Genomic DNA, 112776 nt, shown 5'->3' with positions numbered 1-112776 from the left:
TTGCAGCACTCCTCCTCAACCAGGATTTCCGGGGCCGCGCGGTGCTGCGCGCCCTGATGATCCTTCCCTGGGCACTGCCAACCGTCGTCAACGCCACGCTCTGGCGATTGATCTACAATCCGGAATACGGCGCGCTCAACGCCGCACTGATGCAGGTCGGGCTGATCGACGCCTATCGCTCCTGGCTTGGCGAACCGGGCACAGCACTTGCCGCCCTCATCGTCGCCGACTGCTGGAAGAACTTTCCGCTGGTCGCGCTCATTGCGCTTGCTGCCTTGCAAGCGGTGCCGCGTGACGTCACTGCCGCCTCACTGGTCGACGGCGCCGGTCCCTTCGCCCGCTTCCGCTTCGTGATCCTGCCCTATCTCGCGGGTCCGCTGATGGTGGCCCTGGTGCTGCGCACCATCGAGGCCTTCAAGGTGTTCGACATCATCTGGGTCATGACCCGCGGCGGCCCGGCCAACAGTACGAGGACGCTGTCGATCCTCGTCTATCAGGAAGCGTTTTCCTTCCAGCGGGCCGGCTCCGGCGCCTCATTGGCCTTGATCGTCACATTGCTGGTAACGGTGCTGGCTCTCGCCTATGCCACGCTGGTGCGCAAGACCGCAGGGAGTGCCGCCTGATGGAACGCAAGAGCCCATTCTTTACAGCCTTCATCTACGTCTGCGCGTTGCTGCTTGCGGCCGTCATCCTGGCACCGATTCTCTGGCTGTTCATCATGAGCATCTCGCCGGCCGCCGATCTGGCCGCCAAGCCGCTCCGCTGGTGGCCGCAAACGGCTGACTTCTCCCGTTACGCCGCCTTGCTGTCGACGATCGAGAACAGCGCTGGCGCCGCCTTCACCTCGTCGCTCCGAAACAGCATCGAGGTTGCCGGCATGGCGACGATCGCCGCTATCGCGCTGGCGATTCCGGCCGGTTGGGCCGTGTCGCGAACACCTTCCGTCGGTTGGTCGCTTTCAATGGTCATCGCCACCTACATGCTGCCGCCGGTTGCGCTTGCCGTGCCGCTCTACATGGGCCTGGCCTATCTCGGCATGCTGAACAACGTCTTCGGCCTCGCCCTCGTCTATCTGACGATCCTCGCCCCCTTCACGACATGGCTGATGAAATCCGGCTTCGATTCCATCCCGAAGGAGATCGAAGCCGCGGCAATGATTGACGGTGCCGGCCTGTTCCAGACCTTGAAGATCATTACCCTGCCGCTGGCCATGCCTGTTGTCGCCACCTCGGCGCTGTTCGCTTTCCTGCTCGGCTGGGACGAGTTCTTCTATGCGCTGCTCTTCACCTCCGATCAGCGCGCCAAGACACTCACGGTTGCCATCGCCGATCTGGCCGGTGGCCGTGTCTCCGATTACGGACTGATCGCGACTGCCGGTGTGCTCGCCGCTCTGCCACCGGTGCTGGTTGGTCTCGTCATGCAACGCGCCCTGATATCAGGGCTGACAAGCGGCGGCGTCAAGGGATGACAAGGACCATGGAAAACAAACGACCAGCCGGCCTGATTGCAATTGATCGCGAAATGGCGCGTCAACATGCGGATGCGCTCACATCCTATGACAACGCAAGGCAAACCGCTCAGGCCATTGCGGAATCGCTGAAGAAAAACGCCAGGCTGCTTCTTCTCGGCATGGGCGGATCTCATGCCGTCGGCCGGGCCGTCGAGCCGCTCTACCGTGCCTGCGGCATCGACGCGATCGCTCTACCCCTTTCCGAGCAACTCGGACAACCGCTCGCGCTCGACGGCCGAACAGTTATCATCACCTCGCAATCTGGCGAAAGTGCCGAGGTGGTGCGCTGGTTCTTTGAAACAGGAGCCAGTGCTGACACATTCGGGCTGACCCTGGAGCAAGGATCATTCCTGGCGCGTACGGCGCCTTCCCTCATCGGAGCGGGCGGCACGGAATTGGCATTTGCTGCAACGCGCAGCCTGACAGTCTCCTTTGCCCTGCACCTTGCAGTGCTGGCAGCCCTTGGCGAGGATCCCGCGGCAGCCCTTGCCGCACTCACCGCCCCGGAAACACCAAGCATCGACATCGCTCTTGCAGCTCTCGATAACGTGGCGACGGTCGTTACCTCGGGCAGGCGCCTGCAGGGTCTTGCCGAAGCGCTGGCCCTTGGCCTGACGGAACTCTCCCGCCTTCCCTGCTTTTCGCTCGAAGGCGGGCAGTTGCGGCACGGACCGATGGAGATGCTCGGCCCGGCCGTCGGTGTCGTTCTTTTCCGGGGACAGGACAGCACCGCCGGTCTGGTCACGGCCATGGCCGTATCAGCCATCGAAACCGGCGCTCCGGTCATCATCTTCGATGCATCGGGTGAAGCCCCGGTTGCGGGCGCGGTGACCATCGGCTTCAAGCCGGCTTCGGGCCTGGCTGCAGTCTTCGCAATGCTGCCCGTGGCACAGCGCTTCATGGTCGCCTTCGCCGATGCGCGTGTCGAGAACGCAGGCACGCCTGTGCGCTCGACAAAGATCACCCGGAGCGAATGATGCGCCCGCTTGCCGTCATCGGAAACGTGAATATCGACCTCATCCTCGGCCCTGCTGCTCCCTGGCCGAAGGCTGGCACCGAGATCATCGTCGACCACGACGAACTGCGCGTCGGCGGGGCAGCGGGCAACAGCGCCCTCGCCTGGGAAGGTCTTGGCGTCGAATTCGAGATCGCCGCCAATGTTGGCAACGACCAGTTCGGTCGCTGGTTGACCGAGGCTTTCGGCAAGCGGTCCGCGAAGTGGCCGGTGCGCCCTGAGCAGACGACACTGTCGGTTGGCATCACCCATCCCGATGGAGAGCGCACGTTCTTCACCACCCGCGGTCACCTGCCCCGCCTCAGCCTTTCCGATGTCTTTGCCGTCCTGGATGGCACGACGCTGTCGGGGGGCTTCGTGTTGCTCTGCGGCTCATTCCTGACGGAAGATCTGACCCGCGAGTACGATGGTTTCTTCGACTGGGCCGACAAGCACCAGATTGCGATTGCGCTTGACACCGGCTGGCCGCTCGACGGCTGGACGAACGAGAATTGCGAGGCCACGCGACGCTGGCTTTCCCGCTGCGCGATTGCGCTGCTCAACGAAGTGGAGTCCACCACCCTCACCGGCCTCGACGACCCTGTCGAAGCGGGGACCGAAATCCGATCCCATATGCCCGAGGGTGCCATCGTCGTCGTCAAGCGCGGCCCGGACGGAGCGCTCGCGATTGGTGCGGACGGGCAGTGCATCGCCGCTGCGGCCCCCTCCGTCACGGTCGTCGATACGATCGGCGCCGGCGATGTCTTCAACGCCGGTTTTCTCGCGGCCCTGGCGCAAGAAAAACCTCTCGCTGACTGCCTGCGGGCTGGAACCGCGGTCGCATCACGGGCAATTTCGACCCTTCCCCGCAACTACGGCGGACCATCCACATCTGAGGAGCCCGCTCGATGAGTGCTCTTGAAATTGCCAACATCCGCAAGACATACGGCGATGTCGAAACCCTGAAGGGCATCGACATCGCGCTCGAGAGCGGCGAGTTTCTCGTTCTGCTCGGCTCTTCCGGCTGCGGAAAATCGACCCTGCTCAACATCATCGCGGGGCTGGCGGAAGCAACAAGCGGCGACGTGCGTATCGGCGGACGCTCGGTCCTCGGCGTGCATCCGAAGGATCGTGACATCGCCATGGTCTTCCAGTCCTACGCGCTCTATCCAAACCTGACTGTCCACCGCAATATCGGCTTCGGCTTGGAAATGCGCAAAGTTCCGAGCGCCGAGCGCGACACGGCGGTGCGCGATGCAGCGAAATTGCTGCAGATCGAAAGCCTGCTCGACCGCAGGCCAAGTCAACTGTCGGGTGGCCAGCGCCAGCGCGTTGCGATCGGCCGCGCCCTTGTACGCAAGCCGGAAGTCTTTTTGTTCGACGAGCCGCTATCCAACCTGGACGCAAAATTGCGCATGGAGATGCGCACCGAACTCAAGCGTCTGCATCAGATGCTCAAGACCACGGTCGTCTACGTGACGCACGACCAGATCGAGGCCATGACGCTCGCCACCCGCATTGCGGTTATGCGCGATGGGCGGATCGAGCAGCTCGGCAGCCCGTCGGAGATTTACGATCGACCGGCAACTCTCTATGTCGCCACGTTTGTCGGGGCGCCGCCAATGAACCTTTTGAACGCTACGGTTCGCGGCAGCGAACTTCAGATCGAGGGCAGCGACATCGTGCTACCTCTTCCGGGCGGACTTCAAGCCGAGCCCAGAGATGGCCAGAAGCTGATTGTCGGAATACGGCCGGAATCACTTCGGCTTGGTTCGTCCGGCCTCACGCTACCGGCGAAATGCGAGGTTGCAGAATTGACTGGTCCCGAGCTTGTCGTCACCGCTTTTGCGGGCACGCAACGGATCATGGCCTGCCTGCCGCCGCGCACGAGCTTGGAGAATGGTCAGATGCTGACGCTCACCTTCGATCCGCAAGCAATCCACCTGTTCAATGCGGAAACCGGATTGCGCTGCAGCTAGCCTGGAGCGTCACGCCGATTTGCGGGCCGAGACGAAGCGGTTCATCGCATCGAACGAGAAGGCTGCAACCGGCAAGCTGGTTCCACCTTGAAGTGCCAGGTCGGCGAGAATCTCGCCGACGACGCTCGTGAACTTGAAGCCATGGCCGGAGCAGGGCGACGCGACGACGACGTTCGGGTTGCCAGGGGCAACGTCGAGCAGAAAATCCTCACTCGGCAGCATCGTGTAGCGGCATGTCACGGCGCTGACCCGCGGTCCGGCAGCGGCCGGCACGCGCCTGGCGATAAAGCTGTCGAGGAGTGCCGTATCTCTGGCGTTGACGGGCGGATTGGGCTGGTTGGGATCGATCGGCTCGCGGAAATGCGCGTGCCTCCCGACTTTGACGCTGTCCATGCCGATCGCCGGAAAACCGAAGTAGGAGCCCTCTGCCCCCTCGTCCCGAAGGAAGCACGGCATGCGCTGCGGTTCCGTCGCAAATCCGTCTTGCGACTGATACCAAGCGACGACCTGTCGGATCGGTACTGCGTGTTCCTTCAAATCGGGAATGAGTTCGGCGATCCACGAGCCGGTGGCAACCACCACCTTTTTGGCACGATAGTGGCCCTCAGCCGATCGGATCGTCACCCCGCCGTCGCCCGGCTCGATCGCTGTTACCCGTTCGCCGAAGTGAAGAACCGCACCATCCTGCGCTGCAAGTTTGAGATAGCCCATGACAGCCGCCTCGGGCCTGAGATAGCCCCCCTTTGGATCGAGGACAGCAACGTCCTCGTCATCCAGTTGGAAGGCGGGAAACCGACGCGCCACGTCCATCTTGTCGAGGACCTCATGCGGCAGGTCGTGCATCTTGCAGGACGCGCGTGTGCCCGTAACGATCTTGCTGTCTTCAGCCCCGATCTGGAGAACGCCGGTGATCGTCAGAATTTCCGTGCGAAGCCGCGCCTCCAAAGCGCGCCAGTTGCTATAGGCGCGCTGCAGCAGCGGCACATAGGACGGATCTTCGAAGTAGCCCATCCGGATCAGGCGGCTATCCCCATGCGAAGAGCTGAGCGCATGGGCAGGAAAATAGGCGTCGATGCCAATCGTCCTGGCGCCGCGCGCCGCAAGGAAGGAGATGGCCGCGCTTCCCATGGCGCCGAGGCCGATCACGGCAACGTCGAAATCAGCTGTCATTTCTGCTCCTCAGATCAATTCGGGCGGTGCTTCTTGCCGGATAAAGCTACGAAGCGCTTCGATGTCGGCAGCCAACGGGCGATCGTCGGCGTAATGCGGGACGACCTGACGTACCGCACGGTGGATTGCGTCCGTCGCCTTGGCGCGCTTTGCTGTCGACGCCAGGAAGTCATGCGCCTGGGCTGCCGCCATCAACTCGATGGCGACTATATATTCAGCGTTGTCGATGACCGAAAGGAGCTTATTTGCCGCAGCCGTTGGATGCGCGAGAAAATCCTCCTGCAGGCCGGAGGTAACGCCGCCATCGGTGGAAGCGGGTGCGGCCAGCCTGCGGTTCTCGTTGCTGAGCGCGGCCGCGGTATATTGCGCGATCATGAAGCCGGAATTACTGCCGGCATCGCTCGCCAGAAAAGGCGGCAGGTTGCTGATCAGCGGATTGACGAGCCGATCCATACGGCGCTCGCTGATGGCCGATATCTGCGCAAGGGCGATCGCCAGGCTGTCGGACGCCTGCGCGAGGGCTGGCGCCACGGCATGGGCCTCCGACGAGACGACAGGATTTTCAGGTGTTCCCGAGACCGCCGGATTGTCGGTGACCGAGGCAAGTTCGCGATCGACGACGTCGGATGCATTGTCAAAGACGTCGCGAGCTGCTCCATGGGCGTGCGGGACCGAGCGTAGGCTGAGCGCATCCTGCGTGCGTTTTGCGAGCGCTGCTGCGATCAGCCCGCTGCCCTCCAGGCGCCGCCTCAAGGAAGCGCCGACATGCGCGATGCCGCGCGACGGACGAAGCGCTAGCACCGTCTCGTCGAAGGCCGCCATCTGACACCCGCAAGCTTCCAGCGTCAGGGCTGCCACAGCATCGGCCCAGTCGAGCAGATGGTTCGCGCGTGCTAGCGCGACGCTGGCTAAACCCGTTGCGCAGGCCGTTCCGTTGACGAGGCTTAACCCCTCTTTTGCACCGAGCACGAGTGGAGCAAGACCAATGGCATCGAGAGCCTCCCGGCCGTTCATGCGCCTGCCCGCCACCGATGCGCTTCCTTCCCCGATGAGGACGAGCGCCGTATGGGCATTGTGCGTGAGGTAACCGGCTGAGCCCCTCGACGGGACATCAGGCACGCAATCGTGCTCCAAAAATGCCGTGAGGTGGCGGATGATATCCGCCCGTACGCCGGAATGGCCATGCGCAAAATTGGCGACTTGCGCCGCGATGATTGCCCGGACCTCGCGGCCCGCCAGGAGTTCGCCGACGGCACAGGCGTGACTGAGGAGGATGTTGCGCGACAGCCGGCTTTGGGAGTTGCGATCGACGACCGTATCTGAAAGCGCGCCGACGCCTGTATTGATGCCATAGGCACGTATCCCGGTCTCGACAATGCGTTCAATGATCCGGCTGGCATTGTCGATACGGCCCCAGGCTGCGGGTGATAGCGCAAGCGTCTCGCCGGCCGCAACGCGTGCAATGTCACGCCAGCCGATCAGCGTGTCGATGGTGACCGTCATTGCCCGCTTCCGAAATGACCGATGAACTGCCGGAAGGCCGGTGACGCGCCCCCCCCGAACATTTCGTCCGGTGCGCCGCTGCTCTCGACCAGGCCTTCCTTCATGAAGACAACGCGATTGGAAACATTGCGCGCAAAGCTCATCTCGTGCGTGACGACCAGCATCGTCATCCCCTCCTCGGCAAGCGCGCGCATGACACGCAACACCTCGCCGACGAGCTCCGGGTCAAGCGCCGACGTCGGCTCGTCGAAGAGCATGACTTTCGGTTTCATCGCGAGTGCCCGGGCGATCGCTGCGCGCTGCTGCTGGCCGCCCGACAGGTGCGCTGGATAGGCGTGGCGCTTGTCGGCAATGCCGACCTTTTCGAGAAGCGCCTCTGCCTCGGCGACGCATTCGGAACGCGGACGCTTGAGCACGTGGACCGGTCCCTCGATTACATTCTGCAGGATCGTCATGTGTGACCACAGATTGAAGGACTGGAAGACCATGCCCAGTTCCGAGCGGATATGGTCGACCTGCTTCTGGCTCGCCGGCCGGCTCGTGCCGCCCTTGTGGATCATGCGGATCTGCTCGCCATCCACCCAGATCTCGCCGTCGGTTGCCGTTTCCAACAGGTTGATGCAGCGCAGGAAGGTGGACTTGCCGGAACCCGAGGCACCGAGCAGGGAAATGACGTCGCCATCCTCGGCATCGAGCGAGATGCCACGCAAGACCTCGTGCGTGCCGAAGCTTTTGCGGATGTTGCGGACGGAAAGTCGGGTAACGCCTGGCATGGAAGCTCCAATCGTGTCCGGAGGGCTCTCAGGCTTTCAGCGCCGGCGGGATCGCACGGCGGTGTCGCGAGAGCGAATATTCTAGCAGGGACATCGCCTGCAGGATGATGAAGTTGAGAACGAGATAGATGATCGCCGCACAGAGGAACACTTCCATCGTGCGGTATGTTTGCGAGATCAGCCGCTGTGCCACGCCGGTCACTTCCCATACGGTGACCAGGCTTGCGAGTGCCGTCGATTTCATCATCAGGACGATCTCGGTGGAGTAGGCCGGAAGCGCGTGCCGGAATGCGATCGGCGCCAGGATGCGGCGCACGAGAAGAGCACCGGACATGCCGATCGAGCGAGCGGCCTCGATCTCGCGCGGCGAGACGGCGCGAATGCCACCACGAAAGATCTCGGCAGAATAGCCCGCGGTGCAGAGTGCCAGTGACAGTACCGCACAAACGAACGGTTCACGCAGGAACGGCCAAAGGAAGGAATAGCGGATGAAGCCGAACTGGCCGAGGCCATAAAAGACGAGGAACATCTGGATCAGCAGCGGCGAGCCGCGAAAGATGAAGATGTATCCCTTGGCAATCGACGACAGCACCGGATTGCCGGCGACACGCATCCAGACGATCAGCAGGGCCAGAAGACCACCGAAGAAGACCGAGACGGAGAACAGAGCCAAGGTCATCGGGACGGCTTTGAGCAGGGTCGTCATCGTTTGCGCGAGAAAAGCGAAATCCATCGTATTACCTCACGCCTTTCCCATGGCCGCTGTCGGCATGCTGCGATTGGCGCGCCGCTCTGCGCCATTGAAAACCCGGTCGGAGAGGCTTGTCAGGATCAGGTAGAGGATGCCGCCGACGATGAAGAACAGGAAATACTGTCGTGTCGAACCGGCAGCGACCTGGCTGGTGCGCATCAGTTCCGCCAAACCGGTCACCGAGATCAGTGCGGAATCCTTGAGGCTGAGCTGCCAGACGTTGCCGAGACCGGGGATTGCGAAGCGCAGCACCTGCGGAATGATGATCCGGCGAAAGCGCAGACCGCGATGCATGCCGATCGCTGATGCCGCCTCCAATTCACCCTTGGAAATGGCAAGGTACGCCCCGCGGAATACTTCCGCCTGATAGGCACCGGAGATGATCCCAACTGCCAGCGCACCGGCCAGAAACGACGGCAGCCCGAGGAAGCCCTCATAGCCCATCGCCTTGCCGATCGAGGTGACTGCGGAGGACCCTCCGAAATAGATCAGGTAGATGATCAGCAATTCCGGCACACCGCGAAAGACAGTCGTGTAGACGTTGCCGAGCGCAACAAGCCAAGCCTTGCCGGAGAGCTTGGCAGCAGAGATTATCGCGCCGAGCACCGCGCCGATCGCAAGCGCGCTTGCGGTCACGGCAAGCGTCATCAACGCGGCGAGCAGAAGAAGCGCCCCCCATCCGGTCGAGCCGAACCCAATCAGTTCCAGTGTTGCCATATCATGTTCCCCGCGCCCGCCGCTGTCCCGGCGGTGTCAGAATAGCATGCGGTCCCCGGCCTTGAAGCCGGAGACCGGGACCTCCGGCCTTTGCCGGAAATCAGTTCTGCGGGCTGACGTCGACCTTGAACCACTTCATCGAGAGGTTCTTCACGGTACCGTCGGCGAGTGCGGACTTGATCGCTTCGTTGAACTTGTCACGAAGGTCGGTATCGGCCTGGCGGATGCCGAGACCCTCGCCCTCACCCCAGATCGGGCCAACGATCTCGGGGCCGGTAAAGGCCAGCGTGTCGTTTGCGGACTGGAAGGCATTGGCGAAATACACGGCATCGTCGAAGCCAAGATCAATACGGCCGTTCTGCAGATCGAGATCGCGGTCGGCGCCGGTCTTGTACTCGCGGATCTCCGCGATATCGCCGAAATTGTCGTAAACGAACTTGGCGTAAACGGTCGCGGCCTGAATTCCGATCGTCTTGCCCTTGAAGGCCTCCTTCAGCGCATCGACTTCCTTAACGCCGGTCTGGCCGGGCGTCATCTTGATCGTCGCACCGGTACCGGCTGCATTGGCAAGCGGGCTGTCCTTGGCGGTCGCGAAAGCGGCCGGCGTCGCGGCATAAGGGATGGTGAAGCCGATGACCTTCTTGCGGTCATCGGTGATCGACAGCGCATCCATGATGACGTCGAATTTGCCGGCATTGAGTGCCGGGATCATGCCATCCCAGTCGGATGCGACGAGCTTGCAGTCGATCTTGGCACGTTCGCACAAAACCTTGGCAAGTTCGGGCTCGAAGCCACCGAGCGTGCCGTCGGCATTGGTCATGTTCCAGGGCGCATAGGCCCCCTCAAGCGTAATGGTGGCCGTCTTCCAGTCCTTGGCGACGACGGGCGCGACGAAGGCCGAGAGCGCAAAGGCGCTGGAAAGAAGAAGCGCGCTGAATTTCATTGGTTCTATCTCCTCTGAAGTGACGATTGACCTTGCGGTCCGACACCGGTCTTCGCCGGCTTGCTCGACGCCGACCTTGTTGATCGATCTTTCGAGAGGTTGTATATGGTACCATATGAGATATTTTGTGTTATGCAAGAGGAAAGTCGACTTATCGAGCGGATTCCGCGATTGCAAAGGAAACAGGCAATGAAGCGTCCAAGCGAGATGATGAGGGATAACGATACCGCACCGCTCTACGCCGGCGTCAAGCAGATGATACTCGACCGCATCCATAGCGGCGAGTGGCCTCCGAAGCATCGCGTGCCTTCCGAAAACGAATTGGTGAACGAACTCGGCGTCAGCAAGATGACCGCCAACAGGGCATTGCGTGAACTCGCAAACGAAGGCGAGCTTGTTCGCATCCAGGGCGTCGGCTCCTTTGTCGCGGAGCGCAAGGGGTATTCGGCCCTGTTCGAGGTGCGCAATATTGCCGAAGAGATTGCTGAGCGCGGCCACGCGCATGAGGCCTCGGTGGTGATTCTGGCGCAGGAGACAGCGTCTCCCGAGACGGCCGACGCGCTGGAGCTCGACATCGGCGCACCCGTCTTTCACTCCCTGATCGTGCACAGCGAAAACGGCGTGCCGGTGCAGATCGAAGACCGGTTCGTCAATCCGGCAGCAGCCCCCGATTATCTGGCGCAGGACTTTGCCTCTCTGACCCCAAACGCCTATCTGACGGCTGCCGCCCCGCTGAGTGGATCAGAGCACATCGTCGAGGCGGCCATGCCGCAGTCCTGGGAGTGCAAGCTCCTGACGATCCTGAAGAGCGAGCCTTGCCTGGCCATCCGCCGCCGCACCTGGTCCGGGCGGCACGTCGTCTCCACCGCCCGCCTCATCTATCCCGGCAACCGCTACCGGCTCGAGGCTCGCACCGGCAAGGTATTCGAGGAATAGTGGTCAGTTGTATATGGAACATGCGTCCTTCGGACGCGGAAATGTAGAAGACGCGGACTGGTTTCGCCGCTCCTATCGCTGCTGCGGGCAAGTGGAGAAAGCTTCAGTCGAAAAAGCCCGCATCCTCTTCCCTCAGATATCTCCTGGCCGCTTCAGCGTCGATATCGAGGCCGAGCCCCGGCGCTTCCAGCAGGTCCACCATGCTGTCCTTCACGATCTGCTGCGGCAAGCCGATTACCAGATCCTCCCACCAGGGATCGGAGGCGGTGGGATACTCGAAGGCGATGTAATTTGCCGGCAACGTAGCGCAGACATTGATCAACGCGCCGAGGCCGAGCAGACCGTTGGCAGTGCCGTGCGGCGCCATCAGGATCGAGTGCATGTAGGCGTGCTCGGCGACCCATTTTAGCTCGGCAATGCCTCCGACATCGGCTGGATCGGGGCCGATGACCCGTACCGCCTGCGTTTCGATCAGCTCCTTGAAATTGTGTCGCAGGTAGATCTGCTCACCAGTGTGGATTGGCGTCGAGGTGGAGGTTGTCAGCTCCCGATAGGCCTGCGGATTGACCCATGGCACGTAGTCGCCAGTCAGCATGTCCTCGAGCCACATCAAATTGTACTTCTCGACCGCGCGGGCGAACTTGATCGCATCGGGCAGCATCCAGCCGGGGCCGCAGTCGAGCGCCAGGCTGACCTTGTCGCCCAGCACTTCCTTCATTGCGATCACGCAGTCGATCATGTGATTGAAACCGCGCTCGCTGATCATGCCCTGATCCATGGCGCCGTGATAGCCGGCCTTCTTCTGCGTCACGCCGTAGTGGAAGCCCTCGATGGTGTCCTTCATGTTGGAGTGGAACGAGATCCCTTGCTTGATCATGAAGAAGTTCTGCGGCTGCTCCATCATCCACTTGACGTCAGCGGCGTAATCCTCCGGCCGGTCGCCCGTGCGTTTCTGGCGAACCGAGCCGTTGTAGACGCGCACCTTGTCCCGCACCTTGCCGCCGAGCAGTTTATAGGCGGGCACGCCCGCGGCCTTGCCAGCAATATCCCACAACGCATGCTCAATAGCGCTCACCGCGGCGCCGTATGGCTTGAAGGAGCCGCGTTGGCGGATCTTCAGCATGACTCTCTCGACGTCGGTCGGGTCCTCGCCGACCAACGCCTCGCGGAAATGCAGCACAAAGGGCTTGAGGTAGGACTTGGTGAATTCGACTTCGCCCAGGCCATAGAGGCCCTCGTCCGTAACGATGCGGACGATCGGGTGCTTGCCGATAACGGCGCAGCGCAGATCGGTGATCTTCATCTTCGTTCCTTTTTTCCTCAGCTCCAGGTGCGGTCCCAGGAATACTCATTGTCCCAGTGATCCGTAGGCTGCCAAATGCCGGCGACACCCGGCTGCAGATGCCGCGAGATCACCTCGTCGACGACGTCGTCAATCCCGAGCCCCGGCTTGTCCGGAACAGTGATGAAGCCGTTCTTCACCAGCGGTTTGGGAAGGCCCGTGACGATATCGTCCCACCAGTCGACATCGGCGGAGTGGTATTCGAGCGCCATGAAATTTTCGGTCGCGGTCGCGACATGTGCCGCGGCCATTGCGGCGATTGGACTTTCTGCCATATGGATGGCCATGGCGACACCATCGTCCTGCGCCAGATCGCCAATCTTCTTGGTCTCGAGGATGCCCCCGCTGGTGAGCAGGTCCGGGTGGATCACGGAGACGCCGCCGCTCTTGAGCAGAGGCTCGAAGCCCTCCTTGAGATAGATATCCTCGCCGGTGCAGATCGGCACCGTGGTGGCCTCCTGCAGTCGCTGGTACTGCTCGGTGTATTGCCAAGGGATCACATCCTCGAGCCAGGCTGGCACGTATTTTTCAATTCGCCTGGCAAGGCGAATGCCGTTCTGCAACGAGATATGGCCGATATGGTCGATCGCGAGCGGCACGTCCATGCCGATGACCTCCCGAACCTCGGCGATGTATTGCTCAAGCAGGTCGAGGCCCTTGTCGGAAAAGTGGAGGCCGGTAAACGGGTGCTGGACGTTATGCAAATCGTACGCAGCGTTGCGGACGCGCCGCTCGTCATTGGTCTTCAGCGGCCCGCGAGTGGGACTTTGGCGGTAGCCTTCCAGTGAGCCGGCCGGAAACACCACCGCACCGGGCACATCCGCGATCTGCATCAGCCCAAGATCCATCTTGAGGAAGGTGAAGCCGAGCTCCATGCGCTGCTTCAGGCGCTTTCCGGTCTCGGTGCCGCTCGGCACCGTTGCGTCGGTATCGCAGTAGACGCGCACTTTTTCCCGAAACCGGCCGCCGAGCATCTGGTAGATGGGGACGCCGTAGGCCTTGCCGGCCAGATCCCACAACGCGATTTCAACCGCCGATACGCCACCGCCTTGCCGGCCGTGCCCGCCGAACTGCTTGATCCGGCGAAACAGTCGATCGATGTTGCAAGGGTTCTCGCCAAGCAACCGGCTCTTCAGCATCAGGGCATAGGTGGCGCTGGCACCGTCGCGCACCTCGCCAAGCCCGACGATGCCCTGGTTGGTGTAAATCTTGAGCAGCACCGAGGTGAACGGCGCGCCGACAATTTCGGCTACCCGCATGTCGGTGATGCGAAGGTCGGACGGCTTGGAATGCATGTTCACCCGATTGAGCGCCTCGTCGGCTCCATCTGCCTCTGGCATGACTTGTCCTCGTTTTGGTGGGTGGGGCTCGTCGCCGCGCTCGCTGGGGCGGCGTAGAGCGTTGCTAGGCCAGCTCTATCTCGTGGTCTTGAAGGTAGTCGCGGTTCATTTCAACGCCGAGACCAGGTCTGGGCGCAAGCTTGAGGCTGCCGTTCGAAACATCGAGCGGCCTGTCGATGAGGTGATCGTATTTGCCGAGGTTCCACTCCGACGTTTCGAGTTTGTAGAAGTTGGGAACGGTCATCATCACCTGCGCTCCCGCAACCACGTTGATCGGCCCTGCGGCATCATGCGGCGAGACCGGGATGTAGTAGGCTTCGCACAGGGCAGAAATCTTCTTGAGTTCAGTAATGCCGCCGGTCCAGGTCACATCAGGCATGATGTAGTCAGCGAGCCTGTTTTCGAGCACCGGCACGAAATCCCACTTGGTGTGGCCGCGCTCGCCCCACGAGATGGCGGCGCTGACCTTCTCACGGACCTGTCGGAGAGCATTGAGGCTCTCCGGCGGACAGGGCTCCTCGAACCAGTCGATCTGACCAGCCTCCTCGAGGCTTCGACAAAGGCGAATGGCGGTCGGAACGTCGAACCGGCCATGCGCATCGATGAGAATGTCGACATCAGAGCCTGCCGTTTCCCGGATCAGAGCCGTGAGTTCGGCGGCTTCGCGCTCGTCCTTGCGGGACATGCTGCCATCGAGGTACCCGTCCCGCTGTTCGCGAGGCTGGCCACCGGCGGCGCGCCCCTGGTAGGGGAAGGGATCGAACTTGAGGGCAGTGTGGCCGGATTCGACGATGTCGCGAATTTCGCGGACGACAGCCTCCTTGCTGGTAAATTTGGCCTGGTTGGGGTGAGTGTAGAGCGCAATTTCATCGCGTACCGATCCGCCCAACAGCTCGTAAATCGGCTTGCCGAGTACCTTGCCTCGTATGTCCCAGAGAGCAATGTCAATGGCGCTCACGCATTCGACCGCGGCCCCGCGACTGCCCATATAGGTGAAGCTGCGGAATATCTTGTGCCAGAGATACTCGATACGCGCCGGGTCCTCGCCCGTCACTGCGGCACCGATCTGCCGCAGGATCGTGCAGAGGGCGCGATTGGCAAGCCTTGTCGTGGTGGTGATCTCTCCCCAGCCGCTCACCCCCTCATCCGTCGTCACTTCGACGAACAGAAACTCTCCCCAATAGGAAGCCTCGGACTTGATCAGCCACGGCCGCACGCTGGTGATTTTCATCTCAACTGCCTTTATCCGAAGTGGTTGGGATAACGATATTCCAGGCGATCTTTTCTATCCTGCCCGAGCGGCGTTGCGCGCACGCATGTGTTCGAGGATGTGTCGGCCGGAGCCCTCGACATGGCGCGCAATAAGCTCGGCTGCCTCGTTCGCGTTGCCCGCCTTTACGTGCTCGATGAGCTCTCGATGCTCGCTAAGGATCGCCGCACGCCGGGCGAGTGTGAAGTTGAAACGCCGGCTCACGGCTCGAAGCACTTCGCGATGCTTCCACCAAAGCTCGGCGGCATGGCGGTTATAGTGCCTTTGGTACATTATGGTGTGAAAGGCGGTGTCGAGCTCACTGTGCCTGAGCGTGTCGGCGAAGTCGTTCTCTTCAATCAGGGCCTGGATGCGTTCGAGTTCAGCAATGTCTTCGACAGTCGCCATGCTGACGAACCATCGCGTCAGTGCCGGCTCGATCAAGACTCCTATCTCGTAGATGTCCCGAACAAAATCCTGATCAATCGGCCGGACGCGCGCTCCGCGATTGGGAACAAGGGTAACAAAGCCCTCCCCGCGCAGCAGTTGCAGAGCCTCGCGCACGGGATTGGTCGAGGTGCCGTGACGTCGGGCGAGGTCGGTGACCACCAGCCGTTCGTTGGCGGCGAGCCGCCCTTCGATGATGTCTTCCCTGATCAGCTGATACAGCGAGGCACCCTCGCTGGAGGCCCCGATCGCGTCGATCCCTTCGGGTGGCTGTGCTTTGAAATCGCTCGTATCGGCCAAGACTGTCCCCAATTAATACACGCCTTGCTTAAATATCACGCGAGCCTCCTCCAAACAATGTACGATTTCGCCGGTTGACAGGCAATCGACGATCTGAAAACGTATAATTAGCTTTAAGGCATACACTGGATAAGAACGTCCTGCGGCCGAGGAGCAAAAGACCGCTCGCCTTGAGGCAGAGCGGCATGGGAGCGAACCCGGAGGATACCTATGACGAGGCTTTCACTCGGAGGTGCCGTCCTGCGCGGCACTGTCTCAACCGCTTTGATGATATCGTTGATGTCTGCGTCGGCGCTCGGTGCGTCGATCGATTTGAGCAAGTGGTCGCCACAATATGTGCGCTCCATTGCCGGCACCCAGGATTTTGACACGGCGGGCGATTGCGGCAAGGTCACCCCGCTCGACTATAAGGGGCGACTGACTTTCTGGTATCAGGGCGTGTTCGAGGGCGACCCCGACCTCCTGCGCGAGTATTACAAGGACTTTTTCCAGACCTTCCGCAAGACCTATCCAAACATCCAGCTTGAGGAACAGGCTCTCACCTATAACGACCTGCTGGACAAGTTCCGGACCGCACTCCTTGGCAATGCAGCACCGATGGCGGTCCGCCTGCAGATCCTCGGCGGCACGGAGTTCGCCGCAAAGGGATATTTGCAGCCGCTCAAACCCGAGGATGTAGGGTATTCGACCGAGGATTTCTGGCCGGGCGCAATGAAGGCCGTAACCTGGGATGGGGTGACCTACGGCATTCCCACCAACAACGAAACGATGGCGTTCATCTGGAACGCCGACATCTTCAAGCGTGCAGGCCTTGATCCGGACAAGGCTCCGGCAACCTGGGACGACGTCGTCAAGTATTCCAAGCAGATCCACGACAAGCTCGGAATTGCCGGTTATGGCCTCGTGGCACGCAAGAATGCCGGCAATACACCGTACCGCTTCATGCCTCAGCTGTGGGCCTTTGGCGGCGGCGTCTTCGACGAAGCTACGGCCAACCCGACGTATAAGGTGGTCGAGCTGAACTCCGCACAGAGCAAGGCGGCACTGCAAGCCTCCTACGATATGTATGTGCGCGACAAGTCGGTTCCGGTTTCGGCGCTTACCAACCAGCAGGCCGACAACCAGCCCCTCTTCCTCGCTGGCCAGCTCGGCATGATGATATCGCACCCGTCCGACTACAACGTCATGCTCGACCTGCAGAAAAAGGCGACGGATACCGACAAGGTCAAGGCGCAGACGGTAATCGACAACATGCGCTATGGCCTCATTCCCACCGGCCCGGACGGCAAGCGCGCCGTCGTGTTTGGCGGCTCCAACATTCATATCCTGAAGCCCGAATATGTGGAGGGCGGCAAGGTAGACGAGCCGGCTGCAAAGGCTATCATCTGCATGTGGACGAGCCCCGAATGGTCGCTGAAGATGGCCTATGCCGGCTCGAACCCGGGAAATCTTAACGGCTTCAAGACCAAATGGATGAAGGAACGTCTGGACAGCATCAAGTTCCTCGATGTCACGACCTCGATGCTGCCATACGGCATCCCGTTCCCGGCGCTGCCGCAGTCCCCCGAGATCATGAACATCATCGTCCCGGACATGCTGCAGAATGCCCTGACCGGGGCCATGACCGTCGACCAAGCAGCGGACGACGCAGCCAAGAAGGTAAAAGACCTGACGGATGGCGGACTCTAGTCCAGACCTGACGATCTGACCGGCTGCGCCTCGATCGCAGCCGGTTTGCTCCGAAGAACAAGGGTGCGGCACAGTGACGATCTTGACTGGCAAGGCCGAGGTTAGCCGAAGACTGCACCCCGACAGGTCCGGCGTGCTGCGAAAGATGTGGGAGCATCGCGCTGACTACGCATACGTGCTTCCCGCGATTGCTGTGATGCTTGTCGTCATAGCCTACCCCATCTACTACACGGTCGAGCTGTCTTTCTTCAATACTCCGCCTGGCCTGCAGCTTCGAGACAAGATCTTCGTCGGCATCGACAACTACATCGCCATCCTCACAAGTCCGGTGTTCTGGAAGGTCACCTCGAACACTCTCATCTGGACACTGGGATCGACCTTCATCTCATTTGTCCTGGGATTTGCCTGTGCCCTGGCGCTCCATCGCGACTTTGTCGGCCGGGGCATCCTGCGTGCCATCCTGATCATTCCCTGGGTCATCAGCGCGGTTGCCGCGTCCTATATCTGGAAGTGGATCTACCATTCGGACTTCGGGATCATTGGCGCGGTGCTTGTCGGCCTCGGACTGGCCGACCGGCCGCCGAATTTCATCGACAGCGTCAGCACGGTGCTGCCCTCGCTGATCGTCGTCAATATCTGGCGAGAGTTTCCATTTGCCATGATCATGATGATGGCCGGCCTGCAGACGGTTCCCGACCAGTTGCTGCGCGCCGCAAAAGTCGACGGGGCCAATGCATGGCAGAGGTTCTGGCACGTCACCTTTCCGCACCTGAGAAACGTTTCGACGGTGACGATCCTTCTGCTGGCGGTGGCCAACTTCAATTCCTTCATCATCCCCTGGATCATGACCGGCGGCGGGCCGTCGAACGCATCGCATATCTGGATCACCCACATCTATGAACTCGCCTTCGGCCGCCAGCGCTGGGGGGTGGCATCGGCCTATTCTGTGCTGCTGTTCGTGATCCTGATGTCGCTCGGCTACTTCTACGTCCGCGCACTGAGCGGCAACGAACAGAAGGATGGAAATGAATGAGCACGATTGCCGAGACTGCTCATCGAAGCCAGGCGCGCCGCCGCAGGCGCATTGACGGATGGCGGTGGGGCGGACGCATCTTCCTTGTGTTCATGCTGCTTTACACCGCATTGCCGATGATCTGGATGCTGATCACCTCGATCAAGTCAGGTTTCGCGGCCATGCAATTCCCGCCGCAATGGTGGCCGGACCAACCCACGCTTGCCAGCTACCAGAAGCTGCTCGATCCGCAAAACAGCGTCGGCCAGGACTTCCTGCGCTTCTTCTGGAACAGCCTTTTCGTCTCCACCGCCACAACCATCCTTTCGGTGATCGTGGCAGTTCCTGCGGCCTACGCCTTTTCACGCTTCACCTTCCCGGGCCGGAACTTTCTGTTCTTCACCGTCTTGCTTCGGAACATGTTCCCGGCAGTGATCTTTCTCGTGCCGCTCTTCATCCTGATGCGCGCGATCGGGCTCGTGAACACGCATGGGTCGCTCATCCTTACCTACCTCACATTCGGCCTGCCGCTGGCAATCTGGCTCCTCAAGGGCTTCTACGACAACATCCCGGTGCAACTCGAGCAGGCGGCGCGCATCGACGGGGCCACGCGGTTCCAGGCATTTGTCCTCATCGTGATGCCGCTCTCGGCGCCAGGAATCATCGCCACGGCGATCTACTCCTTCATTGGCGCGTGGAACGAGTACATCTACGCCTATACCTTCCTCTCCAAGAACGAGCAGTTGACACTGCCCGTCGGCATCCAGCGCTTCTTCTCGGAAAATACAACGGACTTTCCGGGCCTGATGGCGGCCAGCTTCATGATGAGCGTGCCCGTCGTGGTCCTGTTCCTCGTCCTGCAACGATACTTCGTACGCGCACTCACGGAAGGCGCAGTCAAGCACTAGGGGAGTTGCCGTTGGCCCACGTGGTCCTCAAAAATCTGGTCAAGACCTATGGCAGCTTCAAAGCTGTCAACAATGTTTCGCTGACGGTCAACGACGGCGAATTCGTTGCGCTCGTCGGCCCTTCAGGCTGCGGCAAGACAACCACACTCAATCTCGTGGCGGGGCTCATCCCCATCACCTCTGGCGACATCGTCATCGGCGACCGGGTGGTCAACCATCTCGACCCCAAGGACAGGGACATCGCAATGGTGTTCCAGAACTACGCGCTCTATCCGCAGAAATCGGTCTACAAGAATCTGGCGTTCCCGCTGCAGATGCGCAAGTTGCCAAGGAGCGAGATCGACAAGAAGGTCAGGGAAGCAGCGCGAGTGCTGGACATGACGCAGCTGCTCGAGCGCAAGCCACGCGAACTTTCGGGCGGGCAACAGCAGCGCGTGGCGCTGGGCCGCGCCCTTGTTCGCGATCCGGCGGTATTCCTGATGGATGAGCCACTCTCCAACCTCGACGCAAAGCTGCGCGTGCAGATGCGCTCGGAGATCAAGCGCTTCCACCAGGACCTCAAGGCGACGGTCATCTACGTGACGCACGACCAACTCGAAGCGGTAACGATGGCCGACAGGATGGCGGTGATGAATGGCGGCTTCCTGCAGCAATACGATTCTCCGGCAGAGGTCTTTGCCCATCCGGTGAACATGTTTGTCGCGAGTTTCGTCGGCAGCCCGGCAATGAGCCTTGTTCCGCTGGAGGCATCAACGGCAAGCGGCAATACTGTGCTGACAAGCCCGGAGGGCTGGCGCCTCGAGCTCTCGCCAATCAACGCCCAGAAGGTCGCAAGGGCAACAACCAAGAAGGTTGTGCTCGGCGCACGTCACTCGACGATCAGGCTGCACAAGAGTGCGATGCCTGGAAGCGTCCCCGCCAAGGCCTACACGGTGGAGCCGACCGGGGACGTCACCTTTGTACAGGCGTTTCTGTCTGGAGCCATCGTCAATGTCAGCGTGCCGCCGACCATTGCCGTGGCGCCCGACGAACAGATCTGGCTCGAGTTCGATCAGGAGCGGATGCATCTGTTCGACGGCGAAACGGAAATGGCCCTCAAGGCCGACTGAGACCAAGCGGATGCGTGTAAACCGAGGGCGTGGATGACCACGAAGCTTAAAATCACGGCGATCAAGCCCTATCCGGTATGGGTCGGAACGCGCAACCAGATGCTGGTCAAGGTCGAGACCGACAACGGCATCTTCGGCTGGGGCGAGAGCGGCTTGAGCGGTCGCGAGAAGGCCGTCGCCGGCGCGATCGAGCACTATCGCGAGTTTCTTATCGGCCGCGACCCGATGCAGATTGGTCGGATATGGCAGGAAGTCTATCGCAGCCAATACTTCGAAGGCGGGCGCGTTCTGCAGGCGGCGATTTCCGCCATCGACATTGCCCTTCACGACATCAAGGGCAAGGCGCTGGGGGTGCCGGCCTACGAACTGCTGGGCGGCAAGCAGCGCGACCGGATTCCCACCTTCGCCTCGACCGGCGACGAGGCCGAGGGCGATGTTGCCATCGAACGGGCCCGCGAACTGCGCGCACAAGGGTGGCAGGCGATCCGCTTCTTCCCCGTCGGGCAAAACAGCAAGGACATCTTTGAGCCGCGGGAGTCGATCGCCGCGACCGCAACCATGCTGAACAAGGCGCGCGAAGCGCTGGGCGACGAGGTCGTCCTCGGCATCGACTATCATCATCGGCTGTCGGTGGCAGAGGCTGCGAGCTTCTGTAACAAGCTCGGCCGTGGCGTGCTTGATTTCCTCGAGGAGCCGATACGCGACGAGACACCAGAAGCCTACGAGTCCCTGCGCAGGATGACCGACATCCCGTTCGCCATCGGCGAGGAATTTGCCAGCAAGTGGCAATTCCTGCCCTACATCGAGCGTGGCATCCATCAGTTCAACCGGCTCGATGTTTGCAATGTTGGCGGGCTCACCGAGGCGATGAAGGTCGCCGGCTGGAGCGAGGCACACTATGTGGACCTGATGCCGCACAATCCCCTCGGCCCAGTCTGCACGGCCGCGACCATCCATCTCGCCGCCGCAGTACCGAATTTCGCCTGGCTCGAGACCAGGGCGCCCGAAGCAAAGCTGGGCTTCGACAATTCCGACTTCTTCCCCGTGCAACCAAGGCTCGACGGCCCCGACTATCCGGTCAGCGATCTGCCAGGGCTCGGCGTCGAAGTCAACGAAGAGGCGGTCAAGGCAGAGAGCTTTCGTTTCTGGGAAGCGCCTCACCTGAAGCGCCGCGACGGTTCTGTCACAAACTGGTAGTTTCATCCAACGGGAGCCTGGAATGACACATATGCCCGAGATTACGCGACCGCCCAGAGAGATGATCGACGCATTGAAGGAAATCGGCGCCGCGACGATCTCCGGCACGCTAGGCCACATGGGCTTCCGCAATCCGCACATGGTCGGTCCCGTGCCGCAAAATCACGGCAAGTCGATCGTCGGGCCGGCCTTGACGCTTCAATTCATGCCGCAGCGGCCCGACCTCTTCACCGAGGGAGAATATGCAGATCCGGAGACGCAGTTGCACCGCCATGTGCTTTACCACGTGCAGGAGGGCGATGTGGTCGTGGTCGACGCGCGCGGCGACATGAGCTCGGGCGTCTTCGGCGATATGATGTCGACGTATTTCAAAGGCAGAGGCGGTGCTGGCATCGTGATCGATGGGTGCATGCGCGACCGGCCCAATGTCGAGAAGCTGGATCTGCCTCTATGGCTGCGCGGCTGGACGCCCAACTATCATGTGCAGACCGGCATCTACCCCAACGCCGTCAACGTTCCGATTGCCTGCGGCGGTGTCACGGTAATCCCCGGAGACATCATCGTCGCCGACGATGACGGGGTGGTTGTGCTTCCAGTCGCAATGGCTGCGAGCGTCATCGAGGAATCGCAAAAGCATCACGATTGGGAGGAGTTTTCGCGAATGAAACTCATGGAGGGCGGGTCGTTGCAGCGTTACTATCCGCTGCATGACGATGCCCGCGGAGAGTACGAAGAGTGGCGCAAAACAAATCGCTTGGGAACAACCTAGCCAATGGATCACCCCAGGCGGGCGGCGAACTTTCTCCGGATATCGCCGGCGTCTACACAAAAAGCATGGAACCAAATTTCGCCTGACCGAGCCGCCCAGACGGCGAAAGGACAACCGTTATGTCTGGCGCGCCGCACCCCTGAAGAACGGCCATGCGCGAAGCCAGCCGTTCGGGAGGGTTCGTGCGATTGAAAAAGCCGTCACTCCATGCGCCTACCGCATGAGTATGCGGTTAAGCGGCCCATTCCTATGACCACGTCAAGTGCGTCTGCTTGACCAACTCGGCCCTGCGCTTGGCGGTTTCCAGCCCAAGTTCGATAAACTGACGGGCATGCCTGGCAAGCGCAACGTTGTCGTCCCAGAGATTGCGCCAGATAGCCGTCTTCAATGAAAGGTCCTTGTCGACGATCGTAGTGGAGAAGGATTCAAAGGTTACATAGTCATCCCAACCGATCGCCACGAGAGCGTCGAAGATGGTGGCGAAATCGATATTTCCGGTGCCGAGGTAACCGCGGTGGCTTTCCCCGATATGGACATAGCCGATCTTGTCCGCGGCATGACGGATTGCAAGGCCGACGTCGGCCTCTTCGATGTTCATGTGGAAGGTATCGAGATGCAGAAAGACGTTCGCAGCGCCTGTGTCTGAAATATAGGCCATCCCCTGCGCCGCCGTATTGAGCATATTGCTCTCGAAGCGATTGACGATTTCGAGGTTTAGCGTAACGCCGGCAGCCTTGGCTCGATCTGCCACTCTCGACAGGGTGGCGACGCTCGTATCCCATCCCTTCTTCGTCAGCGCATGTTCCTGCTTGCCGTGGGCCGAGCTCAGTATGCCGGCAAGCTTGGTACCGCCCAGATCGCGCACGAGTGCCACAGCGCGATCGAGAATATCCTCGCCCTTGGCAACAACTGCCGGATCATTACTGGAGATGTCACCCTCCAAGGGCAGCCCCATGCTGATTGCGACATCAAGGCCAAGTAACTCGATGCGAGACGCCAGCCACTTCACGTCCACCTGTTTCGGATCGAGGTACGAAAACTCGATAAGCTTGAACTGAAGTTCGTGGGACCTCGATAGAGCTTTATCGAGCTCATCCTTCGACGAGCCGGCACTCCAGACAAATGAGTGGACACCGATCTTGGACATGGGCAAACCGCTTCCTGAGATTTTCATTGAGGGAAGGCGACCCGCCGTGCACGCGGCAACGGCGGGCCACTCGGGAGGAGACCTTAGCGGGCTGCCGTCCAGCCCTTGTAGTCCTTGAGGTTTTCAGCCGTGATCAACTTCGGGTCGAGAAGCACCGTCGTTTCGGCCGGCTTCTTGCCATTCAGGACATCGACGGCCATCTTCAGCGAGTCGCCGGCCATGACGTAGGGATCCTGTGAAGCGGAGGCCTTGATCATCGAGTTGCCGCTGGCGAGCGACTTTTCGATATCAGGAGCGCCATCGACTGCGGTGATGAAAAACTCGTTCCGGTTCAACTGCTTTGCGGCAAGCTCTGCGCCAATGCCGGTCGGATCGTTGATTGCAAAAACGGCGTCTATCTTGTCGAAGCGCGTCAGCAGTCCCTGCATGATCGCAAGACCACCATCGCGCGATCCCTGGCCGTTCTGGTCGTCAGAGAGGATCTTGATATCAGGGCTCTTCGACAGGACGTTCTTGCAGCCCTGGACGCGATCGAGGATCGAGGACGAGGCCGGGCCGTTAATGATGACAACATTGCCCTTGCCGCTGAGCTTGTCGACGATGTATTGGCAGGCTTCTTCGCCTGCCTTGACGTTGTTCGTCATGACGGTGACGTCTGCACCGGGTGCGGACACGTCAAAGGCGGCGACGATAACGCCGGCGGCCTGAGCCTTCTTGACGGCCGGTGCAATTGCCTTGGCGTCGACAGCGTTGAGCATGATGATGTCAACGCCTGCGGCAATGAAGCTGTCGATCTGCGAAACCTGCTTGTTGAGGTCGTAATCGGCAGAAACGGAGGTCACCTGAACATTCGGATTGATTTCCTTGGCTCGGTCTTCAATGCCCTTGATGGTCGCGACAAAGAATGGATTGCCCAGAAGGCCGACCGAAATGCCGATCTTTTGAAGATCCTTTGCCGCGGCCGGCATTGCAATTGCCGCGGCGAGTGCGGTGGCGGTGAGCAGTTTAGAGATCATGCGCATGCTTTCCTCCTTATGGCGCCTCCTGCGCCTTTGTTATCCGGTAACCCGGTTCCTTCAGCCGCAGCTCAGGTGCGGCTAATCCCTCTCAGCCTGTAGCGGTCGAGTCCGACGGCAACGATGATGACAAGTCCCTTGATGATGTACTGCCAGATGTCGGAAACCCCGACGAGGATGAGACCGTTTGACAGGACAGCGATGATCAAAGCCCCTATCAGCGTGCCCCAGATCGAACCGACGCCGCCGACGAAACTGGTACCGCCGAGAATGACGGCTGCAATCGCGTCGAGCTCATAAGCCTGGCCAAGCTGCAATCCGTTTGCCGCGTACAGGCGGGCTGCCGACATGACACCGCCGAGGCCCGATAGCAGGCCCGACATCGAATAGACGAACAAAAGCACCAGCGGCACTTTGATGCCCGTGAGGCGTGCAGCCTCGACATTGCCGCCAACAGCGTAGATCCAGGTTCCGAGCACCGTCCGCTTGAGGATCACCCAGGACGCCAGGATCGTCACCAATGCGATGATCGCCAGCCATGGCACGCCGAACAGATTGCCATTGCCGATGAAGTCGAAGGGCAGATCGGGATTGAAGACGGTCGTGTCGTTGCCGAGAAGACGGGCAATACCGCGCATTGCCGTTAGCGAACCCAGCGTGACGATGAAGGGCGGGAGTTTCAAAAACGCGATGATAACTCCGTTGATGAGGCCGCATCCCAGCCCGACCGCGATTGCTGCGGGGATTCCAAGCATGCCGACATCCGGCCACAGCGAAACGATGACACCGACCATGGCGGAGGCGGAAAGGATCGATCCGACGGAAAGATCGATGCCGCCCGTCAGAATCACGAACGTCATCCCGGCCGCAAGCACGGTATTGATCGACGCCTGCTGCATGACGATCGACAGATTGTTGACGCTCAGGAAGCGACCGCTGAGAAGATGAAAGCCGACGGCCAAAAGAATGAGGACGGGTAGCATACCAAGGGCGGTCAAGGTCGACCTCAGCCTCATCCTGTCTGTTGCTGTCTGTCCGCTCTGCATTGCGCTCATTTCAGGTTCTCTCTTATGTCGCGCTCATTGTGTCTCGACCGACCGGACCGGTCGAAAGGGCCATGATGGTCTCCTGCTCGATCGGTCGGTCCGGCGATGCGACGACCTCGCCGGCGATGTGTCCCTCGCGCATCACCAACACGCGGTCGGCGATACCAATCACCTCCGGCAGGTCGCTTGAGATCACGATGATGGCGATGCTGCTTTCGGCAAGCTCGTCGATGATCCGATAGATTTCCGACTTCGCACCGACGTCGACGCCGCGCGTCGGCTCATCAAGGATGACGACCCGCGGCCTGGTCTCCAGAAGGCGCGCCAGCAACACCTTCTGCTGGTTGCCGCCCGACAGGGCCCCGACATTGATGGACGTGCTCTTCGTTCGGATCGACAGGGACGAAACGGCGTCATCGGCGCGCTTCTTCGCCTTGCCGAAATCGAGGAACCCGCCTGGTCGCGCATCCCTGGCGATCACACCGACATTGATGTTCTCGTTGATCGTCATGTCGAGGAACAGGCCAAGTGCCTTGCGATCCTCGGTGAGGTAGGCAATCCCGGCATTGAGCGCATCGTGGGGGCCGCGCAGCGAAAGCTCCTGACCGTTCAAGGTCACGACACCGGTTGCCTTGTGGTCCGCACCGAAGACCAGCCGCGCAAGCTCCGTGCGGCCTGAACCGACAAGGCCTGCGATGGCCAGCACCTCGCCGGCACAGGCATTAAAAGAGCAATCGTGCACGCGCCGCCCGTCTCCCACATTCTTGACGGCAAGCACGACCTGGCGATCGTGCGCGGCAGCGCGGTGCTCCTTTTTATAGAACGACGACAGGTCGCGGCCGACCATCATGGAGACGAGCCGCTCGGCCGACAGTTCGCTGCGCTTCAGCGTGCCAACATAGGCACTGTCGCGAAGCACGCTGACGCGGTCTGCAAGCGCGTAGATTTCTTCCATGCGATGGCTGATGTAGATGATCGCAATTCCATGCGCCTTGAGGCTGGCGATCACCTCGAAAAGCTTTTCGGTTTCCCGGCTCGTCAGTGATGTCGTCGGCTCGTCCATGACTATGATGCGCGCGTCCGTGGTCAGAGCGCGGGCAATTTCGACCATTTGACGCTCGCCCAAGGAAAGGGACGACACAAGCTGATTGGGAGAAAAGCCGATGCCGAGGCGCTTCAGAATGGGCTCGGCGCGCTTCCTGATATCCGCGCGGTCGACAAACCCCAGACGTGACGGCTCTTCCCCGAGAAACATGTTCTGGGCGACAGTCAGATTGGGAGCGAGCGACAGTTCTTGATAGATCACCGCAATGCCGTTGGCTCTTGCCTTGATCGGGTCGCCGGTGACCGCCGGCCGGCCGCTGACCAGAATCGTACCGCCGGGATCCGCGAGGTACGCACCGGAGAGTACCTTCATCAGCGTCGACTTGCCGGCGCCGTTCTCACCCATCAGCGCATGAATTTCACCGGGATACACGGTCAAGGAGACTTTCGTCAGTGCGCGCGTATTGCCGAAGGTCTTGCTGATGTTCTGCATTTCGAGAACGGGAGCAATGGCCGGGGACGATGCTACAACTGGGTTCATCGGATCCCCTCGCTCAGCATGGCCGGCTGCGACACGTCACGCCTCAGCTCTATCGCACGTCGCCTCCATTCCCGCCTGTAGTCGCCAAGGCCGGCGATCTCGACGGCACGGATACGCTCACACTCATTTTTGAAGGGCCGGACATTGGACTGGCGAAATACGAGCGCAGCCGCCCCGAAGGCGCTGCCTTCGGGATTTGCACTGGTAAAGACTGTCTGATCCCGCAAGGCCGCAAGCAATGGTGCATAGAGGTCGGCCTTGACCAAGCCGCCATCGATCACAATGTCGTTTTGCGAACGGATAAGATCGAGTGACAGATCCGTCATCAGGATCACGTAGAGCAACGCCACGGCCGCCCGCTCCTCGCCCTCAACGGTTGGTCCGAGGAAATGACCTTCTGAACCCGGAAACGGCCCACCGGCGGCGAAAGACGGCAGGGCGAAGCTTCCCTTGGCGATGACCGCTTCCACCGATTCGATACTGATCGGCTTTGTCCAGCCTTGGCTTGCCACGTCGTATTCGCGACCACCCATGAACCGGATCGTTGCGGCAGGTGCATGGTCTACCGTGACATTGGCGAGCATGTCGCGCTCACGATCGAGGGCATTCAAAGGGCACGCCTGATTGAAGATAATCACCCAGGTGCCAGTCGAGATCAGCGTGAAATCGTCAAAGCCGACGGACCTGTAGTAGAACAGTGCGGAATTGCTGTCATGGACACCATTGTGGACCATAACCTCCACAGTTTCGCCCGCTGCCGTGACGGGGTATGTCCCAAGTGACGAACCTGCCGACACAAGATCAGGCATTTTCGCGCGCCAACCCTCTTGGTCGACGAGGCTGCTGAAGTCATCGGCCAACGGTGCCCAAAGATGGGAATGGCAAGCGAGATAGGACACTTCGGAGGTGGCGCGGCCGGAGAATTTCCATGACCAGAACTGAGGGTAGGCAAGGATCGCATCGGTAGCGTCGAGCGTGCTCGGATCCCTGTCCTGAAGCCACAGAATGTGGCGGCCGTAGTTCAACCCCAGCGGCAGACGGGGTGAGTAGGTTTCCGAAAACGGTGGAATGAGCGGATCGATCCTGGCTGCGACCGATGCCGGAGGCTCCTGTTCGTAATCAAGGATCGGATGGCAAAGTTCGCCTTTTCCGATCAGCGCGAACGTGCAGCCATGCGCGGAAAACGTCACATGGCGAACGCCATGCGCTTCGACGGCCTGGCTGAGCTCGTCCTGCATCCAGGAAAAAAGAGCTTCGTCATCGAGGACACGAATGTCGCCGTGCTCGCGCCATACCGGCTTGGCGCGTCGGTCCGCCACGACATCGCCCTTGCCGTCGATGACGAACAGCTTCGAATTGGTCTTTCCGAGGTCAAAGACCGCAACTGGACAATGCTCTGTCAAATGACGCCTCCGACATCTGCGATGAGGATCGTCACACCGGCATTCTCAAGCATCTTGGCGTTTGCGTCGGACAAACCGTCGTCGGTCACGATCGTTCCGACGCGCGACAGCGTCAAAGCCAGATTACGTGGCTGAATGGAAAACTTTCGGCTGTCCGCCAACAGCACCACTTCATCAGCGCAGGTGCTGAGCTCGCCGATCGCCTTGACGAGCAGCGGGTGTGACTCCAGAAGCCCCTGTGAATCGATGCCTTGCGTGCCAACGAAGAATCGCGAAGCGAAGTAATCGGGCGCACCCGAAGCCGGATCATGAATGATCCCCGGCTCGCGATAGAGTTCGCCGCCTGAAAGGCTGAGATGGCAGCTGCCGTGCTCGCCGAGATAGGCAGCAAGCGGCATCGAATTGGTATAGATGCGCAAGTTGCGGCGAGCCAGAAGCACGCCCAGCTGAAAGCAGGTAGAACCGGCATGAACGATAATGGAGTCACCGTCCCGCACCAGCGAGGCGGCCTTTTGGGCTATCGCGCGCTTGGCCTCGACCGCAATATCGCGATTCTCGTCGTATGGTCGGGCCGCAAGCCGGCCGCCGACTTCGAAAGCCGAGATCCCTCCGTAGACCTTCTTTGCTCGCCCTGTTTCGTGCAACTTGTCGATATCGCGTCTGATGGTCGCCGGGGAAACGCCGAGGCGGACTTGCAGGTCGCGAACCGAAGCGAACGGTGTTTCGCGAAGAAGGTCGGTGATGAGTTTATGCCGGCTGGCATCGTTCACTGTGTTTCCTCCCGGCCGCTCCCTGCCGATGATTAAAGATAATCACAACGAAACCTCATCCGCAAGCCAATTTGACGCAAAAACTTCATCATTGACGATATTCAATCGCTTACATACGATCGGTGAAAAATTCGCTCATTGTTGTGAGTGGAAATCTCAAACGCGGAGGTCTTGATGGCGGTAGGTAACTCGGAGGGCGAGTTCAACCGGTTTCTGGCGCTGTCGAAGCAGATCGGAACCGACATCCTCAAAACTCAGGGGGCAGGCGGGAATACCTCGCTTAAGGATGGCGATACCATGTGGGTCAAAGCATCCGGCACCTGGCTCGCTCAGGCCGGGGATCGCGATATCATGGTGCCTGTCCGTGTCGCGCCGCTCGTCCAAGCCCTTCGCAAAGGCGACCAACGCGCCGAAAAGGCCACCGATTTCGTTATTGCGTCACAGAATACCAGCGGCCTGCGGCCATCCATCGAAACGAGCTTTCACGCGGCCTTGCCCCAGGCAGTCGTCGCGCATTACCACTGCGTCAACTCGATCGCACTCTCGGTTCTGAAAGATCGCGATCGGCTCCTGAAAGCAAGGCTGGACGTGACCGGGTTGAATTGGGTGACGGTTCCCTACAGGCGCCCCGGCACGCCACTTGCCCGCGAGGTCGACTTGGCGGCCACAACGCGTCCCGACGTTTTAGTCCTGTACAATCACGGCATCATCATTACCGGGGCCACCATTGACGAGGTTGCGCGCCGCATCGAGCAGGTCTCCGCTGCACTGGAAATGCCTGAACGGCAAGTTCCCTCCCCGTCCATCGAGACACTCGAGCGGCTGAGCCGGGATAGCAGTTATTCTCCAGCAAACGACATCGAGAGCCATCAGCTAGCACTCTCACAGGAAAGCGTCCGGCTGGCGACAGCCGGTTCGATGTATCCGGATCACGTGATTTTCCTCGGCGTGAAGATAGGCCTCCTGGACGCCGACCAATCCTTGAGCGCTTACCTCGAAAGCTTGGCACTGACAGGAGAAAGCCCGCCGAAAATGATCATCGTGCCTGGCTCCGGCGTACTCTTGTCGAACGAGTTGACGGCTGGCGGCCAGGCGATGGCTCGATGTCTTGCAGAAGTCGTAGCACGCATCCCCGATGGTTCCGATGTCAACTATCTTTCCGAAGCGGACGAATACGAGCTGACAAACTGGGAGGCTGAGCAGTACAGGCAGGCGCTTGACCGCGGAGCCGTGACCTCGTGACAAGCTCGCCCAATCCATTGCCCGCAACCGTCATAGGAATCGACATCGGCACGTCCGGCGTACGCACGGCCGCAATTTCCGACAACGGTGAGGTTGTTGCTCTCGCCAGCACTCCGTTTTTCACCGCTGAGGAAGGCCGCACCCCTTCCATATGGTGGGAAAGAACGTCAACCGCGCTCACGCAACTTGCGGCAAAAACAAGCCTTGCATCCGTCGGAGCAATCGGCATCGACGGAACGTCCGGAACCGTCCTTGCGCTCGATCGCATGGGCGAACCGGTGGGCGCGCCGTTGATGTACAATGACAATTGCCCCGATGGCGATATTGTCGAACAGATATCCCGGCATGCGCCGGCCGACAGCCCAGCGAAAGGAGCGAGCTCGGCTCTTGCGCGAGCAATCTTTCTTGCCCGACAGCCAGGTGTATCCAAGGTCGTTCATCAGGCCGACTGGCTGTTGCTGAAGCTCGGTCTGCACGAAGCAGCAACAGACGAAAACAATGCCTTGAAGACCGGTTACGACCTGCAACGGGAAAAATGGCCGGACTGGATTGAGATGGCCGGCCTCAATCGCGAGCTGCTTCCCAAGGTCTACCGTGCCGGTGCTGCGCTCTCTCGCGTCAAAGGTTTCGCTGCCAAGCTTGGCTTTGCAGAGACTTGCCGCTTTCACGCCGGCACGACCGACGGCTGCGCCTCGTTTCTGGCGACCGGCGCTTCGCAGATCGGCGATGGCGTTACCGCGCTCGGCTCTACGCTCGTCCTCAAGCTCGCTTCCGAACGGCCGATCAACGCACCTCAATATGGTATCTACTCGCACAGGGTACTCGATTTCTGGCTCCCCGGCGGCGCCTCCAACACGGGTGGTGCCGTCATCAAATCACTGTTCGGAGATGACGGCCTCGCCGAGTTGACTGCTCGCCTTGATATCTCGCGACCAACGGGTCTGCACTTCTATCCGTTGCTTAAACGCGGTGAACGCTTCCCCTTCAGCGATCCGGACTATGCCCCTCGCCTGGAGCCTCGCCCGGCGGATGACGCAATTTTCTTCCAGGCGGTGCTTGAAGGAATCTCGGAAATTGAACGGTTGGGATATGACAGGCTGGTTGAGTTTGGTGCCGCGCAGCTGAAATCGGTTCGAACCGTTGGCGGCGGCTCGAAGAACCCGACGTGGACACGCATGCGGCAGGCCGCGCTTGGTATCGCTTTTAAGCCTTCGAAGTCGACGGAGGCTGCAATCGGCACCGCAGCGCTCATTCTTCAATGGCAAAGGAAGAACCAGTGAGCTCTGTTCCCGAGACATCGCTCGCAAACCTGATCAATCAATACGACTACTTTCTGATCGATCAGTTTGGCGTGTTGCGTGATGACGAGGGCGCCTATGAAGGCGCCGCTGCAGCGTTGCAGAGGCTGAAAGAGAATGGCAAGCGGGTGATCGTGCTTTCCAACTCCGGGCGAAGCGGCGACTATAATGCCGAACGTTTCGTTCGCCTCGGCTTCGAGCGTGGCCTGTTTGAGCGGTTCGTGACGTCGGGCGACGTCGCCTTTGATATTCTGTCCCGTTCTGAGGACATTCGGCGCGGGATGCGCGCTTTCACAATCTCCAGCGGCGATGACCAAAACCTCGCGGACCGTCTTGATCTGACGACTGTGTCTCGATCGAATGATGCCGATCTCGTTATCATCTCGGGCAGCGAGGCGGAACGCATAGCGCTCGATGTATACCGGCGCATGCTGGAACCCGCAGCGGCCAACCACGCGCCTTGCATTTGCACAAATCCTGACATTCACAAGCTGGCAGGCGGCAAGAACGCACCCGGCGCGGGAGCAATCGCGAGGATCTATGAGGAACTCGGCGGCAAGGTCCAGTGGATCGGCAAGCCGTATCATCAAATTTACAGCCACGCCATGTCAGTATGGGGCAGTCTCGATCGAGCAAAGGTCGTCTGCATCGGCGACAGTATCGAGCACGATATCAAAGGCGCAGCCAATGTCGGGCTCGCATCGGTACTTGTGCGCACCGGAATACTAGCGAGCAAGTCCGACAAGGAATTATTCGCGCTCATGAAAAGCTGCGAGGCGGTTCCAACCTATCTCATGCACGAATTTGCCCCGGCAAGGGGTGCCATCAGCCAGGCGGCCGCTGACAGCCGCCGCGAATGACGTCAGGTGTTTGACGAAATCGGCCTTACACAGACTGCCGACACAATGCTCCAAATCACCGTGATCTGTGTCGATTTCAAAGATTTCTGGTATTCGAAAGTGTACGGGCAAGGCACTTTCGAGAGCTCTTATTGATGCATGCCGAGGCGAGGCGTGATCGTCAGGCGGCGAGATAGTCGGATCAAAGAAAATATCATCCAGCTATTGCATCCTCAGCGCCATCTCTGCTGCTTTTTCTGCGATCATGATCACCGGGGAGTTCGTATTGCCGGACACGATCGTCGGCATGATCGAGGCATCAACAACGCGCAGCTTCTCAAGCCCATGCACGCGCAACTTCGCATCCACCACCGCCATTGGATCGCTTCCCATCCTGCAGGTACCGACAGGATGAAAGATCGTGGTGGCGATATCACCTGCACGCCGGATCAACTCGTCATCGCTCTGATATTCCCGGCCCGGCAGCATCTCCTGCGGTCGAAAACGGGAGATAGCCGTCGTTTCCATCAAGCTGCGCGCATGGCGAATTGAATTTGCCGCGAGCAGCCTGTCGCCCGTGGTCGAAAGATAATTGGGGCGAATTTCAGGGGCGACCGAGGCATCGCGTGTCGTAATATGCACGGTGCCGCGACTTTCCGGCCGGAGGTTGCAGACGGAGACAGTCACGGCAGGATAACGGTGCAGCGGCTCGCCGAGCCGGTCGGTGCTGAGAGGCTGGACGTGATATTCGAGATCGGCGGTAGCGACGGACGGATCGCTCTTGGCGAAGATCCCGAGCTGGCTTGGCGCCATCGAGAGCGGACCGGAACGGCTGATTGCATATTGCAAGGCCATGCCGGCTCGGGTGAACAGGTTGTGGTAAAGTTGGTTCAGCGTGCGCGCGCCCTCAATCCTGAAGACGGTTCGGATCTGCAGATGGTCCTGGAGGTTTTCGCCGACACCCTGGAGCTCATGATGCACGGGGATGCCGAGGCTCGACAACACATCCGGCCGCCCGACACCCGAAAGCTCCAGAATTTTCGGAGAGTTGATCGAACCCGCAGAGAGAATGACCTCGCGCGACGCGCGGGCGATAGAGGAGCGGCCATTGAGGCGAAAGCGCACGCCGGATACAGCTTTGCCGTCAAATTCCAGCCGCTCGGTTTCCGCGCCTGTGAGCACGCGCAAGTTTACCCGCTTCATCGCCGGGCGCAGGAAGGCTTTCGTCGTGTTCCAGCGCAGGCCACCCTTCTGATTGACCTCGAAATAGCCGGACCCTTCATTGTCCCCGCCGTTGAAATCTTCGGTCTTGCGAACACCGAGTTCCTCGGCCGCATCGCGAAAGGCATCGAGGATCGGCCAGGACAGCCGCTGGCGTTCGACGCGCCACTCGCCCCCTGCTCCGTGCAAGGCCGATTTGCCGCGATAATTGTTCTCCGATTTCAGGAACCAGGGCAGCACGTCATCCCAGCCCCAACCGGCATTGCCTGCCTGCCGCCAGCCGTCGTAATCCGCCGCCTGCCCGCGCATATAGATCATGCCGTTGATCGAGGAGCAGCCGCCGAGCACCTTTCCACGCGGATAGTTGAGCGCCCGGCCATTGAGGCCGGCCTCGGCTGCCGTCTTCATCATCCAGTCGGTGCGCGGATTGCCCATGCAATAGAGGTAACCGATTGGCACATGCACCCAGTGATACCGATCCGAGCCGCCGGCCTCGATCAGCAGCACCCGGTTTCTCGGATCAGCCGAGAGCCGGTTTGCCAGCACGCAGCCGGCCGACCCCGCACCGACGACGATGAAATCGTAAACGCCTTCATCCATCGGCGCTTCATTCAGGGGCGCTTCATTAAGGGGCGCTTGTTTCATGGGCGCTTGTTTCACGGGCGCTTCATTCATGGGCATGGTCACGCTGCAACTCCTGTTGCGAGGCTTTGGGCCTCCGAAAGCCGCCGCCACAGCGGCGTCATCGCCTCGTTAATATCCGTGTAAAGCCTGTAACGGGTGGCGTAGTGGGCCGATAGCACAGCATTGGGCTGATAGTGCCGATCGGTCCGCACCATGGCGGTGGCGCCCTCGGTGAAATCGGCAAACAGCCCGACACCCGTGCCGGCCGCAATCGCAGCCCCGAGCGCCCCTGTCTCCCGCGACACGGCAACAGTGACGGGAACACCCAATACATCCGCAAATATCTGCGGCCAGAGCCTGCTGCGCGAGCCACCGCCAGAGAGCACCGCCTCCTCGAAGTGCGCACCCGCCTTGCGGATGGTCTCGATATGCTGGCGATGACCGAAGGCGACACCTTCGAGAAGTGCCCGGATCAGGTGCCCCTTGGTGTGCCAGCCAGCCATGCCATAAAAACCGGCCCGCGCATGGCCGTTCTGCTGGGCGCCATAGAGAAAGGGGTGATAGAGCGGATCATCCGCAGCCGGCGCGACCGCAGCCGCGAGCGCGCAAGCCGCATCGAAGGGCGAGACGCCTTCTGGATGCTCGTCCTCGAAGAATTCCCGAACCAGCCATTCAAGATTGGCGGCCGACGTGGCGCTGTTTTCCATCGCCATGTAGCGGCTGCGGTCGAAGGTGGAGGACATGAAAACCGGGCCATCAAGGTCGGGACCATCGATGATCACCTGATTGATGCTCCAGGTGCCGGCGATGATCGAGGCGCTGCCGGTGCGCGACACGCCCGAGCCGAGCGCCGAGGCGACGACATCGAACAGCCCGCCGACGACCGGTGTGCCGGCCGCAAGTCCGGTCTCAGTCGCTACCTCTTGCGTCACATGACCGGCGATATCGGCGCTTTCGATCAGCGGCGGCAGCATATGCATGCTCTCGGCAAGGCCGTAAGCGGCCATCAGCGCCTTGTCGTAGCGACGGGCGGCGAGATCGAGCAAGCCGGCGCCGGACATATCGGAAACCTCGCTGACGCGGCTGCCGGTCAGCCGGTTGACGACGAAATCCTTGGAAAAGAAAACCGTACCAATGCGCTGGAAGAGGTCGGGACGATGGCGTTTCAGCCAGGCAAGCAGCGTCGGCGTCTGGGATGGCCAGGGGCGCTGGCGGGCGATCGGTGCGGTGCGGTCGCCGACCCCTTCAGCCGCCCATTCCTCGACAAGTCCCGTTGCACGCGTGTCGAGGGACTGGATTGCGATCAGCGGCTGGCCATCGCGATCAAGGGCATAGAGGCCGTTGCCATGGCCGGCGCAGCCGATGGCGGCAATATCGGAGGCAGCAATGTTTGCCTTGTCGAGGCACGTGCGGATCACCCGTTTGGCATTGGCCCAGAGTTCGCCGAGATCCCGCTCGACATGGCCGGGGCACGGCATGCGGCTATGGCCCTCCTCCCCGGCATGCGCCAGCTCCCTGCCTTCGAGATCGAAGATCACCGCCTTGATGACGGTGTTTCCGGCATCGAGCCCCAACAGATATTTTGCCATTGCGAACCCCTCCCAAGGTTCTGTCAGTCTTGCGTGGTTTTAGCCGAAAGCCCAGCGGCGATCCCAATTCTCCCCATCCGGGAGAAGGCGGCCCGAAGGGCCGGATGAAGGGCTCGCTGCATGCTCAGGATTGGCCGCAGCACGCCCTCATCGCCTTGCTTGCCCTCGGCACTTCTCGCGCTGAGATCAAGGGAACCACAAGACCTCACCCCCGCTGATAAACTGCAAACGCCTCTTCGCCGCTTGCATCCTCGTGGATGATCGCCATCAGACCGCGCACGACGGCGCTTGGATTGGCGTGCTGATAGATGTTGCGCCCGTAGACCATGCCCATCGCACCCTGCCGCATCAAGGCCGCGGACTTCGCGAAGACCGCGGACAGATCCTCCTTGCCGCCGCCGCGGACCAGAACCGGGCAACGCGCCGCCTCGATGACGCGATGAAAATCCTCCGGGTTGGTCGTGGGATCGGCCTTGACGATATCGGCGCCCATTTCGCGGGCAAGCCGCGTCAGCGTCACGATCTTGTCGGCATCGCCATCGACCATGTAACCGCCGCGCTCCGTCACAGGCTGCATCACCAGCGGCTCGATCATCAGCGGCATGCCGTATTTCTCGCAATCGGCACGCACGCGCGAAATATTCTGGACGCACTGGCGGAAGAGATCGGGCTCGTCCGGCAGCATGAACAGATTGACGACGACGCAGGCCGCATCCATCTGCAGCGCGCCGATCAGCGGCTCGGCCTCATTTTGCAACACGGCCCACATATCGCGGTGGCGGATGCGGTTGTAGGGGTTGCCCATGTCGAGACGCATGACGAGCGCTGGCTTGTCCTTGCCGGGCAGGTCCTGCAGCAGGTCGGCCTGGCCGTAATTCATCTGGATCGCGTCGGGCCTGGCGTCCACCAGCGCCTTTACGACGGCCGGCACGTTCGCCAGCCCGTCAAGGAAGGACGGCTCGTTGCAGACGCCATGATCGATCGCCACATCCAGGCAACGACCGTTGCCGAACAGCCGGTTCATCCGGACCTTGCTGACGTCTCGCATTGTTCACTCCTTTGTTCGTTCCTTGCGGAAAGGGTTTGCTCCGAAACACCGTGACGGTCGTTCAGGAGGGTCAGAAAACGGGTTCGCTCCTCGGCAGCGCGCTGCGGCGGCCAGCCTTTTTCGGCGGCGAGAATGGCGAGGGCGGCATCGGTCATCTCGAGCGAAAGTTCGCCGGTGATGGCGAGCGTCGTGCGGCGCAAAAGAAGATCGTCCAGATGCTCCACCGCTTCCGAGCGGATGAGATGGATGAGCTCGCGGGCGCTGTAGCCGGTATGCGGCAGGGCGTGATCGGGAGGCAGGGCATGATCCGCCGCGACGAGGAAGCGGGCGATTTCGGCAGCGTCGGTACCATAGCGCGTGAAGAGGGTGGCGATGCGATCCTCCTTAAGGCCGGTCGCGCCGGAAAGCTGCCGAAGCCAGTCGCTGCGATCCTTGGGAAAGCTGCGCCCGCCGCCGAAGGTGCGATCGGCGGTATCGATGCGGCGCTGGCGGCCGAGCCGGTCGAGCGCCATGTCGGCGGCGAGTTCGCCGAAGGACCGGAAGGTGGTCCACTTGCCGCCGATCATGCAGAGCACCGGCGGGTTAAGTTCGCCGCCCTCGACGACCGTGCAGAAATGATCGCGCGGGATGCGGCCAGTGAAGCTGTCGTTGCTGGCCGGTAGCGGCCGAACGCCCGCGAACTGGAAGACGATCTCTTCCGGGCGGATGACGATGCCCGGCAGCACAAAGGCCAGCGATTGCAGGATGTAATCGCGCTCGTCATCCTCGCAGCGCACCGTGCCGGGATCATCGACGCGGATATCGGTGGAGCCGACCAGCACCTTGCCGAGATAGGGAAAGAGGATGCAGATGCGACCATCCTCGTTCTCGTAATAGATCATGTGGCCATCGAGCAGGTCGCGCAGGCCCGGATGATCGATGATCAAGTGCGAGCCCTTTGTGCCGCCCATCAACGGCGCGGGACGGGCATCCTCGGGGAAGAGCGAGCCATTGGCGATGTCGATCCAGCCGCCGGTGGCGTTGACGATCAGCGCTGGCCTGATCGGCAGCGATTGTCCTGAGATCGCATCGTGCAGTAGAAAGTGGCCGGCGGGGGCCTGTTCGAGCGTCGCATAGTTGAGGGCCTGCGCGTTCGGACCAGCCGAAAATCCGTCGCGCAGAAGCTCGATGCCGATGCGTTCCGGGTGGCTTACCCAGGCATCGTAATAGGTCGCGGCGCTGCGGATTGCCGGGTTGAGCGCCGGCCATTTGGCAAGCGTGCCGCGGCGGCCGCGAAACTGGTGTTTCGGCATCAAGGCCCGTTTGCGGGTCAGGAAATCATAGATGGCAAGGCCCGTCTTGATGGCGATGGCACCGCGGCGGCTCGGGCGGCGGGTGAGGCCGAGAAACCGCACGATGCCGTTGCCGAGGCCGGAGAAAATGTCGAAGATAGGTACTGTGGTCGGCAGCGGTGCGACGTAATGCGGCGCGTTGCGCAGCAGCCGGTCGCGCTCGACCAGCGATTCCCGCACGAGGTCGAACTCGCCGTTTTCGAGATAACGCAGGCCGCCATGCACCATGCGCGACAGCGCGGCACTCGCGCCGGAGCAATAGTCGCCCTTCTCGACCAGCAGCACGTTCACGCCCTGCAGCGCCAGCTCGCGGAAGACGCTGAGCCCATTGATGCCGCCGCCGAGGACGCACACATCCACCTTCGGGCTTTTGCGAAACCCGTTCCATGTCTCTTCACGGTTCATGTTGAGAGCCTGTTATCCGTCCATGTGGGCCAGTTTCGCCGCCAGCGCCGCGTCGATGGCCTTGAGATCGTCAGCCGAAAGCCGGAGCGTGCCGGCCCTTGCATTGTCGAGTGCCTGTGCCGGGTTGCGCGCACCACAGAGGGCAAAGGTCACGCCCGGCTGCGCCAGCGTCCAGGCAATCACCACCTGGGCGACGCTCGCGCCATGCAGCTCGGCGACGGGTCGGATCGCCTCCGAGAAATCCTTCGCCTTCTGCCGGTTGGCGACGGAAAAGCGCGGATTGTCCTTGCGCTGGTCGTCACCCGAGAAAACGCGATCCGGTCCGATGGTACCGGAGAGCAGGCCGAGTGCCAGCGAGGAATAGCTGAGCGTCGACACGCCGTTTTGAACAGTGAGCGGCAGCAGGTCCGCCTCGATCCCGCGATCGATCATGCTGAACCGCTCTTGGATCGCATCGAGTGATCCGGTTTGAATGTATTGCCGAAGCTCAGAGCGATCGACATTGCTGGCGCCGATGGCACGGATCTTGCCGGCCGCCTTCAACTCTTCAAGCGCCCGCACCGTCTCCTCGATCGGTGTCGTTACGTCCTGCCAGTGAGTGATGTAGAGGTCGATATAATCCGTGCCGAGCCGGCGCAGGCTTTGCTCGACCTCATGGATGATCGAGTCGCGCCCGAGATAGCGGTGAACCGGCTTGCCATCCTGATCGAAGAAATGCTTGCCGTTCTGCGTATGCCAGACAAGGCCACATTTGGTGGCGATGACGGCCTTGTCGCGGCGGCCGGCGATGGCCTTGCCGACGATCTCCTCCGAGCGGCCGAGGCCGTAAGCCGGCGCCGTGTCGATGAGGGTCACGCCGGCATCAAGCGAGGCCTGGATGGCGGCGATGGATTGCGCCTCGTCGGTGCCGCCCCACATCCAGCCGCCGATCGCCCAGGTGCCCAGCCCTACGGCCGAGGCCCTGACGCCGGAGCGCCCAATCTCGCGGATCAACTGCTCGCCGCTCATGCCGAAAACCCTTCCCCGGATGCTATTTCAAGGATACGCGCCCCGGTCGCCTCGTCGGTGACGAGCGTATCGAGATGGTTGCCGCGTAGCACGCTCAGGATGGAGCTGGCCTTGTTGAGGCCGCTTGCCACGCCAATCTTGGTCGGGATCGCCGCGAATTCCTCAAGCGTCAGCGAAACCAGTGCGCGGTTGAGACTGTAGTCGCAGACCCGGCCTTCGCCATCGAGCAGATGGGCGAGCAGTTCGGCCCTTGCCCCGGAATGTTCGATGGCCTTGCGGTCCTCGCTGGAAGAAGGGTGCAGGTCGTAATAGGTCGAATCCGAGCTCAGGATCGAGCCGATGCCGACGACGGCGACCTTGGCTTCCCGCGCCCGCTGGAAGACATCGGCGACGGCGCGCATGTTGATCAGCATGCCCCGCTGCTCGGCATCATCGGCAAAGAGCGGCGCGTGGATCTGGTAGGAGCGTCCGCCGAGCCGATCCGCCATCAGGGTAGCGACGTGGTTGACGTCGGTATAGTGCTTGCCCTGCACGCAGCCGGTCGCGGGGATCACCTCGACATCGAAGCGACGAGCGGGCTGCAGGCCGGCGACGACGGCGCCGACACCCTTGCCCCCGGTGATGCAGATGGTATCGCCATCGGCGATCTCCTCGATCAGCAGGCGGGCCGCCGCCTCGCCCACAGCCTGCAGCGCCGTCTGCGGATTGTCGGATACGGTCGGCACCACTACGGCACGGCTGATGCCGCCGAGCGCCAGTAAGCGTTCTTCCATATCCACCAGCGGCTCGACCGGCGATTTGATCTTGATCTCGACGAGGCCGAGCTGGCGGCCGCGCTTGATCAGCCGGTTGACGGTGGCATGCGAGATGCCGAGCTGGTCGGCGATCTGTGCCTGCGTCAGGCCTTCGAGAAAATGCAGCACGAGCGCCTGGTGCATCTGGCGCGCAATGACGATTTCCTCGCGCGGCGCTGTCGTCTTTTGTTTCAGTTTGGCGATTGGCATATCAGGCGGCCTTCCGCTTGTGCAGAAAATGGTCGATGGAAACGGCGGCAAGCAGAATGCAGCCTTTGATCATGTCTTGCCAATAGACGGAGACGTCGAGCAGGATCAACGACGACGTGACGACAGAGAGCAGCGCGATGCCGAGGATGGCGCCGAAGATCGTGCCGGAGCCACCGTTGAGCGAGGCACCGCCGATGACCGCCGCCGCGATGATGTTGAGTTCCATGCCCACGCCGAAGGTCGGGGTCGCCGCCCCGAAGCGGGACATGTAGATCACCCCTGCGACACCCGCGAGGGTCGAGCAGAGAACCGTCACCCAGAACTTCACCTGGTTGGTCCTGATGCCGGAATAGAGCGCCGCCTTCTCGTTGCTGCCGGTATAGAACACCTTGCGGAAGGCGGTGGCCCGGCGCAGCAGGAAATCGAACAGGACGACGACGGCAACGAAGATCAGGATGACGTAGGGAATGCCGTGGAAGGTGCCCTGTCCAACCGCCTTGAAGCCTGCCGGCAGGGTAAAGAGCGAGAGTGGCGTGCCCTTGGTGATGATGAGGCACAGCCCGCGCACGATCACCATGCCGGCGAGCGAGGTGATGAAATGGTTGAGCCCCACCACGGTCACGAAGAAACCCATGATCGCGCCGATGACGCCGCTGGCAAGAATGCCGATCAGTGAGGCCGTCCATGGATCGAGCCCGGCAAGAAACAGCGAGCCGGAGAGCACCATGGCGAAGCAGACGACCGAGCCGACGGCGAGATCGATGCCGCCGACGATGAGCAGGATCGTCATGCCGACGACGACGATGCCTTCCACCGAAAAGCTCATCAGCATGGCGCGGAAATTGCCGAGCGTTAGGAAGTGTGGCGAGGCGAAGCTCATGGCGAGGCAAAGCGCCAGGATGATCGCGATCAGTCCCGCTTCGCGCATGCTGCCGATGCGTTTGAAGTGCCCCGTTTTCGGGATATACGCCGTTATCGTGTCGATTGCCATTCCCGTCTCTTTCTCCTTACGCGGCATGATCAGCCGTCCTTGCCGCACTGACCCCCGATGCGAGGCGGATCACCGTTTCTTCCGTCATATCGTCCCCGCCCACTTCGCCGGCAATGCGCCCTTCGCGCACGACCAGAACGCGGTCGCAGAGCCCGAGCAGTTCCGGCATTTCCGATGAAATAACGACGATGCCGATGCCCGAGCCCGCGAGATCGCGCAGCAGCCGATGGATTTCGGTCTTCGCGCCGACATCGATGCCGCGTGTCGGCTCGTCCATCAGGATCACCTTTGGTTTGACGGCAAGCTGCTTGGCAATCGCCACTTTCTGCTGGTTGCCGCCTGACAGCGATTTGACCGGCGCCTCGACGCCGCCCATGCGCACCGCAAGCCGCCGCGCCAAATCCTCCGCCAGCGCCGCCTCGGCGCGACCGTTGAGCAGGCCGGCATGGTTGGTGAGTGCCTTCAAGTTCAGCACCGAGATATTCTGGGCGATCGACATCTCCAGGAACACCCCGGAGCCCTTGCGGTCTTCCGACAGATAGACGATGCCCGCCTTGACCGCATCCGCATAGGCGCGGATTGCCTGCGGCCTGCTATGCAGGCGGACTTCGCCGTCGGCATGGCGTAGCCCGCAAATGCCTTCGGCGATCTCCGTGCGGCCGGAGCCGATCAGGCCCCCGATGCCGAGGATTTCACCCTGGCGCAGATCGAAGCTGATATCATGGAATCGAGCACCATCACCGAGGCCATCCACTTCGAGGATGGTTTCGCTGGAGGCGACTTCGGCCCCGAGCTTTTCCGGATAGAGCTGGGTGATCTCGCGGCCAACCATGCGGCGCACCACATCATCAGCCGTGACATCGTCGATCTTGTCGGTGCAGACATACCGACCGTCACGAAAAACGGTCACGCGGTCGCAGAGGCTGAAGATCTCGGCCATGCGGTGGCTGATATAGATGATCGAGATGCCGTTCGCCTTGAGGTCGCGGATGATGGCGAAGAGCTGCTGCGTCTCGGTTTCGGTCAGCGCTGCGGTCGGCTCGTCCAGAATGAGCACGCGGCAGTCGAGCGTCAGGGCCTTGGCGATCTCGACAAGCTGCTGACTGGAAATAGGCAGATCCGCGACCTTCTGGCTGACGTCGATGGCGGCGAGCCGGTTCATCACCTTTTGGGCATCGCGCTCCAAGGCACGGTAATTCATGAAAGGGGCACGCCGGCGGTTGGTCGCGGCCATGAACATGTTCTCGGCCACCGTGGCATCAGGGCAGAGGGCGATTTCCTGATGCACCAGACCAATTCCGAGCGCCTGCGCGGCAGCCGGTGAAGCGATGCGGACGGGCTTTCCATCGACGCGGATTTCGCCTTCAGTCGGCTGCAGCACGCCAGCGATGATGTTCATCAGCGTTGATTTGCCGGCGCCATTTTCGCCGCAGAGCGCATGGACCTCGCCGCGCTCGAGCGTGAAGTTGACATCCGTCAGCGCCCGGATCGCCCCGAAATGCTTGCTTATGCCATGAATGGTGAGCACCGGCTCCGCCATCGTCATTTCCTTATTCATGACCGGTCCCCGATCGAGGCGGCTGCGATAATCTGTTTTCTGCCCAGCACGGAAAAAGCCGATATTACAAGGCGTTGAGGGGATAGTGCGGCTAGTTCTGGCCCAACCATCCCCCTCATTTGGCCCTCCAGGCGCACCTTCTTTCCGAAGGTGACAAGGGCCGATGCACTTACTCCTCGATACCCTTCGTGCCGCGGCGCTTCAGGTACTTGTCCCAATAAAAGTCGTCGGCATTTTCGGCAGTGACGATCGAAAGACCATTGTCGACCACCGGGATGCTCATCGGGTTGAAGCCCGATCGCTTGGCGTCGTTCATCGGGTCGATCAACTCCGGATGCTTGGCAAGCCACAACAGCATGAAGCCCATGTAGCCCTGCATGCCCTGGTTCGGGTTGATCGAGCCGAAGACTTCACCGGCCTTGATCATGTCGAGAATGTTGGCGTTGACGTCGGCGCACATGACAAGAACCTTGCCGCCATTTTCCTTGGACGCCTGTGAGGCGCCGATAGCGGAGTTCGCTTCCGGCATGAAGACCGCGCCGAGATTCGGATTGGCCTGGATGATGCTCGAAAGCCCCTGATAGGCCTTGGTCGGGTCCTGGTTAGAAGCGGCGCGACCGACCAGCTTCATGTCGGGCCACTTTTCCTCCATACGGCCGATGAAGGCGGCGATGCGCTTGTCATGATTGTCCTGGCCCGGATTTTCCAGAACCGCATATTCGCCCTTGCCACCCAGCTTCTCGGCGATTGCGTCGGCAGCATAGATGCCTTCGCGGGTGTTGTCCGAAGTGATGAACGAGACGCGCTTGGAAAGCGGCGAGTCGGCGGCAAAGGTGACGACGGCGGTACCCTGCTCGGTGGCGCGGTTGATCGGCTCGATGAACGGATCGGAATTCATCGGATGGACAAGGATGCCGGCCGGGTTCTGGGCCAGCGCCTGATCGAAGGAGGCGATCTGCTTGTTGACGTCATATTCCGGTGTGCCGGTATATGCAGTTTCGCAGCCGAGCTGCTGACCGGCCTGCTTGAACATCTCGTAGACCGGGAACCAGTATTCCACGCCCGAGACCATGACGTTCATGACGTATTTTTCACCCGGCTTGCAGCGGAACGGACTGTCCGTTTCCGCGGATGCCGTGCCCGAAAAAAGCGTTGCTGCAAGGACCGCCATGGCGGTCGAGCTGATAAATTTGCGCAAGATTCCTCCTCGAGGCCGAAGCCCCTCCCAAAAGCCTGAGGGCGTCACGCTGACGCCGCTGATCGCGTTGAAATCGAACTTCCTCCTCGAAGTCCGATGAGAGCAATAAAGGCGAAGATCAAATGCGTGTCAATATAATTCACGTAATGAAATATATTTCACATCCGCAGGGAAGACAGCGGGGCAACCGACCAAAATCGCGGACTGAGGTAGCAAATGCCACAAGCACAAGGTGTTGGTCGTCGAGGAACTGAGGCCAAGCTGGCTGAACTGGAAGCCAGACTTGAGGAGATCAAGGCGCAAGCGCTCGCCTTGGAGGCGCACAAGGTCGCTTTCGTGACCGTGATCAAGGTCTTCGATCCAAGAGTAGCGTCCGAGCCCTGGCCGCCGCTTCACCGACCTCCTCGAAGGCCGTGATGTCCGCCGCGGCGTCCTCGAGCTACTCCGAGATGCCGAAGAACCGGTCCTTGCGGGTGATCTGTCGAAACAGGCTGCCGAACGCGAAGACTTTGGGGCCAGATTGACGGGATCGGTTCTAATCTGGCTGGAAGGTTTTCTGGCCTGCTGGTACGCATGGAGCAGACGGGCCTGGTTCGCTTGTCAGGTGCTCCCGATGGTCGTCGTAGATTGTGGTAGATCGCCAGGAAAGCATTTGAGGATTAATCCGGGCTGCCCAGCTAGCTGTCTTCGAATGACCAAAATATCGAAAGAGGGAGCGCGAATATGTTTTCGCCGAAACTGAGTACGCGCTCTCCCATGTAGACGACGATGCCGACGAAGGGACGGTTCACCCCTGGGCCTTCATCTCGAAACCATCGCAGATGTTGGAAGTCCTTTGCTTCAACCGTAGTCGATGTCTTCATCTCGAAGCCGATTATCGTTCTGTCTGACTCGGCAAGGATATCTATCTCGCGTCCTCGTTGATGCCTCCAATGATAAAGTCGCCACTGACGCATTTGATGGGGGACGGATTTCCACATTTCATTGAAAACGAAATTTTCGAACAGGCCGCCAAGCGCTGTGGGATTCGCGCCAATATTGAAGCTCTGGGTGTTCATGCTCCTCAAAGCTGCGACGATCCCAGTATCCACAAGATGGATTTTTGACTGGCGTATGTCGCGCCCGGTCTCTCCAGAGGTCCACGCAGGCAATCGTCGCAATAGGGAGAGCTTGGTCAGAATATCGAGGTAGGTATCGGTCGTATTCCGTTGTAAACTGATCTTTGAACACAGTTCGTCTATATTCAGCTCGTTTCCGACACGCGTAGCTAGCTGATCGATCATTCGCCTCATGGCGTCTGATTTTCTTATTTTTAAGATGTACGCGACGTCGCGTTCCACGACAGTGTCAACGTAGTCTCTGTATCGATTTTGCCTCCAGCGCTCTTCCAGAGTTCGTATCTCGGGGAAACCGCCTGCGACTATCAAGTCGATGTATTGTGCCCGGGACAACGTTTCTGCTTTAGGCAGGTCTAGCGGATCGGGACGGTCATTCGCCGATGCCCAGTCGAGAATTTTCGCAGGCCCCATGCGTTTTGTTTCGGCGACACTCATCGGAAGCATCGTCATTGTATGGACCCGACCTGCCAACGAGTCCGCCACGTGCGCGGAAATGAAAACGTTGGATGAGCCTGTCAGGACGAACTGACCCATTGCTCGGTTCTCGTCCACGATTCTCTTCAACGCCAAAGCTAATTTCGTTGATCGTTGGGCTTCGTCGATAATGAGGGGACCCGCTTTCGTCTCAGCCAACAGGGAATCCAGCTGTCCTTTTGGATCGGCCTCAATAGCTGCAAGCACACCCTCGTCATCCAAGGTGATGAATTTTCTAGCGCTCAATAGATCGCGTACCAGTGTCGTCTTCCCGACCTGGCGCGGTCCAATAATGTTAACCACTCGCGCTGATGCAAGTGCAGCCTTTAGTTGGGACTGCAGATGACGCGGGAGGAGACTCTCGTCCATGATGGTGGTCACCTCACAGTCGACGCAATTCGATGTGGGGAAAGTTGTAATAGAGTTTCGGTGAAAGTGTCAATAGAAATTGGGGGAAAGTGTCAATAGGATGCGGGGGAAATCTTCAATAGGAATCCGGCGAAACCGTTAATAGCGTCCCGGTGAACCTGACAGTACACGTCGGAGAAATGACGAAGCCCAGATCGGTCACCGCAGGTAGCGCTGCCTCTCGACCGTCGTGTCCTCAGTCCACACCTGATCTTCGATACGCTCTGCCGCACCTTGCCAGTATCCCGCAGAGGTGATCAGACGGCGTGCGGTGGGTGACCGCACGCAGCACGTCGGCGAGCTGCCAGCGCAGACCCATATGGCGGGTGTCTTCCTTCCAGGCGACCATCGCCATGTACCAATCCAGGTACTTCAGCGAGAAGCGGTGGTGGATGCCGTCGTACGAGCGCTCGGCGCGGGCGAAGAAACTCTCGATCCTGTTGGTGTCGGTACCGTCCTCGGTCTGGTAGGCGTGGGCTGCTTTTCACGCCGGACACCAACCTTGTGGAATTTGCTACCCAAACCCGCAAAATCGCGCACACATCCGTTGGCGCTAACAAGTCAAAGTCATCAGGCGAACACGGACCCGCACATTTGACGATCAGGCCGACCGAAATCTCATAACGGAGAGAGCGATATCAGTGATGTGCGTGTCGGGCGTCGGTACCGGCGGAAACCGCTCGGTTGCAGGCCTCTCTCAACTTCGTTTTTGCCTCTTCGAGGGCCTCCTCACCATATAAGGTCACGAAGCTCTCCTGATAGTAGCCATTCGCCGCCAGTCCCCCATGGATTTCCATGGGCAGCGCATGCGGGGAAAGCCGACTGATCTCCTGAAGATTATCCTTGCCGACCGTCTCCATCAGATGAAGGCTATGTTTTCCATCGACAATCACGCTTACCATCGAGATTTCCCGCCCGGGACTTGAACGGTCGGCCGGCATGATGCGGCATTCGACGGACATCTCTTCCGGCAACCCGTGCTGCTTGCCTTTCTCGGCCTCGGGAAAGATCGAATAGCCAACGATCTTCGCATTGCTGGTGGCCGGCCTGAAGGAATGGGCGTTCGGCTGGCGGACAGGGTGTTCGCACAGAAGGGCGTTAAGGCGGGCCAGTATGGCATCCGCGGACCCGACAAGGGGCTGACTTCCGAGCATCGTCAGGCGGAGCTGCCCGTCCTTTACGCGAGGTACGCTGAAGATGAAGTTGGGACTGTTGAAATTCCTCTGCACGATCTTGAACGCAATTTGGGAATCAACGAGGTCGTAAAAGAGACCGGATGGGATCACGGCACTTCTCCTTTGAGAGTCTTGAAACACCAAACGAGAAACAAGGGCTGGGGCAACGCTGATCGCCGCATACAAGTTGGCAGCGAACCGAATCGCTTGCACTAGGGTCCCTTTTATCCCGTGCTGTGTCAATTTGACGGAGCGGAAGCCGAGAAGCTGGCTTTGAAGCGCCGCGATCCTGGTCAGCGCCTGGCGGCTAGGAAAGACACCACCCGAGCCCGATGAGCGCCTCCTGCAGCAGGGTGACGACTTCGATTGGCGTATGTCTCGAGGTATTGTACGGCAAGCCTTTGCGACGTGCCGTCCACCCTACGACCGTGACGTCTCTCGCTGCCGGCTCGAAACGCTGTGCCAGGGCAAAGGTCTTACAATCCCTAACCGCAAGGTATACGGGTTCGATCCCTGTCGCTCGCACCATCTTGAAATCATTCATAAAAAGAAGATCTCCCTTCCTCAAGCAGAAATCCCGATTTTTCAGCAGGGGGCACAGCAGGGGGCACGAAACCCATACCTCGTGGTATCCTCACGTCGCCGGATGGTGTTGGCTTGGCATTCGAATGCTGACACCGCTACCGCATCACTGGGGATTGTCATGAAAAAGTATCTATCGGCTGCCGTGGGCTTGGCCATGGCGTGCGCCATTCCGACTGCGCCTGCCTTCGCTAATACGAACATCTACGGCGGGTTTATCAACGGAAACGAATTATACGGTTGGTGCACGGCAAGTGATGAGCGCACTGCGTTATGCGTCGCCTATGTTGATGGTGTGGCCGATGTAATGGGCGACAGTTGCTTGCGAGCGGGAGTGAGTGAGAAGCAGGTGGTCGATGTTGTGACCAATAGCTTGCGCGACCACCCGGAAGAACGGGACAAACTGGCGGCGACCCTCAGTATAGCGGCAATCACGAAAGCCTTTTGTCCGGCGTGAAGTAAATGACGTTCTGGGATGGCTTTTTGCCCGCGCTTGGGGTGTTTGCTGCCGCTGGTGTGGCCTATGTGACGTGGCATTTCTGGAAATGGGTGTTGGGGGCCGTCACGATGCTGGCCGTCGCCGCGCTCACATCGATGTGGGCTACTGACAGGGCAGACGCGTACTATGCCGCTCTGTTTCGCAACGAGTTGGTGGCGAGTGGCTCAGTGGCTACCACATGCGATGGGCTTTTGGATTGGCCGAATGGGCAAGCCTGTCGTAACGCTAAAAATCTCGCGTGGCTTAGTCTCCCCGATGATGAAAAACAGATCGCGCTGGATCCTTGGTTGCTGCAATCCATGTTGCGAAGAGCCAACTAGCTCTCGATAACGCGACCGACCGTGTCAAGCTGAAGGTCAACCGTTGCGAGAAACTTGGTCATTTCGTATCCGGGGTTCCGTCGGCCCCAACCTGGGGATAAGGTCGTCGAAGTCAGTGCCCCAGGCTTTGGCTTCCGCTTTCATCGAGGGTCCACGTCCCCTTCGCCTTGCGCCTGGCGATCTCTATGTCCACTACCCACTCCCGCGGTGCTGAAAAGCTCAAGATGATCTGTTCGGATGCGACGAGAAATCGAAGCAGAACCCGACGGGATCGTATTCAGCACTGGAATTGCGGAACCTCCGGTGAGTGGAGTTGACCCATTTCTCAGCGAACTGATGTTGAAGGCGATGCCAGGCAAGTTCGAACGCCGATGGCACACTTTCGGATTAGCCAATGAAAAAAGAGGCCCCTAAAGGCCTCTTTTCCACTCGCAACTCAAATCTAGTCACTACTTTTTGTTGCCGTTGCCGGAACTTCCGTTCCCGTGCCCGTTGCCGGAATTTCCGTTTCCGTTTCCTTCGTTCCCGGTACCATTCCCCCCACCGTTCCCGTTGCCGTTGCCGGAATTTCCGTCTCCGCCGTTGCCAGAATTCCCGTTTCCGTTTCCTTCGTTCCCGGTACCATTCCCTCCACCGTTCCCGTTGCCGTTGCCGGAATTTCCGTCTCCGCCGTTACCGGAATTCCCGTTTCCGTTTCCTTCGTTCCCGGTACCATTCCCCCCACCGTTCCCGTTGCCGTTGCCGGAATTTCCATCTCCGCCGTTGCCACTTCTTGAATTGTCAGTGTCCGAGTTGCTGCCGCCCTGTTGACCATTGTGACCCTGGCCGCCGCCCTGGTGACCTTGGTTGCCCGAGTTGCCGCCGCCCTGKTGACCATTGTGACCCTGGCCGCCGCCCTGGTGACCTTGGTTGCCCGAGTTGCCGCCGCCCTGGTGACCATTGTGACCCTGGCCGCCGCCCTGGTGACCTTGGTTGCCCGAGTTGCCGCCGCCCTGGTGACCATTGTGACCCTGGCCGCCGCCCTGGCCGCCGGTGGTGCCTTGGTCGCCGGTGCCGCCCTGGCCGCCGGTGCCACCCTGGTCGCCGGTGCTACCCTGRTCGCCGGTGCCGCCCTGGCCGCCGGTGCCACCCTGGTCGCCGGTGCTACCCTGGTCGCCGGTGCCACCCTGGCCGCCGGTGCTGCCTTGGTCGCCGGTGCCGCCCTGGCCGCCGGTGCCACCCTGGTCGCCGGTGCTACCCTGGTCGCCGGTGCCGCCCTGGCCGCCGGTGCTGCCYTGGTCGCCGGTGCCGCCCTGGCCGCCGGTGGTGCCTTGGTCGCCGGTGGTGCCTTGGCCGCCGGTGGTGCCTTGGTCGCCGGTGCCGCCCTGGCCGCCGGTGGTGCCTTGGTCGCCGGTGGTGCCTTGGCCGCCGGTACCACCCTGGCCGCCGGTGGTGCCTTTGTCATCTACCGGACTGCCGCTGCTGCTATCTCTCCCATTGCCATTGGGCTGGCCGCCTCTGCCGGGATTATGATCGGCTGAAGTAGGGGAACCGCCACGTGAGCTCGCGCCTGGGACGGTTTGATTTCCGCCGCCTACGTCTTTTGTTCCGCGTCTGCCGGAGGTTATGTTCGTTCGTTCCGCGCTTATAGTCGCCGTCGGCTGGCAGAGGATTGCCTCAGCCGTCCCCGGCACGGCATTGCCGCAATCGACTACTAATTGCGCGCTTAGGGCACCGGTATCAACGGTGCTCGCCAATAGTGCTTTCTTCGATGCGGCGTAGGATGGGCTGCCGCCTAGGAGTGCTATTCCAAGAATGATCGTCAGCGCGGTCGCATTTGCGCCACTCCGGCCGCCTTTCAGATTTCGATACATTTTTTATCGCTCCGCTACACAATCGCCCGGCGCCTTTTCGGCCGGTTTACTGGCAGCGATGTAGTATTTCTGAGCTTCGGCGGATTATTCCTTACTGCCAATTTCTTGCTCTAGCCTGCCACGACATTGATTGTTGCGACGTGACGGCAAGGACACCTCTCGACCACGGAACAACTGCTACGAAACTGGCGAAAAATAGAAGCCGACAGGTAGGGCTTGCATGTCCATAAGAGGCGCGAACTGCACTGCCGCCCTTTGACACGAGACAAGAGGCGTTTGGTCATTCCAGCCGTGGGCGAACCACCGGCGAATTGATCGTGCTGTCGGTATGCGTCATGAAGAGTGCCAAGGGAGATAGGACGGCGAAGTTGCGCAGAGCAGAATGATGATCTGCGCGCATTCGTCGAAGAAAATCAAATCGCCGCTACTCCGGGTTGCCAGCGCGGCGGTCGGCCGCAACGATGCCGCTCGCTCGGGGACCGGCAAGGATCACTTGCCAGACACGTTGGTGCTCGAAGCTTTGGCGGGCGATGAAGGTATAGCCGGTCTTTTCCCAGGATTTGATGCCCCCGCTCAGGTTATCGAGCACATAGTCGCCCTCGCTGAGCCGTGCCATCAGCACGACGTGATTGTTGCCACCTCGGTCCAGCACGACGGCAAGTGCCAACCGGTCCGACCGGAACCCGGCGGCCATCAACTCCTTTTTCTTCATCAACGCGAAATCTTCGCAATCTCCCTTGCCGTCGACTGGCAGCGACCAGTCGTCGCTCTTTCCGGTCGTCGATTGATCGTCGGCCTGCCTGACGTTTGCATTCACCTGGGTATTCACGCGACCCAGGAGAGCGAAGGCCTCGGCATCGCCCATAGCGTGGCCCGAGGCCTTACCGCAAAGCCACGCGTAGTGATGACAGGCCGAGACAAACGGTCGAGGCGCGCCAATGGTCCTGATCGGCTGGAGCATTGAAGCCGCTGCGGCGGTTCCGTGGGATGCAAGTGCACTCGCGAGCGCGAAAATGGAAAAGCGAAAAGGATGCATGGTGTTTTCTCCCGCGAAATGGCTGCGCTCAAGAACTAATAAGCCTTCACCTTCACATTTAGTCGCTGAGACCCTCCTGAATGATTAAACAAGCTACCCGGATGACTAAAATTGCTACGCCGCGCTCGACGGTTGTTTGACGGCCCAATCTTTGAAAACGACCGCCTCTTGCCACCTAGAATGCCCTGGTCTTGCAGTAGCGATCATTCATATGCCTGACTGCCGCCCGGATACGGTTGATATCGCGCCGGATACCCGGTGTCTCCGTCTTCTCGTTGCAGACCGTGCCCGCTTCGCGCTCCCGGCAGGTGAAGCCTGGAAACCACTGCGGTTGATAGATGCCCTTGTATGGCCCGGCTGCATTCACGTCCGACGGATAGAAGGCTTTCGAAAAGTCGATGATCGACACCAATCTTTCATTTCCTGCCTGTCCCAACCGGAATACTGATGTGACGCGAAACCGGCATCCGTCGAGATGCTCGAACATCGTGTCGTGATCGACTTCGTTCTTCTCCTTGCTCAGCCAGTCCCGAAATATCAGCGGGCGCTCGGATATTCGCTCTTGATTTCCATATGGACTATCTTCGCCAACATCCGACTTCCCGCCCCAGGGGGCACAGCAGGGGGCACGGAACGCATACCTCGTGGTGTCCTCACGTTACCGCACGCTCTCCTTTGTAAATAAATAATCCCGTAAATACAAGGCTTTCCGGCCACCTGCGAATACGTGCGGCATGTGCATAAAAAGGACTTAAAATGAATTGCGGCAAGATCTGCTGCGCCTTCAGCGACCGCCTTGATCGACCGGCGGTGGCTGCCGCACTGCTCCCGATGCGAGAAGATGTCGAGCGTCTCGCCCATGCCTTCGAGGTCTGACGCCAATGCCAGAATGCCGGACATGGAGTCGACCTCATTGTAGAAAAATCGGCGTCCGCGCAGCAGGTTCAACGCAATAGCGGCACTGCCGTCGGACGGGGGCGGCATCGCTTTTTCTTCCCCGCAACGCATTATTATCGCACTCGAATAGAGAGGCCCCTTTCCTCCTTCGATACCGTCGTAGCCGGGTTGGCCGACTATTTGAATGTGATCGGCCAGGCCACGCTCTATCGGACCCCAGCATGCCTGTGCGAGAAGGAGTCCGGGATGTAACCAGAGCGAGTTTGGATCGAGCTCGCCGCCTGGCAAATTTGCCGGATCGGAGGCTATGAGTGTTCCGCCAGGTCCCCCGAGAGCTCCGGGTTGGAAGGAAGGTCTTTGCGCGTGCGGGCCAGTCGTTCCGGGGCGTCGATGCCGCGGAACCGCAACTCGTCCCGAAGCTGCTCCCACTGCGCATCGGTCTCCGCTCGCACCTCCGGCCAATCGTACATCGGCAAGGCGGCAAACAGCCCCACGGAACCGGTGAATTCCTTTGTTGCAAGGAGCTTCTGATCTAATCGCAGTAGCGGCATTGGATGTTATCGCGTTGGGAGGATGATCACTGTTAGATCGATGTCTCGGCCGATGCCAGCGTCGGCTAAAGCTGCCGGCCTCGCGAAGCTTGTTTGCTTCGACGCCTGCAGCGCCCCGGTTGTTAGCTGTCGACAGACAAGGCAGACCGATCAAGTATGCCCTCGATCAGGCCCTTCTTCATCATAGCGGCACGGTCGCACATGTGGGCGACGACGCCGGGGTCGTGGCTGACCAGAATGAAAGTGATACCCTGTGAGGTCTTGAGGTCGTTCAAGAGATTGAGGATCCCCGCCTGTACTGAAACGTCGAGTGCCGAGGTTGGCTCGTCGAGCAGCAACAATTTGGGTTTGAGCAGCAGCGCTCGGGCTATGGCCACGCGCTGCCGCTGTCCGCCGGAAATCTGGTGCGGGTAGCGCTGCGCAACCGCCGCCGGTAGCCCGACCTGGTCGAGCGCAACACGCACGCGTTCGGTAACGTCTGACATGCCGCGGATTGACAGCGGCTCGCCCAAGATGCGCGCGATGTGATGGCGAGGATGCAGCGACGAATATGGATCCTGGAACACCATCTGGATCTCCTCGCGCAGCATCCCGGTGATCCTGCGTCCCGCTGACAGGGGCTGACCGAAGACCGAAATGTCGCCCTGCCAATTCGTGTTCAATCCGGCGATTGCGCGCAGCACGCTCGTCTTGCCGCATCCTGAAGGTCCGATGAGACCGAAGGTTTCACCAGCGGCAACCTCGAAGGAGACGCCGCGTACGGCCGTGAAGCCCTTCGAGGCGCCCAGAAAGGTGACCGAAAGATCCTTTACCGCCAGCGCGCTCACTGATCGTCCTCGTAAACCGGCAACCGCGTGCCATAGGTGGCCGCCGACGGTCGCGCCGCCCAGAGCGCGCGGGTATAGGGCGATCCGGCATGGGAAAGGTCGGCGGATGTCATTTCTTCCTCGATACGTCCCTGCCGCATGACGAGCACACGGTCTGCGTAGCGAGACACCTGCTGCAGGTCGTGACTGATCAGCAGCAGGCCCATGCCGAACTCCTCCGTCAACGAACGCAAGAGCGTCAGCATCTGGTCCTGCAGGTCACGGTCGAGAGCCGAAGTCGGCTCGTCGGCAATGAGCAGCTTCGGTCGATTGATCAGCATTGCAGCGATCATCACCCGCTGTCCCATGCCGCCTGAGAGTGCCGCCGGATAGCTTGCGTAGATGCGCTTCGGATCCGGCAGTCCGACTTTCTCCAGCATGTCCAGTGCCCGCTCGCGTCGCTCGACAGCCGAAAGCTTCGTGTGCAGAAGCAGCGCCTCTTCGACCTGCCGACCGACCCGGTGCGCCGGATTGAGGGAATATCTCGGATCCTGCAAAATCAGACCCAAGCCTGTCCCGCGCAGTGCGTTCCAGTCAGCGCTCGAACGCGTGGCCAGGTCCTTGCCGTCAAAGACCAGGCGTCTGGCACGCATGATTGCGCCGCGCGGCAGGAGACCCATTATGGCCCGTCCCGTCATTGACTTGCCAGAGCCGGATTCTCCAACGAGCGCCAGGATCTCGTGTCCGACTGAAAAGGTGATCCGGTCGACAACGGAAACCAGGCCTGCATCGGAGGGAAAGGAGATCGAAAGTTCCTCGGCAGACAGAAGCGGTTCAAGCATGGCGCGGATCCAGAATGTCGCGCAGGCCATCGGCCAGCAAGTTGAAGCCGAGCGAGGTAACAAGGATGGCGAGCCCGGGCGCGGCAGCGACCCACCATTGATCGAAGATCACCTGCGTGCCCTCGGCGACCATTGAACCCCACTCCGCCGTCGGCGGTCGTACTCCAAGGCCAAGGAAGCCAAGGCCGGCGGCAGCAAGGATGATGCCTGAAAGGTCGAGCGCCAGCCGAATGACGGCCGATGGCAACACCAGCGGAAGGACATGTCCCCAGAGCAGCCTGCCCCCCCTGATGCCGACCATTTCGGCTGCCGCGAGATAGTCGCTCTGCCTGAGCGCTCCGGTCTCAACGCGAGCCTGACGGGCGTAGGCCGGCCAACTCGTCAAGGCGAGCGCCAGTGCACCGTTGATAAGCCCGGGCCCCAGGATCGCAACAAAGGCGAACGACAACAGCAACCGCGGGAAGGACATGACGATGTCGGTGAAACGCATCAGGATACGCTCCGTCGCGCCGCCGAAAAAGCCTGCGAGTATACCAACGGCAATGCCGAGCGGCGCCATCAGCAATGCCACAATGAGCACCAGGAGCAGGGTCGGCCGTGCCCCATAGATCAAGCGCGAGAGGATGTCGCGTCCGAAGCCATCGGTGCCGAGCCAGTGGGCAGCACTCGGGGCCATGAGGCGATTGGCCGTTTCCTGCAGATTCGGATCGTAGGGCGCGACAAACGGCGCAAGCAGCGCAATAGCGAGGATGAAAATCACGATGCCACCGCCCGACGCTGCCGAAGGGGAGCGAAGCATCCGCCAACCAAAGGACATCCCGCCGATCCGCGCTTGTTCGATGGCGCTCATCGCTTTCTTTCCACTTTCAGCCGAGCCACGGCGAGATCAGTTAGCGCGTTGAGAAGCACAAAGGAGGCACCGACGACAAGCGTGGCTCCCAGGATCGCAGGCATGTCGCCCGCAAACATCGCCGTCGTCAGGTAACGTCCGATACCGGGCCACGCAAAGACAGTTTCGGTCAGGACGGCTCCCTCAAGCAGGCTTGCATAGGAAAGGGCAATCACAGTCAGCAGCGTCCCGGAGATGTTCGGCAGAATATGGACGAAGACGATCCGCCCCAGGCGGGCCCCTTTTGCTCGTGCGGTGGTTACATACTCCTGGCCGAGCTCGGCAATGATCGAGGCCCTCGTCAACCGCGAGATTGCCGCAAGAGCATGCATGGCAAGCACGGTCGCCGGCAATGCCAGATGGGCCAGCGCATCACGAAAGGCACCAGGCTTGCCGGAACGCCACGTGTCGATCAGCGCGAAACCGGTGACAGGCTTGACGGTGTACTGGAACACGACATCCGCCCTGCCCGGCCCGGGCGCCCAATGCAGCCGGGCGTAGAAGAGCAACAGCAGCAAAAGGCCGAGCCAGAAGATAGGCACCGAATAGCCAAACAGAGATACAAGGCGGCAAACACCGTCGATCCATGTCCCCTGCCGCATTGCCGCGATGATGCCGAGCGCCAGGCCGATCGTCGCGCCAAGGACGATTGCCGTCGTGGCAAGCTCTATCGTCGCCGGAAACGTACGGGCGATATCATGCGCGACCGGCTGGCCGGTCGAGATTGACTGGCCGAGATTGCCAGAAAGCGCCGTCTCGACATAGCGCAGGAACTGCATCGGCAACGGCTGGTCGAGCCCGAGTTCGAGCCGCGCCTGTTCATAGGTCGACTGGCTGGCATGGTCGCCAACGAGTTGCAGCGCCGGATCGATGGGGGAAAGCCGCGTCATGGCAAAGGTCACGATTGCCAGCCCAAAGAGCGTCAGTGCAAAGGACCACAGCCACTTGACAAGAGGCAAGACGAAAGACAACTCCCGCCAGCTTCTGTGCTGGCGGGAGTTGCTCATGTCGGCATTAGGGGGTGTTGCCGCCTGCGGCACTTACTTTTCTACCTTGTCGTAATAAACCTGGTCTGCGTTCAGACCTTGGGCATAGTTCTTCACCTTGTCGCTTAGCACGACCTGGTCGTTGCCTTGAAGCGTAAAGATGTAGGGCGAGCTTGCCTGGATCTTCCTTTGCAGATCCTGATAGAGCGCCGCGCGCTTGGCGGGATCCTGTTCCTTGACGGCAGCAAGCGTCGCGTCGGTCAGTTCGGGAATCACCCAGCCGGCCTGCTTGGCAACCGTGTTGGCTGAATTGTCCTTGTTGATGGCGAAGGCACTGGCGTTCGAGTGAGCGTCAAAATAGTCCGGGATCCAATAACGCAGGGTCATCTCGTATTTGCCGGCACGTCCACGGGCATAGATGTCGCTTGCAACACCCGGCTGGATGTCCAGCGTGATGCCGGCCTGCGCGAAGGTCGACTGCAGCGACTGCGCGATCGAAAGGAACGGCTGGTCGTTGAAGACGATGAATTCGATCTTGAACGGCGTCTTGATACCGGCATCCGCCAGAATCTTCTTCGCCTTTTCGACATCGAGCTTGAAGGGGGTATCCGTCAGTGCACCGGGGAAGCCCACCGGCAGGAACGACTGATGAACGGTGCTCTGGCCACGCAGCAGGTTTTTGGCAATGCCGTCATAATCCACAAGGTAACGCGCAGCCTCCCAGAACGCCGGATTGCCGAGCGTCTCGTTCGCCTTGCTGTTCAGGAGGATGTAGTCGGTGCGGGCCGAGGCAACAGAGAGGACCTGAATGCCGCTCTTATCCTTCAGCGCTTCAATCTGGTCGGCAGAGAGGCCCCGGGCGATATCGGCATCGCCCTGCTCAACGAGCAGGCGGCGGGCGCCGACGTCCGGCACGTTGCGGATGATGACACTCTCGAGCTTCGGCTTGTCGTTCGAATTGGCATTGGCCTGGAGCACCAGCGCCTCGTGGGGCGTGTAGGTGCCGATCGCGTAGGCACCGCTGCCAGCCGAATTGGTCTTCAGCCATGCATTGCCGAAATCGTTGTCCTTTGCATTTGCGGCAACGGTCTGCTCGTCGACGATCGAGGCGATCGGCGCCGTCAGTAGCGACAGCGCGAAGCCTGAGCCGACATCGGCCGTCCAGGTGAGCTTCACATGCTTGTCATCAACCTTGGTGACGGCAGCATCGACATTATCGGCCTTCCAGCCGAGCTCGTTCAGGATGAAGGCAGGCGACTTGTTGAGCTTGACGGCGCGCGTCAGCGAGAAGATCACGTCCTCCGGGCGCACCGGGTTACCGGAGGCGAACTTCGCGTCGGCGAGCGCAAAGGTCAGGCTCTTGCCGTCACTGCCGGCTTCCCAGGAGGCGGCAAGCGCCGGATCGATCTTGGTGCCGTCATCACGATTTGACTGAACGAGGCGCTGGTAGAGATTGTTGAAGGACTGGACGGTGGTGAGCTCGAAGCCCTCAGCCGGGTCGAAGCTAACGGCGTCATCAATCGACTGGGCAACGACCAGAACGTTCGGCGGTGTTTCGGCATGGACCGGCGCACCGATCAACAACCCCAGGGTAAAAACGGTGCCAAGCAATTTCGCACGGCGAGCAATGAAATTCATATGCATATCTCCACAAACTAGTGCCTAACGGGCAACCGCGCTTGGTAGCCGCCTATTGGCCGCAAAATAGCTGGGCGCTCGCCGGTCACGAGTGCGGATCGTTCCATTTATCTGTTCCTCGATGGAAAATCTTTCCGTCAGGGACCGCTGGCAGCGCGGCCGGCTCGGCGCATGCCCATTTGCCGGATCCATATGCCTCACGGTTCCTCCCGTGGCAATGCAGAATCCAGTGGAGCCTTGGCGTGCTGGATGCGACAGGCATGCCCGGGCGATTGCATTTCGAGCAAACGCGCATTGTAATAGACCATCGGGTGGAAATCAGGCAGCGCTTAATGGACCCAACTCACTTGTTCGAGCTGGTGATCGTGATGTTCTTGGCGATCATCGCGTTGCATTATGCTGCTCACCGGTTTGGCTTGCCGCCCTCCGTCGCGCTGCTCGCCGGAGGTGCACTGCTTGCCTTTCTGCCGGGTCTGCCAGCCATTGCCATTGATCCCGATCTGGTACTCGTCATCTTCCTGCCACCACTGTTGATGGACGGTGCCTGGTTCATCGCTCTCGGCCGGCTGCGCCGCCACATGATCGGCATTGCTTCGCTTGCCGTCGGCGCGGTATTTTTCACCTGCGCCGTCGTGGCAGTCGCGGTCCACTTCCTCTTTCCTTCCTTGCCATGGGCGGCCTGCGCGGTTCTCGGGGCGATCGTGTCACCACCCGATGCGATCTCCGCTCGCGCCGTGCTGCAACGGGTCAAGCTGCCCCGCCGCCTTCAAATCCTGCTCGAGGGCGAGAGCCTGCTCAATGATGCAAGCGGTTTGGTGCTGTTCCGGTTCGCCATTGCCGCCGGCGTCACGGGTGCCTTCAGCACGGCCGAGGCGATGGGAAGTTTCTTCCTGCTGGCGCTCGGCGGCGCCGCCGTCGGCATAGCCATCGGGACGGTATGGGTGGTGTTTGTCCGCCGCCTGAACGACGAATACCTGATCATAGCGGCCACAACCCTGCTCGCCTGGATTTCCTATATGCTCGGCGAAATGATCCATGTTTCCGGCGTCATCGCCACCGTGACGACGGGCCTGATCGCGGGCTGGTATCAGCATACCGTCTTTTCGGCCTCGGCGCGCATGCGCGGCACTTCGTTCTGGACTGTGATGATCTTTCTGATGGAAGCCTCGGTTTTCATGCTGATCGGGTCATCCTTGCGAGGCGTGGTCGAACGTGGCGGTGGCTTCGGCGTCGTGATCGCCACCATGGGATTGCCGATGCTCGCGGTCCTGGTCGCACTTACGCTTGCGCGCTTCGCTTGGGTTTTTGGATCAAACCTTGTGGTCGAATTCTGCAAGGTCTTGGGCCTTAAGCGATACACGCCGCTCAGCGCGCGCGCTTCAGTCGTTCTGAGCTGGGCGGGCGTTCGCGGTGTGGTTACACTTGCCCTGGCGCTGAGCGTGCCCGAGGGCTTTCCCGGCCGCGATTTCATTTTGGTGACATCGTTCGCCGTCATTGTCGGGACCGTACTGGTCCAGGGCACGACACTGGGGCGCCTGATCGAATGGGCAAAGCTGATCGAGCCGGAGTCGGAAAAGGCGCGCCTCAACCTGAGCCAGGCCGAAGCCGCCATGGCTCAGGCGCAATTGGCGACCGTAAAGGACAGGGCCTATGACACCGAAGGCAATCTCATCCATCCTCGTCTGCTGGAGCGCTATCAACTCAGGGCCAAGGTGATCGTCGACTATATCCAGAAAACGGAACACCACGACGTTCTGCTCCATGCCCATTTCGATGTCGTTCTGGCGGCGATCGCCACCGGACGCCGTGAACTGATCCGTCTTCACCGCGCCGGTGATATCGACGACGAAACGCTGCACGAACTCGAACGAGACCTCGATCTCGAAGAATTGAGCGCGCTTTCCGCCAAGTCCTAGCTGTCGCGGATCATGACCTAAATCTCGCTGCGCCTTGAAGGACAATTCTCCTGCAGCAAACGGTTGGCCCACATGACGTTCGGCGACGTTCTCACCCTACTCGACCAGGTTTGACCAATGCCAGGGCTGGCAGAGCGGCGACCCGCCATGAATCTAGCGCCTAGATCCGGTGCCTTTCGCCAGTTGGTTCGACCAGGTCGGCAGAGGCTCCGGGCCAGTCCTTCAATACGGATCTTATTGAATTCACGTCCATAAGGTTAAATGCTGTCGACAACGCATCTGCCGTGGTCGCGTCATCAGCGATAACGGTTACTCTCCGATAGGCCATCGGCGCGCTGCCCGTTTTAGGGTGGAGGATGTGCCCGAATTTGCCGTCTTCGTCGAAGACGAAGCCAGTCGGGCTGGACGTGGCGACCGCCCGATTTACGATGGACAGCACCGCATCGGGATCCAGGCTATCTTCGGTTGTGGCCAACCCGACATGCCATGGCGTTCCATCCGATTGTGCGCCGACCGCCCGTTCCTCACCCATGTTCACAAGGCAACTGTCGAAGCCTTCGTTCCGCAACATATAGGCTACTCGATCGGTAATGAACCCCTGGGCAACGCCATTCAGGGTCATCGCCATTCCCCGCTCGGCGAAGGCGATGCGGTCCGAGCCATACCTTACGGCTTCGAAGCCGACCTTGCCGAGAGCCCTGTTCAGCTTGGTCTGGCTGGGTCCGAATTCATCTCCATGCCCCGATGCAAAGTGATCGCGATACACCTCCCATAGCGGCTGCACGGTAGGATCGAACAACCCGCCGGTCCTTTCCCAGACCCGCAGACACTGGTCGAGCAAGGACACCATCTCTGGCGAAGACACGGCAACCCCACCTACCCGATTGAGTTCCGCGAGGATCGAATCGTCGCGATACAGACTGAAAATTCCTTCTAGCCGAGCAACTTCAAGAACGATCTCATCTATTAACCGCCGAGCCTTGGCCATATTGCCGTGATGCAGGACCAGCTTGGCCGGCGCTCCGAGTGCTTGACCGGTCCAGACGACGACCGGCGCGTTGGCTTTCGCGGGGGAGCTGGAGTAAAGCAGCGGAAGTCCGGCTGCCGCTGCGATAATTCCTATGGCACGTCGCCTGGTGACGGCTCTAACCATTGGTTTCAATCTCCGAGCTCGCGGGTGCGCTGGTAGACGTTCCGAGAACATCCTGATCCTTGATTTCCCCGAGGATCGAAATTCTGCCGCCGTTCTTTTTCGCAAACTCTTCGGCGTCTGCCCGAACGGAAAAAGGAACGGTTTCCGGTGCGCCCATCCCGCCATGAACCTTGCTTCCCACAACGAAGAATGCGCGATCGGCTTCAACCCAGTTTTGACTTCCCGGCGCTTCCCAACTTGTAGCGTGGCTCATGTCCGATACGTAGATTGCAGCAATGTCCTTTGGTTCTTCCGGAAGCCGGGTAAACGCAACTGCATCACGCGACGAACTGAACCAGACCGGCTTTCCGCCATTCTTTAGGAGAACCTGTCCTTTCGGCCCCGCATGCTCCAGCACGTTCATGCCGCAGAAATGATCCACTGCATCGGAGGTAAGCTCCAACGGAGGAGGCACGATGGTCTCGGCCTTCTCGCAAGCGCTTAACAGAGATGCCATAAGGACGACTGATATTGCGAACGAGCGGTTCAAAGTTCTCTCCTGGAAAAACGAAGCATGGCCAACGATAGAGGGACGGCAACCCATAAGGCCAAGGATGCCATCAGGACGGTCGGAGACAGCTTCGAACTCGCTGCGAGACCGGACAGTGCCGAGACAGAGCCGGCCGTTTCCGATCCCAGGTTGAGCAGACGGTAGGCATCGGTCGGATTGGCCATCAGAAGTATGCTTAGCAGCCCCGGCGAAAATCCAACGCCCTTCGTCGACACGATCGCACCCAGCAAACCCATGTCGTAGATGATGACGAAAAACAGCCATACTCCCAAGGCGATGCCCCCGGCCGTGCTCCTCTGGCTGACAGTCGCGCTGACAAGATATCCGATAGCGGTGAAGACCGATCCAAGCAGGATCGAGGATCCAATCATGGCGCCGAACGCCGTCCAACTCTCCGCAGTGGTCGGCGTCCCGGCGACAACGAGCGCCAGACCCGCCGCGCCGTAGCCCAACAGAGTGGCGAACGAGAGTATGAGTATGTGCGCCAGGAATTTTCCGAACACAATCTGGCTACGCGCTACCGGATAGCTCAGAAGCAGGAGAAGTGTTCCACGCTCCAGTTCTCCAACGATCGCATCATGCGAAAGCAGCAAGGCAATGAGGGGAACAAGAAAGATCGTGAGACTGGCAAGACTGACGATGACGATATCCAAACGGCCCGCGCCGACGTTGCCGGTCGGCGCACTGCCCAGAAACGAAAGCGTCAGCGCCAGGGACGCAAGTAGCAAGGTCACCGCGATGACCCAGCGGTTTCTCAACCCCTCCTGGATCTCCTTTCGGGCAATGATCACGATATTGTTCACGGCTTTCTTCCCTGTCGTTGGAGGAAATGCGCATAGACGTCATCGAGTGTCGGCTCGATGACAGTCATGCTGGTCAGTGCAGCCGGATCGGATGTTACAGCCGACAGAACCGCGATCTTCTCGCTATGGTCGACACTGGCTTCCAGAAATTTATCCTTGCGCTCGGTCCATCGCACCGGCCCGTCAAACCACGAGTGAGCAGCGGACTCGCTGCTCGGCTTGAACCGGATCTGGGTCGGCAGGCAGGCAATCCGCCGCAGTTCGTCAAGCGTTCCGTCGGCGATCTTGTTACCGCCGTTGATGATAACGACGCGTTCGGCCCTTTCCTCAAGCTCGCTGAGGGCGTGGGAGGAGAGAAGTACGGTCGTTCCCTTCTTCTGGAAGTCGAGGATGAGATCGTAGAAACTGCGTCGTAGTGCTGGATCCAATCCACTGGTGGGTTCGTCCAGGAGGAGAAGGCGTGGCTCTCCGAGAAGTGCCTGTGCCAGGCCCAATCGTTGGCGCATTCCCTTCGAATAGGTCCTTACCGTCCTGTCGGCAGCGTTCTGCGCCAGGCCGACCTGATCGAAGAGATTTCGCCATCGATCTGCCGGCACGCGCTTCAGCTTCGCATAGAATGACAGAACCTCACGTCCAGTGAGCGCCAGATGGAAAGTGACACTCTCGGGGAGATATCCGACCTCCCTGCGCACGACCAGGTTCCCTGAAACCGGGTCCTCGCCAAGGACGCGCACCTTTCCGTCGGTCGGTCGAAGAAGCCCCAGGATCGCTTTGATCAACGTCGTCTTGCCGGCTCCATTGTGACCGACAAGTGCAACCAGCTCTCCCTCGCCAAGGGAAAACGAAACATCGTTGATCGCGGCGGTATCGCCATAAAATTTCGAAACGTGTTCGAGAGAAATTGTCGCCGTCATCGTGCATTCTCCAAGGGTACGGGCGGCCCCATCAGGGGCTTGCTGTCAACCACGCCGCCCGGCAGGAGCGAAGGGAATTGGGACTGCGCCCATCGGATGATCTGAACCGCGGGACTTGTGGTCAAAACCTTGGCCTGCGGGGCTGTCCAAAGAACGGTGTCGATGATGTCATTGGGGCGATAGGGACTGTCTGCTATCCCGTCGCCATCGAGATCGAACGCGGGATTGTCACTCCAGTAGTTACCTCGACCATTCTTCGACCAATCGAGGTAACGTGACCCGACGTACTTTACCTGATTCCGGTTGCCTACGAACGCATTGCCGGCAATGGCATTTCCTTCGGAACCGGCTGTAAAATGTATGCCGATCGCACAGTTCTCAAACACGTTGTCTTCAAGGACATTCCGGTTTGCGTTGTAAATGAACACGCACTTCTCCGGTCCGAGCTGCGTCCCCTGCCCTTCGGCAAGTCGCGTCTCGATGCCAGGCATGTCGCTGGCGTCAGCCCTTGTTCCACCCAACAGCCATCGATCTGATGGCTGGAGGCGGCCGGTGACCCTGTTTTGCCTTATGGTCGAGCCGTTGGCAAAGTTGAGGAGCAATCCGTGATCCCGGTCGCCGTCGGAGACATTTCCGGTGATCTTCAGATGGTTCGAAAACATGATGGCAAAGCCGACCAGGTTGCCCACCGAGACGTTGTCGCTGATTTCGCTGTCGTTGGTGTACATGTAGTGGATGGCGAACCGCAGGTCGCGGAAGCGGTTTCCCTTGAAGACGTTGCGTTTGCTCGCGTTCGTCGAGATGCCGTCCTTGCCGAGGCTAATGTCATTGTCCACGATCATTGCTCCCGGGGCGTTCCACAGTGAGACGCCATTGCCGGCCTCGCTCATTCGACCCGACGCCATTCCGATGATCCGGTTGCGTTGGGCGACGGAACCGGCGGCACCGTGCAGATAGACACCGTTCAGGTTTCCCTTGATCGTGTTGTCTTCGACCACCGCATGGTCAGCGCTCTGGCTTACAAACACCCCGGAATCGAGCGCAGACAGATCAGAGCCGGATCCTTCAATCTCAAGACCTCGCACAACGGCTCCTGGCGCCGTGATCGTGATCACGCTTCCCTTGCCATTGCCCACGACGGCCGCGCCAGACTGCCCTTCCAGCACGATCTGCCTGCTGACAGTCAACGGTCCGGCATACCGGCCAGGGGACAGCCGTACGATGTCTCCATCTGTGGCGGCATCAAGGACACGTTGAACGGTTGAGGCATCCGCTGCCGCAAGCTGGAATTCTGCGGCGCGAACATGGGCCGGAATGGCGGTCGTTGCGACCGCCATTCCGAGGAGTGCTATTTTGCCAAGCGGCGGCATCATGCTGCCTTTGGTTCAACGAGCATGCGGCCCTGCATCTCCATATGCATCGCATGGCAGAACCACGAGCAATAGTACCAATAGACGCCTGGCTTGTCGGCGGTGAAGGTCACCGACGCGGTCGCCTGCGGCGCGACCTCCATCTGGATACCGTAGTTTACGATCGAGAAGCCGTGAGTAAGATCCTCCACGTCATCGATGTTGGTAACGTAGACGGTCACCTCGTCGCCCTGCCTGACATTGAATGATTCAAGGCCAAACGCCGGGGCCGCCGACGTCATATAGACCCGCACCTTGTTTCCATCCCGGATAACCTGGGAGTCCGACAGGAGGTCGATGTTGTCCTTCTTGGCCTGAGCGACTGCATCGGCGAAGAAGACGTCGTCCCTTTTCCAGACACTTACGGGATTGATCTTCGACGAATGAACGATGGTCGCGTCGTGTGGTTCGGCGAAGGTGGGATTGTCGTGAACGAGAACCATCTTGTCGCCGGAAATGTCGATCAACTGATCATTCTCCGGCTTCAGGGGGCCGACGTTAAGATAGCGATCCTTCGAGAACTTGTTCAGCGAAATGAGCCACTTTCCGTCCGCGTCTTTGGTCTGGCCCATTGATGTGTGGTTGTGACCCGGCTGATATTGAACGTCGAGCTTCTGACGGATCGGGTCGACCTTCTCGCCCTTGAAGGCGCGGATAGCGTCTTCAATGTTCCACTTGCAGATCTGGCTGTCGATGAACAGGGTGGTGTAGGCATTGCCGCGCCCGTCATAGGCCGTATGGAGCGGCCCGAGGCCAAGCTGAGGCTCGGCGACGACCGTGTCGCGCGGTTGAATCTTGTCCTCGAACAGGTCATCGAACTTGCGAACGTCGAATACTGTGACGGTAGGAGACAGCTTTCCGTTGGCGACGACATGTATTCCGTCCGGAGCCGTGTTCATGCCATGCGGGCTGTTCGAAACCGGGATGTAACGCGTGTAGGCGGAGCCGTGGCGGCCGTCGAGAACGGGAACGCCACCGATCTCCTTGAAGTCGCCCCGCGCGACGGCATCTTCGATCCTCTTGAGATTGAAGACGACGACCCAGTCCTGGTCCTTCGCCATCATCTCCGGAAGATTGACGCCTTCTTCGGAGTTGTAGCAGGTCGCAAAGCAGTACTTCCCCTGATAGTCGGCATCGACGTTGTCGAGATTGCCATCGACGATGAGCTGCCAGGCAACCTTCATCGTTTCGCCGTCGACGGCCGTGAAGACAGCGTGGTACTGCTTGGTATCGTCGAGAATCTTGCCGTCGTTCGGGATCGGAACGCGATCTTCGCCGTTGCAGAACACATATCCTGTCTTGGGGTACTTCTGCACACGAAGTCCGTGGACCGTGTGCTGGTTCGGAAGTTCGATGATCTTGTCGCACTTCATGACGTCCAGACGGATTCTGCAGACGCGCGTGTTTGCCTTGTCATTGGCAAACAGGTAGCGCCCATCGTAGGTCCCGTCGGTAAAGGAGGGATGCGGATGGTGCAGATCGCCGTTGTGGTAGACACCGCCGCGAGTGGACAAGAATTCGCGCGTTTGAGGAAGCAGACCGTCCGTGAGTACCTTGCGGCTTTCGTTGGTAAGACCCCAGCCGGTCGCGCTGCAGCGGTTGTAAACCGGGATACGCATGAGTTCTCTCATGGATGGGAGACCAACCACTCTGATTTCGCCAGATTGCCCTCCGGACACGAACACGTAGTATTCGTCGAGTTCGCCAGGCTTGACCTCATGGTTCAAGCCTTCCGCGCGCGCCGCCGTAGCCGTGGCTCCGGAAAGCGTCAGAGCGCCACCGACCCCGGCCGCGCCGGCTGCCGCCGCGAAAGCAGTCGTCCCCAAAAGTTGCCGTCTGTTGAACAATGGATGCTTTTCTTCAGTTGTCATTTGCGTCTCCTTGGTGGGTATGTTCACGCCGGCTGATCCGACGCGGAATCTGCTTTCTTGATTGGACTACCCTTGTAGGTAACCTCGACCTTCTTCTTGGTGGTGACCTCTCCTCTGGATTCAGGTGTCGACAGCGCCATGAACTTCTCGCGCTTGAGGCGGACCTGGATCATGTGCGGGCAGCGGTGGTCGTCCTGGTACAGCTCCTGGCAGTGCATGCAGTAAATGCACTCGTTCACATTGATCTGACCTTCGGGATGAATGGCCTGAACCGGGCATTCCTTCGCGCAACGCTGGCACGGCGAGCCGCATTCAGGCCAACGCTTCAGCCACTCGAACATCCTGATCCGCCCAGGAATGGCGAGCGCTGCGCCCAGCGGGCACAGGTAACGGCAGTAAAAGCGCTCGATGAAGAGTCCGGCGACCAGAAGTGTGACCGCGAACAGCACGAACGGCCACTGGCGTGCAAACTTCAGGATGATCGCAGTCTTGAACGGCTCTACCTCGGAGAGCGTCTCGGCAAGCGCCATCGAATAGAAGGAAAGGCCGAAGAGACCGAGGAAAATGATGTACTTCAATGGCCAGAGACGCTCGTGCAGACCCCACGGCAGCTTGACCTGCGGCACCTTGAGCTTCTTGGCGACGTTACTGGTAAGCTCCTGCAGTGCACCGAACGGGCAAAGCCACCCGCAGAAAGGGCCGCGGCCCCAGAACAAGAGCGCCGCCGCGACCGCTGCCCAGAGCAGGAAAATGAGCGGGGCTGCCAGGAAGAACTGCCAATTGAACCCCGTCACGAGAGCATTGGCAAAGGTAAAAACATTGACGACCGAAAGCTGCGCGTTGGCGAACCACCCCAGCCAAACAAGAGTAAATAACAGATAGCCGTTCCGGACGTAGGCGAACAGTTTCGGCCGGCGGACAAGCCAGTCCTGAAAGAAGAAGATTGCCGTCAACGTCAAAAGCGCACCGATCGTTATCGCGATCTTGATGCGGCTTCCCTGCCATATCGATATCCAGAGCGGAGCTTCGCCCTCGTCGACGGTTGCTTCCGGCTGCGGCACGCGCGGCGCTGTGGAGACCGGGGCGGCGGCAGGCGTCTGGCTTGCTTTCTCGACCTTCACATAGGGTGTGGGGAGCGAGTAGCCGAGGTTATAGGGTAGCACGGCCTTCTGTGTGCCCTCGCCGGCGCGCTGTACCAGGAGCTGAAGCTCCCAGGGTTCGGTTACGTCGAAGGTGAAATCCTTGGGAACGGCGAAGAGGGCGATTTCCCTCAGTCGGGGTGCGCCGGCTGCTGCGAGCGCCGGGATGCGGGTATGGTCGTGGTCGTGGAATCTGACACCTTGCCCGTCTTGAAGGAGTTCGATCCGATCGAAGATCCCGCCGCGCACATATCCTGACCCCTTGAAAGAGTAAGCCCCGTCGCCGGCAACGAGGATTGCTGCCTGATCCGGCTGCAGTTGCTTGCGAAGCCGTTCATACAGGGTGTCACCGAGCAGGCTGCGGCCAATGATTGGAACGCTGACCGGAGCAACGTAGAGATCAATGAACCGTTCGGTTTCGGGCGTCGCTTCCGGTCTTGCGGCAGCCGCGTCCTTATTCGATGTGCGGAAAGCCTCCGAGACCTCACCCACTGTCAGCCGCAGGCTGCGGATCGAACCGTCTCCAAGGAGCGTTTCCCAATCCTGCGTGCCTACCTTCGCCTCGTCGACACGCTTGACTTCCGTTGCGACCGACGTTCCAGCGGTTGGCTGCTGACTGTCGAGCCGATGGGCACGAATAAGCTTCACGGCCGAGCGGACTACGCTATCCCCCATGACCAAGACGGTCACTGTCGCACCGCTGACGATGTCGACCTGAGGAGGACGATCGAGGCCAGCGGCGACACGTCCGAGGTCTTTGCCGATGATCGAATTCAATGCCGCGACGACACGGGCCTGCGGAATGCCAATGAGGACGATCGGTTCCTTGTGATCGACGAGTTTGATACCGCGAATAACGCCATTGGCCGCAATGCCAACCACGATGTGGATTGGCTTTCCGGAATAGCCGGCGGACGCCGTGAAGTCCGAATTCAGGTAGGCGTAACCGAGGACCTCGCTCCCGCGGAACACCGGGGCGATCGGAGGCTCTCCCTGCGGCGGGCCAAAGCTGTCCGCTCCCTCGAAAAGTTCTGAGGGCTCTACCTTTTGGATGTAGGTCGCAAGCTGATCAGCGGCGCTGCAAGCAACGGCAGAAAACCAGATTGCAGCAAGCACGAGTAGCGCTTGCAAGCAGGCTTGCAGCCAAGGTCTCGATTTCAAAAGCATTCTTCCCCGTACACCCACGTTGGCGGTTTACGGTGAAAGGTGTAGTCGCGACGCAGCAGCCCATCTTTGACATGTATCAAACGGGAAAATCTTTCCTTCTGATAACCGTTTCCGCAAGACGGCGCGTCTCAGGAGCGAACCATGACAGAATTGCCAAGAGAACCGATAACCATCCGTTCGATGCCCGAGTTGCTGGCAACGGCGAAGGCTATGGAGACCGAAGCCATTGCTGGCTACGAGACGCTGGCGGACCATATGCGTCGATCGCGAATGCCCGACCTGGTTGCCGTGTTCGAACGCCTGGCTGCAGAGGAACGTGGCCATCTTGCTTCCGTAGAGGATTGGTCAGGTCAAATGGGAATGGCCAGCGTTGCTGCGGGCTCGGAACCGGAGGACGTCTTTGACGATGAGGGTATGAACCTCACGGACCCCGCGCTGCTTTCGGCCTATCGGGCCTTTTCGGTCGCTGTGCGAAACGAGGAACGGGCCTTCCTCTTCTGGACGTATGTTTCCGCCCACGCTCCGACACAGGAGATTGCCGAAGCGGCGGAACGTATGGCGCGCGAGGAGCTCGGGCACGTCTCTGTTCTACGCCGCGAACGGCGTTTGGCCTTCCATCTCCAGAAGCACGCGCAGACTGAAACGATCCTCCTGCGCGAACTTGAAACCAGACTTGACGCTCACCTTCGGACATTAGTTCAAAATAATCATCCGCCCTCGCGAGTGCCAACGACACTGCGACAGAACGGCTGGGCGCAGCGGGTTGCAGCCTTCGGGGGACGCATATTGAAGTTTGAGAACTCGGTGGGGGTGGCAGATATCCCACCCACTGCGCTAGCAGAACTGCTTCTTGATTTTTATCTCGGCGAGGCGGAGCGATCCAGGGATGAGCAGACCCGTAACCTCGCTCAGCTTTACGCGGGTCAGCTCGTCGCGACCTTGGCATTGTTGCGACAATGATGACGATATAGCGGCTTTCAAGGATGACCAGGCAAGGGTCGAAGAACTCCCAAGGGCTTCTACCCGCCTGCTCGCCGAAAAGAACCCCGAACACCTCCGCAGGATGCTCGATCGCTTCAAAAGGAAGCGCGCATCCTTCGACTATTCAGGTAAAGGAAAGAACCTCGCGCCGCAGAAATCATGACACGCGACGAATTGCCAACGATATCGGTCAGCCTTGCACGTCGAGCCCGATATCCAGCGTCGGCGCGCTGTGCGTACACCAGCCAACAGAGATGAGGTCGACGCCTGAGGCGGCGACGGCGGCAACCGTTGCAAGCGTTACTCTTCCCGACGCTTCGGTGATCGCGCGACCGTCGACGATTACGACGGCTTCCCGCAGCTGCGCCGGCGTCATATTGTCGAGCAAGACCGCATCAGCACCCTCTCGCATCGCTTCACCGAGCTGCTCGAGCGTATCCACTTCGACCTCGATCTTGACCATGTGCCCAACGCCTGCGCGGGCACGACGGATCGCCTCGGCCACGCCGCCGGCAATCGCCACGTGATTGTCCTTGATCAGGACGGCATCATTAAGCGCAAACCGATGGTTCATGCCCCCGCCGGCGCGCACCGCGTATTTTTCCAGGGCCCGCAGCCCAGGTGTCGTCTTGCGGGTGCAGGCAATCGACGCCTTCGTGCCCCTGACCGCCTCAACCAATCTTGCCGTCACCGTCGCAATGCCGGACAGATGTCCAAGAAAGTTCAGCGCCGTGCGCTCCCCCGTCAGCAACCCACGCGATGGTCCAGTGATCTCCGCGATGATGTCACCGGGCCTGACCGGGGATCCATCCTCCATATAACGGGCCATGGTGATCGTTGGCTCGACCAGCTGGAAGGCGAGTTCAGCCGCATCCAGGCCGGCGACGACGCCGGGCTGCCGCGCCACCATAATCAGAGACGAGCGATGATCGGCGGGGATGACCGCCGCCGAGGTAATGTCGCCGGCAAGGCCGAGATCCTCAACGAGGGCTGTCCGCACCATCGGTTCGATAATAAGGCGTGGCAACGGGGCAAGGGACATATCAGGCACTCCGGGCGAAAGAATGGGTGGCGGCATGTGCGACATCGAGCACATCGGCAAATGTCATGAAGCGACGTTCGGCGACAGGCAGCTTCAGCGGAAAATCGGTGCGGGCATGCGCTCCGCGGCTTTCCTTGCGCAGCATTGCGAAGACGGCAATTGTCAATGCAACGATCGCCGGGTCAGCAGCGGGTCCGTCGGATTCCGCGAGCGGCAGCAGGGTGGCAATCGCACCCTGGAGAGCCCCAGCATTGCGCAGCACGCCGAGGTGACGCGACACGATCGCGCGCACCGTAGACGCATCCGGTGCCGGCCCGGCTGAGACTGCCGGAGCCGACCGAACGGTGCCCGGCAATGTCGCTCCAATATCACGGGCGGCCCGAATACCGAGGGCTGCCGCCTCGAGCAGCGAATTGCTGGCCAGACGATTGGCGCCGTGCAGTCCGGTCGAGGCGGCTTCTCCGATGACCCAAAGACCGGGGACCGAACTGCGCCCCGTCAAATCGGTCGCAACACCGCCCATGTGGTAGTGGACGGCGGGGCGCACTGGAATGAGATCGATTGCCGGGTCGATTCCGGCGTCCTGACAGAGTGCATAGATCGTTGGAAAGCGGGAGGCAAAGCGATTGCCGAGCGCAGCACGGGCGTCGAGAAAGACACGCCGCCCCAGCGAGAGCTCGTCGCTGATGGCGCGCGCAACGACGTCGCGCGGAGCAAGCTCGGCGCCGTCGAACCCGGTCATGAAGCGCTCCCCCCTGTCGTTGACGAGAACAGCTCCTTCGCCGCGCACAGCCTCGCTGACAAGCGCCAAGGGCCGTCGCGCAGAGTCAAGGCCGGTCGGGTGAAACTGCACGAATTCCATATCGGCAAGCCTGGCCCCCGCCCCTGCCGCCAGCGCGATCCCCTGACCGAAATTGCAAATGGGATTGGTCGTGGCATCGTAGAGTCCGCCGATCCCACCTGTGGCCAACACCACCCGGTTGGTCATGATGGCAGCGGTTTGCCCTCCCCGGCTGATGACCACACCGGTGACAGATCCGTCATGGCTCAAAAGCGAGCGCACCTCGGATGCATCGAGCGTGGTAATCGAGGGCGTGTTGGCGATTGCCTGCACCAGTGCGGCGATGATCGCAGCACCCGACCCATCCCCGGACACATGCACGATGCGTCGACGCGAATGTGCCGCCTCAAGGCCAAGGACCAGGCGACCCTGACTGTCCTGATCAAAAGAAACGCCGGCGCGCTCCAGGGCGGCGATGACGGCCGGCCCCTCTTCGATGATCTCGGATGCGGCTTGCAGGTCGCACAGGCCGTCGCCGGCAGCAAGTGTATCAGACAGATGCAACTCGGTGCTGTCATTCTCGCCAAGGCTTGCGGCAATCCCCCCTTGCGCCCAGGCGCTCGAGGTCTGCGCACCAATGGCGCCGCGGGTAATGAGCACAACCGGCTGCGGCGCCAGCGTCAGCGCCGTCATCATACCGGCGAGCCCGCTTCCCACGACGACGACCTGCCCGCTCAATGACCCGAGAAGCGCGGTCATATCGCAAGCATCCGCTCGACCGCACGCCTTGCGGAAACGGCAACTTTAGGGTCGACGGTGACCTCGTGGCGGTTTTCCTCGAGTGCAGTGCGAATGTTGGCGAGCGTGATCCGTTTCATGTGCGGGCAAAGGTTGCAGGGGCGGATGAACTCTACATCGGGATGGTTCACAGCGACGTTGTCGCTCATCGAGCATTCGGTGAGGAGCACGACACGGGCCGGACGCTGCTGCCCGACAAAATCCGACATCACTGCCGTCGACCCGGCAAAATCCGCCTCGGCCACGACATCCGGAGGACATTCTGGATGCGCCAGCACCGTCACCCCGGGATAATTCTCACGAAGCTGCCTGACATCATCCGCCGTGAACAGTTCATGGACCTCACAGTGACCATGCCAGGCAAGCACCTCGACCGACGTTTCGCGGGCGACGTTTCGGGCGAGATACTCGTCTGGAATCATCAGCACGCGCGGCACGCCGAGCGACTCGACAACCTGCCTGGCATTTCCCGATGTGCAGCAAATGTCCGATGCCGCCTTCACGGCCGCCGAGGTGTTCACATAGGTAATGATAGGCACGCCGGGGTGGGCCTGGCGTAGAAGCGCCACATCCTCGGGCGTGATCGAATCCGCCAGCGAGCAACCGGCCCCCATATCCGGGATGAGCACCGTCTTGTCGGGATTGAGGAGCTTGGCCGTTTCGGCCATGAAATGCACGCCGGCAAGCACGATGATATCCGCCTCGACGTCAATCGCCTTGCGCGCCAGTGCCAAGCTGTCGCCGACGATATCGGCAACCCCGTGGAAGATTTCCGGCGTTTGATAGTTATGCGCAAGAATGACGGCGTTTCGCCGCCGCTTCAGCTCAAGGATCGCCTCGACGTCGTCTTCGAACGACATCCACTCCGCCTTGGGGATGACGCGACGAACGCGCTCGTAGAGCGATGATGCGGAAACGCTGGGGTTCATGGCCGGCTCCTATTTATACTCAATCAGAGCATATCTAGAGCGCATAGATATTCTCGTTATGAGTATATGTCAATTGCGGGAGATTGGCAGCTTTGATCCGGCGAGCGCGCGTTCTTCCAGGACAGCATGGCGATAACGGAAAAGCTTTGCGGGGCGTCCGCCCGTTTCGCTCGTCGTCTCGCCGGTTTCCTCGACAAGTTCCTGCTGCTCGATCAGCCGCCGGAAATTCTGCTTGTGCAGCGTCAGCCCGGCAAGCGCTTCGACACTGCGCTGCAGCTGCAGCAGCGTAAAGCTCACCGGCATCAGCTCGAAAACGACCGGGCGATATTTGATCTTCGCACGCAATCTCGCAATGCCTGTAGCAAGGATACGCCGATGGTCCGCGAACATTGCCCGGCCCGGATTGGTCTCGGCCGCACAGCCCGACTCGTTCACAACGCCCGCTTCATAGAGGAGCTCGTAACGCTGCAATACAAGATCCTCGTTCCATGAGGCCTCGCCGAGCCCAAAGGCGAAATTTGCCCGGCGGATCCGATCCTCACGACGGGACGGATCACGCTCGGCCCACGCCATAAGGCAGTCGACCAGGTGGTCGAGGACCGCCGGTCGCCCGGTGCGCCAGTCTTCCCACGGAAAATAGCCATACCAGCCCTGCCAGCCGGGTCGGCCGCCGCCTGGCGTCGCTTGCTCATGCACGAGGCCGAGGTAGCTGATCGAAATCGTCCGACCGCCCAGGATTTCGTTGTTTCGATCGCGGTCGGCGAAGGTATAGAGCTGCTCCAGGTAGCCGACCGGATGGCCCGTCTGTTCCTGAACCCATTCACGCAGACCGCTTTGCAGTGTGCGATGTCCCATTTCGAACGGACCGGACGGCAGTGCATCACCGGATCGGATCGTCATGACACGCGGTTCGCCACCGGTCACCGCAACCAGTACGGCTATCAATTCGGCATGAGCAAACCCGATCGTCACGGCAGCTACGAATCCATCTGTATCGACTGATCTATCAGTGGCATACCACATCGCGACGCGAAAGCGCTCCGGAGTTCGGAGGCGGAAAGGCTCGCCAATGCACAGGATTGCCGGCGCCTCGACGCGAAGGAATCCGTCAACTTAAAACGGCCGGCAGCACACGACCTGTGGTTGCTGCTCCCCGTGACGGAAATTTGCGATTTAAACCCCTCGCAAATCGGGCGAAAGCCGAATATCCAACATGTTGCCCATAAGCTCTCTATGCGGGATAAAAAACACATCAACGCAATTGATCCGTTCAATTATCTCCGTTAGGTTGATTGCTGGCATAATAGTCGCGTAACAACCGGCGTTGGAAGGAGAGAGCGATGAAGGAAGGTCCCCATGCAGTTGATGTTCACGTCGGGAAGACAATCCGCATAAAGCGTCTGATGCGTAAAGTATCGCAGACCGAACTTGGTGATCGGGTCGGCGTCACCTTCCAGCAGATCCAAAAATATGAAAAGGGATCAAACCGCGTTTCCGCGAGCATGCTGGTCGAAATTGCCGGTGCCCTCGATGTCGACGTCCGATCTTTCTTCGAGGACGTCAACCCCAACTCGGCTAACGATAATCCAACGCCCAGCGAGGAATTCGTTGTTTCCCGCGACGGCGTGCTGCTCAATGCCGCTTTCCTGTCGATCAAGAACGAGCATGTTCGCAAGAAGATCGTAAAGCTCGTACAGGCAATTGCCGGCATGGAACAGCTGGACGACGGCGAGTAAAGGCCCAACGTCACCCCGCTCCGTCAGTGGCAGTCGAGAAGCACTAGATTCTCGCTGGCGTCCTTCATTGCGACCTGCGTCTTGGTGCCGATCAGCTTTTCGAGGTTGACGTCGAGCTCCCGTTCGGGGTCAATCCCGTCCCAGTCGATGACCACCTGAAGAAGAGCCATGTTGGTCAAGTGCATCAGATTGTTCAGCTTGAGCTTCTGGGCCTCATCCTTTGCCGCCGAGAGCAACCGGAAGATTCTCGCGTACTCGCTACCCGTTCCCTCGTCCCGCGTCAGAATGTTCATTGTCACTGCCTTCTCCAATGATGAGCCTTCCGGGCTTCAGCGATATCCATCATTCAGGTCCGGCGTTACTTGGGCGTTACAGGCGTGACAGCACCTGTGACTTCCGCCCGCAAAAGCTCCCAATGCGAGGTGGCGGCGAAGCCCCAGTCACGCGGCTGGGCAGCAAACCTCACCTCCAGCAGATATTGCAGGACGAGTTCGGCGTCCTGACGCTTGCGCTCGACCTTTCCGGCGCGAATCAGCCGCAGGATCTCCTTGGCACGGCCGTCACCCGAAAGGGTGCAGCCTTCGACGACCTTGGGATAAGTACGCTCTGAGAAATGGATCGAACGGCCTGCGAGCAACAGCATCTTGTGCTCGGCAGGCGAAAGTGCGCCCTGCCGATACAGACCGTCGATCGTCGGCTGAAAATCCACCCACGGAACCGAAAGCGGCAACCAGCCGAGCTCTTCCGGCGCATGCACGAGCGCGACGGCCTCGTCATCGATCAGGCGGCCCTCGGCATAGTCCTCGTAGATCGTGCCGACCCCAACCATCCCGAACGCGTCGCATTCGGCTGCGCGAAGCGCGCCCATGCTGGCACCTCCGACAACGATGACATTGTGCTGCAGCCCATAGAGGATTTCCTTGTGCCACACAGAAGGCACTTCCCCGAAGTAGCCGTCAACAATCCCGATCGCATGCGCTCCATCTCGCACCGCCTGAAATATGTCGCCGCGTGCAGCCGGCCCACGAAAGAGGACCGACGGATTCTCGACCCGAAGCCTATCGATGTCGGCGCCAAAACTCGGACCGCCAAAAATGACCTTCATTGCTTCGCTCCCTGCATGGCGCTCACGGCCCGCAATCCGAGTTGAATGAATTCGCCGCTGACATCCACCTCAAGGCCAGGAACGATCATACGAACGACCGAGACCGGCAGACCCGGATGGGAAAGCGGCACGGCCACCACCTGATCGATGCCCCTCGACCTGAGGCGATCGAGAATGCGCCCGATGTTCTCCTGCATGGTGCGCTGCGGAGCTTCGAGAGAGAATTTCGGAGTAACCGGGGCTTCGTCGCAGAGATTGATGAGCTCTTGCATCGGGCCACCATCATCGAGCCTCTGATAGACACGCGGGGAAAAGTCGTCACGACTGCCGGCAATCGCCGTCAGTCGGCTCTGTGCGGCCTCGGTGATTGCTCGCAGCGCCGCGCGAACAGGATCAGGATGGCATCCGCATCCCCCGCAAACATGGGTCCAGCGGGCATCCACGCGCTCGCCGAGATTGCCGGGAATGATAACTGCCAGAAAGCTCGGAACGCCAATATCGGTCGTCATGTCGAGCAGCAACAGACGCATTCCAGCGCGCCGGATGCGATCGACAATGATATCGAGCACAGGGTCGCCGAACGCGATCGGATCAATCCGCGCGCCGCGCAGCTGTTCATAGGGACGCAACTGCGTCAGCGCCCATGCGTCGCGTTCAACCAGTTCACAAAGACCGTGAAGCACGGCTTCCGCCGGCCGGTTTCCGGAAGCGAGACCGTCGCTCGACTGCTCAAAACCGGACGGCCGGGTGCCCCGATGGTCGAGGCCGACGAGCGGCCAGGGAACGAAGACGGGACGGTTGGACATGATATCGAGGCCCTCGCCCCAGGCGATCGGCTCGGAACCAATCTCCGAAGGGACACAACGGGCCACCGAATCAAGGTCGATCATCGGCGCATGCTCAGCCCTCATGCCGGCGACAGTCGCAATGACAAGGTCGCTTGGCTGGCTCTCGGCAACACGCGTCTCCACCGCCTCCATCGCAGCCGAGGTCATTGCCGCCTCCTCGTCGATGCCCTTTCCCTGGAAGACGGAAAGCGTATAGCTGTTCGGTCGCGTGGCAAAGGCAACGGGGATCTCGAGGAGATCCAGCGCGGTGAGCAGACCTACCCTTGTAATACCGAGTTCCTTGAAATGCGGCTTGATCGCCGCGAATGTCTGCCCAGGCGTCAACGAGCGGTCGTGATAGCTGTTGATGCCGGCCGATGAGAGGCTGAGATCTTGCGCCAGGCGCTCGAGTGCGGTCTGAACAGACATTCGCATCAATCCTCAACGGAACTTCAGGGCGTGAACGATATTTGCCGTCGCGTTCGTGTCGAGCTGCACTGCTTCCTGCTTCAGGACGGCCTGAGCGGCTGCCGAAAGACGGACTGCAACGGGCTTGATCTGTGTCGTCGTCATTGTTTCATCTCCTGTTTGAAAACAGCATTGCGCTGCGGACACAGAGAAGATGCACCAACGGGCGTTATTTCGGCGTGACCGAGATTTTCATCAGAAAAGAGGGAAAACGCCGAAGTTGTAGCGCTTCAGGACAGTCCGGCGATGCGAAGACCGTCGATCAGCTGACGCGTGTCCTCCGGATTGCGATCCGGCACGAATTGCCAGACGTCATCGGTACGGAAATCCGGGAAATTTTCGAGGACAATGGCGGCATAACGCGACGCGGTCCTGACGTCGCCGTTCTTCGCATGTGCTGCGGCCAAGAGGCGCGAGGTCGCCGGACGATCCTTGACGCGATCGAGAACCTCGATCGCCTTTGCGTAATTTTCCTGGACGAAGTGAATGCCACCGAGGTTCCAGTAGTAGTAATCCGGAGGCAGCGGATTGAGCTTGATCGCCGCCAGGCTCAGCTCCAGTGCCCTGTCACTCTGTCCATCATGCAAAAGCGCATCCGCGTGGTCGGCGAGGATATCGGCGTCATTCGGGTTGAGCATCTGCGCTTCCGCGAAGAAATCGAGGCTGTCGCTGAAGCGGCGACGGTAAAGAGCGACAAAGCCCAACTCACGCATCGCCCGGCCGCTATTGGGGTCGGTGTCGCGCGCAAGCCAGGCGGACCGGTCGGCGTCCTCCAGTAATTGCGTGTCCTTCATCCCGCGCACCAGCCACTCCATGCCGAGTACGCGCGCCATTCCGGCGTGCGCGGATGAGAATCTGTCGTGGCGGGCCAGCGCCGATTTGAACCATTTGCGCGCCTGCCGCAGATGCTGCAGATCCGTCTTCGAAACGAGACGCTTTCCTTCAAGGTACAACCGATACGCCGACGGGTTGACGTCGTGCGTCATGTCCAGGAGCTCGCGGCGCTCGATCGTGTCGGCAAGCGTCATCACGATACGCCGCGCAAGCTGCCCGAAGGAGTGATTGACCTTCTGCATGGCGAGCGGCAGATCGATTGCCCACAGCACCTCGGCCGTTGAGGTCTTCGTCAATCGGCAGGTCGCATAAATGTCGTCATCACGGCCATGGATGGTGACATAGACCGTATAGTCAAAGCGCAGTTCAGGCGGCGGCGGAGCAGCAATGCCCGCAAGATTGCGATTGACGATTTCCAGACTGGTATGGGCGGCAATAACCTTGAAGCCACGTTGCTGGCTCAGCCCGATCGTTACCTCCTCCAGCAAGGCTCGCCCCACACGCTGCAGCATCGGGTCAGACAAAATCGAATCCGGCGGCAAAATGAGGACACGCGGCTGCCCGACCGGGTCGGCGGGCGCGTTCGCGGGCACAGTCATGGGCGAACTGGCAAGCATTGCTGGAGCGATGATGCCGAGTTCCTGCGCGAGGGCCTGCGTCACGCCATCCGGTTCCGCACCATATTCGGTTTTCAGCTCGCTACGGCAGCGAAAATAAGCCTGACGCGCGGCTGCAAGATCTTCCGCGTCAACGTGCCTTTTCATCAGCGCACGGCAAGCGACCTCGTTCGCAGGGTCGGCCTCGACGAGCAGACCCGCGAGGAAGAGGACATCGTCAGAGGTTCGCTTTTCCGGCGTTTCAAGCAGTGAAATGATATGGGCTTCGCGACGGTCCGCGATGCGCTGTCGCTCCACACCGATGCGCTCTTCCGCTTCAATCGTCGGCGCCTTGAACCCCTCGAGGAGATCGCCGCCAAGCAAATCCCACGCAGGACGTGGCAACGGCGCGGCCGTATTGGTCAAGACCAGGACGTCAGCAATCCATCCCTCGTCGTTGAACGAGACATGGCTGTTAGTCGTCTTGACAAGGCGTGGCATGTCATCAGGAATGCTGCGATCGACACGCGCAAGTAGCTGGCGCAAGCTGCCGGCACGCTGTTTGGATTGATCCGATTGCCAGAGTATGCCGCGCAGGATCTCGCGGTCCATGGAATATTGCGGCGCGCTCAACAGGAGGGCAAGCAACGCGTAGGCCTTCTCCGGCAATGCAATCTCGTGCCCCTCTGCAAAAAGCGCAGGCGTTCCGAGCAAGCGGAGGAAGTGGCTGTGTTTCCCTGTCACGGCAACTCGCGATTGGAGGATCCGCCAAGAGTATAGGACCAAACACCGACAACGCAAAAGGATTATGCTTGTCCGGCTGGACTTTTCAACCACCGGGTGATTTTGGTGGATGGGTCGCAGCGGCGCCTGCGAGGGCGCTTCCGCTGCAAATTCGGTGTCAGCGGGCCGCCAGTCAAGGAAATGGCGCCGATCAGTCGACCGGCGCCACCAAATCTAACGCAAGATTGCTGGCTTAGGCCGCGGCCGAAGCAAAACCGGCAGTCGGAACTTCCGAGATCGTCTTCAGAACCTGCGAAGCGATCTGGTAGGGGCAACCCTGAGAGTTCGGACGACGATCTTCCAGATAACCGCGATAGCCATTCTTGACGAAGGAATGCGGGACGCGGATCGAGGCGCCACGGTCAGCAACACCGTAGGAGAACTTGTTCCACGGAGCCGTCTCATGCTTGCCGGTCAGGCGCTTGTCGTTATCAGGGCCATAGACGTTGATGTGGTCCATCAGGTTCGCTTCGAATTGCGCCATCAGCGCTTCGAAATAAGCCTTGCCGCCGACTTCGCGCATGAACTTGGTCGAGAAGTTGCAGTGCATGCCCGAGCCGTTCCAGTCTGTATCGCCGAGCGGCTTGCAGTGATACTCGATGTCGATGCCGTACTTTTCCGTCAGGCGCTGCAGCAGATAGCGTGCCATCCAGATCTGGTCGGCAGCCTTCTTTGAGCCCTTGCCGAATACCTGGAACTCCCACTGACCCTTCGCCACTTCGGCGTTGATGCCTTCGTGGTTGATGCCAGCTGCGAGGCACAGATCAAGGTGCTCCTCGACGATTTCGCGAGCGATCGAACCCACGTTCGAGTAGCCAACGCCGGTGTAGTACGGACCCTGCGGAGCCGGATAGCCGGTTTCCGGGAAGCCGAGCGGACGACCGTTCTCGTAGAAGAAATATTCCTGTTCGAAACCGAACCATGCGTCTTCGTCGTCGAGGATGGTGGCGCGGCTGTTGGACGGATGCGGTGTGACGCCATCGGGCATCATGACTTCGCACATGACGAGAACGCCGTTGGTGCGCGCCGGGTCCGGATAGATCGCGACCGGCTTCAGCACGCAGTCAGAGCTGCGGCCTTCGGCCTGCATCGTGGAAGAACCATCGAAGCCCCAGAGCGGAAGTTGCTCGAGCGTCGGGAAAGCGTCGAATTCCTTGATCTGCGTCTTGCCGCGGAGATTTGGTACCGGGGTGTACCCATCGAGCCAGATGTACTCGAGCTTATACTTGGTCATTTGCGAGTCTCTCAAACATAAATCGTGAGCAAAACCTCACGCGAACCGACCGTTGAAGCGACCAGGCCGCGAAGGGCTGCCAAATGATATGCACGTCGCGTGCCAGTTTGGTTTGAACGGCATCGCGAACTGTTCAAAGCTCGCCGGTCGATCGAAGGGCTACAGGCTGGTTGGCCGTGATCGTGGGCGTGGAACTGATAGCGGACTCAATCATTTAGTCGCCAGGGAAACGGTTGGCGCATCGGTCGAGAAGCACCGATGGCGGGGCGCCTTCAAGTGCAACATTTTTTTCGCACCCATCCTATAATGATTACTTTTTATGCGTTTGCTTATATTTTGTACTTTAAAGGATTCTGATACAAAGCGCAGCAAATTTGGATGCTCATTATTCCAACAAATATTGCACTTTTTTCCATCATATCGCGCAAATCCTGTGCACATGTGTTATCGTCGCGTCGACGTCTTCGGAGGCAGGTGAACAAGGAGGCACAAAATGGCCGTTGGTGTGCATCACGAGACTGCAACGATCTACGCATTTCCACAGAAGCGCTTTGGCGCAGGCGAAACACGTCAAGCGGTTGATATTGAACAGGGGATGGCTCCATCCGTTTACGAAAGTTGCTGGTATCACGAAGAGGCAATGAAGAAAGCCGAGACACCTGCAAAGCCGAAATTCACGCCCCGCATCGTGGATTGATCTTCGCCCAAACGATGCCAGCCATGTTACAACGGCGCTTAAGGCGGCGTGCCTAACTGTCCGCAGGCGCGCATTCTGCAGAACATAGCCCCATCTAAATGCACAGGATGTGCTGGAGCGTCCCATACCCATCGCAGCGCTCTTGCACACGGCGCTCGCGCGGGCCATGAGAGAGTTTGCAGATCGAGCCTGGGCAACATTTCATGGTCAAGAAGCAAATCGCGATCCTCGGCGGCGGGCCGGCAGGCCTGATGGCCGCTGAAAGCCTGTCATCGGCCGGGCACACCGTCACAGTCTATGAAGCGATGCCGACCGTTGCGCGGAAGTTTCTCCTCGCCGGCAAGTCCGGGCTAAACATCACCCACTCCGAGGACTACGATCGCTTTGCGTCACGCTTCGGCACGTCGAATGCCCGCCTCCGCCAAGCACTGGACGGCTTCAAGCCGTCGGATGTGAGAGCCTGGGCCGCAGGGCTCGGCACCGAAACATTCGTCGGATCTTCAGGTCGGGTATTTCCAACGGCCATGAAAGCCTCGCCGCTCCTGCGCGCCTGGCTGCGAAGGCTTGAGGCGCAAGGGGTTCAGATCCTCACCCGGCACCGCTGGACAGGTTTTTCGGATGGAGGCTATGTCATCGAGGCAAGGGGGGCTGCATATGTGGTCAAACCAGATGCAGCCCTGCTCGCACTTGGCGGAAAGAGCTGGCCACGGCTTGGCTCCGATGGATGCTGGCTGCCCTGGCTGAGAGAGAAGACCATCGCCATCCATGAGTTTCAGCCTGCCAACTGCGGCTTCGATGTCGATTGGAGCGAGCACCTGCGGCAGCGTTTTTCCGGTGAGCCGGTCAAATCCGTCACGGCAACCTCCAGGGTCGGCACCATTCCGGGAGAATTCGTGATAACCCGGCATGGCATCGAGGGCAGCCTCGTCTACGCCCACGCGGCCGTGCTGAGAGAGAGCTTGGCGGCTGGCCAAACCACAACGATTGACGTCGATTTGCTGCCGGCACGCACACAGGATCGCATCGCCAACGCGCTTGGAAAGCAAGATCCGAAAGCAAGCCTGTCAAACCGGCTCCGCAAGGCAGTTGGCCTCGATGGCGTGAAGGTGGCGCTTCTGCGAGAGCTCGCAAGGGCCACAGACCTCAATGATCGCGATCGACTGGCGCGTCTGATCAAGGCCCTACCTATCCCCGTTCAAAGAACGCGCCCGATCGCCGAGGCGATTTCCTCGGCAGGTGGCGTCGAGTGGGGGGAGATTGACCGGAACTATATGCTGAAAGCACTCCCCGGCCTTTTCGTTGCCGGTGAGATGATCGATTGGGAAGCCCCGACAGGCGGCTATCTTCTAACAGCATGCTTCGCCACCGGCCGGGCCGCCGCGCGAGGGATCGACACCTGGCTCCGCGAACGCTAAACGCCCCCAATCCGTGATCCAGCGCCTATGGCGGAGGCCTTGCCGCTCACCCGTGACGTACGGGATCACAGGTGGTGGCTAGACACTATGACTTGCGTTGGAACGTATGTTCCTTGGTGGGGAACTGCCCGGTGCGAACCTCCTCGGCGTAAGCTTCGACGGCTTGAGTCACCAGAGGGCTCAAATCAGCGTAGCGTTTCACGAAGCGCGGTTTGAAGTCGTTGAAAAGCCCCAACATATCGTCTGACACGAGTACCTGCCCGTCACAGGCAGGGGATGCGCCGATGCCGATCGTCGGCACTGGAATGGAAGCCGTGATGTCACGAGCAACGGGCTCGACGGTTCCCTCGACCACGACCGCGAAGGCACCGGCTTCTGCGACTGCCAGTGCATCGCGCCTGATCTTTGCGGCCTCCTCATCGGAATGGCCGAGCGACCGGAAGCCACCGGCCGTGTTGACGAGCTGGGGCATCAGCCCCACGTGACCGAAGACCGGAACGCCTCTTGCTGTCAGGAACGCAATCGTCTGCGCCATTTCTTCGCCGCCTTCCAGCTTGATGCCGTCGCATCCGGTCTCTTGCATCAGCCGGACGGCGCTTCGAAAGGCTTGTTCCTTTGATTCCTGGTAACTACCGAAGGGCAGATCGACGATGACGCAGGCACGCGATACGCCGCGCATAACGGCGCGGCCATGGGCAGCCATCATGTCGAGCGTCACGCCAACTGTTGTTTCCATGCCGTAAAGGACCATCCCAAGCGAATCGCCCACCAGGAGAAGGTCGCAGTGTGGATCGAGCAGGCGGGCGATCGGCGTCGTATAGGCCGTCAGGCAGACGACACGGTCCTTGCCCTTCATCGCCCGAATCGAGGCTGTCGTCAGCCGCTTCTGCTTGCTATGGGTGCTCACTACGCTGCCCTCGAATTCTTGACCGATTTGAGCCCGATGATCTTGTTGTCGAGAAGCCTCGTCGTGCCGACCCGCACGAAAAGCGCGACAAGGGCAGGCGCCGATTGCAGCGAGGATAATCGTTCCAGGGTTTCCGGGTGCCGCACCGCGACCACTTCAGGCGTGGCGAGCGGCTCCATCGCGATGAATTGCCTCAACGCGGCCTCCAGCTCCTCGGGACTATCGCAGCCCTTCGCATAGAGCCGCTCGGCTTGCGCCAGCGCATTCGGCACGACAATGGCCGCCGCCCGCTCACGCTCGCTGAGATAGACGTTGCGCGACGAGCAAGCCAGGCCGTCGGTCTCCCGTACGGTCGGCACGGCAACGACACGAACCGGCTGGGCGAGATCCTTGACCATCCGCTTGATGAGCGCCACCTGCTGGTAATCCTTCTCGCCGAAATAGGCACGATCCGGCTGCACGAGGTTGAAGAGCTTCGTCACAACGGTCGCGACACCCGCGAAATGTCCGGGGCGGACCTCCCCTTCCAGTTGGTTTCCAAGTGCCGGCACATCGACGACCGTCAGCATCGGCTCCGGGTACATTTCGCTGACATCAGGTGCAAACAGTATATCGACGCCGGCGGCCTCGAGCATCGCGCTGTCGCGCGTCAGGTCACGCGGATATTTGGCGAGATCCTCATTGGCCCCGAACTGCAGCGGATTGACGAAGATGGATACAACGCTCGCCTCGTTTTCGGCGCGCGCGCGCCTGACCAACTCCATGTGTCCGACGTGCAGGAAACCCATCGTCGGCACAAAGCCGATCGTCTTGCCGTCGCGCCGATAGGCACCAAGCTGATCGCGCAATTCTGCGATCTTGCGGATAGTGCGCATGAAACCTCCTCCGAATTCTCCGGGACCTCCAGGAGGGGCCGGACAAATGGTGGCGGATAGAACTCGATTTGACGAAATGCGTCAACGCGGGCCGCGGGATTATATCGATTAAGCAGCAGACTGGGCATGGGTTATTTTCGGTGGGAGCGCGATGACGCGCCTGGCATGCTCAAAGGGCCAGGGTGCTGAACGGGTGAGTGGGGCGGTGGATCTCCATCAACCGCAATCGCGCGTCCGATAACCGTGTCATGCCTGCATTGAATCAGGGGATTTTGTTTATTCTTTTTGTCCAAACTCCGCCCCAGTGATGGTAGAAGAAGGCCTCGATGGACGAATGCCCTTCATGGGTGTCACGGCAATGTCCGAACAGCGACGGAGGGATGGTGACCAATCCTTATGAGATTCTTGGGGTCCGGCGAGACGCGACCGACGAACAGGTGAAGGCTGCTTATCGGCGTCGCGCAAAGGCGACGCATCCGGACTCTGGTGGCGACCCGGAGGCTTTCAGCCGCGTCCAGAAGGCCTACGAGCTTCTATTGGATCCAGTTCGCAGAAAGGTCTTCGATGACACCGGCTACGATGTCGAACTGGCCGATCCCGTCGATCTGCAGGCACTTATCGTCATCGAAAAGCTCGTCAATCAACTGACCTTGGACGAACGCGAGCCAGGCACGTTCGATCCCCTCGCCCGCATGCGGTCCGACCTTTCTGAGGAAATGCGCAAGGCGCGTTTCAGCAAAAGAGAACTCGAGCGCCACGCCTCACGCATCGAGCATCACCTGGAACGGCTAGAGAAGCGACCGGCGACCGACATCCTCGGTTCCATGTTGCGCGCACGGATCAAGGCGATTTCGACTGCAATCGGCGAGACCGAGGCGAAGATCAAGGCCAATGAGCGCGCCTGTGAAATGCTTTACGACTATACCTATGAAGTAGACGTTCAGGAAGGCGAAGAGGGCCTTGCCGTGGAGGACCAGTCGGCGCCGGCCCTGCGAGGCAAGCGCGACGATCGCCCGCTTTGGGTCGTCCCGACTGCCCAGGAAGGTTGATGCGCCGCGAGGTTACGCGGCGCGCTGCTCCGTGCCCTGGATCGCGGCAAGCTTCCACTCGTCCGCCCCTTTGCGGACGAAGGTCCAGACTTCCGTTGTTTCCGTAGGCCGACTGTTGTCCCCACTGACGAGCTTGCCATTTGCCCGCTCGACAAGCGCGTCAATAGACGAATAGCGCATCGCGAGCGTCGCGTAGTCCGCGCCATCATCCCGCCAGGCTTCGGCGATATCGCCCTGCAGCAGCTTGACGTTGGAGACTTCGTTGCGCACGCCGTTCGTCGCATTCTCCCCCAGCTCCTCGGCCAGGTAGGACATGGCCTCCGGTGTCGTCAGACGACGCAATGTGCCGTAGTCTTCGGCACCATAAGCGGTCTGCACCTCCGTCAGCAGTTGCTCGAAGCGATCAAGATCGCGCGGACTCAACCCGAGCTCGTCATTTGGTTTCGCGCTTGCCTGTGGCTGTTGATAGCCTAGCCCCGATCCAATCGACGGGATCTGAAACGACCCGTTGCCGGCTGGAGTCATATTGCTAGCCGTTGCGCGACCAGGACCGCCGTAGGCCGGTTGGCGGCGATTGGCGAAGAAGCGCATGGCAAAGGAAATCGCAATCGCAATCAGAGCGATTTGCAGCAACATGCCGAGGAAGCCGAAGCCGCCACCAAAACCGTGGCCGAGCAACATGCCAAGAAGACCGCCAGCGATGAGGCCGCCGATCATCGACCGTCCGAAGCCGTTGAAGAAGCCGGGCCTCTGCGCGCCGAGCGGTTGCTGGCCGGCATACGGCGCGTTGGTCTGCGGGCGAGGCGTCATCGAACGCTCAATCGGCGCGGCAGGCGAAGGCGCCGTGCGGGTAACGGGCGGCGCCTGGAAGGTCCGTGTACCACGGCTGCCGAATCCGAAGCCGCCAGCCCGGCGCGCATCAGCCTCGCCGATCGAGGCAAACACGGTAGCGCCTGTCAGAGCGGCAATCGCCGCAATCTTGGCAAAACGCGAAACGGCACTCGGCATCCAATCTCTCCTGTCATGACAAATGATGCATGTCGGGAGCTTATATAGGGATTGCCCCGCGGGTTTGAAGCCTTAGGGGACGATCTTCATTGGCAGACATCGACCCAGGTTGCCTTGGTGAGTTCGGCCAAGCGTTCGGTCGATATGCGTACAGCTGAATTGGTGGAGCCGGCTGCCGGTACCACCTCGTCAAATTGCCTAAGCGAGACGTCGCAATAAATCGGCATAATCGTTTGTAAACCGAAGGGGCAGACACCCCCCACGGGATGGCCGGTAACCTCCACGACCTCGTCTGGCCCAAGCATCCGGCCCTTGCCCCCGAAGGTATCCTTGAACTTCCTGTTGTCGAGCCGCGCAAGCCCGCCGGCAACGACAAGCATCGTTTTCTCACCGACACGCAGGCAGATCGTCTTGGCTATCTGGGCGGGATCGACCCCATGCGCCTCTGCAGCCAGCGCCACCGTCGAGGAACTTTCGGCGGTTTCGATGATCTCGACGTCGGGAGCATATGCGCGGAAGAACGCGCGAACGGTTTCTAGACTCATGGGCAAACGCTAGCGTAGGACCTGGATGAAATGAACCCCAAATTACCAGTGTCTATGCATCCGCTGATCCGGTCTCGATCAACTTCACGCTGTTTTCCTGACAGAGGCGGCGGATCGACGGCGCAATGCACCGATCGGTGATGAACGTATGCACCTGGGGAAGTTGCGCAATGCGGACGGGCGCAGTCCGCTCGAATTTTGTTGAATCGGCAACGAGGATGACATGCCGCGCATTTGCGATGATTGCCTGCGCGACTTTCACTTCGCGAAAGTCATAGTCAAGCAGTGCGCCATCCTCGTCGATCGCAGACGCGCCGATAACCGCATAGTCCACCTTGAACTGCCTGATGAAATCGACGGCTGCCTCCCCCACAATACCGCCATCGGAGCCACGCACCACGCCGCCAGCGATGACGACCTCGATCGTCGGGAACAGTCGCAGTCTGTTGGCAACGTTGATGTTGTTGGTGATGACCATCAGTTCGTGATGGTTCGTCAACGCATCCCCGACCGCCTCGGTTGTCGTGCCGATATTGATGAAAAGCGAGGCGTTATTGGGAATGAGACCGGCTGCTGCAACGCCGATTGCCTGTTTCTCCGTGGCCGCGATCTGGCGTCTCGCCTCGTATTTCACGTTCTCCGTACCACTCGGGAAGGTCGCTCCACCATGAACACGCGTCAAGATCTGTGCATCGCAGAGGTCGTTCAGATCCTTGCGGATCGTCTGCGGCGTGACGGAGAAATGGGCAGCCAGATCCTCGACGAAAACGCGGCCGTTCGATTTGGCCATTCCGACTATTTCCGTTTGGCGATCGCTCAGGAACATGAGCCCTGTCTCTTTCACTTGCGTTTCGTTTTGCAGCCTGAGAAGGCTTAGCAGAGGCACAAGCGCACGCAAGGGGCGATCTGGCAGCAACAGGATGTCTGTGCAGGGAGTTTCGATTTCGATCGCGACTTTTCGCGGCTGCCGCCTCTTTCGACAGCAGCCAACCAACGCATTGGGGTTAAGGCAAAGCTCGGGAGCGGGACAGCAATCGTCGAAAACTGATGCACTGGTTCCACATTTGGCTTGCAAAGACCGGCCATGTTGAAGATAGGAGGCCCTGCGCTGGATTTCGCGTGGTTCACCACAGCAGGACGTGATTTGTCGCGTTGGCCTCGGTCACGCGGCATGATCATCGTCGCAATTGTGGATGCACACGTAGAAGGTGTTGTAGATAAGGATCGACGGAAATACTATTCATTAAAGCCGGCCAAGGCGGCCGATTGCTTGTGGCATCCGCAGCCTCTTCGAGGCAGGAGCGACGCAGAGCCAGGGAAGTGCCACAAATGACGCGGATCAGATGCTGAAACTGAACACATTGACGGGAATGGGGCGTTTGCAAGGTTTGACCGGCGCGTATGTGATCAATCTGGACAGTTCGTCAAAGCGATGGGCGGACGTTTCGTCGCAAGCAACTCTTGCTGGCATGGAAATCAACAGAGTTCCCGGCGTCGATGGAAGGGTGATCCCATCGACGCAAAGATCAGGGTTCAACGAGAAGGCGTTCCTGCGCCGGAATGGCCGGGCGATGCTGCCCGGCGAATATGGTTGCTATCGCGCTCATATCAGAGCCCTGGAAGCCTTTCTTTCCAGCGACTACGAAAACGCCATCATCATGGAAGATGACGTCGAATTGCGTCATGATTTTACCAATAGAGCAGAGGCAATCTTGCGAGCAGTGCCTTCCGCCGAGGTAGTAAAGTTGCTTAATCACAGATCAAGGTGGTGCCGGACAGTGGCTGTTTCTGAGTATGGAGACGCGGTCGGGCGCTGTCTGCACGGTCCGCAGGGGTCTGCGGCTTGCTATCTGGTCACGCGTGAAGGGGCCCGCAAGCTGCTTAAAAGCGCCGACAATATCGAATTCCCCTATGATATGACACTCGAGCGCGGGTGGACGACTGGCGTCAGCATTTACACAGTTCGACAAAATATCGTCGAGTTGTCCGAGCGCTCGGCTATGAGCCAGATTGCCGATCGGGCTCAATACCGCGCCGTAAAACTGCGAGGCGCCCGCAAGCTCGCGACGCATTTTCTTCGCGTGATCGAGTATGCACGCCGAATTCGGTACGCACTATCATGACGGCACCTGTATTTCGCAAATTGATGAAGTCGTCAGCCCTCGATGTCACCACCGGCATCTTATGGCTGGCCATGATGTCAGTGACGTTGATAGAAAGCGATGCCTATCGATATGCTGCCATCCTCATCATGGGTTTGACCTTCACGCTTCGCAAGGCCCCTCTCCGCCCGGTATTGAGTGACTGGCTTGCGATCGTCTGCATTGGCTGGGGCGTCTTCGCCTTGTCGAGATTCCTCTTCGGCCTGATTTCAGCCGGTGAGAAAGGCGCGTCGGAATGGCTCTACGCTTTCGCAATCTTCTTTCCCGCGATGGGCGTGGCATTGCAGACGAGTTGGCATCTCATAAAGCCAATCTTGTTGGCTTTCTTCTGCGGTGCGCTCGTCCTTCTTGCTGTCTCGACGCCGTTTTCAGCGATCATGGCGGGCGAGTACATATCTCCCGCTTTCCATCATAATTCCATTCACGGCGCCGTCGGGTGCGGCTTCATCTTCATCGGAGCCTTCTACTGGGCGGTGCATCAGTGGGAGATTGGCAGTTCCGCACGGGCAAAGGCAATTGTGCTGGCGATCGCCGTGGCTGTCATCGGCTTGGCGATTTTCAATATTTATGGCGCCAAGTCCAAGGGTGTGTGGCTGGCGCTGCTGCCTGCAGTTGGTCTGATGACTGTCACGACCCTCCTTTACCTCAGGAAAAAGACCGTGCTGGTCGCCGCGATCGGTGGGCTCCTGCTTCTGTCGTGGGGCATCTACGAGGTTCGTGACAACGTCGCGCATTACGGGGCCGCGACGCTCAATGCCACTGTGATGATCGCGGAACGATTGGATAGCGGCGCGCCGCTTGAGCGGGTGATGAAGGAGGCAATCGAATCACCACAGACCCCGCTGTCGATGGATGAGCGGTTGCAGCTTTGGACCAACGCGCTGAATGTCATAGCCGTCTCGCCGATTTTCGGCAGCGGAAACGGCTGGCTTACGATCTGGCGGACAACACCCTATGCCAGCGTTCCATACACGTTGTTGCATGATGGCTATCTGGAGATTCTGGTTCGATATGGGATCGCCGGCCTCGCTATATTGGCGCTGATCGTTGTCTCAGGCATCTATCGTGTCTATCGTGCTTCATCGGTAGGCGTGATCAGCAGGAGTGCCTTTGCCTGCTACCTGACGTTCGCGGTTTACTTTAGCTTCACGATCCTGAGCAATTCGAACAACCGGCTTGCGATGGGCGAATCCTATTCCTTGCTGTTTGCTGCCACATGTTTTGCCTGTTCGATGAGGCTGCGTTCGCGCTTGGGTCAGCGAAGTGGCGTTGCTCCTGATATCAGCGGCCCGTCCGACGAAATCCCGGCGTGTGTGCAGGGATAGGATAAGATGCGGGCGCTTTCCGACAGGTATGTTCAAAACATTCTCGATCTGCCGAGGCCCGCCAAGCGGGTATTGGCGCTGCTGGTCGATTCCTGCCTCTGCGTCCTGACCATCTGGCTCGCCTTCTGCTTTCGATTGAACGAATGGGTGGCGCTGACCGGAATTCAGCTCCTGACCATTCCCGTTTCGCTCATAATTGCCCTGCCGATCTTCATCACGATGGGCCTGTATCGAGCAATCTTCCGCTTCCTTGGCTGGTCGGCCTTCGTTACCGTTCTGAAGGCCGTGACCATTTATGGCCTTGCCTTCATGGCCGTGTTTACAGCGATCAGCTTCCCCGGTGTGCCTCGCACCGTGGGGATCATGCAACCCTTGCTGCTGCTGCTCGCGATCGGCCTTTCTCGCTTTACGGCGCGGTACTTCCTGCATGAAGCCTACAAGCGGATCCTCCGTCAGAGCACGCAGACAAACATGCTCGTCTACGGTGCCGGCTTCCGTGGCCGGCAGGTTGCCGGCGCCTTGAGCAGCAGTGCCGACTTGAAGGTTGTCGGCTATCTCGACGACGACAGGAACCTCCATGGCAGCCTCATTGGCGGCGTGGCGGTCTACGATCCGGAAAAAATCGTCGAATTGAGCGCACGTCTGAACGTGCGCACGATCCTTCTGGCACTTCCCAAGATCGACCGGTCGCGTCGCAACGAAATCCTGGAGAAGCTCAGGGGCGCGCGCGTTGCCGTTCGCACGATCCCCGATCTGAACGCCCTGGCCGGCGGCCAGGCAGAATTCACCGATCTGCAGGAACTGGATATCGAGGACCTTTTGGGCCGCACGCCGGTAGCGCCCGACCAGACGCTGCTGGAACGGAACATCCGCGGCCGAGTGGTGCTCGTCACGGGCGCGGCCGGCTCGATCGGCAGCGAGCTTTGCCGCGGACTGGCTCGATTGAAGCCCGCTCTCTTATTGATTCTCGACCAGAATGAATACGGGCTCTACGCCCTGGAGAACGAACTTCTCGGCAGCAACCCGGATAGCGGGCTTCAGATCGTTCCCCTGCTTGCCAGCGTTTGCGACGAACATCGTATCCAGAAGATCATGGAGACCTGGCGGCCGAACATGGTCTATCACGCTGCCGCCTACAAGCATGTCCCGCTTGTCGAGAAAAATCCGGTCGAAGGCGTCAAAACGAACGTTTTTGGCACGGTGACGGTTGCACGGGCAGCCATCGATGCCGGCGCCGAAAGGTTCATACTGATCAGCACGGACAAGGCTGTCAGGCCGACCAATATCATGGGCGCCACCAAGCGGCTCGCGGAAATGGCGCTTCAGGGGTTGGCGGCCGAAGGCGCCTCGACGGTTCTCACCATGGTGCGGTTCGGCAATGTCCTCGGATCCTCCGGTTCGGTCGTTCCGCTGTTTCGCCAGCAAATTCGCCAGGGCGGCCCGATCACCTTGACGCATCCCGAGATCACGCGCTTCTTCATGACGGTGCCTGAGGCGACCGAACTCGTGATCCAGGCCGGCTCCATGGCCAAGGGAGGCGATGTCTTCGTCCTCGACATGGGCGAGCCGGTCAAGATCATCGATCTCGCTCGGCGCATGGTCGAACTTTCCGGCCTGGTCGTCAAAGACGAACGAAATCCGTCGGGCGACATCAGCATCGTTACGACCGGCCTGCGGCCTGGAGAGAAGCTTTACGAAGAGTTGTTGATTGGTGACAATCCCGAGCTGACGGAACATGCCAAGATCATGCGCGCACGGGAGCGGTTCATTGCATTGGAGATGCTGATGCCGAAACTCCAGCAATTGAGTTCCGCCGCAGACGAAGGAGATGTCGAGGCACTGCGACGCATTCTAAGCGAGCTTGTGCAGGATTTTCAGCCGTTCGACGGAGTGGTCGATCTGGTGTCTGTTCGGCAGGGTGCCTCCAGTTGATCGGGATAGCGCTTGCCGTTCTGGAATCGGTTCGGAGCTGAGAATGCTACTCGTTACCGGCGCGACAGGTTTTGTCGGTCAGGATCTTCAGCAGGAACTCCGTCTCCGCAATCTCGCCTACAGGACGGCCAGCCGCTCTCCCCGAGCAGGGTCTGTTGCCGTCGGGAAGATCGATGCTGCGACGGACTGGAAAGCCTCCCTGAGCGGCGTCGATGTCGTCATCCATCTGGCGGCGGCAAACCAGAATGTCATCGATGGATCGGACTCGGGGCCAGGTGCCTTCCGTAGAGTGAACGCCGAGGGAACCATCAACCTTGCTAAACAGGCTGTCGCCGCAGGGGTCAAACGGTTCGTGTTCATCAGCACGATCAAGGTGAACGGGGAACGATCGTTCGCCGGGCGTGCATTCACGTCGAATGATCCAGCTGCTCCGACGACAGAATATGCCGTCTCAAAGCTCGAAGCGGAACAAGCCCTGATCGCGCTTTCGAAGACAACCGGGATGGAGATCGTCATTATCCGCCCGCCGCTGGTCTATGGACGTGGCGCTGAAGGAAGCTTCCGAGCGCTCAAACGGCTCGTTCGGAGCGGCATTCCTTTGCCCCTGGCTTCGATCGACAATCGAAGATCCATGATATACGTCGAAAATCTCACCGATCTGATCGTGACCGCCGCATCTCATCCCGCTGCCGCTGGCCAAATACTCCTGGCGGGCGACGGCGAAGCAGTCTCGACACCAGAATTGTTAAGGCGGCTGGCGACCGCGATGGGGTGTTCGGCGCGATTGCTTCCGTGCCCTCCCGGCGTTCTCAACTTTCTCGGCCGGGCAACCGGCAAGGCAGAGCTGGTGAACCGTCTCACCGACTGGTTGGAAGTGGACATTTCGCATACGCGCGCGCTATTGGACTGGACGCCGCCTTTTGATATGCGAACCGCACTGAAGCGCTCGTGCTGAAACGTTTGACGTGAATTTTTGAGACAGGAACACGAATATCCCGATGGTCAACAGCTTTAACAGGTCTTTGAAGCGACTGTTTGATATCTGCGCTGCGTGCCTCGGACTTATCGTTCTCTCTCCGGTTCTGCTCCTCCTTGTGGTCCTGGTCCGCAGATCGTCGCCTGGCGGCGCGTTGTTTCTTCAGGAGCGCGTTGGCCGGAGTGAGGTACCATTTGTGTGCATCAAGTTCCGGACGATGGCAGCAGGTTCTCCGAACGTCGGCTCTCATGATGCGGCTTCCTCCTGGATCACACCGCTCGGCAGAAAGCTGCGGGCTTACAAGCTCGACGAACTGCCTCAACTGATCAACGTCCTGCGCGGTGAAATGAGCTTCGTCGGTCCTCGCCCATGCCTCCCATCGCAGCATGACGTCATCGCCGCACGACGTAAACTCAAGGTGTTTTCCGTGAGGCCTGGCATAACCGGACTGGCCCAGCTTCAAGGAATTGACATGTCGACGCCTGAGGCTCTCGCGGACGCCGATGCCCGCTACATTCAAAAAGCTGGTTTTTGGCAGGATATCGTGCTCGTGCTCAGCACGTTGGCAGGACGAGGAACAGGGGACGCGGCCGCAAAATAGGCCGGGACGATCCTGAATCCACGGCTCCATTTGACAGCCTCGACGCGCCCGGCAGCGATCGCTGCCGCCCAATGGCGACGTCGCACCTGTCGGACCCGCCACATCTGCGTTAGAAGATATGAGGCAATCGTCGGGGAGAGTTTTCATGACCACGGGGGAAGCGCAGCAGACCGACGTCGAAATAACCCGCGGCTCCTGTCATTGCGGAGCGGTTCACTGGGAGTTTCGCGGCACGATTCCCGATGCGACCATCTGCAACTGCACGGTTTGCCGGCGCTACGGCGTCCTCTGGGCCTATGAATATGATGGCCAAGGAATTCGTGTCGAAGACACGACCGACGCGCTCACCGCTTATATCCGCGGCTCACAAAGCCTTTCCTTCAACTTCTGTCGCCGCTGCGGCAATCTCGTCAGTTGGCGTGGATTGAGGCCAGGCGACAACGGGCAGACGAGAATCGCCGTCAACCTTCGTCTCGCTGAGCCCGCTGACGTGGCCGACATACCCCTGCTACGGTTTGATGGCCTCCACAGTTTCGAGGATCTGCCGTCGGACGGGCGCACAGTCGCCGATGTCTGGTTCTAGTGATCGCTCTCCGTGACCTCAGTCGCCGGCAAGCGTGAAGACGGCACAGGGCTCGGCAATGCCACGCAGCGAATGATAACCCATGGAAACCAGGGTGGTGGTCGTCTCTGCCGCGACCTCGCCGGAAAGCAGTACGGTACGCCCCAAGGGCTTGCAGAGGCCTTCAAGCCGGCTGACCAAATTCACTGCGGGGCCGATTGCGGTGAAATCCAGCCGGTCGGCAGCACCTATATTACCCCAGAGGATTTCCCCGAAATGCAGTGCCACACCGAAGGGAAGTGTTGGCAAACCCTGGCCCTGGCGCACCGTATCGAGATGGGCCATGCCAGCGCGGGCCGAAGCAACGGCGCGAAGTGCCGCCTCGCAGGCACTGGCAGGCGTAGTGGTGACTGGGAAGATTGCCAATACCCCATCGCCCATGAACTTCAGCACCTCGCCCCCAAAGGCATGAACTGCACCGGCAATACGATCAAACCAGGCATCGAGCGTGGCGATCATCACCGCTGGCTCTGTTGCTTCGGAGAGCGCAGTGAAATCTCGCAGATCCGCGCAGAGCAGAGCGGCCGGTATCGTCTCACCGGTACCGCGAGACAGAGCGCCAGCCTGAACGCGGGCAGCACTTCGTTTGCCAAGATAGGCTTCGAGCAGCGCGGTCAATCCAACCCTAGCTGCTAACGCGGCCAAGGATGGTGCTGCAAAACGTGCCACCTCATGCAGGTCGCCGGCCTCAGCCGGCGTGAACGGACGCGTCCCGGCCCATCCCAGAACCGGGCTGTCTGGCACAACGCCCACGACGTCCTCCGCCACCGGCCCAAGACCAGACAACCATTCACGCCCAGCTTGATTGCGTGAAATATCAGTGAAGCTCAAAGCCTCGATTACGGCTCCGGTCCCGGCTCGCCATAACCAGGTGCGGCGGGCGATGATTGGGTGCGGTGCCGCAAGCGTCAGGGCACCGCCTGCCAGCGGCAGCCCATCTATCAGCAGCCGCCGGCCCAATTCGGCCAGGAACCAGTCGGGATCCGGCGATGTGCCGGCTTCATCGATCAACCATGCAAGCGAGTTGGGCAGATCCATGCTTTAATCATGCCATGCCGGCTGAGAGCTGTCACCCGCGGTCCAAGCCGCTCAGGCAGTTCCAACCGAGGCGGCGGACTGTCATCCAGTTCGACCGGCCCACGGATCCGGACCCGGATCGCGTCCGGCCGCGCACTGCGCCATTCGGCCGAGATAATGCTCCCAGCCTTCGGCATGTCCGACGCACTGCTCGGCATTCGGCAATCCGGTATGTGTCAGCTTCAACAGGGTTCCGTCGGGTTTCTCGATCAGGTCTATCTCCACCAGGCTCGACCCTGGCGGGACTATCTCGCTGCCATCCCAGCCAAAGCTGTAGGCGAGCCGATGGACAGGCACGACCTCTCGGAACGAGCCACGCGCGAAGCGAGCGCCGGTAACGTTGACCAGATAGAGCCCGCCGGGCTGAGGTTCGACCTGTGCTTCAGTCCCCATCCAGCGAAGGATCTTTTCGGGATCGGTGAGCAAGGCAAAAACCGCCGAAGGTGGCGCCGCGACGTGGGTCTCGCGATGAACGACAAAAGGCTCCGGCATCAACTCCTCCTTTGATTGGCACAATCCAGGCGGCCGACCGCCTACAAGGCGCCTGTCATGATCCCTCGTGAGGGGAGATAGGCAGGAGAGTTTCCCCAGCAAGTAGACCAGCGCGCCATGTTCGGGCCGCGCGGCATCAAACTCGGTCTGGAGTTGCATAGCGTTATCTGCATGACAATCGCCTGCCAAAATCGAGAAACGTTGGAGACGCGACATTCTGGGCTGAGATTGGCCAGCGGTGTCGGCAAGGATTTATTCTAGCGGCAGAGTGGTCGCACGATCAGCCAGACACCACTTGTGCGATGGGAGTGGACGGACGGTCCGGGTTGTGGCGTATTCATCGAAACGACTTCGAGGGGCCCACAGGAATGAACCCGGAAGTGGCCGTGCAGCAACGTCATTGGTCGGTGCCGATGCGCCGGGAATGGCTTCTCGCCGTCAGCATCGCGACGAGCGTCATATTCCTGTTCTTTGGTGAGTCTCTCTTCGGGTTGCTCGTCAATCCGATATGGCTGGCAGTCATCTTTGTGTGGTTGTTTTCAGTCGTGCTCGGTTCTGCACTTGCGGTCGTGCGTCATGCCGATCATCTCGCGGAGCGACTGGGCGAGCCGTATGGGACGCTTATTCTGACGCTAGCCATCACGTCGATCGAGGTAATGGCGATTACTGCCGTCATGCGTCACGGCGAAAACAATCCGACGCTGGTGCGCGACACGCTCTTTGCCGTGGTGATGATCATCCTCAACGGAATGGTCGGACTGTGCCTTCTGATCGGAGGCTGGCGGCGGCATGAACAGCACCATAACCTCCAGGGAGCCAATGCCTATCTCGGCGTTATCGTGCCCCTGGCAACGCTTAGCATGATCATGCCGAACTTCACGCACCCAACAAACGGTCTGCCCTATTCGACTGTGCAACAAGCGGTTCTCGTCTTCATCTCCGTCGGGCTCTACAGCGTATTTTTGATCCTGCAAACCGGACGGCACCGAGGCTTCTTCATCGAAGATACCGGTGAGGTTTCAGTCGAGCATGTCAGGACCAGGGAAGGACCTTTATGGCTTCCCGTCATCCTGCTGGTTGCCTACATGGCCCTCGTTGTTTTTCTCGTCGAACAATTGGCAGCGCCAATCGATTTCGTTATCGAGACAATTCGTGCTCCGGCGGCACTCGGCGGCGTTGTCATGGCCATCCTCGTCGCGACACCTGAGGCGATTGGCGCCGTGCGGGCCTCCGTCGCCAATCATCTGCAACGGTCTGTCAACATTTTCCTGGGATCCGTTCTGTCCACAATCGGCTTGACCGTCCCTGCGATGCTGATTGTCAGCCACCTCATTGGCCATCCTGTCGTGCTTGGTCTGGAGCGCACCGAGACCGTGATGCTCGTTCTCACTCTGGCTCTCAGCACCATTACGTTTGCGAGCGGCTACACGCACCTCATGCAGGGCGCCGTGCACCTCGTTCTCTTCGTTGCCTATTTCCTGCTGATATTCGAAGTTTGAGGGCCGGTTCCCGGCGACACGATCGCCATCGCCATGTTTTCGCGATCAATGCTGATCGCGAATTAAGATCACACCATCATTTGAGCGGTGGACACGGCTCACCTAGCCCACCGCAGCGACCGGACCAGGCCGCGGCCTATGCGTGGGCGTGCGGATGATGAACATCCCAGACGGCCCACAGCGATACGGCCGCAACGAGCAAGCCAAGCACGACAACCGTCCACATCGCGTTCGCATTGGCCGTGAAACCGAGCAGCCAGGGCGACGCAATCAGCCAGAGGCCGAGTACGAGATTTGCCCATTCCTCCCATTCGGAAAATACCGACAGCGCTGCCGTTGCCATAGCGGCGAGCATGACGGCAACGATCCAGGCATTCCAGCTCGGCATTGCTTCGGCCGCGAATCCCATGACCCACGGCGAAACAAACAAGCAAACCGCCAGAACCAGGTTAGCCCAATCCTGCCTTTTCCTTCCATCCATCAGAGAGATTGCCATGATGACCTCCCAATATGAAGCTTATCAGGCGTCGCGTGAACTTCACGCTTAAGTATATGAATTTATGAGCAGCAGGAGCCAAATCAAGATACAGCCAAACAATAGTTGAAACCCCGCGCTTGCAATCATCATGCACGGCGCTCTGGCAGTATTCAGCTTGTCATCCACGAGCCCAAAACAGTCGGTCAGACGGCACCAACTCCGCCAATCCGGTGCCGGACGAGGGAGGCGAACTGACTGCACTACGCAACCGCGCTTGCAATGTGCCGTTCGCTACGGTTGCCAAGTGAAAGAGCTTGTTGCTTTGCCAGCGCAATCATCTTCTCACGTGCCGGCAGCGGCGTCAGATTGTGGTCGGCGTCGGGGAACAGATGCAATTGAACGTTCGGATAGGCAGAGAGCTTCTCGCCCGCATCGCCAAAATTGATCCGAAACATCTCCTGCCCCTCGTCACCTTCCGTATAGATGATCGAAAGCGGAGTGCCGCGGCTGGCCAGGGCCTGAAAATCGCGATGCACCTGCTTTGTAAGCTGCGTGATCGGCTTGGCGGGCGCGAAGACGAAAGACAGCCTGTTCGCCATCCGGTCCACGAGACGCATGGAGATATTCTTTGTCACCGCGCCGAGATCCACGTCACCGGTCCAGAGGCGGCGAACCGTTTCGAGATCGAGGGCATTCCTCAAATAGGCCTTCAATGTCTTTGGCAGGCCCTTGAAGCGCCAGCGGAAAGCAACCGGATTGACAATCACGCAGGAGTCCCAGCGTCGATCGGCCAGCACACTTCGAAAGGCGACGTAGGCGCCGCTGCAGCGTCCAATCAGTAACGTCCGCTCGCCCAGACCAAGACTGTCGACATAATCCCGGGCCATTCCGACATCGGCAATCTGGGCCTCGTCATAGAGGACCTGTTTGCGACGGGCTGCGACCGGCGGGCTGTCCCCGACACCGGCGCTGTCAAAGCGCAAGGACGACACGCCGACTTTTGCCAGCTCGCGCGCAAGCGCGACCGAGGAGCGCGCCCACCCGGCTGCATGATCGTAGGCCGTCGTCAGAATAACGGCGGTCACGCCGATCGAACCTTCAGCGGGTTCGCACAAGACACCGTAGAGCCGTTCATCCTGACCGAAGCGGACGGACGTTTCGCGAATTTTCTCCGAACGGACCGATGCGGTCGGTGAAGGCTTTTTCGCAGGAAGCGGGCGGTGATCCTGATATTGCGGCAGCGATTTCAGCCACCCGATCAACTCATCGACAAGCGCTTCGGGGAGTTCCTGGTCCAGCGGGTTGGAAACCAGCGTATCATATCCGGAAAATGGTATCGCCCGCAGCTGGCAGCCAGCCGACGTCAGCCGATCACGAAACGTCGTATCGGCTTCAAAGCCCGGGCGTTCGGCGAGGAAGACATGTGGTAGGGCCGTGATTTCGATGCTGTTGAGGTCGACTGCCTTGATGTCATCTGCGACAGCACTGGGCATGCGCAATCCGGCGATCGATCCAGGCGCGCCGTCACGCAGTTCAGGCTTTATACCAAGGCCATCATCAATGAGACGCGAAAACAACGAGAGCTCGCGTAGATAGGCCCTTCCTTTGAGGACCGGCGCCAGAAGGGCAATCGCTGCAAGTGATGACGCGGAACGCGCCTGCATGAGCGCGAGACTCGCGCCGATACCTTGACCAATGAAGACCAGCTTGCGGGTGCCGGACAGCATCTTGAGTTCTTCAGCCGCCTTGCCGATCACTTCGGACCACCCCGACAGGCCGCGTTCGGCCGACCTGTCGTCCAGCGAATTCACCGTTCCGGGATAGTCGAAGCGGAGGCTCGCGACACCAATCTCTGCGAAGTGCTCCGCCAGGATGCGATAGAACCTGCGTGTACACATCTCCTCGAGCCCCCAAGGGCTGAGGAAAAGCACTGCGAGATCGCTCTTTGGCGCATCGTCGTCAGCTGCCGTGAACAAACCGGTATGCGACCCGAAGACCGTCGGCTGAGAGGCGGAACGCCCCGTCTCTTCTTGCGAGTTCACATCCGTCTGCGTCACCATTGTCCTCCCGCGCAAGGCGTTCCGATTGAGAGAGCGCCGTGCGTATTCCTCACCGATATACTTGAGACGTTAAGAATTAGCGGAAGTCGGAATGGCATTGTCTTGCCTTCTATTCGGCGCCAGATCAAAAGAAAGGGATCCCGTCAGGCTGGCCGCGGTCGCCTTGTCAATGCCATGCGGACGCCGGCCAGGTTGAGCGCAAACGCGGCTGCCGCATAGACGACGACACCGGTGACGATCGGCACAGTCAGGTCGAAGACAGCGTTGCCGGTCTGAAGCCTGCCCACGATGAAGGTCGGCACCGCCATCGTTGCGGTAGCGAGACTGACCTTGACGATCGGACGGAGTTCGAGCGGCAGGCGATGGGCGCGATAGGACAGGAAGTAACCGGCAATCACGCCGCCGATCTCGGCGATCAGCAGCGCCCAAGCCGCACCGACAAGCTGGAAGCGCGGTACGAGGACAACCATGCCAATGATGTTGATCGCCAGAATGATCATGCCCTGCGCCCCCATCAGGCTCGGCTTCTTCGCCAGCTGGAAACTGACATGCACGAACTGATAGGAGATGGAGCGAAACAGCCAGGCAAAGACGAGGATCGGGATGAGGATGGCAGCCGCATCGCGAAACTCGGGGCCGAGGATCAGGCTTGCGAAACCGGGCGCGACCAGCGCCAGTCCGACGACCATCGGCATCAGCACTGTCAGGAGCACCTCGGCGGTTTCCATCAGATGCCGGTTGGCAGCCGTATGGCCGTCCTGCGCCAGCAAACGGATCGCCACCGGAATTGTTGCGGATCCGATTGCAACGCCCGGAAACAGGATGATCTGTCGGACGAGATCGGCAGCGGCACCGTAGACGCCCGCGGCCGTCTCACCGATATAGGTTATGATGATCATTCGGTCGAGAACCGTGTGCAACACGAAGATGAAAGACGAGGCGGTCATCGGCAGGCCGAAGCGCATCATTTCCTTCATCAGCCCGGTATCGAACGGGTGGCGCGGTCGGCGCCAGACGCCCGGCGCGTAGACCAACAAAGTCACGAGATAGGAGCAGGCGACGCTCACAAGGAGACCCTGCCCGCCCATGCCGAATACCATTACGAGGACGGCAGAGAAGACGACCGTCAGCACCGCCCGCAGGATGACCGACCACATGTAGGCCCCCGTCTGCTGGCGAGACCGGAACACTTCCTGCACGAACTCGAACAACCCGACCATGAAGGCGACGAACACGGCCGGCACGACATAGGTCGACGAATCCTCCGCAAAGAGCCACGTCGCGAGGATGACGAGAGGACTGAGAAGCATCAGTCCCGCATAAGCGAAAAGGGCAGTGGTGCGCACGTCCTTCGATCCACCTTCGGAATCGAAGCGCAGCACGGAGAATTTGATCCAGCCGAAAAGCAGGGTCGATATGACACCAGCAACACCCGTGCCCACGACATAGATGCCGTATTCGTGCGGGCTAAGCATGCGCGTGAAAAGCACGACCGAAACGAACCCGAAAAGGGCTGAAACGGCGTTCGCAATCATGTATGCCGAGATCTGACGAAACATCATTCGGCCGCACGCGTGAATTCGTCGATGACCTTCATCAGCGCCTTCGGCCGGCACCCGGCATCGAGGGGCAACGGACGGTTGGGCTTGCCGTCGTCGCGCTTGAACCACATCGGCACCCATGTATAGCGATCGGTGATGCCCCAGGTCAGAATGGCGCTCGGGCGCGCCGCCGCGGAGATAGCACCGAGGAAGTCGCGTGCGCGTGCTGCGACGACCTGGTCCCGGTCATATTCACGGGCGGGCAGCTTGTTGTCGATCACATCGAGTTCGGTCACGAGAACGTCAAGCTGCATTCCCTTCACCGTTTCGACAAATCTCGATAGGCCCTCCTTGTCGATGTCCATGTCGCCAGGGAGGTGCCCCTGGATACCTACGGCGTGGAGCGGCACATCACGGTCCTTCAGATCACGTAGCAGGTCGAGCAAGGCCTGGCGCCGGTCGCGGCACTGCTGTGTCGGATTTTCAATGTTGTAATCGTTGATGACGAGCTGAGCCGAAGGATCGGCGGCGGCAGCCGTGCGCAGCGCAAGCTCGATGTAGCGCTTGCCGAGCCGCTCCTGCCATATCGAGCCACGGATCGTCGCACAACTCTCCGGCTGTTCGGCGATTGCCTCGTTGACGACATCCCAGCTCGGAACCCGCCCCCGATAGCGTCCGACGACGGTGGTGACGTGATGGACGAGTTCGCGTTCGGCTTCCGACGCGCTCCCGATACTGTTTGTCCAATCGGGCATCGCGCCATACCAGGCAAGTGTGTGGCCGCGCATCTGCATGCCGTTTTGATCGGCAAAATCGATCAGGCGGTCAGGCTGGTCGAAGACGAACTGATCCTGGCTCGGACGCAGGTCGAACCACTTCAATCCGCCCTCACCGACGACAAGCTGGCAGTGATCGACGATGGCCTGCTTGTAGTCGAATTCGGTGTCGAGAAGATCGGTGCGCACGGCCGCACCGTAGGGAATGGGGCCTCTGGCAGGCACTGCCTTGGCAGTCAGATCACCCCGGACAAAAGGGTCGAGCGCGCCTGTGGATGCCAGTCCGGCACACATTGCGCCGAGAACGAAGTCCCGCCTGCGCATAAATGGATATCCTTGGATTGCGTGTAAATGAACCAGAATTCGACCGCGCAAGCGTGCAAGTCCTTTAACTTCTCTTTTTTATTGGAGAGCTGCTTCACGCGCACGCGAAAATTGAAATCGCCATTAATGGATACTTAAGGAAAATCAGGTCTCTTAACCATAGGTTTGCGCTCCCGCGCCCACGTAAATCAGAACCCGCTGCCATGTATGAAGCCGCCTCCCGACATCAGACTCCGGTCATCAGTACGCGTGGCTGGACGACGAGCCGGGAAAAGGATGACGGTGCCGCATCGCCGCGGCCGGTGCTGAAAGTTGCGCCTCCCCCTGCTTCCACCCTTTCCTCAGAAAACTGGCCTTCGGTCTTTCAAGAACTCTTTCAGTTCGACCTGACCCGTATCCTCAACTGGCTGCGCGCGGGTCTCGTCTGGATCTTTGCCTTTGCCATCCTCGGCGCTGTCGCTGGCTATGCGGTCGTTCTTGTCGTGAAGCCGCGTTTTACGGCCGGAATCGACCTTCTCGTCGACCCGTCGAATCTCCGGGTTGTTGCTGACGACATCTTCTCCGAGAGCATGCAGCGGGATACGCAGCTGCTTGATGTCGAAAGCAAGCTGCGGGTCCTGACATCGGGTAACGTGCTGAGCCACGTGATTGGCGAGCTGAAGCTCACCGATGACCCAGAGTTTGTTGCGCCTGAAGCCAAGGACCCGGCGGGTGACGCGCTGCGCACGCTGGCAAAGCGGGTTACGGCCCGTCGTGACGAACGCTCTTTCATCGTCAATATCGCGGTGTGGACGCAAGACGCGGCCAAGTCAGTCACCATCACCAATGCCATCGCCACCGCCTTCCAGGAAGAGCTGGCCAAGGCGGAATCGGAAGGGGCCGGCCGGGCTGCGAGCTCGCTGTTTGCTCGCCTCGGTGACCTGAAGGTGGAGGTTGCCAAGGCAGAGGCTGCGGTTGAGACGTTCAAGCGCGAACAGGGATTGCAATCGAGTTCGGGAGAACTCGTCAGCACCCTCATGTCAAACCAGACGAACACGCAGCTGATCGACGCCAAGGCGCGCGTCATTCAGGCGCAGTCGCGTTACAACGAACTCGTGTCCACCAACCCGAAGAACCGCCTGAACGCGTCTTCGCTGCAATCGGAAACGATGACGATGCTGCGCACCCAATATTCGACGCTGCGACAACGCGTGACCTCTCAATCGGCCGTCCTCGGGCCGCGTCATCCCATGATCCTGGCGCTCGAACCACAGCTCAGGGCGCTGGAGGGCCAGATCGACGCGGAGACGGCACGCATCGTGCAAGCCGCGAAAGCCGAACTCGACCAGGCAAGATCGGCACTCGACGCCCTGAACTCCGAGGCAAACCAGATGAAATCCTCGGTCTTCCAGGACACCGCCGCGCAGATTCACCTGCGCGAACTGGAGCGTGAGGCGCGTGCCAAGGCGACTGTCTACGAAGCCTTCATGGCACGAGCAGGAGAAGCCGCCGAACGCCAGCAGATCGACACGACCAACGTGCGGATCGTTTCACCGGCGGTCGTACCGACAGCGCGGAGCTTTCCGCCGCGGGCCTATGTGCTGGCTGGCGCCGGCGGCGTTGTCGGCCTCGGACTTGGCCTTGCCATCGCGGTCTTGTCGGGGCTTTGGCGAGACTATCGCCGCTTGAGCGCGATCCAGGCCAAGGCCTATGGCTGACAGCGGCAAGAGTGTAGTTGCGGGCAAAGGCAGTACCTTTGCAGGCCTTCTCTTCCTGGCTGTCTTCGGCTACTTCTGGATCGGATTGAGCCCGTTTCCCGATCCAAACGCCACGAGCCTCTCCACACCTTATGGCAGCACATCCAACGTTTTCAATCAGTTGATCGTCATCGCCATGTCGGCCGTGGTCCTTGGCACGGTCCTGCAGAATCCCGCGCGCCACTTGCTGCTGCGCCCATATGGCCTGCTGATGGGCCTGCTCGTCTGGCTGCTCTTCACGGGTCTTTTTGCCGGCGACCCCAGCGCAGCCTTCAGGCGCCTCGTTTTTGCAATCCTTGTTTGCCTGTGCGCGAACGCAATGCTCTTCATTCCAAGAAACGGCGAGCAATTTGCAAGGCTCATGTGCCTTGGCCTGACCTTTACGATCGGCCTCTCCTATTTTGGCGTACTTCTCCTGCCGCGCCTCGCCATCCATCAAGCGACAGACGCGCTAGAGCAGTCGCTTGCCGGCGACTGGCGCGGTCATTTTGGCCATAAGAACGTTGCTGCAGCCGCGATGGTCTATGCCGTATTCTTCGGCCTCTATGCAAGAAGGTCAGGACACGCCCGGCTTGGCCTCTTGATTGCATTGTCAGCAGGGTTCTTCGTGCTTCACGCGGGAGGGAAAACCTCCGCCGCGATGCTTCCGGCAATCCTGTTGCTTGCCTGGATTTTTGAACGCTGGACGAAACTCGGCGTGGTGCTGCTTCTTGGCGGTCTTGTCGGGTTGAACCTGATCTTGCTGACTGCGGCGGTCTCGCCTTCCTTCAGCAGCCTGCTTGCTTCCGCGGGCATCGATCCGACCTTTACCGACCGTGGCTCGATCTGGCGGCTTGCACTCTCCGCGATCGCCGAGCGGCCCATCATTGGCTACGGCTTTCAGTCCTTCTGGCAGACGGACGCCTTGTTCAACAGCGGCCAAGCCATGACCACCTGGGCCGTCACTGCCGCCAATTCACACAACGGCTACGTGGAACAGTTGATCAATGGCGGCATCCCGGCGCTCGTGATGACGTTCATCTGGCTGGTGGTCCTTCCTGTCGGCTATGCCCGCCGCGCGCTTGCCGGCAGCAACGACATGGCATTGACGCGCCTGTTCTTGCGGATCTGGCTCTTTTCCCTGTTTCTCGCCTGCCTCGAAAGCCCGTTCTTCGGCAATAGCGGACCGATCTGGTTCACGATGCTGATTGCGGTCTTCGGTTTGAGATTGCAGGCCAATGCCGGGCTTGTCGTCAAGGAGGCTGACGCACCAGGATCGCGCGTTGCTCCCGTCCCCGCGACTCGGATCGACGCAACGGTTCTGAGAAGGCCCGTTAACCTCATACTCAGCCGTCGATTGTAGAGTGGGCGCCAGCCAATTACAGCTTCACCGCCAATAGCCGGGCCAAGTCGGCTCACGCCGCAAGGCGAACAATCTCTGCGCGATCGAGGTTTGGATGATGCAGGAAAGCAAGGGGTCCGTTAAGGCAGTCGTTTGCATCCCGACGTTTCGTCGACCGGAATGGCTGGCGCGCACCCTGACATCGCTCGCCGAGCAGGTGACCGATTTCGCCTTCGCCATCGTCGTTGTCGACAACGACGCAGCCAACCCGGCCGGCGCCCACTTTGCCCGCAAGTTTCTCACCACGGCCGGCCTGCCATTCCTGGTCACCACGGAAGAGCGGCAGGGGAATTGCCATGCCATCAACCGTGCGTTCGGCGAGGCAATGGCTGTCTTTCCGGAGGCCGAGTTTCTGCTGATGATCGATGACGATGAAATGGCCATGTCCGGTTGGCTTGCCGCAATCGTTGGCACGGCTCGGCGGGAGGGCGCCGACATCGTCGGCGGGCCCGTTGTCCGGCAGTTCGAAGTACCAGTGTCCGACGCAGTCACACAACATCTGCTCTTCGGCTCGATAGAAGGATCGACCCGGGCAATTGATCAGATCCACGGTTCCGGCAACTGCCTGATCCACCGCCGGGTATTTGCCGGTCTTGCTTCGCCGCTTTTCGATGTCCGCTTCAACTTCCTGGGCGGTGGCGACATGGAGTTCTTTACGAGATGCCGCAAGGCCGGCTTCAAGACCTGGTGGTGTGCCGAGGCGGTTATCCGCGAATTCGTACCCGAGGAACGCGTCTCGGCCCGTTTCCTGATGACGCGCTCGCTGCGCACCGGAAGCATCAATTATGTTATCGATCGGATCCACAGCACGTCGGCCATCAGGGTGATTGCAAAAAACGCTCTCAGTCTCGGCGCCGGCTGCCTTCGATCGATGGCGCTGTTCCTCAGGACCCGGCGGCTGCTGCCGGCAAGCCATCCGCTGCTCGTGTCGCTCGGTCGTACATTGGCAAGCCTCGGCTTCCTGCCAACCCCATATCGGGCCAGCAACTAGGCTCTCTCAGCCAAGAGCTGCCTCGCGGATCACTTCGATCGGTGTGTGCGTATGCGACTGGATCGCGATCGTCGTCTGACCCGGTTTCAAGCCTTCGATGAATGCCGCCAATCCCTCCCGGTCTAGAGCCGGCCCCTCCCAATAGGTCAGGCACGGGCTTTGCGAAACGCGTTCATGTCGTTGCGCAAGCTCGGGGTCATTGGCGACCGCGACACCGTAAATGAGATATTCGGAAAAATGCCGGATGCGGGCCAGCGCCTGCCACCACGGAAGACGACTAGCGCCCTCGATACGCTTCACCATGGTCGCCACCGTTCGCCGCTCCCACAGAACCATCTGGCTGATGGAATCGTCGCCTGGCAGCGCCGGTACGCTCAGGCCAAGCAGCCGATGCGCATTTTGCCACCAGCGGACGTGGCTAGGTCGCGTGGGATTGATATCTCCGGCCGCGACGTGGTGGGCGAGCTTCGGGGTCGATGCCATCGCGCTCAGATCCAGTGGGCGGCAGAAGCAATTGTCGGAGTCGATGCACATGACCCGCTCGCTCCGTTGCGCCAGCGTCATTGCGATCTTGCGCATCTGCTGCAGGTGCCAGCCGTAGATTGGCAGGCGCAAATGGGGTGCCCACCAGTAGCGTCGCCCCCGCCATTTCGGCAGGGCCCAAAGGGATGGAAGCAGGCTGGACGAGACGATCACGCGGCGTTTTTCCCCTTCGAAGCCCACGAAGGCGTCCGCATCCTCGTCGCCGATCACGATGTAATGCACGTCGTAGCCCGTCACATACCGGTCGATCGAGTCACAGAGAAGACGGCAACTGTCGAGGTCGCCACGATAACTCGGTGTGATGAGCGAAATCGAGGAACTCAAGATCGTTGGTCCGATCACCGGCCTGCAGAAAGAGCTCGCAGCGAATGCCGGAGCATCGCGTAGATGGCAACCGGATTGGTGGTCAAATAGCGTGTTGCCAGCCGGCGTGGCTCGAGGAGCATGCGGTAGAACCACTCAAGGCCAACCTTCTGCATCCAGCGGGGGGCGCGGCTCTTGCTTCCGGCGAGGAAATCAAACAGGCCACCGGAGGTTTTGATCAGCCCGACATTGTGCAATCTGTTGATGTTGCGAACGACGAACTGCTGCTCCAGCGGCACCCCGAAGCCGATCCAGAGGATATCCGGAGCCGCCGCATTGATCGCCTCGACAACCGCTTCTTCCTCGGCGCGATCAAAATAACCGTTACGTCGGCCGGCAAAGCGAAGTCCCGGATAGGCCTTCGACATGTTCTCGACCGCCCGGGCATTCACCTCTTCGCTGGCACCAAGAAAGTAAAAACTGACCCCGGCTTCCGCCGCGCGTTCCGCCACGGCATGAACGAGATCGGTCGTGGCGACGCGTTCTGGCAAGGGCTCGGCGGAGGACAGCTTGGAAAAGAGCACGACCGACATTCCATCGGCATGGATCTGGTCGGCCTGACGCGTCAACGAGCGGAAATTGGCATCATGCTCGCAAAGCGCAATGACCTGACCGTTTGCGGAGGTGGAGTAGAAGGGACGCCCGCCGCCCCCCCTGCGCTCGAGCGCCAACTGAATGAAGGCGTCTGCGGATTCTTCCATGCCGGCCCGCACGATCGGCAGGCTCCCGAGCCGGTTCGTCGGCCATTCGTTCATCGAATAACTCAGACGCGCTGATGCACTGCTATGCCTAGTCATTCACGCACCTTCGAAACGAGCATGGGTCAAGAACGGACCCGACAATTAGCTGTTTCGAAGACCCATCGCTGTAAAACCTCGAGCTATAGTTAACCCTCGCTATACACGTGATGGTGGCAGGCCTGTTTGCCGACGGCATGTCAAACATTGAACCTGAAATTGTAAGCCGGCTTTTACCAAAAGACGGTATCAACGCAGCGCGGTCACCCGCCGTCCGCCTGTTCAAAAGGTTTGATATGCCGAAACGTCGCTATCTTGCACTCGTCTCCGACGCCGCCCAAACCTGTGGTGTCGAAGAGTTTGCCCGACAGGCGGCTTTGCGACTCGACGGGCGCGCCACTCGGCACGTGCTTGACGGCGATATCGGCCGGCTTAAATCCGCGCTCGACGATGCGGACGCCGCCATCCTCAATTTTCCTGTCGTGGCCTGGAAGAAAAAGCTAGCAGAGCCGGTTGTCGCGGCATTCGTTTCCCGGCTGCAGCGCAAACAGCTTGTCGTGGTACTGCACGAATGGCACGCTCTCGACTGGAAGCGTCGCCTGGTGCTGGTTCCGGTGGTGATGCTCGCAACTCAGATCTTGTTTTCAGCGCCGGAAGTCGCCGCCGAATTTGCCAAGAGCAGTCTGTCCGCCCTGTCGACCAGTCGGCGAGCAGTCATCCCGATCCCGCCAAATCTTGCCTTGCCTACCACGCTCCACGACGGCCCGATCGCCCGGAGACTTGACGCACAGCGCAAGGCCCGGCGGCTGATCCTTGGGCAGTTCGGTTCGATCTATCCCAAGAAGCAGTCAACGGCAGTTCTGGAGACTGCTGCCCGACTGCTGGCGCTTGGCCACGACGTCGGCGTGGTCTTCGCCGGATCGTTCATCCGCGGCACCGACAATGTGGAGCAGGAATTTTATGCGCTCGCAGACAAGCTCGGCATTTCAGACCGGGTCGTCGTAACAGGTTATGTTGCCGACGCCGAGGAGCTCTTCGGGATCTTCAGACATGTCGACGTGTTCTGCTATCTTTTCACTGAAGGGCTGACGGCGCGCCGGGCAAGCGTGCTTGCGGCAAGCTTCTCGGGAAAGCCCGTCGTCGTCAACGCGCCGCGACAGCGAGATGCCCTCGCCCACCATGGCCTGTTTTGCAAGCTGATAGAGGGCGGTGCGATCCGCATGGTCGACACACAGGCCGACGTAAACATCATGGCCGATGCGGTGCTGGAAGCAAGCCAAAGCCATCGGGCATCGATTGACGCGAAGGCGGAAGTCGATGCCTTGTGGGGTGTCGTCATCGACGCGGTTGACGGCAGGAAGGCCATGCATTTCTGAAATCGCACCGTCGCAATCGATGCAGAGACTGCGGAACAATGGCCCACGCCAAACGTTCTTCGAGTTAGCGACGGGTGCGTCGCGAGGCTCATCGAAAGGACGTGATTCAAGATGGAAATGACGGAGGGCCGTCAGCTTGCAGAGGAATATCTCCGGCTAGGCGGAAAGAGGCGCGTCAAGATCGACGACAATCAGCAAACTGTCCGCGCATGGGAGGAAGACCCGCCCGCCGCCGAGCAGTTTTGGCATGATCGTGTCGAAGCTTTGGAAATGCGTCGCCGAAGGGAAGTCGAATTCTTCCTGCCATCTATCAACTCCCCGTAATTGCAGGGGATGAGGAGGGTTCTTCATTTTCTGACCCGGACATCGGTCCTGGCCAGTCGTTGGGCTTTTGCGCCGCTCATCTACAGTTCCACGGTCCTCGCATCACCCGGCCAAGGACTTGCTTAGCTGGTTCAGCGCGCCAGCCATCCGCCATCGACAGGCAAGACGATGCCGTGGACATAGTCGGACGCCTGTGATGCCAGGAACACCGCTGCGCCACCGAGTTGCGCGGGATCGCCCCAATGGCCGGCCGGGATGCGGGCAAGGATGCCGGCGCTCCGGTCCGGATCCTCGCGAAGCGCGGTCGTGTTGTTGGTCACGAAATAGCCCGGAGCAATGGCATTGACATTGATGCCTTTGCCCGCCCATTCGCAGGCCAAGAGACGCGTCAGTCCGGCAAGCCCGCTCTTCGAGGCCGTGTAGGAGGGAATGCGGATGCCGCCCTGGAATGACAATAGCGAGGCGATGTTGATGATCTTGCCGCCACCTCTTTCCAGCATATGCCGGGCAACAGCCTGCGACAGAAAGAAGACGCTCTTCAGGTTGATGTCCATGACCGCATCCCAATCGGCTTCCGTGAAGTCGATGGCATCGGCACGGCGGATGATGCCGGCATTGTTGACCAGGATGTCGATCTTGCCAAAGGTCGCTACGGTTTCGTCGACGATTGCCTTTGTCGGTTCGATCGATCCAAGATCGGCCTTGATGGCGTGAAAGCCAGCACCGATCTTGCGAACCGCAGCCTCGGTTTCGTCCATCGACGAGCGGCCAACGGCAACGATCGAGGCGCCGGCAGCCGCCAGCGCCACGGCGATTGCCTGGCCAAGGCCGGTATTGGCACCGGTGACGACCGCCACCTGCCCGGAAAGATCGAACATGGTCATAGCAGGCTC

107 protein-coding genes (1 of these 107 only partly in view) are annotated in these 112776 nt (G+C 60.1%); 38 read left to right on the top strand and 69 right to left on the bottom strand.

What is annotated here, in order from left to right; all coding sequences use genetic code 11:
* The 5 genes in view from AC1DPR_RS08930 to AC1DPR_RS08910 are tightly spaced (at most 8 nt apart) and all read left to right on the top strand, a layout consistent with a single transcriptional unit that may run on beyond the window.
* Positions 1 to 623, top strand: partial view of a carbohydrate ABC transporter permease gene (locus tag AC1DPR_RS08930; protein ID WP_018856030.1) — the 3' portion only. The gene continues 262 nt to the left of window position 1, outside the view; only the last 623 of its 885 coding nucleotides appear in the window; its start codon lies beyond the left edge, outside the window; it ends in the stop codon at positions 621 to 623.
* A complete protein-coding gene (locus AC1DPR_RS08925) occupies positions 623 to 1468 on the top strand; it encodes a carbohydrate ABC transporter permease (RefSeq protein WP_018856029.1) in 846 nt (281 codons plus the stop codon). The genes AC1DPR_RS08930 and AC1DPR_RS08925 overlap by 1 nt, the downstream gene beginning before the upstream one ends.
* 8 nt (positions 1469 to 1476) lie before the next feature.
* Entirely contained in the window at positions 1477 to 2487 is a 1011-nt protein-coding gene (locus tag AC1DPR_RS08920; RefSeq protein WP_477816148.1) for an SIS domain-containing protein, read from the top strand.
* The gene (locus tag AC1DPR_RS08915) at positions 2487 to 3416 is read left to right on the top strand and encodes a carbohydrate kinase family protein (RefSeq protein ID WP_477816147.1); all 930 of its coding nucleotides are present in this window, start codon (positions 2487 to 2489) and stop codon (positions 3414 to 3416) included. The genes AC1DPR_RS08920 and AC1DPR_RS08915 overlap by 1 nt, the downstream gene beginning before the upstream one ends.
* Entirely contained in the window at positions 3413 to 4483 is a 1071-nt protein-coding gene (locus AC1DPR_RS08910; protein WP_112640974.1) for a sn-glycerol-3-phosphate ABC transporter ATP-binding protein UgpC, read from the top strand. Before AC1DPR_RS08915 ends, AC1DPR_RS08910 begins: the two co-directional genes overlap by 4 nt.
* A 9-nt stretch (positions 4484 to 4492) precedes the next feature.
* Here AC1DPR_RS08910 and solA read toward each other — a convergent pair whose 3' ends face one another.
* The 6 genes from solA to AC1DPR_RS08880 form a co-directional block, all read right to left on the bottom strand.
* Complete coding sequence (solA, locus tag AC1DPR_RS08905) at positions 4493 to 5653, bottom strand: N-methyl-L-tryptophan oxidase (protein ID WP_477816146.1); 1161 nt, start codon at positions 5651 to 5653, stop codon at positions 4493 to 4495.
* A gap of 9 nt (positions 5654 to 5662) precedes the next feature.
* Positions 5663 to 7156, bottom strand: a complete 1494-nt coding sequence (locus AC1DPR_RS08900; RefSeq protein ID WP_477816145.1) for an HAL/PAL/TAL family ammonia-lyase — start codon at positions 7154 to 7156, stop codon at positions 5663 to 5665.
* On the bottom strand, positions 7153 to 7929 hold the full coding sequence (locus AC1DPR_RS08895) for an ABC transporter ATP-binding protein (RefSeq protein ID WP_018856023.1): 777 nt from the start codon (positions 7927 to 7929) through the stop codon (positions 7153 to 7155). Before AC1DPR_RS08895 ends, AC1DPR_RS08900 begins: the two co-directional genes overlap by 4 nt.
* Positions 7930 to 7957: 28 nt before the next feature.
* Positions 7958 to 8662 (bottom strand): ABC transporter permease, encoded by a 705-nt coding sequence (locus AC1DPR_RS08890; RefSeq protein ID WP_018856022.1) that lies wholly within the window; start codon positions 8660 to 8662, stop codon positions 7958 to 7960.
* Positions 8663 to 8671: 9 nt separating this feature from the next.
* A complete protein-coding gene (locus AC1DPR_RS08885) occupies positions 8672 to 9397 on the bottom strand; it encodes an ABC transporter permease (protein WP_018856021.1) in 726 nt (241 codons plus the stop codon).
* A 100-nt stretch (positions 9398 to 9497) separates the two neighbouring features.
* The gene (locus tag AC1DPR_RS08880) at positions 9498 to 10340 is read right to left on the bottom strand and encodes a transporter substrate-binding domain-containing protein (protein WP_029792285.1); all 843 of its coding nucleotides are present in this window, start codon (positions 10338 to 10340) and stop codon (positions 9498 to 9500) included.
* Between the two features lie 189 nt (positions 10341 to 10529).
* Here AC1DPR_RS08880 and hutC point away from each other — a divergent pair, with 189 nt between their 5' ends.
* On the top strand, positions 10530 to 11276 hold the full coding sequence (gene hutC, locus AC1DPR_RS08875) for a histidine utilization repressor (protein WP_018856019.1): 747 nt from the start codon (positions 10530 to 10532) through the stop codon (positions 11274 to 11276).
* 103 nt (positions 11277 to 11379) lie between these two features.
* Here the strand turns inward: hutC and AC1DPR_RS08870 are convergent, their stop codons facing one another.
* The 4 genes from AC1DPR_RS08870 to AC1DPR_RS08855 all read right to left on the bottom strand — a co-directional run bounded on the left by AC1DPR_RS08870 (position 11380) and on the right by AC1DPR_RS08855 (position 15954).
* Complete coding sequence (locus AC1DPR_RS08870; RefSeq protein ID WP_477816144.1) at positions 11380 to 12579, bottom strand: mandelate racemase/muconate lactonizing enzyme family protein; 1200 nt, start codon at positions 12577 to 12579, stop codon at positions 11380 to 11382.
* A gap of 17 nt (positions 12580 to 12596) precedes the next feature.
* Positions 12597 to 13958 carry a mandelate racemase/muconate lactonizing enzyme family protein gene (locus AC1DPR_RS08865; protein WP_477816143.1) on the bottom strand — a complete coding sequence of 454 codons (1362 nt, stop codon included), beginning with the start codon at positions 13956 to 13958 and terminating at the stop codon, positions 12597 to 12599.
* A gap of 64 nt (positions 13959 to 14022) precedes the next feature.
* Complete coding sequence (locus tag AC1DPR_RS08860; protein WP_477816142.1) at positions 14023 to 15189, bottom strand: mandelate racemase/muconate lactonizing enzyme family protein; 1167 nt, start codon at positions 15187 to 15189, stop codon at positions 14023 to 14025.
* Between the two features lie 54 nt (positions 15190 to 15243).
* Positions 15244 to 15954 (bottom strand): GntR family transcriptional regulator, encoded by a 711-nt coding sequence (locus tag AC1DPR_RS08855; RefSeq protein WP_112666154.1) that lies wholly within the window; start codon positions 15952 to 15954, stop codon positions 15244 to 15246.
* A gap of 210 nt (positions 15955 to 16164) precedes the next feature.
* Between AC1DPR_RS08855 and AC1DPR_RS08850 the strand changes: the two genes are divergently transcribed.
* The 6 genes from AC1DPR_RS08850 (at position 16165) to AC1DPR_RS08825 (ending at position 22638) form a co-directional block, all read left to right on the top strand.
* Entirely contained in the window at positions 16165 to 17643 is a 1479-nt protein-coding gene (locus AC1DPR_RS08850; protein ID WP_477816141.1) for an ABC transporter substrate-binding protein, read from the top strand.
* 73 nt (positions 17644 to 17716) lie between these two features.
* Positions 17717 to 18676, top strand: coding sequence for a carbohydrate ABC transporter permease (locus AC1DPR_RS08845; RefSeq protein WP_477816140.1), 960 nt, complete (start codon positions 17717 to 17719; stop codon positions 18674 to 18676).
* Complete coding sequence (locus AC1DPR_RS08840; protein WP_112641009.1) at positions 18673 to 19563, top strand: carbohydrate ABC transporter permease; 891 nt, start codon at positions 18673 to 18675, stop codon at positions 19561 to 19563. Before AC1DPR_RS08845 ends, AC1DPR_RS08840 begins: the two co-directional genes overlap by 4 nt.
* An 11-nt stretch (positions 19564 to 19574) precedes the next feature.
* On the top strand, positions 19575 to 20672 hold the full coding sequence (locus AC1DPR_RS08835; RefSeq protein ID WP_477816139.1) for an ABC transporter ATP-binding protein: 1098 nt from the start codon (positions 19575 to 19577) through the stop codon (positions 20670 to 20672).
* Between the two features lie 33 nt (positions 20673 to 20705).
* A complete protein-coding gene (locus AC1DPR_RS08830) occupies positions 20706 to 21869 on the top strand; it encodes a mandelate racemase/muconate lactonizing enzyme family protein (protein ID WP_477816138.1) in 1164 nt (387 codons plus the stop codon).
* Between the two features lie 22 nt (positions 21870 to 21891).
* The gene (locus AC1DPR_RS08825) at positions 21892 to 22638 is read left to right on the top strand and encodes a ribonuclease activity regulator RraA (RefSeq protein ID WP_025660642.1); all 747 of its coding nucleotides are present in this window, start codon (positions 21892 to 21894) and stop codon (positions 22636 to 22638) included.
* A gap of 247 nt (positions 22639 to 22885) precedes the next feature.
* Here AC1DPR_RS08825 and AC1DPR_RS08820 read toward each other — a convergent pair whose 3' ends face one another.
* From AC1DPR_RS08820 to AC1DPR_RS08795, 6 genes are all read right to left on the bottom strand, one after another.
* A complete protein-coding gene (locus tag AC1DPR_RS08820) occupies positions 22886 to 23785 on the bottom strand; it encodes a sugar phosphate isomerase/epimerase family protein (protein ID WP_477816137.1) in 900 nt (299 codons plus the stop codon).
* 83 nt (positions 23786 to 23868) lie between these two features.
* Complete coding sequence (locus AC1DPR_RS08815; protein WP_018856007.1) at positions 23869 to 24807, bottom strand: ABC transporter substrate-binding protein; 939 nt, start codon at positions 24805 to 24807, stop codon at positions 23869 to 23871.
* Between the two features lie 65 nt (positions 24808 to 24872).
* Positions 24873 to 25847, bottom strand: coding sequence for an ABC transporter permease subunit (locus AC1DPR_RS08810; RefSeq protein WP_477816229.1), 975 nt, complete (start codon positions 25845 to 25847; stop codon positions 24873 to 24875).
* A gap of 22 nt (positions 25848 to 25869) precedes the next feature.
* Positions 25870 to 27432, bottom strand: a complete 1563-nt coding sequence (locus AC1DPR_RS08805; RefSeq protein ID WP_477816136.1) for a sugar ABC transporter ATP-binding protein — start codon at positions 27430 to 27432, stop codon at positions 25870 to 25872.
* Positions 27429 to 28835 (bottom strand): FGGY-family carbohydrate kinase, encoded by a 1407-nt coding sequence (locus AC1DPR_RS08800; RefSeq protein ID WP_477816135.1) that lies wholly within the window; start codon positions 28833 to 28835, stop codon positions 27429 to 27431. The genes AC1DPR_RS08805 and AC1DPR_RS08800 overlap by 4 nt, the downstream gene beginning before the upstream one ends.
* Entirely contained in the window at positions 28832 to 29605 is a 774-nt protein-coding gene (locus AC1DPR_RS08795) for a DeoR/GlpR family DNA-binding transcription regulator (protein ID WP_018856003.1), read from the bottom strand. Before AC1DPR_RS08795 ends, AC1DPR_RS08800 begins: the two co-directional genes overlap by 4 nt.
* A gap of 174 nt (positions 29606 to 29779) precedes the next feature.
* Between AC1DPR_RS08795 and AC1DPR_RS08790 the strand changes: the two genes are divergently transcribed.
* Genes AC1DPR_RS08790 through AC1DPR_RS08780 form a run of 3 tightly spaced genes read left to right on the top strand, consistent with a single transcriptional unit; the run spans position 29780 to position 33005 of the window.
* Positions 29780 to 30847, top strand: a complete 1068-nt coding sequence (locus AC1DPR_RS08790; RefSeq protein WP_477816134.1) for a class II aldolase/adducin family protein — start codon at positions 29780 to 29782, stop codon at positions 30845 to 30847.
* Positions 30844 to 32127 (top strand): FGGY-family carbohydrate kinase, encoded by a 1284-nt coding sequence (locus AC1DPR_RS08785; RefSeq protein ID WP_477816133.1) that lies wholly within the window; start codon positions 30844 to 30846, stop codon positions 32125 to 32127. Before AC1DPR_RS08790 ends, AC1DPR_RS08785 begins: the two co-directional genes overlap by 4 nt.
* A complete protein-coding gene (locus AC1DPR_RS08780) occupies positions 32124 to 33005 on the top strand; it encodes a TIGR01459 family HAD-type hydrolase (protein WP_477816132.1) in 882 nt (293 codons plus the stop codon). Before AC1DPR_RS08785 ends, AC1DPR_RS08780 begins: the two co-directional genes overlap by 4 nt.
* A 201-nt stretch (positions 33006 to 33206) precedes the next feature.
* Here AC1DPR_RS08780 and AC1DPR_RS08775 read toward each other — a convergent pair whose 3' ends face one another.
* Positions 33207 to 34850, bottom strand: coding sequence for a GMC family oxidoreductase (locus AC1DPR_RS08775; protein ID WP_477816131.1), 1644 nt, complete (start codon positions 34848 to 34850; stop codon positions 33207 to 33209).
* Here AC1DPR_RS08775 and AC1DPR_RS08770 point away from each other — a divergent pair.
* Positions 34804 to 34962, top strand: a complete 159-nt coding sequence (locus AC1DPR_RS08770) for a pentapeptide repeat-containing protein (protein ID WP_477816228.1) — start codon at positions 34804 to 34806, stop codon at positions 34960 to 34962. The genes AC1DPR_RS08775 and AC1DPR_RS08770 overlap by 47 nt on opposite strands.
* Here AC1DPR_RS08770 and AC1DPR_RS08765 read toward each other — a convergent pair.
* The 8 genes from AC1DPR_RS08765 to AC1DPR_RS08730 form a co-directional block, all read right to left on the bottom strand.
* Positions 34889 to 36418, bottom strand: a complete 1530-nt coding sequence (locus AC1DPR_RS08765; RefSeq protein WP_477816130.1) for an FGGY-family carbohydrate kinase — start codon at positions 36416 to 36418, stop codon at positions 34889 to 34891. The genes AC1DPR_RS08770 and AC1DPR_RS08765 overlap by 74 nt on opposite strands.
* 205 nt (positions 36419 to 36623) lie before the next feature.
* Complete coding sequence (locus AC1DPR_RS08760; protein WP_477816129.1) at positions 36624 to 37466, bottom strand: class I fructose-bisphosphate aldolase; 843 nt, start codon at positions 37464 to 37466, stop codon at positions 36624 to 36626.
* On the bottom strand, positions 37439 to 39202 hold the full coding sequence (locus AC1DPR_RS08755; protein ID WP_477816128.1) for a glycerol-3-phosphate dehydrogenase/oxidase: 1764 nt from the start codon (positions 39200 to 39202) through the stop codon (positions 37439 to 37441). Before AC1DPR_RS08755 ends, AC1DPR_RS08760 begins: the two co-directional genes overlap by 28 nt.
* 12 nt (positions 39203 to 39214) lie before the next feature.
* Positions 39215 to 40210 (bottom strand): aldo/keto reductase, encoded by a 996-nt coding sequence (locus AC1DPR_RS08750; RefSeq protein WP_477816127.1) that lies wholly within the window; start codon positions 40208 to 40210, stop codon positions 39215 to 39217.
* A complete protein-coding gene (locus tag AC1DPR_RS08745) occupies positions 40207 to 41214 on the bottom strand; it encodes a sugar-binding transcriptional regulator (protein WP_477816126.1) in 1008 nt (335 codons plus the stop codon). Before AC1DPR_RS08745 ends, AC1DPR_RS08750 begins: the two co-directional genes overlap by 4 nt.
* Position 41215: 1 nt before the next feature.
* Complete coding sequence (locus AC1DPR_RS08740; protein WP_477816125.1) at positions 41216 to 42205, bottom strand: ABC transporter permease; 990 nt, start codon at positions 42203 to 42205, stop codon at positions 41216 to 41218.
* 16 nt (positions 42206 to 42221) lie between these two features.
* Positions 42222 to 43745 (bottom strand): sugar ABC transporter ATP-binding protein, encoded by a 1524-nt coding sequence (locus tag AC1DPR_RS08735; protein ID WP_477816227.1) that lies wholly within the window; start codon positions 43743 to 43745, stop codon positions 42222 to 42224.
* 187 nt (positions 43746 to 43932) lie between these two features.
* Positions 43933 to 44961 (bottom strand): substrate-binding domain-containing protein, encoded by a 1029-nt coding sequence (locus tag AC1DPR_RS08730; RefSeq protein WP_477816124.1) that lies wholly within the window; start codon positions 44959 to 44961, stop codon positions 43933 to 43935.
* Positions 44962 to 45177: 216 nt separating this feature from the next.
* Here AC1DPR_RS08730 and AC1DPR_RS08725 point away from each other — a divergent pair, with 216 nt between their 5' ends.
* A complete protein-coding gene (locus tag AC1DPR_RS08725) occupies positions 45178 to 45378 on the top strand; it encodes a hypothetical protein (protein ID WP_477816123.1) in 201 nt (66 codons plus the stop codon).
* Positions 45379 to 45638: 260 nt separating this feature from the next.
* Here the strand turns inward: AC1DPR_RS08725 and AC1DPR_RS08720 are convergent, their stop codons facing one another.
* The 3 genes from AC1DPR_RS08720 to AC1DPR_RS08710 form a co-directional block, all read right to left on the bottom strand.
* Entirely contained in the window at positions 45639 to 46922 is a 1284-nt protein-coding gene (locus AC1DPR_RS08720; protein ID WP_477816122.1) for an ATP-binding protein, read from the bottom strand.
* 235 nt (positions 46923 to 47157) lie between these two features.
* Positions 47158 to 47397, bottom strand: a complete 240-nt coding sequence (locus AC1DPR_RS08715; RefSeq protein WP_477816226.1) for a transposase — start codon at positions 47395 to 47397, stop codon at positions 47158 to 47160.
* Positions 47398 to 47599: 202 nt separating this feature from the next.
* Positions 47600 to 48247 carry a hypothetical protein gene (locus AC1DPR_RS08710; protein ID WP_477816121.1) on the bottom strand — a complete coding sequence of 216 codons (648 nt, stop codon included), beginning with the start codon at positions 48245 to 48247 and terminating at the stop codon, positions 47600 to 47602.
* Between the two features lie 262 nt (positions 48248 to 48509).
* On the opposite strand from AC1DPR_RS08710, the gene AC1DPR_RS08705 reads away from it, so the two are divergent.
* Both AC1DPR_RS08705 and AC1DPR_RS08700 read left to right on the top strand, forming a co-directional pair.
* Positions 48510 to 49175 (top strand): Rap1a/Tai family immunity protein, encoded by a 666-nt coding sequence (locus tag AC1DPR_RS08705; protein ID WP_477816120.1) that lies wholly within the window; start codon positions 48510 to 48512, stop codon positions 49173 to 49175.
* A 5-nt stretch (positions 49176 to 49180) separates the two neighbouring features.
* Positions 49181 to 49537, top strand: coding sequence for a hypothetical protein (locus AC1DPR_RS08700; RefSeq protein ID WP_477816119.1), 357 nt, complete (start codon positions 49181 to 49183; stop codon positions 49535 to 49537).
* 442 nt (positions 49538 to 49979) lie between these two features.
* Here the strand turns inward: AC1DPR_RS08700 and AC1DPR_RS08695 are convergent, their stop codons facing one another.
* Positions 49980 to 50291: a hypothetical protein gene (locus AC1DPR_RS08695; RefSeq protein ID WP_477816118.1), complete on the bottom strand. Its 312-nt coding sequence runs from the start codon at positions 50289 to 50291 to the stop codon at positions 49980 to 49982.
* Positions 50292 to 50343: 52 nt separating this feature from the next.
* Here AC1DPR_RS08695 and AC1DPR_RS08690 point away from each other — a divergent pair, with 52 nt between their 5' ends.
* The gene (locus AC1DPR_RS08690; protein WP_477816117.1) at positions 50344 to 51057 is read left to right on the top strand and encodes a hypothetical protein; all 714 of its coding nucleotides are present in this window, start codon (positions 50344 to 50346) and stop codon (positions 51055 to 51057) included.
* Between the two features lie 757 nt (positions 51058 to 51814).
* Here the strand turns inward: AC1DPR_RS08690 and AC1DPR_RS08685 are convergent.
* From AC1DPR_RS08685 to AC1DPR_RS08645, 9 genes are all read right to left on the bottom strand, one after another.
* The gene (locus tag AC1DPR_RS08685; protein ID WP_477816116.1) at positions 51815 to 52426 is read right to left on the bottom strand and encodes a transglutaminase-like cysteine peptidase; all 612 of its coding nucleotides are present in this window, start codon (positions 52424 to 52426) and stop codon (positions 51815 to 51817) included.
* Between the two features lie 175 nt (positions 52427 to 52601).
* The gene (locus AC1DPR_RS08680) at positions 52602 to 52838 is read right to left on the bottom strand and encodes a hypothetical protein (RefSeq protein WP_018858095.1); all 237 of its coding nucleotides are present in this window, start codon (positions 52836 to 52838) and stop codon (positions 52602 to 52604) included.
* Between the two features lie 125 nt (positions 52839 to 52963).
* Positions 52964 to 53410 (bottom strand): PhnD/SsuA/transferrin family substrate-binding protein, encoded by a 447-nt coding sequence (locus AC1DPR_RS08675; protein ID WP_477816115.1) that lies wholly within the window; start codon positions 53408 to 53410, stop codon positions 52964 to 52966.
* Positions 53411 to 53628: 218 nt separating this feature from the next.
* Positions 53629 to 53874 carry a hypothetical protein gene (locus tag AC1DPR_RS08670; RefSeq protein WP_477816114.1) on the bottom strand — a complete coding sequence of 82 codons (246 nt, stop codon included), beginning with the start codon at positions 53872 to 53874 and terminating at the stop codon, positions 53629 to 53631.
* Positions 53875 to 53996: 122 nt separating this feature from the next.
* On the bottom strand, positions 53997 to 54701 hold the full coding sequence (locus tag AC1DPR_RS08665; protein WP_477816113.1) for an ABC transporter ATP-binding protein: 705 nt from the start codon (positions 54699 to 54701) through the stop codon (positions 53997 to 53999).
* The gene (locus tag AC1DPR_RS08660) at positions 54698 to 55522 is read right to left on the bottom strand and encodes an ATP-binding cassette domain-containing protein (RefSeq protein ID WP_477816112.1); all 825 of its coding nucleotides are present in this window, start codon (positions 55520 to 55522) and stop codon (positions 54698 to 54700) included. Before AC1DPR_RS08660 ends, AC1DPR_RS08665 begins: the two co-directional genes overlap by 4 nt.
* Positions 55515 to 56372: an ABC transporter permease gene (locus tag AC1DPR_RS08655; protein ID WP_477816111.1), complete on the bottom strand. Its 858-nt coding sequence runs from the start codon at positions 56370 to 56372 to the stop codon at positions 55515 to 55517. Before AC1DPR_RS08655 ends, AC1DPR_RS08660 begins: the two co-directional genes overlap by 8 nt.
* Positions 56369 to 57451 carry an ABC transporter permease gene (locus AC1DPR_RS08650; RefSeq protein WP_477816110.1) on the bottom strand — a complete coding sequence of 361 codons (1083 nt, stop codon included), beginning with the start codon at positions 57449 to 57451 and terminating at the stop codon, positions 56369 to 56371. The genes AC1DPR_RS08655 and AC1DPR_RS08650 overlap by 4 nt, the downstream gene beginning before the upstream one ends.
* Entirely contained in the window at positions 57452 to 59035 is a 1584-nt protein-coding gene (locus AC1DPR_RS08645) for an ABC transporter substrate-binding protein (RefSeq protein WP_477816109.1), read from the bottom strand. It abuts the gene before it with no gap.
* Between the two features lie 332 nt (positions 59036 to 59367).
* On the opposite strand from AC1DPR_RS08645, the gene AC1DPR_RS08640 reads away from it, so the two are divergent.
* Complete coding sequence (locus AC1DPR_RS08640) at positions 59368 to 60951, top strand: Na+/H+ antiporter (RefSeq protein WP_477816108.1); 1584 nt, start codon at positions 59368 to 59370, stop codon at positions 60949 to 60951.
* Between the two features lie 160 nt (positions 60952 to 61111).
* On the opposite strand, the gene AC1DPR_RS08635 is transcribed toward AC1DPR_RS08640, so the two are convergent.
* From AC1DPR_RS08635 to AC1DPR_RS08605, 7 genes are read right to left on the bottom strand one after another with little or no spacing between them, the layout of a single operon-like run.
* A complete protein-coding gene (locus tag AC1DPR_RS08635; protein WP_477816107.1) occupies positions 61112 to 62104 on the bottom strand; it encodes an FAD:protein FMN transferase in 993 nt (330 codons plus the stop codon).
* Positions 62097 to 62633 (bottom strand): nitrous oxide reductase accessory protein NosL, encoded by a 537-nt coding sequence (locus tag AC1DPR_RS08630; RefSeq protein WP_477816106.1) that lies wholly within the window; start codon positions 62631 to 62633, stop codon positions 62097 to 62099. Before AC1DPR_RS08630 ends, AC1DPR_RS08635 begins: the two co-directional genes overlap by 8 nt.
* Positions 62630 to 63457 (bottom strand): ABC transporter permease subunit, encoded by an 828-nt coding sequence (locus AC1DPR_RS08625; RefSeq protein WP_018858104.1) that lies wholly within the window; start codon positions 63455 to 63457, stop codon positions 62630 to 62632. The genes AC1DPR_RS08630 and AC1DPR_RS08625 overlap by 4 nt, the downstream gene beginning before the upstream one ends.
* Positions 63454 to 64371, bottom strand: coding sequence for an ABC transporter ATP-binding protein (locus AC1DPR_RS08620; protein ID WP_018858105.1), 918 nt, complete (start codon positions 64369 to 64371; stop codon positions 63454 to 63456). The genes AC1DPR_RS08625 and AC1DPR_RS08620 overlap by 4 nt, the downstream gene beginning before the upstream one ends.
* The gene (locus tag AC1DPR_RS08615; protein WP_477816105.1) at positions 64368 to 65744 is read right to left on the bottom strand and encodes a nitrous oxide reductase family maturation protein NosD; all 1377 of its coding nucleotides are present in this window, start codon (positions 65742 to 65744) and stop codon (positions 64368 to 64370) included. The genes AC1DPR_RS08620 and AC1DPR_RS08615 overlap by 4 nt, the downstream gene beginning before the upstream one ends.
* Positions 65741 to 67651, bottom strand: coding sequence for a TAT-dependent nitrous-oxide reductase (nosZ, locus tag AC1DPR_RS08610; RefSeq protein ID WP_113469936.1), 1911 nt, complete (start codon positions 67649 to 67651; stop codon positions 65741 to 65743). Before nosZ ends, AC1DPR_RS08615 begins: the two co-directional genes overlap by 4 nt.
* A gap of 23 nt (positions 67652 to 67674) precedes the next feature.
* Positions 67675 to 69957, bottom strand: a complete 2283-nt coding sequence (locus AC1DPR_RS08605; protein ID WP_477816104.1) for a 4Fe-4S binding protein — start codon at positions 69955 to 69957, stop codon at positions 67675 to 67677.
* 141 nt (positions 69958 to 70098) lie between these two features.
* Between AC1DPR_RS08605 and AC1DPR_RS08600 the strand changes: the two genes are divergently transcribed.
* Positions 70099 to 70917: a ferritin-like domain-containing protein gene (locus AC1DPR_RS08600; protein WP_477816103.1), complete on the top strand. Its 819-nt coding sequence runs from the start codon at positions 70099 to 70101 to the stop codon at positions 70915 to 70917.
* 211 nt (positions 70918 to 71128) lie between these two features.
* Here AC1DPR_RS08600 and nadC read toward each other — a convergent pair whose 3' ends face one another.
* From nadC to AC1DPR_RS08580, 4 genes are all read right to left on the bottom strand, one after another.
* Positions 71129 to 71980: a carboxylating nicotinate-nucleotide diphosphorylase gene (nadC, locus tag AC1DPR_RS08595; RefSeq protein ID WP_477816102.1), complete on the bottom strand. Its 852-nt coding sequence runs from the start codon at positions 71978 to 71980 to the stop codon at positions 71129 to 71131.
* Between the two features lies 1 nt (position 71981).
* On the bottom strand, positions 71982 to 73520 hold the full coding sequence (locus tag AC1DPR_RS08590; RefSeq protein WP_477816101.1) for an L-aspartate oxidase: 1539 nt from the start codon (positions 73518 to 73520) through the stop codon (positions 71982 to 71984).
* The gene (nadA, locus tag AC1DPR_RS08585; RefSeq protein ID WP_477816100.1) at positions 73517 to 74488 is read right to left on the bottom strand and encodes a quinolinate synthase NadA; all 972 of its coding nucleotides are present in this window, start codon (positions 74486 to 74488) and stop codon (positions 73517 to 73519) included. Before nadA ends, AC1DPR_RS08590 begins: the two co-directional genes overlap by 4 nt.
* A gap of 69 nt (positions 74489 to 74557) precedes the next feature.
* Complete coding sequence (locus AC1DPR_RS08580; RefSeq protein ID WP_192241029.1) at positions 74558 to 75460, bottom strand: NrtR DNA-binding winged helix domain-containing protein; 903 nt, start codon at positions 75458 to 75460, stop codon at positions 74558 to 74560.
* Between the two features lie 368 nt (positions 75461 to 75828).
* On the opposite strand from AC1DPR_RS08580, the gene AC1DPR_RS08575 reads away from it, so the two are divergent.
* Positions 75829 to 76224 carry a helix-turn-helix domain-containing protein gene (locus tag AC1DPR_RS08575; RefSeq protein ID WP_018858114.1) on the top strand — a complete coding sequence of 132 codons (396 nt, stop codon included), beginning with the start codon at positions 75829 to 75831 and terminating at the stop codon, positions 76222 to 76224.
* A gap of 23 nt (positions 76225 to 76247) precedes the next feature.
* Here the strand turns inward: AC1DPR_RS08575 and AC1DPR_RS08570 are convergent, their stop codons facing one another.
* The 6 genes from AC1DPR_RS08570 to AC1DPR_RS08545 form a co-directional block, all read right to left on the bottom strand.
* The gene (locus tag AC1DPR_RS08570) at positions 76248 to 76517 is read right to left on the bottom strand and encodes a hypothetical protein (protein WP_018858115.1); all 270 of its coding nucleotides are present in this window, start codon (positions 76515 to 76517) and stop codon (positions 76248 to 76250) included.
* A 65-nt stretch (positions 76518 to 76582) separates the two neighbouring features.
* Positions 76583 to 77329: a TfuA-like protein gene (locus AC1DPR_RS08565; RefSeq protein WP_477816099.1), complete on the bottom strand. Its 747-nt coding sequence runs from the start codon at positions 77327 to 77329 to the stop codon at positions 76583 to 76585.
* Positions 77326 to 78585, bottom strand: coding sequence for a YcaO-like family protein (locus AC1DPR_RS08560; protein WP_477816098.1), 1260 nt, complete (start codon positions 78583 to 78585; stop codon positions 77326 to 77328). Before AC1DPR_RS08560 ends, AC1DPR_RS08565 begins: the two co-directional genes overlap by 4 nt.
* Before the next feature lie 12 nt (positions 78586 to 78597).
* Positions 78598 to 78729: a hypothetical protein gene (locus tag AC1DPR_RS08555; RefSeq protein WP_007795609.1), complete on the bottom strand. Its 132-nt coding sequence runs from the start codon at positions 78727 to 78729 to the stop codon at positions 78598 to 78600.
* Between the two features lie 125 nt (positions 78730 to 78854).
* Positions 78855 to 80798: a BTAD domain-containing putative transcriptional regulator gene (locus AC1DPR_RS08550; RefSeq protein ID WP_477816097.1), complete on the bottom strand. Its 1944-nt coding sequence runs from the start codon at positions 80796 to 80798 to the stop codon at positions 78855 to 78857.
* Between the two features lie 232 nt (positions 80799 to 81030).
* The gene (locus tag AC1DPR_RS08545; RefSeq protein WP_018858119.1) at positions 81031 to 82071 is read right to left on the bottom strand and encodes a glutamine synthetase beta-grasp domain-containing protein; all 1041 of its coding nucleotides are present in this window, start codon (positions 82069 to 82071) and stop codon (positions 81031 to 81033) included.
* A gap of 493 nt (positions 82072 to 82564) precedes the next feature.
* Here AC1DPR_RS08545 and AC1DPR_RS08540 point away from each other — a divergent pair, with 493 nt between their 5' ends.
* Positions 82565 to 82768: a DUF2735 domain-containing protein gene (locus tag AC1DPR_RS08540; protein WP_192241026.1), complete on the top strand. Its 204-nt coding sequence runs from the start codon at positions 82565 to 82567 to the stop codon at positions 82766 to 82768.
* Positions 82769 to 82971: 203 nt separating this feature from the next.
* On the top strand, positions 82972 to 84183 hold the full coding sequence (locus tag AC1DPR_RS08535) for a TIGR03862 family flavoprotein (protein ID WP_477816096.1): 1212 nt from the start codon (positions 82972 to 82974) through the stop codon (positions 84181 to 84183).
* Positions 84184 to 84268: 85 nt separating this feature from the next.
* Here AC1DPR_RS08535 and panB read toward each other — a convergent pair whose 3' ends face one another.
* Positions 84269 to 85090 carry a 3-methyl-2-oxobutanoate hydroxymethyltransferase gene (gene panB, locus AC1DPR_RS08530; RefSeq protein ID WP_169680590.1) on the bottom strand — a complete coding sequence of 274 codons (822 nt, stop codon included), beginning with the start codon at positions 85088 to 85090 and terminating at the stop codon, positions 84269 to 84271.
* Positions 85090 to 85965, bottom strand: a complete 876-nt coding sequence (gene panC, locus AC1DPR_RS08525) for a pantoate--beta-alanine ligase (protein ID WP_477816095.1) — start codon at positions 85963 to 85965, stop codon at positions 85090 to 85092. The genes panB and panC overlap by 1 nt, the downstream gene beginning before the upstream one ends.
* 383 nt (positions 85966 to 86348) lie before the next feature.
* Between panC and AC1DPR_RS08520 the strand changes: the two genes are divergently transcribed.
* A complete protein-coding gene (locus AC1DPR_RS08520; RefSeq protein WP_026371908.1) occupies positions 86349 to 87014 on the top strand; it encodes a J domain-containing protein in 666 nt (221 codons plus the stop codon).
* A 12-nt stretch (positions 87015 to 87026) separates the two neighbouring features.
* Here AC1DPR_RS08520 and AC1DPR_RS08515 read toward each other — a convergent pair whose 3' ends face one another.
* From AC1DPR_RS08515 to AC1DPR_RS08505, 3 genes are all read right to left on the bottom strand, one after another.
* Positions 87027 to 88022, bottom strand: a complete 996-nt coding sequence (locus AC1DPR_RS08515) for a Tim44 domain-containing protein (protein WP_477816094.1) — start codon at positions 88020 to 88022, stop codon at positions 87027 to 87029.
* 86 nt (positions 88023 to 88108) lie between these two features.
* Positions 88109 to 88567 (bottom strand): YbaK/EbsC family protein, encoded by a 459-nt coding sequence (locus AC1DPR_RS08510; protein ID WP_112824032.1) that lies wholly within the window; start codon positions 88565 to 88567, stop codon positions 88109 to 88111.
* 52 nt (positions 88568 to 88619) lie between these two features.
* Positions 88620 to 89393 carry a DeoR/GlpR family DNA-binding transcription regulator gene (locus tag AC1DPR_RS08505; protein ID WP_025660595.1) on the bottom strand — a complete coding sequence of 258 codons (774 nt, stop codon included), beginning with the start codon at positions 89391 to 89393 and terminating at the stop codon, positions 88620 to 88622.
* Between the two features lie 517 nt (positions 89394 to 89910).
* On the opposite strand from AC1DPR_RS08505, the gene AC1DPR_RS08500 reads away from it, so the two are divergent.
* From AC1DPR_RS08500 to AC1DPR_RS08475, 6 genes are all read left to right on the top strand, one after another.
* Positions 89911 to 90690 (top strand): glycosyltransferase family 25 protein, encoded by a 780-nt coding sequence (locus tag AC1DPR_RS08500; RefSeq protein WP_477816093.1) that lies wholly within the window; start codon positions 89911 to 89913, stop codon positions 90688 to 90690.
* Complete coding sequence (locus tag AC1DPR_RS08495; RefSeq protein ID WP_477816092.1) at positions 90687 to 92054, top strand: O-antigen ligase family protein; 1368 nt, start codon at positions 90687 to 90689, stop codon at positions 92052 to 92054. The genes AC1DPR_RS08500 and AC1DPR_RS08495 overlap by 4 nt, the downstream gene beginning before the upstream one ends.
* A gap of 6 nt (positions 92055 to 92060) precedes the next feature.
* Positions 92061 to 93986, top strand: coding sequence for a polysaccharide biosynthesis protein (locus tag AC1DPR_RS08490; RefSeq protein ID WP_477816091.1), 1926 nt, complete (start codon positions 92061 to 92063; stop codon positions 93984 to 93986).
* A gap of 43 nt (positions 93987 to 94029) precedes the next feature.
* Positions 94030 to 94941 (top strand): NAD-dependent epimerase/dehydratase family protein, encoded by a 912-nt coding sequence (locus AC1DPR_RS08485; protein WP_477816090.1) that lies wholly within the window; start codon positions 94030 to 94032, stop codon positions 94939 to 94941.
* Between the two features lie 43 nt (positions 94942 to 94984).
* Positions 94985 to 95563: a sugar transferase gene (locus tag AC1DPR_RS08480; RefSeq protein WP_192241018.1), complete on the top strand. Its 579-nt coding sequence runs from the start codon at positions 94985 to 94987 to the stop codon at positions 95561 to 95563.
* Between the two features lie 145 nt (positions 95564 to 95708).
* A complete protein-coding gene (locus AC1DPR_RS08475; protein WP_477816089.1) occupies positions 95709 to 96146 on the top strand; it encodes a GFA family protein in 438 nt (145 codons plus the stop codon).
* 18 nt (positions 96147 to 96164) lie between these two features.
* Here the strand turns inward: AC1DPR_RS08475 and AC1DPR_RS08470 are convergent, their stop codons facing one another.
* Both AC1DPR_RS08470 and AC1DPR_RS08465 read right to left on the bottom strand, forming a co-directional pair.
* On the bottom strand, positions 96165 to 97223 hold the full coding sequence (locus tag AC1DPR_RS08470) for an adenylate/guanylate cyclase domain-containing protein (protein WP_477816088.1): 1059 nt from the start codon (positions 97221 to 97223) through the stop codon (positions 96165 to 96167).
* 81 nt (positions 97224 to 97304) lie between these two features.
* Complete coding sequence (locus AC1DPR_RS08465; RefSeq protein ID WP_477816087.1) at positions 97305 to 97754, bottom strand: SRPBCC family protein; 450 nt, start codon at positions 97752 to 97754, stop codon at positions 97305 to 97307.
* A 368-nt stretch (positions 97755 to 98122) separates the two neighbouring features.
* Here AC1DPR_RS08465 and AC1DPR_RS08460 point away from each other — a divergent pair, with 368 nt between their 5' ends.
* Complete coding sequence (locus tag AC1DPR_RS08460) at positions 98123 to 99253, top strand: calcium:cation antiporter (protein WP_477816086.1); 1131 nt, start codon at positions 98123 to 98125, stop codon at positions 99251 to 99253.
* 136 nt (positions 99254 to 99389) lie between these two features.
* On the opposite strand, the gene AC1DPR_RS08455 is transcribed toward AC1DPR_RS08460, so the two are convergent.
* From AC1DPR_RS08455 to AC1DPR_RS08440, 4 genes are all read right to left on the bottom strand, one after another.
* A complete protein-coding gene (locus tag AC1DPR_RS08455) occupies positions 99390 to 99749 on the bottom strand; it encodes an SPW repeat protein (protein ID WP_018858137.1) in 360 nt (119 codons plus the stop codon).
* 242 nt (positions 99750 to 99991) lie between these two features.
* Positions 99992 to 101791, bottom strand: a complete 1800-nt coding sequence (locus tag AC1DPR_RS08450) for an alpha/beta fold hydrolase (RefSeq protein ID WP_477816085.1) — start codon at positions 101789 to 101791, stop codon at positions 99992 to 99994.
* Positions 101792 to 101934: 143 nt separating this feature from the next.
* Positions 101935 to 103353 carry a lipopolysaccharide biosynthesis protein gene (locus AC1DPR_RS08445; protein WP_112666053.1) on the bottom strand — a complete coding sequence of 473 codons (1419 nt, stop codon included), beginning with the start codon at positions 103351 to 103353 and terminating at the stop codon, positions 101935 to 101937.
* Positions 103350 to 104432, bottom strand: coding sequence for an endo-1,4-beta-xylanase (locus AC1DPR_RS08440; protein WP_477816084.1), 1083 nt, complete (start codon positions 104430 to 104432; stop codon positions 103350 to 103352). The genes AC1DPR_RS08445 and AC1DPR_RS08440 overlap by 4 nt, the downstream gene beginning before the upstream one ends.
* A gap of 203 nt (positions 104433 to 104635) precedes the next feature.
* On the opposite strand from AC1DPR_RS08440, the gene AC1DPR_RS08435 reads away from it, so the two are divergent.
* From AC1DPR_RS08435 to AC1DPR_RS08425, 3 genes are all read left to right on the top strand, one after another.
* Positions 104636 to 106129, top strand: coding sequence for a GumC family protein (locus AC1DPR_RS08435; protein ID WP_477816083.1), 1494 nt, complete (start codon positions 104636 to 104638; stop codon positions 106127 to 106129).
* Positions 106122 to 107510 carry an O-antigen ligase family protein gene (locus AC1DPR_RS08430; protein WP_477816082.1) on the top strand — a complete coding sequence of 463 codons (1389 nt, stop codon included), beginning with the start codon at positions 106122 to 106124 and terminating at the stop codon, positions 107508 to 107510. The genes AC1DPR_RS08435 and AC1DPR_RS08430 overlap by 8 nt, the downstream gene beginning before the upstream one ends.
* A gap of 97 nt (positions 107511 to 107607) precedes the next feature.
* Complete coding sequence (locus tag AC1DPR_RS08425; protein WP_477816225.1) at positions 107608 to 108540, top strand: glycosyltransferase family 2 protein; 933 nt, start codon at positions 107608 to 107610, stop codon at positions 108538 to 108540.
* 6 nt (positions 108541 to 108546) lie between these two features.
* Here AC1DPR_RS08425 and AC1DPR_RS08420 read toward each other — a convergent pair whose 3' ends face one another.
* Together AC1DPR_RS08420 and AC1DPR_RS08415 are read right to left on the bottom strand one after the other, a co-directional pair.
* Positions 108547 to 109407 (bottom strand): DUF6492 family protein, encoded by an 861-nt coding sequence (locus tag AC1DPR_RS08420; protein ID WP_477816081.1) that lies wholly within the window; start codon positions 109405 to 109407, stop codon positions 108547 to 108549.
* Positions 109408 to 109421: 14 nt separating this feature from the next.
* A complete protein-coding gene (locus tag AC1DPR_RS08415) occupies positions 109422 to 110201 on the bottom strand; it encodes a WecB/TagA/CpsF family glycosyltransferase (protein ID WP_018858145.1) in 780 nt (259 codons plus the stop codon).
* 278 nt (positions 110202 to 110479) lie between these two features.
* Here AC1DPR_RS08415 and AC1DPR_RS08410 point away from each other — a divergent pair, with 278 nt between their 5' ends.
* Entirely contained in the window at positions 110480 to 111559 is a 1080-nt protein-coding gene (locus tag AC1DPR_RS08410; RefSeq protein ID WP_477816080.1) for a glycosyltransferase, read from the top strand.
* A 111-nt stretch (positions 111560 to 111670) separates the two neighbouring features.
* On the top strand, positions 111671 to 111883 hold the full coding sequence (locus AC1DPR_RS08405; protein ID WP_477816079.1) for a hypothetical protein: 213 nt from the start codon (positions 111671 to 111673) through the stop codon (positions 111881 to 111883).
* Positions 111884 to 112014: 131 nt separating this feature from the next.
* On the opposite strand, the gene kduD is transcribed toward AC1DPR_RS08405, so the two are convergent.
* Positions 112015 to 112767, bottom strand: a complete 753-nt coding sequence (gene kduD, locus AC1DPR_RS08400; protein WP_477816224.1) for a 2-dehydro-3-deoxy-D-gluconate 5-dehydrogenase KduD — start codon at positions 112765 to 112767, stop codon at positions 112015 to 112017.
* Positions 112768 to 112776 lie beyond the last annotated feature (9 nt).

This window comes from Rhizobium sp. 01T417 (assembly GCF_056398905.1).
This window is presented reverse-complemented; position numbering and strand designations above follow the sequence as displayed.

What these genes read in the sequence shown, in the direction of transcription:
- AC1DPR_RS08910 (WP_112640974.1), top strand. Translation starts at nt 3,413, where the DNA reads ATGAGTGCTCTTGAAATTGCCAACATCCGCAAGACATACGGCGATGTC.
- AC1DPR_RS08750 (WP_477816127.1), bottom strand. Translation starts at nt 40,210, where the DNA reads ATGAGCGGCGAGCAGTTGATCCGCGAGATTGGGCGCTCCGGCGTCAGG.
- AC1DPR_RS08895 (WP_018856023.1), bottom strand. Translation starts at nt 7,929, where the DNA reads ATGCCAGGCGTTACCCGACTTTCCGTCCGCAACATCCGCAAAAGCTTC.
- AC1DPR_RS08685 (WP_477816116.1), bottom strand. Translation starts at nt 52,426, where the DNA reads ATGCATCCTTTTCGCTTTTCCATTTTCGCGCTCGCGAGTGCACTTGCA.
- AC1DPR_RS08830 (WP_477816138.1), top strand. Translation starts at nt 20,706, where the DNA reads ATGACCACGAAGCTTAAAATCACGGCGATCAAGCCCTATCCGGTATGG.
- AC1DPR_RS08645 (WP_477816109.1), bottom strand. Translation starts at nt 59,035, where the DNA reads ATGAATTTCATTGCTCGCCGTGCGAAATTGCTTGGCACCGTTTTTACC.
- AC1DPR_RS08460 (WP_477816086.1), top strand. Translation starts at nt 98,123, where the DNA reads ATGAACCCGGAAGTGGCCGTGCAGCAACGTCATTGGTCGGTGCCGATG.
- AC1DPR_RS08465 (WP_477816087.1), bottom strand. Translation starts at nt 97,754, where the DNA reads ATGCCGGAGCCTTTTGTCGTTCATCGCGAGACCCACGTCGCGGCGCCA.
- AC1DPR_RS08620 (WP_018858105.1), bottom strand. Translation starts at nt 64,371, where the DNA reads ATGACGGCGACAATTTCTCTCGAACACGTTTCGAAATTTTATGGCGAT.
- AC1DPR_RS08490 (WP_477816091.1), top strand. Translation starts at nt 92,061, where the DNA reads ATGCGGGCGCTTTCCGACAGGTATGTTCAAAACATTCTCGATCTGCCG.
- AC1DPR_RS08815 (WP_018856007.1), bottom strand. Translation starts at nt 24,807, where the DNA reads ATGCGCATGATCTCTAAACTGCTCACCGCCACCGCACTCGCCGCGGCA.
- AC1DPR_RS08535 (WP_477816096.1), top strand. Translation starts at nt 82,972, where the DNA reads ATGGTCAAGAAGCAAATCGCGATCCTCGGCGGCGGGCCGGCAGGCCTG.
- AC1DPR_RS08640 (WP_477816108.1), top strand. Translation starts at nt 59,368, where the DNA reads ATGGACCCAACTCACTTGTTCGAGCTGGTGATCGTGATGTTCTTGGCG.
- AC1DPR_RS08915 (WP_477816147.1), top strand. Translation starts at nt 2,487, where the DNA reads ATGCGCCCGCTTGCCGTCATCGGAAACGTGAATATCGACCTCATCCTC.
- AC1DPR_RS08470 (WP_477816088.1), bottom strand. Translation starts at nt 97,223, where the DNA reads ATGGATCTGCCCAACTCGCTTGCATGGTTGATCGATGAAGCCGGCACA.
- AC1DPR_RS08840 (WP_112641009.1), top strand. Translation starts at nt 18,673, where the DNA reads ATGAGCACGATTGCCGAGACTGCTCATCGAAGCCAGGCGCGCCGCCGC.
- AC1DPR_RS08445 (WP_112666053.1), bottom strand. Translation starts at nt 103,353, where the DNA reads ATGATGTTTCGTCAGATCTCGGCATACATGATTGCGAACGCCGTTTCA.
- AC1DPR_RS08755 (WP_477816128.1), bottom strand. Translation starts at nt 39,202, where the DNA reads ATGAACCGTGAAGAGACATGGAACGGGTTTCGCAAAAGCCCGAAGGTG.
- AC1DPR_RS08820 (WP_477816137.1), bottom strand. Translation starts at nt 23,785, where the DNA reads ATGTCCAAGATCGGTGTCCACTCATTTGTCTGGAGTGCCGGCTCGTCG.
- AC1DPR_RS08455 (WP_018858137.1), bottom strand. Translation starts at nt 99,749, where the DNA reads ATGGCAATCTCTCTGATGGATGGAAGGAAAAGGCAGGATTGGGCTAAC.
- AC1DPR_RS08430 (WP_477816082.1), top strand. Translation starts at nt 106,122, where the DNA reads ATGGCTGACAGCGGCAAGAGTGTAGTTGCGGGCAAAGGCAGTACCTTT.
- AC1DPR_RS08670 (WP_477816114.1), bottom strand. Translation starts at nt 53,874, where the DNA reads ATGCCGCTACTGCGATTAGATCAGAAGCTCCTTGCAACAAAGGAATTC.
- AC1DPR_RS08890 (WP_018856022.1), bottom strand. Translation starts at nt 8,662, where the DNA reads ATGGATTTCGCTTTTCTCGCGCAAACGATGACGACCCTGCTCAAAGCC.
- AC1DPR_RS08850 (WP_477816141.1), top strand. Translation starts at nt 16,165, where the DNA reads ATGACGAGGCTTTCACTCGGAGGTGCCGTCCTGCGCGGCACTGTCTCA.
- AC1DPR_RS08735 (WP_477816227.1), bottom strand. Translation starts at nt 43,745, where the DNA reads ATGGCGGAGCCGGTGCTCACCATTCATGGCATAAGCAAGCATTTCGGG.
- AC1DPR_RS08405 (WP_477816079.1), top strand. Translation starts at nt 111,671, where the DNA reads ATGGAAATGACGGAGGGCCGTCAGCTTGCAGAGGAATATCTCCGGCTA.
- AC1DPR_RS08600 (WP_477816103.1), top strand. Translation starts at nt 70,099, where the DNA reads ATGACAGAATTGCCAAGAGAACCGATAACCATCCGTTCGATGCCCGAG.
- kduD (WP_477816224.1), bottom strand. Translation starts at nt 112,767, where the DNA reads ATGACCATGTTCGATCTTTCCGGGCAGGTGGCGGTCGTCACCGGTGCC.
- AC1DPR_RS08880 (WP_029792285.1), bottom strand. Translation starts at nt 10,340, where the DNA reads ATGAAATTCAGCGCGCTTCTTCTTTCCAGCGCCTTTGCGCTCTCGGCC.
- AC1DPR_RS08495 (WP_477816092.1), top strand. Translation starts at nt 90,687, where the DNA reads ATGACGGCACCTGTATTTCGCAAATTGATGAAGTCGTCAGCCCTCGAT.
- AC1DPR_RS08810 (WP_477816229.1), bottom strand. Translation starts at nt 25,847, where the DNA reads ATGCAGAGCGGACAGACAGCAACAGACAGGATGAGGCTGAGGTCGACC.
- AC1DPR_RS08615 (WP_477816105.1), bottom strand. Translation starts at nt 65,744, where the DNA reads ATGATGCCGCCGCTTGGCAAAATAGCACTCCTCGGAATGGCGGTCGCA.
- AC1DPR_RS08920 (WP_477816148.1), top strand. Translation starts at nt 1,477, where the DNA reads ATGGAAAACAAACGACCAGCCGGCCTGATTGCAATTGATCGCGAAATG.
- nadC (WP_477816102.1), bottom strand. Translation starts at nt 71,980, where the DNA reads ATGTCCCTTGCCCCGTTGCCACGCCTTATTATCGAACCGATGGTGCGG.
- AC1DPR_RS08870 (WP_477816144.1), bottom strand. Translation starts at nt 12,579, where the DNA reads ATGAAGATCACCGATCTGCGCTGCGCCGTTATCGGCAAGCACCCGATC.
- AC1DPR_RS08605 (WP_477816104.1), bottom strand. Translation starts at nt 69,957, where the DNA reads ATGCTTTTGAAATCGAGACCTTGGCTGCAAGCCTGCTTGCAAGCGCTA.
- AC1DPR_RS08760 (WP_477816129.1), bottom strand. Translation starts at nt 37,466, where the DNA reads ATGCGAGACGTCAGCAAGGTCCGGATGAACCGGCTGTTCGGCAACGGT.
- AC1DPR_RS08415 (WP_018858145.1), bottom strand. Translation starts at nt 110,201, where the DNA reads ATGAACGAATGGCCGACGAACCGGCTCGGGAGCCTGCCGATCGTGCGG.
- AC1DPR_RS08485 (WP_477816090.1), top strand. Translation starts at nt 94,030, where the DNA reads ATGCTACTCGTTACCGGCGCGACAGGTTTTGTCGGTCAGGATCTTCAG.
- AC1DPR_RS08500 (WP_477816093.1), top strand. Translation starts at nt 89,911, where the DNA reads ATGCTGAAACTGAACACATTGACGGGAATGGGGCGTTTGCAAGGTTTG.
- AC1DPR_RS08660 (WP_477816112.1), bottom strand. Translation starts at nt 55,522, where the DNA reads ATGCTTGAACCGCTTCTGTCTGCCGAGGAACTTTCGATCTCCTTTCCC.
- AC1DPR_RS08675 (WP_477816115.1), bottom strand. Translation starts at nt 53,410, where the DNA reads ATGCCGCCCCCGTCCGACGGCAGTGCCGCTATTGCGTTGAACCTGCTG.
- AC1DPR_RS08745 (WP_477816126.1), bottom strand. Translation starts at nt 41,214, where the DNA reads ATGCCAATCGCCAAACTGAAACAAAAGACGACAGCGCCGCGCGAGGAA.
- AC1DPR_RS08545 (WP_018858119.1), bottom strand. Translation starts at nt 82,071, where the DNA reads ATGACCAAGTATAAGCTCGAGTACATCTGGCTCGATGGGTACACCCCG.
- AC1DPR_RS08635 (WP_477816107.1), bottom strand. Translation starts at nt 62,104, where the DNA reads ATGGTTAGAGCCGTCACCAGGCGACGTGCCATAGGAATTATCGCAGCG.
- AC1DPR_RS08480 (WP_192241018.1), top strand. Translation starts at nt 94,985, where the DNA reads ATGGTCAACAGCTTTAACAGGTCTTTGAAGCGACTGTTTGATATCTGC.
- AC1DPR_RS08555 (WP_007795609.1), bottom strand. Translation starts at nt 78,729, where the DNA reads ATGACGACGACACAGATCAAGCCCGTTGCAGTCCGTCTTTCGGCAGCC.
- AC1DPR_RS08825 (WP_025660642.1), top strand. Translation starts at nt 21,892, where the DNA reads ATGACACATATGCCCGAGATTACGCGACCGCCCAGAGAGATGATCGAC.
- AC1DPR_RS08570 (WP_018858115.1), bottom strand. Translation starts at nt 76,517, where the DNA reads ATGAACATTCTGACGCGGGACGAGGGAACGGGTAGCGAGTACGCGAGA.
- nadA (WP_477816100.1), bottom strand. Translation starts at nt 74,488, where the DNA reads ATGAACCCCAGCGTTTCCGCATCATCGCTCTACGAGCGCGTTCGTCGC.
- AC1DPR_RS08725 (WP_477816123.1), top strand. Translation starts at nt 45,178, where the DNA reads ATGCCACAAGCACAAGGTGTTGGTCGTCGAGGAACTGAGGCCAAGCTG.
- panC (WP_477816095.1), bottom strand. Translation starts at nt 85,965, where the DNA reads ATGCGCACTATCCGCAAGATCGCAGAATTGCGCGATCAGCTTGGTGCC.
- AC1DPR_RS08695 (WP_477816118.1), bottom strand. Translation starts at nt 50,291, where the DNA reads ATGGAAATTCCGGCAACGGCAACGGGAACGGTGGGGGGAATGGTACCG.
- AC1DPR_RS08740 (WP_477816125.1), bottom strand. Translation starts at nt 42,205, where the DNA reads ATGGCAATCGACACGATAACGGCGTATATCCCGAAAACGGGGCACTTC.
- AC1DPR_RS08435 (WP_477816083.1), top strand. Translation starts at nt 104,636, where the DNA reads ATGTATGAAGCCGCCTCCCGACATCAGACTCCGGTCATCAGTACGCGT.
- AC1DPR_RS08565 (WP_477816099.1), bottom strand. Translation starts at nt 77,329, where the DNA reads ATGAAGGTCATTTTTGGCGGTCCGAGTTTTGGCGCCGACATCGATAGG.
- AC1DPR_RS08765 (WP_477816130.1), bottom strand. Translation starts at nt 36,418, where the DNA reads ATGGCAAAATATCTGTTGGGGCTCGATGCCGGAAACACCGTCATCAAG.
- hutC (WP_018856019.1), top strand. Translation starts at nt 10,530, where the DNA reads ATGAAGCGTCCAAGCGAGATGATGAGGGATAACGATACCGCACCGCTC.
- AC1DPR_RS08865 (WP_477816143.1), bottom strand. Translation starts at nt 13,958, where the DNA reads ATGCCAGAGGCAGATGGAGCCGACGAGGCGCTCAATCGGGTGAACATG.
- solA (WP_477816146.1), bottom strand. Translation starts at nt 5,653, where the DNA reads ATGACAGCTGATTTCGACGTTGCCGTGATCGGCCTCGGCGCCATGGGA.
- AC1DPR_RS08860 (WP_477816142.1), bottom strand. Translation starts at nt 15,189, where the DNA reads ATGAAAATCACCAGCGTGCGGCCGTGGCTGATCAAGTCCGAGGCTTCC.
- AC1DPR_RS08925 (WP_018856029.1), top strand. Translation starts at nt 623, where the DNA reads ATGGAACGCAAGAGCCCATTCTTTACAGCCTTCATCTACGTCTGCGCG.
- AC1DPR_RS08560 (WP_477816098.1), bottom strand. Translation starts at nt 78,585, where the DNA reads ATGTCTGTTCAGACCGCACTCGAGCGCCTGGCGCAAGATCTCAGCCTC.
- AC1DPR_RS08885 (WP_018856021.1), bottom strand. Translation starts at nt 9,397, where the DNA reads ATGGCAACACTGGAACTGATTGGGTTCGGCTCGACCGGATGGGGGGCG.
- AC1DPR_RS08450 (WP_477816085.1), bottom strand. Translation starts at nt 101,791, where the DNA reads ATGGTGACGCAGACGGATGTGAACTCGCAAGAAGAGACGGGGCGTTCC.
- nosZ (WP_113469936.1), bottom strand. Translation starts at nt 67,651, where the DNA reads ATGACAACTGAAGAAAAGCATCCATTGTTCAACAGACGGCAACTTTTG.
- AC1DPR_RS08515 (WP_477816094.1), bottom strand. Translation starts at nt 88,022, where the DNA reads ATGCCGAGTGCCGTTTCGCGTTTTGCCAAGATTGCGGCGATTGCCGCT.
- AC1DPR_RS08790 (WP_477816134.1), top strand. Translation starts at nt 29,780, where the DNA reads ATGGCGGTAGGTAACTCGGAGGGCGAGTTCAACCGGTTTCTGGCGCTG.
- AC1DPR_RS08775 (WP_477816131.1), bottom strand. Translation starts at nt 34,850, where the DNA reads ATGAAACAAGCGCCCCTTAATGAAGCGCCCCTGAATGAAGCGCCGATG.
- AC1DPR_RS08510 (WP_112824032.1), bottom strand. Translation starts at nt 88,567, where the DNA reads ATGAGTCTAGAAACCGTTCGCGCGTTCTTCCGCGCATATGCTCCCGAC.
- AC1DPR_RS08720 (WP_477816122.1), bottom strand. Translation starts at nt 46,922, where the DNA reads ATGGACGAGAGTCTCCTCCCGCGTCATCTGCAGTCCCAACTAAAGGCT.
- AC1DPR_RS08540 (WP_192241026.1), top strand. Translation starts at nt 82,565, where the DNA reads ATGGCCGTTGGTGTGCATCACGAGACTGCAACGATCTACGCATTTCCA.
- AC1DPR_RS08475 (WP_477816089.1), top strand. Translation starts at nt 95,709, where the DNA reads ATGACCACGGGGGAAGCGCAGCAGACCGACGTCGAAATAACCCGCGGC.
- AC1DPR_RS08410 (WP_477816080.1), top strand. Translation starts at nt 110,480, where the DNA reads ATGCCGAAACGTCGCTATCTTGCACTCGTCTCCGACGCCGCCCAAACC.
- AC1DPR_RS08590 (WP_477816101.1), bottom strand. Translation starts at nt 73,520, where the DNA reads ATGACCGCGCTTCTCGGGTCATTGAGCGGGCAGGTCGTCGTCGTGGGA.
- AC1DPR_RS08705 (WP_477816120.1), top strand. Translation starts at nt 48,510, where the DNA reads ATGTCTCGAGGTATTGTACGGCAAGCCTTTGCGACGTGCCGTCCACCC.
- AC1DPR_RS08900 (WP_477816145.1), bottom strand. Translation starts at nt 7,156, where the DNA reads ATGACGGTCACCATCGACACGCTGATCGGCTGGCGTGACATTGCACGC.
- AC1DPR_RS08575 (WP_018858114.1), top strand. Translation starts at nt 75,829, where the DNA reads ATGAAGGAAGGTCCCCATGCAGTTGATGTTCACGTCGGGAAGACAATC.
- AC1DPR_RS08700 (WP_477816119.1), top strand. Translation starts at nt 49,181, where the DNA reads ATGACGTTCTGGGATGGCTTTTTGCCCGCGCTTGGGGTGTTTGCTGCC.
- AC1DPR_RS08655 (WP_477816111.1), bottom strand. Translation starts at nt 56,372, where the DNA reads ATGAGCGCCATCGAACAAGCGCGGATCGGCGGGATGTCCTTTGGTTGG.
- AC1DPR_RS08505 (WP_025660595.1), bottom strand. Translation starts at nt 89,393, where the DNA reads ATGTTCCTGAGCGATCGCCAAACGGAAATAGTCGGAATGGCCAAATCG.
- AC1DPR_RS08425 (WP_477816225.1), top strand. Translation starts at nt 107,608, where the DNA reads ATGCAGGAAAGCAAGGGGTCCGTTAAGGCAGTCGTTTGCATCCCGACG.
- AC1DPR_RS08805 (WP_477816136.1), bottom strand. Translation starts at nt 27,432, where the DNA reads ATGAACCCAGTTGTAGCATCGTCCCCGGCCATTGCTCCCGTTCTCGAA.
- AC1DPR_RS08440 (WP_477816084.1), bottom strand. Translation starts at nt 104,432, where the DNA reads ATGCGCAGGCGGGACTTCGTTCTCGGCGCAATGTGTGCCGGACTGGCA.